At 65.4% G+C, this 110,478-nt stretch carries 112 protein-coding genes, 1 tRNA gene and 4 pseudogenes (2 of these 117 cut by a window edge); 60 read left to right on the top strand and 57 right to left on the bottom strand.

Annotated features, from left to right (window positions below):
- A protein-coding gene (locus MCIT9_RS12430) for a SulP family inorganic anion transporter (RefSeq protein ID WP_317705193.1) crosses the window boundary here: on the bottom strand, positions 1-251 show its beginning. It extends 1,366 nt beyond the left edge of the window; 251 of the gene's 1,617 nt are visible here — the first part of the coding sequence; its start codon is at positions 249-251; the stop codon falls past the left edge of the window.
- 101 nt (positions 252-352) lie between these two features.
- On the opposite strand from MCIT9_RS12430, the gene nhaR reads away from it, so the two are divergent.
- A complete protein-coding gene (gene nhaR, locus MCIT9_RS12425) occupies positions 353-1,255 on the top strand; it encodes a transcriptional activator NhaR (protein WP_317705192.1) in 903 nt (300 codons plus the stop codon).
- 5 nt (positions 1,256-1,260) lie between these two features.
- Here the strand turns inward: nhaR and oadA are convergent, their stop codons facing one another.
- Positions 1,261-3,078 (bottom strand): sodium-extruding oxaloacetate decarboxylase subunit alpha, encoded by a 1,818-nt coding sequence (oadA, locus tag MCIT9_RS12420; protein WP_317705191.1) that lies wholly within the window; start codon positions 3,076-3,078, stop codon positions 1,261-1,263.
- Positions 3,079-3,091: 13 nt separating this feature from the next.
- Positions 3,092-4,510 (bottom strand): acetyl-CoA carboxylase biotin carboxylase subunit, encoded by a 1,419-nt coding sequence (locus MCIT9_RS12415; RefSeq protein ID WP_317705190.1) that lies wholly within the window; start codon positions 4,508-4,510, stop codon positions 3,092-3,094.
- A 170-nt stretch (positions 4,511-4,680) separates the two neighbouring features.
- On the opposite strand from MCIT9_RS12415, the gene MCIT9_RS12410 reads away from it, so the two are divergent.
- Both MCIT9_RS12410 and MCIT9_RS12405 read left to right on the top strand, forming a co-directional pair.
- The gene (locus MCIT9_RS12410) at positions 4,681-5,499 is read left to right on the top strand and encodes an outer membrane protein assembly factor BamD (RefSeq protein WP_317705189.1); all 819 of its coding nucleotides are present in this window, start codon (positions 4,681-4,683) and stop codon (positions 5,497-5,499) included.
- A gap of 10 nt (positions 5,500-5,509) precedes the next feature.
- Positions 5,510-6,397 (top strand): carbohydrate kinase family protein, encoded by an 888-nt coding sequence (locus MCIT9_RS12405; RefSeq protein ID WP_317705188.1) that lies wholly within the window; start codon positions 5,510-5,512, stop codon positions 6,395-6,397.
- Here the strand turns inward: MCIT9_RS12405 and MCIT9_RS12400 are convergent.
- Positions 6,389-8,575: a primosomal protein N' gene (locus tag MCIT9_RS12400; protein ID WP_317705187.1), complete on the bottom strand. Its 2,187-nt coding sequence runs from the start codon at positions 8,573-8,575 to the stop codon at positions 6,389-6,391. The genes MCIT9_RS12405 and MCIT9_RS12400 overlap by 9 nt on opposite strands.
- Positions 8,576-8,916: 341 nt before the next feature.
- On the opposite strand from MCIT9_RS12400, the gene MCIT9_RS12395 reads away from it, so the two are divergent.
- Positions 8,917-9,510, top strand: a complete 594-nt coding sequence (locus MCIT9_RS12395; protein ID WP_317705186.1) for an HNH endonuclease — start codon at positions 8,917-8,919, stop codon at positions 9,508-9,510.
- Here the strand turns inward: MCIT9_RS12395 and MCIT9_RS12390 are convergent.
- The 4 genes from MCIT9_RS12390 to MCIT9_RS12375 are packed head-to-tail and all read right to left on the bottom strand — an operon-like array spanning position 9,498 to position 12,186.
- Positions 9,498-9,977 carry a disulfide bond formation protein B gene (locus MCIT9_RS12390; protein WP_317705185.1) on the bottom strand — a complete coding sequence of 160 codons (480 nt, stop codon included), beginning with the start codon at positions 9,975-9,977 and terminating at the stop codon, positions 9,498-9,500. The genes MCIT9_RS12395 and MCIT9_RS12390 overlap by 13 nt on opposite strands.
- A gap of 12 nt (positions 9,978-9,989) precedes the next feature.
- Positions 9,990-10,412, bottom strand: coding sequence for a protoporphyrinogen oxidase HemJ (hemJ, locus tag MCIT9_RS12385; RefSeq protein WP_317705184.1), 423 nt, complete (start codon positions 10,410-10,412; stop codon positions 9,990-9,992).
- A gap of 9 nt (positions 10,413-10,421) precedes the next feature.
- Positions 10,422-10,919 carry a TlpA family protein disulfide reductase gene (locus tag MCIT9_RS12380; RefSeq protein WP_317705183.1) on the bottom strand — a complete coding sequence of 166 codons (498 nt, stop codon included), beginning with the start codon at positions 10,917-10,919 and terminating at the stop codon, positions 10,422-10,424.
- Positions 10,891-12,186 carry a chloride channel protein gene (locus MCIT9_RS12375; RefSeq protein WP_317705182.1) on the bottom strand — a complete coding sequence of 432 codons (1,296 nt, stop codon included), beginning with the start codon at positions 12,184-12,186 and terminating at the stop codon, positions 10,891-10,893. Before MCIT9_RS12375 ends, MCIT9_RS12380 begins: the two co-directional genes overlap by 29 nt.
- 113 nt (positions 12,187-12,299) lie before the next feature.
- Here MCIT9_RS12375 and MCIT9_RS12370 point away from each other — a divergent pair, with 113 nt between their 5' ends.
- The 5 genes from MCIT9_RS12370 to erpA all read left to right on the top strand — a co-directional run bounded on the left by MCIT9_RS12370 (position 12,300) and on the right by erpA (position 17,215).
- Entirely contained in the window at positions 12,300-12,887 is a 588-nt protein-coding gene (locus tag MCIT9_RS12370) for an IS607 family transposase (protein WP_317705181.1), read from the top strand.
- 46 nt (positions 12,888-12,933) lie between these two features.
- Positions 12,934-14,343 (top strand): RNA-guided endonuclease TnpB family protein, encoded by a 1,410-nt coding sequence (locus MCIT9_RS12365; RefSeq protein WP_317705180.1) that lies wholly within the window; start codon positions 12,934-12,936, stop codon positions 14,341-14,343.
- Positions 14,344-14,507: 164 nt separating this feature from the next.
- Positions 14,508-15,629: an ISAs1 family transposase gene (locus MCIT9_RS12360; protein WP_317705179.1), complete on the top strand. Its 1,122-nt coding sequence runs from the start codon at positions 14,508-14,510 to the stop codon at positions 15,627-15,629.
- Between the two features lie 97 nt (positions 15,630-15,726).
- The gene (argC, locus tag MCIT9_RS12355) at positions 15,727-16,755 is read left to right on the top strand and encodes an N-acetyl-gamma-glutamyl-phosphate reductase (protein ID WP_317705178.1); all 1,029 of its coding nucleotides are present in this window, start codon (positions 15,727-15,729) and stop codon (positions 16,753-16,755) included.
- A gap of 118 nt (positions 16,756-16,873) precedes the next feature.
- The gene (gene erpA, locus MCIT9_RS12350; RefSeq protein ID WP_317705177.1) at positions 16,874-17,215 is read left to right on the top strand and encodes an iron-sulfur cluster insertion protein ErpA; all 342 of its coding nucleotides are present in this window, start codon (positions 16,874-16,876) and stop codon (positions 17,213-17,215) included.
- On the opposite strand, the gene MCIT9_RS12345 is transcribed toward erpA, so the two are convergent.
- Both MCIT9_RS12345 and MCIT9_RS12340 read right to left on the bottom strand, forming a co-directional pair.
- Positions 17,212-18,321, bottom strand: a complete 1,110-nt coding sequence (locus tag MCIT9_RS12345) for an anhydro-N-acetylmuramic acid kinase (RefSeq protein ID WP_317705176.1) — start codon at positions 18,319-18,321, stop codon at positions 17,212-17,214. The genes erpA and MCIT9_RS12345 overlap by 4 nt on opposite strands.
- A complete protein-coding gene (locus tag MCIT9_RS12340) occupies positions 18,318-19,667 on the bottom strand; it encodes a peptidoglycan DD-metalloendopeptidase family protein (protein ID WP_317705175.1) in 1,350 nt (449 codons plus the stop codon). Before MCIT9_RS12340 ends, MCIT9_RS12345 begins: the two co-directional genes overlap by 4 nt.
- Before the next feature lie 84 nt (positions 19,668-19,751).
- Here MCIT9_RS12340 and tyrS point away from each other — a divergent pair, with 84 nt between their 5' ends.
- Positions 19,752-20,954 carry a tyrosine--tRNA ligase gene (tyrS, locus tag MCIT9_RS12335; RefSeq protein WP_317705174.1) on the top strand — a complete coding sequence of 401 codons (1,203 nt, stop codon included), beginning with the start codon at positions 19,752-19,754 and terminating at the stop codon, positions 20,952-20,954.
- Positions 20,951-22,657 (top strand): phosphohexomutase domain-containing protein, encoded by a 1,707-nt coding sequence (locus tag MCIT9_RS12330; RefSeq protein WP_317705173.1) that lies wholly within the window; start codon positions 20,951-20,953, stop codon positions 22,655-22,657. Before tyrS ends, MCIT9_RS12330 begins: the two co-directional genes overlap by 4 nt.
- On the opposite strand, the gene MCIT9_RS12325 is transcribed toward MCIT9_RS12330, so the two are convergent.
- A complete protein-coding gene (locus tag MCIT9_RS12325; RefSeq protein WP_317705172.1) occupies positions 22,654-23,517 on the bottom strand; it encodes a hypothetical protein in 864 nt (287 codons plus the stop codon). The genes MCIT9_RS12330 and MCIT9_RS12325 overlap by 4 nt on opposite strands.
- 150 nt (positions 23,518-23,667) lie before the next feature.
- On the opposite strand from MCIT9_RS12325, the gene MCIT9_RS12320 reads away from it, so the two are divergent.
- Positions 23,668-24,543 carry an ATPase gene (locus MCIT9_RS12320; RefSeq protein ID WP_317705171.1) on the top strand — a complete coding sequence of 292 codons (876 nt, stop codon included), beginning with the start codon at positions 23,668-23,670 and terminating at the stop codon, positions 24,541-24,543.
- On the top strand, positions 24,543-25,613 hold the full coding sequence (metA, locus tag MCIT9_RS12315; RefSeq protein ID WP_317705170.1) for a homoserine O-succinyltransferase MetA: 1,071 nt from the start codon (positions 24,543-24,545) through the stop codon (positions 25,611-25,613). Before MCIT9_RS12320 ends, metA begins: the two co-directional genes overlap by 1 nt.
- Positions 25,614-25,727: 114 nt before the next feature.
- Here metA and MCIT9_RS12310 read toward each other — a convergent pair whose 3' ends face one another.
- Positions 25,728-26,111 (bottom strand): CBS domain-containing protein, encoded by a 384-nt coding sequence (locus MCIT9_RS12310; RefSeq protein WP_317705169.1) that lies wholly within the window; start codon positions 26,109-26,111, stop codon positions 25,728-25,730.
- Positions 26,112-26,224: 113 nt separating this feature from the next.
- On the opposite strand from MCIT9_RS12310, the gene MCIT9_RS12305 reads away from it, so the two are divergent.
- From MCIT9_RS12305 to MCIT9_RS12290, 4 genes and pseudogenes are all read left to right on the top strand, one after another.
- Positions 26,225-27,064, top strand: a complete 840-nt coding sequence (locus MCIT9_RS12305) for a quinoprotein dehydrogenase-associated putative ABC transporter substrate-binding protein (protein WP_317705168.1) — start codon at positions 26,225-26,227, stop codon at positions 27,062-27,064.
- A 71-nt stretch (positions 27,065-27,135) separates the two neighbouring features.
- Positions 27,136-27,294: a hypothetical protein gene (locus tag MCIT9_RS12300; RefSeq protein WP_317705167.1), complete on the top strand. Its 159-nt coding sequence runs from the start codon at positions 27,136-27,138 to the stop codon at positions 27,292-27,294.
- 3 nt (positions 27,295-27,297) lie between these two features.
- Positions 27,298-29,421, top strand: a pseudogene (locus tag MCIT9_RS12295) (acyl-CoA dehydrogenase).
- Positions 29,418-30,725 (top strand): acetyl-CoA C-acetyltransferase, encoded by a 1,308-nt coding sequence (locus tag MCIT9_RS12290; RefSeq protein ID WP_317705166.1) that lies wholly within the window; start codon positions 29,418-29,420, stop codon positions 30,723-30,725. The pseudogene MCIT9_RS12295 and the gene MCIT9_RS12290 overlap by 4 nt, the downstream one beginning before the upstream one ends.
- On the opposite strand, the gene MCIT9_RS12285 is transcribed toward MCIT9_RS12290, so the two are convergent.
- Together MCIT9_RS12285 and MCIT9_RS12280 are read right to left on the bottom strand one after the other, a co-directional pair.
- The gene (locus tag MCIT9_RS12285) at positions 30,722-31,048 is read right to left on the bottom strand and encodes a HepT-like ribonuclease domain-containing protein (protein ID WP_317705165.1); all 327 of its coding nucleotides are present in this window, start codon (positions 31,046-31,048) and stop codon (positions 30,722-30,724) included. The two genes, MCIT9_RS12290 and MCIT9_RS12285, sit on opposite strands and share 4 nt — an antisense overlap.
- Positions 31,049-31,076: 28 nt before the next feature.
- Positions 31,077-31,382: a nucleotidyltransferase family protein gene (locus tag MCIT9_RS12280; protein ID WP_317705164.1), complete on the bottom strand. Its 306-nt coding sequence runs from the start codon at positions 31,380-31,382 to the stop codon at positions 31,077-31,079.
- Between the two features lie 85 nt (positions 31,383-31,467).
- Between MCIT9_RS12280 and MCIT9_RS12275 the strand changes: the two genes are divergently transcribed.
- Entirely contained in the window at positions 31,468-33,492 is a 2,025-nt protein-coding gene (locus MCIT9_RS12275) for a 3-hydroxyacyl-CoA dehydrogenase NAD-binding domain-containing protein (protein ID WP_317705163.1), read from the top strand.
- 6 nt (positions 33,493-33,498) lie between these two features.
- On the opposite strand, the gene dtd is transcribed toward MCIT9_RS12275, so the two are convergent.
- Genes dtd through MCIT9_RS12260 form a run of 3 tightly spaced genes read right to left on the bottom strand, consistent with a single transcriptional unit; the run spans position 33,499 to position 36,006 of the window.
- The gene (dtd, locus tag MCIT9_RS12270; RefSeq protein WP_317705162.1) at positions 33,499-33,942 is read right to left on the bottom strand and encodes a D-aminoacyl-tRNA deacylase; all 444 of its coding nucleotides are present in this window, start codon (positions 33,940-33,942) and stop codon (positions 33,499-33,501) included.
- On the bottom strand, positions 33,914-34,687 hold the full coding sequence (locus tag MCIT9_RS12265) for a slipin family protein (RefSeq protein WP_317705161.1): 774 nt from the start codon (positions 34,685-34,687) through the stop codon (positions 33,914-33,916). Before MCIT9_RS12265 ends, dtd begins: the two co-directional genes overlap by 29 nt.
- The gene (locus MCIT9_RS12260) at positions 34,684-36,006 is read right to left on the bottom strand and encodes an NfeD family protein (protein WP_317705160.1); all 1,323 of its coding nucleotides are present in this window, start codon (positions 36,004-36,006) and stop codon (positions 34,684-34,686) included. The genes MCIT9_RS12265 and MCIT9_RS12260 overlap by 4 nt, the downstream gene beginning before the upstream one ends.
- 148 nt (positions 36,007-36,154) lie before the next feature.
- On the opposite strand from MCIT9_RS12260, the gene MCIT9_RS12255 reads away from it, so the two are divergent.
- Together MCIT9_RS12255 and MCIT9_RS12250 are read left to right on the top strand one after the other, a co-directional pair.
- Positions 36,155-36,613: a ferritin-like domain-containing protein gene (locus MCIT9_RS12255; RefSeq protein ID WP_317705159.1), complete on the top strand. Its 459-nt coding sequence runs from the start codon at positions 36,155-36,157 to the stop codon at positions 36,611-36,613.
- 171 nt (positions 36,614-36,784) lie between these two features.
- Positions 36,785-37,936: a hypothetical protein gene (locus MCIT9_RS12250; RefSeq protein ID WP_317705158.1), complete on the top strand. Its 1,152-nt coding sequence runs from the start codon at positions 36,785-36,787 to the stop codon at positions 37,934-37,936.
- Here MCIT9_RS12250 and MCIT9_RS12245 read toward each other — a convergent pair.
- Positions 37,930-38,703, bottom strand: a complete 774-nt coding sequence (locus MCIT9_RS12245) for a phosphocholine cytidylyltransferase family protein (RefSeq protein ID WP_317705157.1) — start codon at positions 38,701-38,703, stop codon at positions 37,930-37,932. The two genes, MCIT9_RS12250 and MCIT9_RS12245, sit on opposite strands and share 7 nt — an antisense overlap.
- Positions 38,700-38,882 (bottom strand): hypothetical protein, encoded by a 183-nt coding sequence (locus tag MCIT9_RS12240; protein ID WP_317705156.1) that lies wholly within the window; start codon positions 38,880-38,882, stop codon positions 38,700-38,702. Before MCIT9_RS12240 ends, MCIT9_RS12245 begins: the two co-directional genes overlap by 4 nt.
- On the opposite strand from MCIT9_RS12240, the gene MCIT9_RS12235 reads away from it, so the two are divergent.
- Complete coding sequence (locus MCIT9_RS12235) at positions 38,875-40,062, top strand: CDP-alcohol phosphatidyltransferase family protein (RefSeq protein WP_317705155.1); 1,188 nt, start codon at positions 38,875-38,877, stop codon at positions 40,060-40,062. The two genes, MCIT9_RS12240 and MCIT9_RS12235, sit on opposite strands and share 8 nt — an antisense overlap.
- Here the strand turns inward: MCIT9_RS12235 and MCIT9_RS12230 are convergent.
- The 10 genes and pseudogenes from MCIT9_RS12230 to MCIT9_RS12190 form a co-directional block, all read right to left on the bottom strand.
- Positions 40,022-41,182 (bottom strand): glycosyltransferase, encoded by a 1,161-nt coding sequence (locus MCIT9_RS12230; protein ID WP_317705154.1) that lies wholly within the window; start codon positions 41,180-41,182, stop codon positions 40,022-40,024. The two genes, MCIT9_RS12235 and MCIT9_RS12230, sit on opposite strands and share 41 nt — an antisense overlap.
- Before the next feature lie 2 nt (positions 41,183-41,184).
- Positions 41,185-41,454: a hypothetical protein gene (locus MCIT9_RS12225; protein WP_317705153.1), complete on the bottom strand. Its 270-nt coding sequence runs from the start codon at positions 41,452-41,454 to the stop codon at positions 41,185-41,187.
- The gene (locus MCIT9_RS12220; RefSeq protein WP_317705152.1) at positions 41,451-42,989 is read right to left on the bottom strand and encodes an alpha-isopropylmalate synthase regulatory domain-containing protein; all 1,539 of its coding nucleotides are present in this window, start codon (positions 42,987-42,989) and stop codon (positions 41,451-41,453) included. The genes MCIT9_RS12225 and MCIT9_RS12220 overlap by 4 nt, the downstream gene beginning before the upstream one ends.
- A 48-nt stretch (positions 42,990-43,037) precedes the next feature.
- Positions 43,038-43,874: an SDR family oxidoreductase gene (locus MCIT9_RS12215; protein ID WP_317705151.1), complete on the bottom strand. Its 837-nt coding sequence runs from the start codon at positions 43,872-43,874 to the stop codon at positions 43,038-43,040.
- Positions 43,875-43,894: 20 nt separating this feature from the next.
- Positions 43,895-44,119 (bottom strand): annotated as a pseudogene (locus tag MCIT9_RS12210) (dCTP deaminase); the annotation flags it as partial.
- Positions 44,120-45,271 (bottom strand): annotated as a pseudogene (locus tag MCIT9_RS12205) (hypothetical protein); the annotation flags it as partial.
- A pseudogene (locus MCIT9_RS12200) lies at positions 45,245-45,595 on the bottom strand (dCTP deaminase); the annotation flags it as partial. The pseudogenes MCIT9_RS12200 and MCIT9_RS12205, both read right to left, overlap by 27 nt.
- Positions 45,592-46,686 (bottom strand): iron-sulfur cluster carrier protein ApbC, encoded by a 1,095-nt coding sequence (apbC, locus tag MCIT9_RS12195; RefSeq protein ID WP_317705150.1) that lies wholly within the window; start codon positions 46,684-46,686, stop codon positions 45,592-45,594. The gene apbC and the pseudogene MCIT9_RS12200, both read right to left, overlap by 4 nt.
- Before the next feature lie 22 nt (positions 46,687-46,708).
- A complete protein-coding gene (locus tag MCIT9_RS13720) occupies positions 46,709-46,927 on the bottom strand; it encodes a type II toxin-antitoxin system HicA family toxin (RefSeq protein ID WP_422880181.1) in 219 nt (72 codons plus the stop codon).
- Positions 46,920-47,141, bottom strand: coding sequence for a type II toxin-antitoxin system HicB family antitoxin (locus MCIT9_RS12190; protein WP_317705149.1), 222 nt, complete (start codon positions 47,139-47,141; stop codon positions 46,920-46,922). Before MCIT9_RS12190 ends, MCIT9_RS13720 begins: the two co-directional genes overlap by 8 nt.
- 128 nt (positions 47,142-47,269) lie before the next feature.
- Here MCIT9_RS12190 and MCIT9_RS12185 point away from each other — a divergent pair, with 128 nt between their 5' ends.
- Positions 47,270-48,157 (top strand): RNA-guided endonuclease InsQ/TnpB family protein, encoded by an 888-nt coding sequence (locus MCIT9_RS12185; protein ID WP_317705148.1) that lies wholly within the window; start codon positions 47,270-47,272, stop codon positions 48,155-48,157.
- 85 nt (positions 48,158-48,242) lie between these two features.
- Positions 48,243-49,217, top strand: a complete 975-nt coding sequence (locus MCIT9_RS12180; RefSeq protein ID WP_317705147.1) for an ion transporter — start codon at positions 48,243-48,245, stop codon at positions 49,215-49,217.
- On the opposite strand, the gene MCIT9_RS12175 is transcribed toward MCIT9_RS12180, so the two are convergent.
- From MCIT9_RS12175 to MCIT9_RS12120, 12 genes are all read right to left on the bottom strand, one after another.
- Positions 49,184-51,667 (bottom strand): S8 family serine peptidase, encoded by a 2,484-nt coding sequence (locus MCIT9_RS12175; RefSeq protein ID WP_317705146.1) that lies wholly within the window; start codon positions 51,665-51,667, stop codon positions 49,184-49,186. The two genes, MCIT9_RS12180 and MCIT9_RS12175, sit on opposite strands and share 34 nt — an antisense overlap.
- A gap of 12 nt (positions 51,668-51,679) precedes the next feature.
- Entirely contained in the window at positions 51,680-52,723 is a 1,044-nt protein-coding gene (locus tag MCIT9_RS12170; RefSeq protein WP_317705145.1) for a hypothetical protein, read from the bottom strand.
- Positions 52,720-55,080: a DUF3438 family protein gene (locus MCIT9_RS12165; protein WP_317705144.1), complete on the bottom strand. Its 2,361-nt coding sequence runs from the start codon at positions 55,078-55,080 to the stop codon at positions 52,720-52,722. Before MCIT9_RS12165 ends, MCIT9_RS12170 begins: the two co-directional genes overlap by 4 nt.
- Positions 55,081-55,083: 3 nt before the next feature.
- Positions 55,084-55,608, bottom strand: coding sequence for a hypothetical protein (locus tag MCIT9_RS12160; RefSeq protein ID WP_317705143.1), 525 nt, complete (start codon positions 55,606-55,608; stop codon positions 55,084-55,086).
- The gene (locus MCIT9_RS12155) at positions 55,605-56,816 is read right to left on the bottom strand and encodes a type II secretion system F family protein (protein WP_317705142.1); all 1,212 of its coding nucleotides are present in this window, start codon (positions 56,814-56,816) and stop codon (positions 55,605-55,607) included. The genes MCIT9_RS12160 and MCIT9_RS12155 overlap by 4 nt, the downstream gene beginning before the upstream one ends.
- Before the next feature lie 5 nt (positions 56,817-56,821).
- Positions 56,822-58,624, bottom strand: coding sequence for an ATPase, T2SS/T4P/T4SS family (locus MCIT9_RS12150; RefSeq protein ID WP_317705141.1), 1,803 nt, complete (start codon positions 58,622-58,624; stop codon positions 56,822-56,824).
- Positions 58,625-58,627: 3 nt separating this feature from the next.
- Complete coding sequence (locus tag MCIT9_RS12145; RefSeq protein ID WP_317705140.1) at positions 58,628-59,245, bottom strand: hypothetical protein; 618 nt, start codon at positions 59,243-59,245, stop codon at positions 58,628-58,630.
- Entirely contained in the window at positions 59,229-60,653 is a 1,425-nt protein-coding gene (locus MCIT9_RS12140; protein ID WP_317705139.1) for a hypothetical protein, read from the bottom strand. The genes MCIT9_RS12145 and MCIT9_RS12140 overlap by 17 nt, the downstream gene beginning before the upstream one ends.
- A gap of 26 nt (positions 60,654-60,679) precedes the next feature.
- A complete protein-coding gene (locus MCIT9_RS12135) occupies positions 60,680-61,627 on the bottom strand; it encodes a hypothetical protein (protein WP_317705138.1) in 948 nt (315 codons plus the stop codon).
- Complete coding sequence (locus tag MCIT9_RS12130; RefSeq protein ID WP_317705137.1) at positions 61,612-62,433, bottom strand: prepilin-type N-terminal cleavage/methylation domain-containing protein; 822 nt, start codon at positions 62,431-62,433, stop codon at positions 61,612-61,614. The genes MCIT9_RS12135 and MCIT9_RS12130 overlap by 16 nt, the downstream gene beginning before the upstream one ends.
- 8 nt (positions 62,434-62,441) lie before the next feature.
- Positions 62,442-63,323 carry a hypothetical protein gene (locus tag MCIT9_RS12125; RefSeq protein WP_317705136.1) on the bottom strand — a complete coding sequence of 294 codons (882 nt, stop codon included), beginning with the start codon at positions 63,321-63,323 and terminating at the stop codon, positions 62,442-62,444.
- A 296-nt stretch (positions 63,324-63,619) separates the two neighbouring features.
- The gene (locus tag MCIT9_RS12120) at positions 63,620-64,225 is read right to left on the bottom strand and encodes a coiled-coil domain-containing protein (protein ID WP_317705135.1); all 606 of its coding nucleotides are present in this window, start codon (positions 64,223-64,225) and stop codon (positions 63,620-63,622) included.
- A 321-nt stretch (positions 64,226-64,546) separates the two neighbouring features.
- Here MCIT9_RS12120 and MCIT9_RS12115 point away from each other — a divergent pair, with 321 nt between their 5' ends.
- Positions 64,547-66,631, top strand: coding sequence for a tetratricopeptide repeat protein (locus MCIT9_RS12115; protein ID WP_317705134.1), 2,085 nt, complete (start codon positions 64,547-64,549; stop codon positions 66,629-66,631).
- Here MCIT9_RS12115 and MCIT9_RS12110 read toward each other — a convergent pair.
- A complete protein-coding gene (locus MCIT9_RS12110; RefSeq protein ID WP_317705133.1) occupies positions 66,586-67,797 on the bottom strand; it encodes a hypothetical protein in 1,212 nt (403 codons plus the stop codon). The two genes, MCIT9_RS12115 and MCIT9_RS12110, sit on opposite strands and share 46 nt — an antisense overlap.
- A gap of 122 nt (positions 67,798-67,919) precedes the next feature.
- Here MCIT9_RS12110 and MCIT9_RS12105 point away from each other — a divergent pair, with 122 nt between their 5' ends.
- The 16 genes from MCIT9_RS12105 to MCIT9_RS12030 all read left to right on the top strand — a co-directional run bounded on the left by MCIT9_RS12105 (position 67,920) and on the right by MCIT9_RS12030 (position 82,312).
- Positions 67,920-68,810 carry an AAA family ATPase gene (locus MCIT9_RS12105; RefSeq protein ID WP_317705132.1) on the top strand — a complete coding sequence of 297 codons (891 nt, stop codon included), beginning with the start codon at positions 67,920-67,922 and terminating at the stop codon, positions 68,808-68,810.
- Between the two features lie 59 nt (positions 68,811-68,869).
- Positions 68,870-69,085 carry a type II toxin-antitoxin system HicB family antitoxin gene (locus tag MCIT9_RS12100; protein WP_317705131.1) on the top strand — a complete coding sequence of 72 codons (216 nt, stop codon included), beginning with the start codon at positions 68,870-68,872 and terminating at the stop codon, positions 69,083-69,085.
- 2 nt (positions 69,086-69,087) lie between these two features.
- A complete protein-coding gene (locus tag MCIT9_RS12095) occupies positions 69,088-69,312 on the top strand; it encodes a type II toxin-antitoxin system HicA family toxin (protein ID WP_317705130.1) in 225 nt (74 codons plus the stop codon).
- The gene (locus tag MCIT9_RS12090) at positions 69,309-70,190 is read left to right on the top strand and encodes a DUF58 domain-containing protein (protein ID WP_317705129.1); all 882 of its coding nucleotides are present in this window, start codon (positions 69,309-69,311) and stop codon (positions 70,188-70,190) included. Before MCIT9_RS12095 ends, MCIT9_RS12090 begins: the two co-directional genes overlap by 4 nt.
- Entirely contained in the window at positions 70,183-72,132 is a 1,950-nt protein-coding gene (locus MCIT9_RS12085) for a transglutaminase TgpA family protein (RefSeq protein ID WP_317705128.1), read from the top strand. The genes MCIT9_RS12090 and MCIT9_RS12085 overlap by 8 nt, the downstream gene beginning before the upstream one ends.
- Complete coding sequence (locus MCIT9_RS12080) at positions 72,129-72,272, top strand: hypothetical protein (RefSeq protein ID WP_317705127.1); 144 nt, start codon at positions 72,129-72,131, stop codon at positions 72,270-72,272. Before MCIT9_RS12085 ends, MCIT9_RS12080 begins: the two co-directional genes overlap by 4 nt.
- A complete protein-coding gene (locus tag MCIT9_RS12075) occupies positions 72,254-73,381 on the top strand; it encodes a glycosyltransferase family 4 protein (protein WP_317705126.1) in 1,128 nt (375 codons plus the stop codon). The genes MCIT9_RS12080 and MCIT9_RS12075 overlap by 19 nt, the downstream gene beginning before the upstream one ends.
- Positions 73,378-73,863, top strand: coding sequence for an RpnC/YadD family protein (locus tag MCIT9_RS12070; RefSeq protein ID WP_317705125.1), 486 nt, complete (start codon positions 73,378-73,380; stop codon positions 73,861-73,863). The genes MCIT9_RS12075 and MCIT9_RS12070 overlap by 4 nt, the downstream gene beginning before the upstream one ends.
- Before the next feature lie 210 nt (positions 73,864-74,073).
- Positions 74,074-75,810 (top strand): ABC transporter ATP-binding protein, encoded by a 1,737-nt coding sequence (locus tag MCIT9_RS12065; RefSeq protein WP_317705124.1) that lies wholly within the window; start codon positions 74,074-74,076, stop codon positions 75,808-75,810.
- A gap of 155 nt (positions 75,811-75,965) precedes the next feature.
- Positions 75,966-76,691 carry a 6-hydroxymethylpterin diphosphokinase MptE-like protein gene (locus tag MCIT9_RS12060; protein WP_317705123.1) on the top strand — a complete coding sequence of 242 codons (726 nt, stop codon included), beginning with the start codon at positions 75,966-75,968 and terminating at the stop codon, positions 76,689-76,691.
- 128 nt (positions 76,692-76,819) lie between these two features.
- Positions 76,820-77,245 carry a transposase gene (locus tag MCIT9_RS12055; RefSeq protein ID WP_422880180.1) on the top strand — a complete coding sequence of 142 codons (426 nt, stop codon included), beginning with the start codon at positions 76,820-76,822 and terminating at the stop codon, positions 77,243-77,245.
- A 7-nt stretch (positions 77,246-77,252) separates the two neighbouring features.
- Positions 77,253-77,747, top strand: a complete 495-nt coding sequence (locus MCIT9_RS12050) for a transposase (RefSeq protein WP_317705122.1) — start codon at positions 77,253-77,255, stop codon at positions 77,745-77,747.
- Positions 77,744-78,112 (top strand): helix-turn-helix domain-containing protein, encoded by a 369-nt coding sequence (locus MCIT9_RS12045; RefSeq protein WP_317705121.1) that lies wholly within the window; start codon positions 77,744-77,746, stop codon positions 78,110-78,112. The genes MCIT9_RS12050 and MCIT9_RS12045 overlap by 4 nt, the downstream gene beginning before the upstream one ends.
- A 532-nt stretch (positions 78,113-78,644) precedes the next feature.
- The gene (gene ltrA / locus MCIT9_RS12040) at positions 78,645-79,979 is read left to right on the top strand and encodes a group II intron reverse transcriptase/maturase (protein ID WP_317704536.1); all 1,335 of its coding nucleotides are present in this window, start codon (positions 78,645-78,647) and stop codon (positions 79,977-79,979) included.
- Positions 79,980-80,631: 652 nt separating this feature from the next.
- Positions 80,632-81,966: a group II intron reverse transcriptase/maturase gene (gene ltrA / locus MCIT9_RS12035; RefSeq protein WP_317705120.1), complete on the top strand. Its 1,335-nt coding sequence runs from the start codon at positions 80,632-80,634 to the stop codon at positions 81,964-81,966.
- Between the two features lie 94 nt (positions 81,967-82,060).
- Complete coding sequence (locus MCIT9_RS12030; protein ID WP_317705119.1) at positions 82,061-82,312, top strand: DNA methyltransferase; 252 nt, start codon at positions 82,061-82,063, stop codon at positions 82,310-82,312.
- On the opposite strand, the gene MCIT9_RS12025 is transcribed toward MCIT9_RS12030, so the two are convergent.
- The 5 genes from MCIT9_RS12025 to MCIT9_RS12005 all read right to left on the bottom strand — a co-directional run bounded on the left by MCIT9_RS12025 (position 82,302) and on the right by MCIT9_RS12005 (position 83,856).
- Positions 82,302-82,703 carry a type II toxin-antitoxin system VapC family toxin gene (locus MCIT9_RS12025; protein ID WP_317705118.1) on the bottom strand — a complete coding sequence of 134 codons (402 nt, stop codon included), beginning with the start codon at positions 82,701-82,703 and terminating at the stop codon, positions 82,302-82,304. The genes MCIT9_RS12030 and MCIT9_RS12025 overlap by 11 nt on opposite strands.
- A complete protein-coding gene (locus MCIT9_RS12020; RefSeq protein WP_317705117.1) occupies positions 82,700-82,942 on the bottom strand; it encodes a FitA-like ribbon-helix-helix domain-containing protein in 243 nt (80 codons plus the stop codon). The genes MCIT9_RS12025 and MCIT9_RS12020 overlap by 4 nt, the downstream gene beginning before the upstream one ends.
- Positions 82,943-83,010: 68 nt before the next feature.
- A complete protein-coding gene (locus tag MCIT9_RS12015) occupies positions 83,011-83,430 on the bottom strand; it encodes a DUF3489 domain-containing protein (protein WP_317705116.1) in 420 nt (139 codons plus the stop codon).
- Between the two features lie 22 nt (positions 83,431-83,452).
- Positions 83,453-83,665: a hypothetical protein gene (locus MCIT9_RS12010; RefSeq protein WP_317705115.1), complete on the bottom strand. Its 213-nt coding sequence runs from the start codon at positions 83,663-83,665 to the stop codon at positions 83,453-83,455.
- An 11-nt stretch (positions 83,666-83,676) separates the two neighbouring features.
- On the bottom strand, positions 83,677-83,856 hold the full coding sequence (locus MCIT9_RS12005; protein ID WP_317705114.1) for a hypothetical protein: 180 nt from the start codon (positions 83,854-83,856) through the stop codon (positions 83,677-83,679).
- A gap of 104 nt (positions 83,857-83,960) precedes the next feature.
- On the opposite strand from MCIT9_RS12005, the gene MCIT9_RS12000 reads away from it, so the two are divergent.
- From MCIT9_RS12000 to ltrA (MCIT9_RS11985), 4 genes are all read left to right on the top strand, one after another.
- Positions 83,961-84,503: an elements of external origin gene (locus tag MCIT9_RS12000; RefSeq protein ID WP_317705113.1), complete on the top strand. Its 543-nt coding sequence runs from the start codon at positions 83,961-83,963 to the stop codon at positions 84,501-84,503.
- Positions 84,504-84,511: 8 nt separating this feature from the next.
- A complete protein-coding gene (locus MCIT9_RS11995; protein WP_317705112.1) occupies positions 84,512-86,416 on the top strand; it encodes a phage terminase large subunit family protein in 1,905 nt (634 codons plus the stop codon).
- Positions 86,417-86,418: 2 nt separating this feature from the next.
- Positions 86,419-86,856, top strand: a complete 438-nt coding sequence (locus tag MCIT9_RS11990) for a hypothetical protein (protein WP_317705111.1) — start codon at positions 86,419-86,421, stop codon at positions 86,854-86,856.
- Between the two features lie 495 nt (positions 86,857-87,351).
- On the top strand, positions 87,352-88,686 hold the full coding sequence (gene ltrA, locus MCIT9_RS11985; protein WP_317705110.1) for a group II intron reverse transcriptase/maturase: 1,335 nt from the start codon (positions 87,352-87,354) through the stop codon (positions 88,684-88,686).
- A 71-nt stretch (positions 88,687-88,757) separates the two neighbouring features.
- Here the strand turns inward: ltrA (MCIT9_RS11985) and tnpC are convergent, their stop codons facing one another.
- The 6 genes from tnpC to glyQ form a co-directional block, all read right to left on the bottom strand.
- Positions 88,758-90,224, bottom strand: coding sequence for an IS66 family transposase (gene tnpC / locus MCIT9_RS11980; RefSeq protein WP_317705109.1), 1,467 nt, complete (start codon positions 90,222-90,224; stop codon positions 88,758-88,760).
- A gap of 85 nt (positions 90,225-90,309) precedes the next feature.
- Entirely contained in the window at positions 90,310-90,687 is a 378-nt protein-coding gene (locus tag MCIT9_RS11975) for a zf-HC2 domain-containing protein (protein ID WP_317705108.1), read from the bottom strand.
- A gap of 12 nt (positions 90,688-90,699) precedes the next feature.
- Positions 90,700-91,257 (bottom strand): RNA polymerase sigma factor, encoded by a 558-nt coding sequence (locus MCIT9_RS11970; protein ID WP_317706747.1) that lies wholly within the window; start codon positions 91,255-91,257, stop codon positions 90,700-90,702.
- Between the two features lie 345 nt (positions 91,258-91,602).
- Positions 91,603-92,337: a lysophospholipid acyltransferase family protein gene (locus MCIT9_RS11965; RefSeq protein WP_317705107.1), complete on the bottom strand. Its 735-nt coding sequence runs from the start codon at positions 92,335-92,337 to the stop codon at positions 91,603-91,605.
- Entirely contained in the window at positions 92,334-94,412 is a 2,079-nt protein-coding gene (gene glyS, locus MCIT9_RS11960; RefSeq protein WP_317705106.1) for a glycine--tRNA ligase subunit beta, read from the bottom strand. The genes MCIT9_RS11965 and glyS overlap by 4 nt, the downstream gene beginning before the upstream one ends.
- Before the next feature lie 159 nt (positions 94,413-94,571).
- A complete protein-coding gene (gene glyQ / locus MCIT9_RS11955; protein ID WP_317705105.1) occupies positions 94,572-95,474 on the bottom strand; it encodes a glycine--tRNA ligase subunit alpha in 903 nt (300 codons plus the stop codon).
- 78 nt (positions 95,475-95,552) lie between these two features.
- Here glyQ and MCIT9_RS11950 point away from each other — a divergent pair, with 78 nt between their 5' ends.
- The 5 genes from MCIT9_RS11950 to rsfS are packed head-to-tail and all read left to right on the top strand — an operon-like array spanning position 95,553 to position 99,295.
- Entirely contained in the window at positions 95,553-96,035 is a 483-nt protein-coding gene (locus MCIT9_RS11950) for an LPS-assembly lipoprotein LptE (RefSeq protein ID WP_317705104.1), read from the top strand.
- Positions 96,025-97,065 (top strand): DNA polymerase III subunit delta, encoded by a 1,041-nt coding sequence (holA, locus tag MCIT9_RS11945; RefSeq protein ID WP_317705103.1) that lies wholly within the window; start codon positions 96,025-96,027, stop codon positions 97,063-97,065. Before MCIT9_RS11950 ends, holA begins: the two co-directional genes overlap by 11 nt.
- Positions 97,062-98,324: a glutamate-5-semialdehyde dehydrogenase gene (locus MCIT9_RS11940; RefSeq protein WP_317705102.1), complete on the top strand. Its 1,263-nt coding sequence runs from the start codon at positions 97,062-97,064 to the stop codon at positions 98,322-98,324. The genes holA and MCIT9_RS11940 overlap by 4 nt, the downstream gene beginning before the upstream one ends.
- Positions 98,325-98,957 carry a nicotinate-nucleotide adenylyltransferase gene (gene nadD / locus MCIT9_RS11935; protein WP_317705101.1) on the top strand — a complete coding sequence of 211 codons (633 nt, stop codon included), beginning with the start codon at positions 98,325-98,327 and terminating at the stop codon, positions 98,955-98,957. It abuts the gene before it with no gap.
- Positions 98,954-99,295, top strand: a complete 342-nt coding sequence (rsfS, locus tag MCIT9_RS11930) for a ribosome silencing factor (protein WP_317705100.1) — start codon at positions 98,954-98,956, stop codon at positions 99,293-99,295. The genes nadD and rsfS overlap by 4 nt, the downstream gene beginning before the upstream one ends.
- Positions 99,296-99,304: 9 nt before the next feature.
- Here rsfS and MCIT9_RS11925 read toward each other — a convergent pair whose 3' ends face one another.
- Genes MCIT9_RS11925 through thiD form a run of 4 tightly spaced genes read right to left on the bottom strand, consistent with a single transcriptional unit; the run spans position 99,305 to position 101,413 of the window.
- Complete coding sequence (locus MCIT9_RS11925; protein WP_317705099.1) at positions 99,305-99,598, bottom strand: thiosulfate oxidation carrier complex protein SoxZ; 294 nt, start codon at positions 99,596-99,598, stop codon at positions 99,305-99,307.
- Positions 99,598-100,020 (bottom strand): thiosulfate oxidation carrier protein SoxY, encoded by a 423-nt coding sequence (locus MCIT9_RS11920; RefSeq protein WP_317705098.1) that lies wholly within the window; start codon positions 100,018-100,020, stop codon positions 99,598-99,600. Before MCIT9_RS11920 ends, MCIT9_RS11925 begins: the two co-directional genes overlap by 1 nt.
- Positions 100,017-100,646 carry a thiamine phosphate synthase gene (thiE, locus tag MCIT9_RS11915; RefSeq protein WP_317705097.1) on the bottom strand — a complete coding sequence of 210 codons (630 nt, stop codon included), beginning with the start codon at positions 100,644-100,646 and terminating at the stop codon, positions 100,017-100,019. The genes MCIT9_RS11920 and thiE overlap by 4 nt, the downstream gene beginning before the upstream one ends.
- A 2-nt stretch (positions 100,647-100,648) precedes the next feature.
- Positions 100,649-101,413 carry a bifunctional hydroxymethylpyrimidine kinase/phosphomethylpyrimidine kinase gene (gene thiD / locus MCIT9_RS11910; RefSeq protein ID WP_317705096.1) on the bottom strand — a complete coding sequence of 255 codons (765 nt, stop codon included), beginning with the start codon at positions 101,411-101,413 and terminating at the stop codon, positions 100,649-100,651.
- Between the two features lie 68 nt (positions 101,414-101,481).
- Between thiD and MCIT9_RS11905 the strand changes: the two genes are divergently transcribed.
- From MCIT9_RS11905 to pheT, 11 genes are all read left to right on the top strand, one after another.
- Positions 101,482-101,958: a DUF5063 domain-containing protein gene (locus MCIT9_RS11905; RefSeq protein ID WP_317705095.1), complete on the top strand. Its 477-nt coding sequence runs from the start codon at positions 101,482-101,484 to the stop codon at positions 101,956-101,958.
- A 104-nt stretch (positions 101,959-102,062) separates the two neighbouring features.
- Complete coding sequence (locus MCIT9_RS11900; protein ID WP_317705094.1) at positions 102,063-103,430, top strand: hypothetical protein; 1,368 nt, start codon at positions 102,063-102,065, stop codon at positions 103,428-103,430.
- An 8-nt stretch (positions 103,431-103,438) separates the two neighbouring features.
- A complete protein-coding gene (locus tag MCIT9_RS11895) occupies positions 103,439-103,981 on the top strand; it encodes an FMN-binding protein (RefSeq protein ID WP_317705093.1) in 543 nt (180 codons plus the stop codon).
- On the top strand, positions 103,981-104,487 hold the full coding sequence (locus MCIT9_RS11890) for a hypothetical protein (protein ID WP_317705092.1): 507 nt from the start codon (positions 103,981-103,983) through the stop codon (positions 104,485-104,487). The genes MCIT9_RS11895 and MCIT9_RS11890 overlap by 1 nt, the downstream gene beginning before the upstream one ends.
- 52 nt (positions 104,488-104,539) lie before the next feature.
- Positions 104,540-104,616, top strand: a tRNA-Val gene (locus MCIT9_RS11885).
- A 60-nt stretch (positions 104,617-104,676) separates the two neighbouring features.
- Complete coding sequence (thrS, locus tag MCIT9_RS11880; protein WP_317705091.1) at positions 104,677-106,617, top strand: threonine--tRNA ligase; 1,941 nt, start codon at positions 104,677-104,679, stop codon at positions 106,615-106,617.
- 9 nt (positions 106,618-106,626) lie between these two features.
- A complete protein-coding gene (gene infC / locus MCIT9_RS11875; protein ID WP_422880212.1) occupies positions 106,627-107,154 on the top strand; it encodes a translation initiation factor IF-3 in 528 nt (175 codons plus the stop codon).
- A gap of 31 nt (positions 107,155-107,185) precedes the next feature.
- Positions 107,186-107,383 (top strand): 50S ribosomal protein L35, encoded by a 198-nt coding sequence (rpmI, locus tag MCIT9_RS11870; protein ID WP_317705090.1) that lies wholly within the window; start codon positions 107,186-107,188, stop codon positions 107,381-107,383.
- Between the two features lie 41 nt (positions 107,384-107,424).
- Entirely contained in the window at positions 107,425-107,778 is a 354-nt protein-coding gene (gene rplT, locus MCIT9_RS11865) for a 50S ribosomal protein L20 (protein ID WP_317705089.1), read from the top strand.
- Between the two features lie 18 nt (positions 107,779-107,796).
- Positions 107,797-108,804: a phenylalanine--tRNA ligase subunit alpha gene (gene pheS, locus MCIT9_RS11860; RefSeq protein ID WP_422880211.1), complete on the top strand. Its 1,008-nt coding sequence runs from the start codon at positions 107,797-107,799 to the stop codon at positions 108,802-108,804.
- A gap of 12 nt (positions 108,805-108,816) precedes the next feature.
- Positions 108,817-110,478: the 5' portion of a phenylalanine--tRNA ligase subunit beta gene (gene pheT, locus MCIT9_RS11855; protein WP_317705087.1), read on the top strand. The gene runs 729 nt beyond the window's last position; 1,662 of the gene's 2,391 nt are visible here — the first part of the coding sequence; the start codon lies at positions 108,817-108,819; the stop codon falls past the right edge of the window.

Below are 110,478 nucleotides of genomic sequence, written 5' to 3'. Positions count from 1 at the left end.
ACGATCACGGTAAGACCTGCCGCCGGCCCCGACACGCCCAGGGCCGAGCGGCTGATGAGCGGCACCACCAGGCCGCCGGCGATGCCGGCGATGATGCCGGAGGACAGAGGCGCGCCGGAGGCCATGGCGATCCCCAGGCAAAGCGGCACCGCCACCAGGAAGACGACGATGCCGGCGGGAATGTCGTGTTTCAGATTGCGCCAGATGCTGAAGTCGTCTTCGTTGTCAGAGGTCCAGGGAGCGGGTTTCATGTCTTCCTCCTCGGTGGAATCGTCCCATATTGAAGACTAACAATAACGTTTCTCGGTTAAAATTCGAATTTGCTTGCCTGTCGTTTCGAGACAAATTTAAAGTGCAGCTGAATTACAAGCACCTGCATTATTTCTGGGTCACCGCCCAGGAGTCCAGCCTGACCCGGGCCGCCGAGCGCCTTCACGTCACGCCGCAGACCATCTGCAGCCAGATTCAGGCGCTGGAGGAACGCCTCGGCGTCAAGCTGCTGCAGCGCGAGGGGCGGGGACTGACCGTGACCGACACGGGGCGCACGGTGTTCCGTTACGCGGACCGGATTTTCTCGCTCGGGGAGGAGATGGCCGAGGTGGTGCGGCGTCAGGTGACGGTCGAGCCCCGGCATTTTCACGTCGGCGTCACCGATTTCCTGCCCAAGCTGATGGCCTACCGCCTGCTGCGTCCGCTCCTGATGCTGGAGGAGCCGTTCCGCATCCACTGCCACGAGGGGGGGATGGCGCAGCTGGCCGCGGGCCTGGCCGCCCGTCGCCTCGATCTGGTGCTCAGCGACCGGCCGCTGACCTCGGAATCGCCGGTGCGCGCCGAAAGCCGCCGGCTGGGGAGTTGTGGTGTCAGCTTTCTCGCCCGCGGCGACCTGGTCCGCCGCCATCGCCGCGGTTTCCCCCGCTCCCTGGACGGTGCCCCGATGCTGATGGCGACCGCCGATGCGGTGATCCGCGGACGCCTGTTGGGCTGGTTCGAAACCCTGGGGATCCATCCCCAGGTGGTGGCCGAATTCGACGACAGCGCCCTGATGAAGGTGTTCGGCCAGGCGGGTGTGGGCATCTTCTGCGCCCCGACCCTGGTCGAGGCGGAGATCTGTCGCCAGCACCAGGTGGAGGTGGTCGGGCGCACCCGTGAGGTGGAGGAGTGCTTTTACGCCATTTCTCTGACGCAGCGCTCGAGCCACCCGGCGATCCAGGTCATTTCCCAGGCGGTTCTGGAAACCGGCGCGCCGCCCGAATGACCGGGTCAGGGCTCGATGTGGAGCAGGGTTTCCGTGGGCGTCACCGCATCGCCTTTCTGCACGTACACGGCGGTGACCGTGCCACCGATGGGGGCCTGCACCTCGGTTTCCATTTTCATGGTTTCGACGATCAGGACCGGGTCGCCGGCTTGCACGGTGTCGCCCTCCTTGACCAGGACCTCGACGATGTTTCCCGGCATCGACAGGGTCACGTCGCCCTCGCCGGCGGCTTTGGGACGCTTGCTGCTCAGGCGTCGCGGCACTGCGCCCTCGGTGCCGCCTCCGAGGACCACCTCGTCGAGGGTTTCGATCACCGCCTCCTCCGGCACCCCGTCCACCACCAGATAGAAGTGACGTTCCGCCTGCTGGCGGGGACCGGCGCCGGTGACGCGCACGTGGTAGGTCTCGCCGTGGAGGTGGACGTTGAATTCGGTCGGGGCGGCCCGGGCGGCGGTTTCGGCGGGCGGTTCGATGGGTTCCGGCTCCAGGGTGCCTTGGGCGCGCTGGGTCAGGAACTGGCGTCCCACGTCCGGGAACAGGGCGTAGGTCAGCATGTCTTCCTCGCTGCGGGCCAGTTCGCCGATCTCCCGCCGCAGGGTTTCCAGTTCCGGGGGGATTAGATCCGCCGGCCGGCATTCGATGATTTCCTCGTTGCCCACGGCCCGGCGGCGCAGCTCCTCGTTCACCGGCCCCGGCGGTTTGCCGTAGCCGCCCTGCAGATAGCGTCGGACTTCGTTGGTGATGGTCTGGTAGCGTTCGCCCGCCAGGACATTGATGACCGCCTGGGTGCCGACGATCTGGGAGGTGGGGGTGACCAGGGGCGGATAGCCCAGATCCTTGCGCACCCGCGGGATTTCCGCGAGCACATCCTTGAGGCGGTCGAGCGATCCCTGTTCCTTCAACTGGTTGTAGAGGTTGGAGATCATGCCGCCGGGCACCTGATGGATGTGGACCCGGGGGTCGGGGCCGACGTATTCCGGCTCGAAACGGCGGTATTTCTGGCGTACGCTCCAGAAGTAGGCGGCGATTTCCTCCAGCAGCGCGAGGTCGTAGCCGGGGTCCCTGCCCAGGTCGCGCAGGGCGACGGCCAGGCTTTCGGTGGGCGGATGACTGGGGCCGCCGGCCAGGGAGGAAATGGCGGTGTCGATGTGGTCGATGCCGCTTTCGACGGCCTTGAGATGGCACATCGCCGCCAGGCCGGAGGTGGCGTGGGAGTGGAGGTGCAAGGGCAGGTCCACCGCAGCCTTGATGTCTCTGACCAGGCGGGCCGTGACCGCCGGGGTCAGCAATCCCGACATGTCCTTGATGGCGATGCTGTCGCAGCCCATGCGTGCCAGTTCCCGGGCCTGGGCCACGAAGCCTTCCACGCTGTGTACCGGGCTGACGGTGTAGCACAGCGCCCCCTGGGCGTGTTTGCCGGCCCGCTTGACCGCGGCGACGGCGGTTTCCAGATTGCGCAGGTCGTTGAGGGCGTCGAACAGGCGGAAGACATCCATGCCGTTCGCCGCCGCCCTATCAACGAAGGCCTCCACCACGTCGTCGGCGTAGTGGCGGTAGCCGAGCAGGTTCTGGCCCCTCAGCAGCATCTGCAGCCGGGTGTCGGGCAGGGCCTGGCGCAATTGCCGCAGCCGCTCCCAGGGATCCTCCTTGAGGTAGCGCAGACAGGCGTCGAAGGTTGCCCCGCCCCAGCACTCCAGGGACCAGAAACCGACCCGGTCCAGCTGAGGACAGATGGGCAGCATGTCTTCGGTGCGGACCCGGGTGGCTAGGAGGCATTGGTGCGCGTCGCGCAGGGCCAGTTCGGTGATCTGAACGCGGTTCATGGATGTTGCTCCTTCATAGTCCGGCATGGGCGGCGATGGCCGCAGCGATGGCGGTGGCCACGTGGGCCTTGTCGCGTTTTTCCGAATAGCGCAGCAGTTCCGGGTGGCGTTCGACGAAACCGGTGTCGAAGCGGCCCTGCTGGAACGCTTCGCTGCGCAGAATCTGCTGGTAATAGGCGCGGGTGGTCTTGATGCCGCTGATTTCCATGTCGTCCAGGGCGCGGCGGCCGCGGGCGATGACGTCATCCCAGCTCATGGCCCAGACGATGAGCTTGGCGATCATGGAGTCGTAGTAGGGCGGGACGTCGTAGCCGGTATAGATGGCGGTGTCGGTGCGGACCCCGGGGCCGCCGGGGGCGTAATAGCGGGTGATGCGGCCGAAGCTGGGCAGGAAATCGTTGCGCGGGTCTTCCGCATTGATGCGGAACTGCATGGCATAGCCGCGGCGCTGGATTTCCTCCTGGCGGTAGCACAGGGGCAGGCCGGAGGCGATGCGTATCTGCTCCTCGACGATGTCGACCCCGGTGATGGCTTCGGTGATGGTGTGCTCCACCTGCACCCGGGTATTCATTTCCATGAAATAGCAGCGGCCGTCCCGGTCGAAGAGGAATTCCACCGTCCCCGCGTTTTCGTAACCCACCGCGCGCGCCGCCTTGACGGCCAGCTCGCAGACGGTGCGGCGCTGTTCGTCGTCGAGCTGGGGGGAGGGGGCGATCTCGATGAGCTTCTGGTTGCGGCGCTGGATGGAACAGTCGCGTTCGAACAGGTGGATCACATTGCCGTGGCGGTCGGCCAGGATCTGCACTTCGATGTGGCGGGGATCGACGATGCACTTTTCCAGAAACACCTCGGCCCGTCCGAAGGCCTTGGTGGCCTCGGACACTACCCGTTGGTAATTCTGGCGCAGCGCCTGGGCATCGTTGCAGCGGCGGATGCCCCGGCCGCCCCCGCCGGAGGTGGCCTTGAGCATCACCGGATAGCCGATCGTCTCCGCCAGGCGCAGGGCCTCGTCGAGACCGGCGAGGTTGCCTTCGCTGCCCGGAATCACCGGGACGCCGGCCTGCTGCATGGTGCGGCGGGCTTCCGTCTTGTCGCCCATGCGCCGGATCACTTCCGCCGGCGGGCCGATGAAGCGGATGCCGCGGCGGCTGCAGATCTCGGCGAATTCGGCATTCTCCGACAGGAAGCCGTAGCCGGGATGGATGGCGTCGCAGCCGGTTTCCAGGGCCAGGTTGACCAGCCGGTGGGGGTTGAGATAGCCCGCCAGGGGATCGCTGCCGACGCTGTGGGCCTCGTCCGCCTTCTTGACGTGCAGGGCGTGGCGGTCGGCATCCGTATGGACGGCCACCGACAGGATGCCCATTTCGGCGCAGGCGCGGATGATGCGGACGGCGATTTCACCGCGGTTGGCGATGAGGATTTTCTGTAACATAAGGCGTCCGTGGGAAGGCGATTCGGTGGGATTCTATCCCAAACCGCCCTTCATGATCGTTCGATTTATTCGCCGCGGGATTCGAAAAAACGGAATCTTTTGCTGAGCGCCGGGCGCGCCACCCGGCGGTTTTCCCCTATACTTGCCGCTTTTGCGGCAAAGGAGTGAGCATGCGTACGATAGCCGTGCTTCTGTCGCTGTCCCTGCTTCTGGGCGGTTGCAGTACGGTGGACAAGTGGTTCAAATCCGGGCCCAAGGCGGTGGAGGTGATGCCGGAGGAGGACCTTTACAAAAAGGCCAAGGAGAAGCTGGACCGGGGGGCCTACACTCGCGCCATCGAGCTGTATCAGGCCCTGGAGACCCGCTTCCCCTTCGGGCGCTACGGCCCGAAGGTGCTGCTCGATCTGGCCTGGGCCTACTACAAGCAGGGCGACGCCGAGGCGGGTCTGGCGGTGCTGGAGCGCTTCTTCAAACGCTATCCCACCCACGCGCGTCTCGATTACGCCTGGTATCTGCGCGGATTGATCCACATGAGTCAGGGGCTGGGTTTCGTCGAACGCTACTTCCCCATCGATCTGACCAAGCGCGACGTGTCCCCGCTGGCGGATGCCTATCAGGATTTCGTCACCGTGGTCGAGCGTTTCCCCGACAGTGAATACGCCGACAAGGCCCGCCAGCGCCTCACGGGCGTTCTCACCCTGATCGCCACCCACGAGTACCACGTGGCCGACTATTATTTTCGCCGCGGCGCTTATCTGGCGGCCGCCAACCGCGCCGCCCACATAGTGCGCAACTACCCCCGCACCCGGGTGGTGCCCCATGCCCTGCGGCTGATGGCCGAGGCCTATCACCGGCTGGAGCTGGAAGATCTGGCGGCCCAGGCGGAAAAGACCTATGCGCTCAATTACGGCCAGAGCGAGCCGCCGCCGCTGCGCCACGGGCCCAGGACCCTGCTGGGGTGGATGTTCTGGCTGTTCCGCTGGGATTGAGGGACTGAAGATGGACGTGCTCTGCATCGGTCACGCTTCTTACGACCTGGTGTTCTCGGTGCCCCATCATCCGGACGAGGACGAGAAATGCGTCGCCACCGATTTCGTCGGTTGCGGCGGGGGGCCTGCGGCCAACGCCGCGGTGACCGTTGCCCGTCTGGGGCGGCGGGGGGCGTTCGCCGGCTATCTCGGCCGCGATCTTTATGGCCAGGCCCATTGGCAGGAGCTTCAAGGCGACGGGGTCGCCACCGACTGGATCGTGCGCGGGGATTCCCCCACGCCGCTGTCTGCGGTGCTGGTCAAGCCGGACGGCAGGCGGTCCCTGGTCAGCTACCGCGGCGATACCCGCCCCTTGCCCCCCAAGGCACTGGACCTGTCCCGGACCGCACCGGCCTGCGTGCTCTACGACGGTCACGAGCCGGAGCTGTCGATTCACTGGCATCCCCGTTTCAGGCAGCAGGGGATCGCCACGGTGCTCGATGCCGGCTCCCTGCACCGCGGCACCGAGGCGTTGATGTTCGCCGTCGACTACCTGCTCGCCTCCCGCAAGTTCGCGGCCCAGTGGCTGGGACGGGACGACCCGGAAGCGGCGCTTTCGGCCCTGGCGCAACAGTCGCCTGCGGTGGTCATCACCCTGGGGGAAGAAGGGGTGATCTGGCAGCGGGGCAGCCGGCGCGGCCGGCTGCCGGCCTTTCCGATCCGGGCGGTGGACACCACCGGCGCCGGCGACACCTTCCACGGCGCTTTTTGCGTCGCCGTGGTGGAGGGGCGGGACTGGGAGACGGCGCTGCGTTTCGCCAGCGCTGCCGCCGCCCTGTGCTGCACCCAGATGGGCGCCAGGCCGGGGATCCCCCGCCGCGGGGCCGTGGAGGCGCTGCTGGCCGGCGGCTCAGTATAGGTCCAGCGGATCCACTTCCAAATGCCAGCGCAGCCGGCGTTGCTGCGGCCATTGCCGCAGTCGCGGCAGCAGCGCATCAAGGAGCCGGTGCAGCGCCCCCCGGCTGCGGCTTTGCAACAACAGCTGGGCGCGATGCTGTCCGGCCCGCCGGGCCATGGGGGCCGGGACCGGCCCCAGCGCCAACACCTCCTCCGGGCCCGTTTCCGCCAGCCGGGCGGCTTCCTCCAGAAACTGCAACGGCAACGCCGGCTGGCGCGCCTCGGCCCGCAACAGCGCCTGGTAGCTGAACGGCGGCAGCCCGGCCTGGTGGCGTTCCTCCAGGGCTTCGGCGGCGAAGGCGGGATAGCCCCCCTGCAACAGCGTTTCCAGCAGCGGGTGCTGGGGGTGGCGGGTCTGGATCAGCACCTCCCCGGCCTTGTCGGCGCGCCCGGCCCGGCCGGCGACCTGGACGATCAGCTGCGCCAGGCGTTCGGGGGCGCGGAAGTCGGTGCTGTAGAGCCCGGCGTCGGCGTCGAGGATCACCGCCAGGGTGACGTTGGGGAAGTGGTGGCCCTTGGCCAGCATCTGGGTGCCGAGCAGGATGTCGATCTCGCCGCGCCGGACTTGCCGCAGCAGGGTTTCCAGGCTGCCCTTGCGGCGGGCGGCGTCGCGGTCGATGCGGGCGATGCGGGCCTTTGGAAATCGTTGTTCCAGTTCCTCCTCCAACCTTTCGGTACCGTGCCCCAGCGGGCGCAGGTCGGCGGTGCCGCAGGCCGGGCAGGCGTCGGGCGGCGGTTTTTCGTGGCCGCAGTGATGACAGCGCAGGCGCCGGTCGTGGCGGTGCAGGACCAGGCGGGCGTCACAGCGGGGGCATTCGGCGATCCAGCCGCAGGCATGACAGGTCAGGATCGGGGCGTAGCCGCGGCGGTTGAGGAAGATCAGTACCTGCTCTCCCCGCGCCAGCACCTTCTCGATCTGCCGGCAGGCGTCCGGCGCCAGCCCCGCTTGCAGACGGCGGTTGCGGATGTCGAGCAACCGGAGGTTGGGCGGGGTGGCCTGTCCCGCCCGTTGCGGCAGCGTCAGGTGGCGGTAGCGTCCCTGCCCGGCGTTGTACACCGATTCCAGCGCAGGCGTCGCCGAGCCGAGGACGATGGGAATCCCCGTCTGGCGGGCGCGCACCACGGCCACGTCGCGGGCGGAGAAGCGGAAGCCGTCCTGCTGCTTGAAGGAAGGATCGTGTTCTTCGTCGATCACGATCAGACCCGGCCGCGCCATGGGGACGAATACCGCCGAGCGGGTGCCGAGCAGCAGCGGCACCTCCCCCGACTGCAGGCCGAGCCAGGCGTCGAGGCGTTCGCCGGCGCTGAGGCCGGAGTGGTACAGCGCCACCGGGCATCCCAGGCGGGCCTGGAAGCGGGCCTGCAGCTGGGGCGTGAGGGCGATCTCCGGCAGCAGCACCAGCGCCTGGCGCTTCCGGGCCAGCACCGCCTCGATGGCCTGCAGATAGACCTCGGTCTTGCCGCTGCCGGTCACCCCTTCCAGCAGAAAGGCGGTAAAGCCTTCCAGCGCGGCGGTGATGGCGCCGATCGCCGCGCGCTGGGCGGGATTGGCTTCGAAATCCGGAGGGCAGGCGGTTTCCTGCGGCGGTGGGGCGGTGGTGAATTCCACCCACCCCCGGGCGGCGAGGGCTTTGGCCACCGGCCGCCAAGGCCAGTCGATGGTCTGGAGCCGGGCCGCTGTCATCACTCCGTCATGTTGCCGCAATAGATTCAACAGGGCCTGTTGGCGGGGGGCCTTGGCCCCGGGCTCGGCTTCCCGGCCGGCGGCGGTCAGGCGCAGCCATTGCGGGCAGCGGCGCCGGGCCGGACGTCCCTGGCGTAGCGCTACGGGCAGGGCGGCGGCGATGACTTCGCCGATGGGATGGTGATAGTAGCGTGCCGCCCACTGCAACAGCCGCAGATCCGCCTCCCGCAGCAGGGGCTGGGCGTCGAGGATTTCCAGGGCGGGCTTAAGGCGCTCGCCTTGGACTTGGCTGTGCGCTGCCAGGCCCAGCAGGACGCCGACGCGGGTGCCGCGTCCGAACGGCACCCGCAGGCGGACGCCCGGACGCAGCTGTGCCGGCGGGACGCCGGGAGGCGGCCGGTAGTCGAACGCTCCGGGCAGGGGGGCGGGAACGGCGACCTTGAGAATGGGGGGCATGCGGGCTTCCAAAGCGTTGCGGATGTGAAGTATTATCGATCCCAGGAGACAGTCTTTATCTGGACAGGAAACAATCCGCGCCCGGATTTTTATTCACAGAAACTGTGGATAAGTTTGTGGAAAAGGTGCTGAAAGCGGGCCGTAAAGTGCATGGATTCTGGCCTGTCTTCAAATTGTAAAAAAACTGGTCAGTGAAGCGATTCCTGTTTTATATCAATCCGTTATGCGATTTCGACGGATGAGGAGAGATGGGCTTGACCGCTCGGTTTCCAAACGAAGGCGCAATGTGCATAAATCTTGACATGACGTGAATTTTTTCAATCAGCCGGGGTGGAGGCCACATGAACGCGTTGTCCTTGCAGGTGCTCAGAACCGATGCGGCAGGCATGCCGCTGGAATGGATCGATTATCAGGCGGCGGTCAAGCTGTATTACCTCGGCCAGGTGGCCTACACCTGCGGGACGCCATTGTACCGGGTCCGCGGCGGGGTGTGCGCCCGCACCGGGCGGCGCAGCGTCATCGAGGTGCATTCCATCATCGCCACCTACGGTCACAGTGGTCAGACCCTGGGACCGGACTATATCCCGCCGCTCAACAATCGCACCCTGTTCCGGCGCGACAACCACCTGTGCCTGTACTGCGGCCAGCGCTTCCTGCACCGGGATCTGTCGCGCGACCATGTGACACCCCTGAGCCAGGGCGGTCAGGATACCTGGACCAACGTGGTGACCGCCTGCAAGCGATGCAACAACCACAAGGCGGGGCGGACCCCGGAACAGGCCGGCATGGAGCTGCTGGCGATCCCTTTCGTGCCGACCCATGCCGAGTACATTTATCTTCAGGGACGGCGGATCCTCAGCGACCAGATGGAATTCCTACGCGCCCATTTCCCGCGTAAGAGTCCGCTGCACGCCCGCCTGCGTCAGCACGCCTGACGCCGCCATCCCAGCCACAACGCCCAGCCGGCCAGCCCCAGGAAGGCCAGCAGGGTCCAGGCGGGAATGCTCAGCCCCAGGAAGGTCCACAGCACCTCGCTGCATTCGCCGGTTCCGCTCAGCAGCAGGCGCAGGGTTTCGGTCAGGGGAAAATGCTTGAACACATAACCCAGGCCGGGGCCGCAGGCCGGCACTTCGTCTTCCGGCAGATTCTGCAGCCAGACGTGACGGGCCGAGATCGCCGCACCCCCCAAGGCCAGCACCCCGGCCAGGGTGCCGTAAAGCCGGGGCGCCCGGTTGTGCAGCGCAGCGACGAGAAAGACCAGTCCCACCAACAGCACCATGACCCGCTGGCTGATGCACAGCGGGCACGGCTGCAGTCCCTCGACGAACTGAAACCAGGCCGCCACCGCCAGCAGGGCGGCGCAAAACAAAAAACCCAGCAGCGCGCCTAGTCTGAATGTCATAAGCAGATTCCCTCAGAACGGTTTGACCGTCGCCAGAATGACGATGGCGAACAGAAACAGCACCGGTACTTCGTTGATCCAGCGATAGAACACGTGGCTGTGGCGGTTGCGGTCGTGTTTGAAGTCCAGCAGCCACTTGCCGCAGGCTAGGTGGTAGGCTACCAGCCCCACTAGCAGCGCCAGCTTGGCATGGAGCCAGCCCTGCCGGCCGTAGAGGGCCCAGGCATAGTCGGCCAGCATCCAGATGCCGAACACGAAGGTCAGGATCATGCCCGGCGTCATGATGCCGAAGTAGAGCTTGCGCTCCATGATCTTGAAGCGCTCGCGGCCGATTTCGTCCTCGGCCATGGCGTGGTACACGAACAGGCGCGGCAGATAGAACAGGCCGGCGAACCAGGTGACCATGAAAATGATGTGAAAGGCTTTAAGCCACATGCGCAGTCCTCACGATGGGAGACGGGTTTCGATCAGGCGGGCCAACTCGGCCTCGTCCACGTAGCTGGTGTGGCGCCAGACGGTCCTGCCGCGGGGGTCGATGAGTATCCAGCTGGGCGTGAAACGGACGCCGAAAGCGTCCGCGGCGGCCCCGGCAGGATCGAGGGCGACGGTGTAGGGCAGGGGATAGTCGTGGGCGAAACGCACCACCCGGTCGGGGCGGTCGTAGGGCATTGCCACCCCCACGATCTTAAGCCCCCGGGCGCCGAAGCGCCGGTGCAGGCGGACGAGCACAGGAATTTCCCGGAGGCAGGCCGGACAGGTGGTGGCCCAGAAGTTCATCAGCATCAGGCCCTGCCGGGGCGGGATGGGGACCGGGCGGCCGGAAAGGTCGATCAGCTCCAGATGGGGCGGTTGCGCCAGCCGCCAGCCGAGCCAGGCGAGCAGGAGCGCCAGACCCAGCAGGATGCCCAGTCCTTTAAGCCTGCTGCGGAAGGTTGCGGACATAGTTCTCGGTCAGGATTTCATATAAGGAGCGGGGGTTGAGCAGGCGCGCGGTGCCGGTGGCGACGAAGGAGGTGGCCATCAGCGGCAGCAGCAGTTCATGGGTGTCGGTTATCTCCATCACCAGCACGAAGGCGGTCATCGGGTTCTGCAGCATACCGGAAAAATAGGCGCACATGCTCAGCAGCACCATCGTCTGCAGCGGCGCCAGCGGCAGCCAGTGGTGCAGATCGGCCCCGAGCCCGGCGCCCACCGACAAGGAGGGGACGAACAGCCCGGCGGGCACGCCGCTCAGGGCGGTGATCAGGGTCGCGAGCGCCTTTTCCAGAGGAAACCACAGGGATGCGGCCTGGCTGGCGTTGACGATTTGCTTCAGCATCGGATAGCCGGTTCCCAGGGTCCGGCCTCCGCTCAGCGTCGCCAGAGCCGCCAGCAGCAGGCCGAACAGGACGATCAGCGCCCAGCGGGTGCGCCGGCCCGCCCGGGACAGGCGTTGTCCAAGCCGCACCAGGAGGAAGGCGAAGAGGCCTCCGGCCAGCCCGCCGGCGATCCCGCAGTAGCCGATGCTGAGCCAGGCGCGCCCCTGGGGCTGCGTCACCTCGGCGGCTTCGAGAAAAATGTAGTGATTCAGGATCACGTAGGCAGTCATGCCGGCGAAGATGATGGCGGTCAGCACCAGGCTGCTGATCTTTTCCTCCATCTCCCGCCCCAGTTCCTCGATGGCGAAGATGATGCCCGCCAGCGGGGCGCTGAACAGGGCGGCGAAACCGGCGGCGCTGCCGGCCAGGATGAAACCCCGCTCCAGGTAATGGAGCGGGAAGCGGGCCGCCCTGCCCAGGGTGGTTATGATCGAGGCGCCGATCTGGATCGCCGGCCCCCCCAGCCCCGCGGACGCTCCCGTCAGCAGCCCCAGATTGGTGAGCGCCACCTTGCCGACGGCGATGGGAAAGGATACGAAGCGTTGGCGCAGCGTCAGGTCCCGGTGTATCGCCAGCGCCGCCTTGACCTGGGGAACCCCGCTGCGTTCGGCCCCCGGGAACCAGCGTTCGGTCAGCCACACGGTCAGCACCAGCCCCAGGGGGCTGATGAGCCAGATGCCCGCCGGCGTCCGGTCGAAAAATGCGCGCAGATGGACCACCGCCTGCTCGCTCAGCAGCGTCAGGGCGCTGATGAACAGCCCCACCAGAATGGCGCCGCTCCAGAACACCAGCCGCTGTTTCCAGCCGGCGGCGGTGAGCAGGGAGGCGGTGGCGTCGGTCTCGGCGTCCATCGGTGCGTGAAAAGCTTGCGGAGCTTCGAGCGTTGTTAACGACTCCATCTTATCATAGAAAATAATAGATAATTATTGTTGTGCACTCTATTCGACTCGGATAGGATGTCCGCATGGAGATTATCAAACTGAGCGAATACGCCAAGCGTCATGGGGTGACCTATCGCACGGCCTGGGAATGGTTTCGGCGAGGGAAGATTCCTGGGGCGTTCAAGGATGAGCACAATCGGGTATTGGTGCAGATCGAGCGTGAAAGCCCTTATGATTCCCACAAGGCGGCCATCTATGCCCGAGTTTCGTCCAGTGAGAATCGCAATGACCTGGAATCCCAGGCGGAGCGGCTGAAGCAATACGCCATCGCCAAAGGGTATCAGGTGGTGGAAGTGGTCAAGGAAGTGGGCAGCGGCGTGAACGACAATCGGAGGAAATTACTGGGTCTGCTTCAGCGGGAGAGTTGGGGCATCTTGATCGTCGAGCATAAGGACCGGTTGACGCGCTTTGGTTTCAATTATTTGGAGGTGCTACTGGATGCCCAGGGAAGACGGATCGAGGTGGTCAATCTGGCCGAAGAGGAAACGTCCGACTTGATGCAGGATCTGATCGCCATTATCTCTTCGTTCAGCGCCCGCATATATGGCATTCGCCGTAGCAAGCGCAAGACGGAAAAGATCATCGAGGTGCTGCAGGCCGATGCCGATTAGAGCGTACCGGTTGGAACCGGCCATGAACGTGGCCAAGACGGCCTAGGTGGAAGCGGTCGTTGCCGCTTACCGCCAAACGGCCAGAGCGATTCTGAGACGGAAATGGCGTCTTTTGCTGGAAACTGGCCGCCTCGACAAAAACGCCCAGGTTAAGCCGATTGTCTCGCCCCTGTCGGAGCGCTACAAGCAGACGGTGCAATACCAAATGGTTGCCCTGCTCAAAGGCTGGTTGGGCAACCGCCAGAACGATTTTATCAACTTGGTGCGCGGCGCCGACCTGGATGCGGCCACCCGGATGCAACTGTGTTACATCAACAAATATCAAAAATGGTTCTGCCGGGAGGTTCGGATGCAGGGCAAGCCGCTCCCCGCTGAGGTGCTGAAGCTGGCCCGCCAGATCATCAAGCGCACCTTCCGCCGCCACCGCCTGCCCGATGTCCGGCATATCCAGCTGCATCTGGATCAGAAGGTTGCAAAGGTGTTGCCCAAAGCGCCGGACAAGGCAAGCTACTTCGATTACTGGATCAAACTGGCCACCTTGGACAAGGGCAAACCGATCTTCATCCCCCTCAAGTCGAATCCTTACTTCGATGCGGTCGAAGGCCCCCTGAAGCAATTCTGTCAAATCCATCTCAAGGACGGCGGTATCCAGGTTTATCTGCTCAAGGATGTCCCGGTGCGGGACTATCATCCCAAGGTGGAACAAATCGCCCTGGATGTTGGATTGAACTGTCTGTTCGCCACTGACCGCGGGGATCTGCTAGGGCGCAACTTTCTGGACCGCTTGATCGGCTACGATAAGGTTCTGACCGAACTGGCCCGCAACCGCCAACGCCAGGGGCTGCGGCTGCGGGATTCCAAGCGCTACGTGCGCCTGACCGAGAAGCTCAGGCAATGGCTCAAAAATGAAGTCAATCGATTGCTCAATCATGTGGTCGCGCAATACCGGCCCAGGCAGATCGTCCTGGAACGGCTGGACTTTCGCAGCCCAAAACTCTCCCGACGCATGAACCGGCTGGTATCGCGCTTCGGCAAGCGCTATATCCGGGAGAAACCCCAATCCCTGGAGGCGCTCTATGGCATCGAGACGGTCTGGGTCAATCCTGCCTACACCTCCCGGACTTGTTCGGCTTGCGGCTACGTCGATCCAAGGAACCGGAAAAGTCAGGCGGCATTGACCTGCGCATTTTGCGGCAGGAAGCAACATGCGGATGTCAATGCCGCCCGCAACATTCGGCAAAGAAGTTCTTGGCCGAATGGCGGCATCTACCTGAGCCAAAAGACCCTCCTCAAGGCGTTGCTGGCGCAATTTCTTGAGCGATGGGGGGAGCGGCGCCGTTCTGACCGATCAGAATCGTCCCCACGCTGCCGTAGTCCAGCTGCAAAGCGCCGCGATTGCCTTAACGCCAATCCCTACTTTTGTAGGGTGGGACTGGACCCAACCGCATTGGCGTGAGGTAAAACCAAATCCTAAGAAAACCTCTTCTATGGTTTTCTATCAGGGCAATCGCATGAATATACCCCACGAAGATGATGGTTTAAGATTCGATGACTTGCAGCAGATTACTTGCAGATTAGAGACTTCTTCTCTGAGGAGCATGCTTTTTGTGGGAGGCACAGATGTTGGAAAAGCCCCTGGCGCTGAGCGAGGTGTTCGTATCGATTCCGGACCCGCGACAATCATCGAAGGTGACCTACGATCTGGTGGAAGTGCTGGTGGTTGTGGTGTGTGCGGTGATCTGCGGTGCCGATACGTTGGTGGAGATTGAACTTTGGGGCAAAGAGAAGCTGGATTGGCTGCGTCGATATGTGCCTTTGCCGCATGGGATTCCGTCCCATGACACCCTGGGGCGGATTTTGGCGATGATCGATCCGGAAGCGTTCGGATCGGCCTTCCAGCGCTGGGCGGTGAGCGTGGTTCCGGCATTGGAAGGTCAGGTGATCGCCATCGACGGCAAGACCAGTCGGCGTAGCCGGTCCAAGGGGCAGGATCCCCTGCATCTGGTCAGTGCCTTTGCGGCTCAGTACCGGTTGGTGGTCGGTCAAGAGGCGGTGGCCGACAAATCCAACGAGAAGACGGCCATTCCCGCCCTGCTGGAAACCCTGGCCTTGAAAGGATGCGTGGTGACCCTCGATGCCATGGGGACCGATCCCAAGATTGCCAAGGCCATCCGTGACCGGGGGGCCGACTATGTACTGGCGGTCAAGGACAACCAGAAAGGTCTGGCCGAATCGATCCGGGATTTCTTCCAGGCCTTCCAGGACGCGCCGGACAAAACCCCGCATCAGCAATGCGAGACGGTCGACAAGGTGCATGGTCGCCTGGAAGTGCGCCGCTGCTATGTGTTCGACCAGCTCGACAGCCTGGACCGGCCCCAGCGCTGGCCGGATCTGGCCTGCTTTGCCGTGGTCGAGTCCGAACGCACCGTCGCCGGCAAAACCACCCGGGAACGGCGTTTCTACATCAGCAGCCTGCCTGCCGATGCCGAACGGCTGGCCTCGGCGGTGCGCCAGCATTGGGCGGTGGAGAACCCGCTTCACTGGTGTATGGATGTCGTATTCAACGATGATCAGATGCGCCTTCGAACCCGACATGCGGCTCATAACCTGGCGCTGCTCAAACAGATGGTGCTCAATCTCTTTCGCCTCGACTCCACCAAACGCCGCGGGGGCATCAAGGCAAGACGGCTCCTGGCCGCCTCCAGTGACCACTATCGGGCTCAGTTGCTTGGATGGACGTAGCGTTCATGCGATTGCCCTGGGTTTTCTATGGGTTTGAAGGCTATAACAAATGCGCACTGCTATAATGCTCTGCCCTTTCCGATCCGGAGGTAGAGGCATGATCAAAGTGGCAGTGGTCGGCGGCACCGGTTACACCGGTGTCGAGCTGATGCGGATTCTGGCGCGCCATCCCCAGGCGGAGCTGGCGCTGGTGACCTCCCGCGGGGATGCGGGAAGGAGGGTGGCCGAGGTCTATCCCAACCTGCGCGGGGTGGTGGATTTGACCTTCCAGCCGCCGGAACCGCAGCTTCTGGACCAGGCCGACGTGATTTTCTTCGCCACTCCCAACGGTACCGCCATGCAGTACGCCCCGGCATTGCTGGAGCGGGGCCGGGTGGTGATCGATCTGGCGGCCGACTTCCGCCTCAAGGACCCCCAGGTTTGGGAGCAGTGGTACGGTCAGCCCCACGCCTGCCCCGAACTGCTGGCGTCCGCGGTGTACGGCCTGCCGGAGGTCAACCGGGAGAAGATCAAAAAGGCCCGCCTGATCGCCTGCCCCGGCTGCTATCCCACCGCGGTGCAGCTGGGTTTTCTGCCGCTGCTGCATCAGCACGTGATCGAACGGACAGGGTTGGTCGCCGACTGCAAGTCCGGAGTTTCCGGCGCCGGCCGTCAGGCCCAGGTGGCCACCCTGATGGCGGAAACCGGGGAAGGCTTCAAGGCGTATGCCGTGCCGGGTCACCGCCATCTGCCGGAAATCCGCCAGGGCTTGCAGGCCCTGACCGGCAAGCCGGTTGAGCTGACCTTCGTTCCCCACCTGACGCCGATGATCCGCGGCATCCACGCCACCCTCTACGCCCGCCTGCGCGAGGAGGCCGATCTCCAGGCCCTCTACGAGCGCCACTATGCCCGCGAGCCGTTCGTGGAAGTGCTGCCCGCAGGCAGCCATCCCGACACCGTCGACGTACGCGGTGCCAACCGTTGCCAGATCGCCGTCCACCGCCCCGGAAACGGCGACGTGGTGGTGGTGCTGGCGGTGATCGACAACTTGGTCAAGGGTGCGGCGGGCCAGGCGGTGCAGAACATGAACCTGGTGTTCGGCCTGCCGGAAACGGCAGGTCTGGAGCTGGCGGGGCTGTATCCTTAGCGGTTCCCGGCCTCCGGAAGATGAAAAAATGGACCGGTGCCAGGGATCTTTGGGCACTATTGTTGACTAAAATGGTCGGGTAAAAGGATAATCATCCGCAGTCACAGCGAGGGAAACCATGTCCAGCAGCGAAGCACCGATCGTGTTTACCGACAGCGCCGCCGCCAAGGTGGCGGAACTTCTGGCCGAGGAGGAAAACCCGGATCTGAAGCTTAGGGTTTACATCACCGGTGGCGGCTGTTCCGGGTTCCAGTATGGTTTCACCTTCGACGCCGATCAGGCCGAGGACGACACCGTGATCGAAAAGAACGGCGTCCGGGTGCTGATCGATTCCATGAGCATCCAGTATCTCAAGGGCGCTGAGATCGACTACAAGGACGATCTCTCCGGTGCCCGCTTCGTCATCCGCAATCCCAACGCCAGGACCACCTGCGGCTGCGGCTCGTCGTTCTCGGTCTAGACCGGATAGACCGCCCCCAGAATCACTTCCTCGCAGGCGCCGGTCACCGCCGGCAGGTTGCCCGGTTTCCCCGCCAGGGTCCGCCAGGCCAGCCAGGCGAAGGCCAGCGCCTCCACCTGGTCCGGGTCGATGCCGCAGGCGGCGGTGGTGGTGACCGGGCAGGGGCTGTGGCGGGCCAGGGCCGCCATCAGGACGGGGTTGTGCACCCCGCCGCCGCACACCAGCAGTTGCGATGCGCCCGGCAGGGTCCGGCGCAGGGCGGCGGTGGCGCTGACGGCGGTCAGATCGATCAGGGTGGCCTGGACGTCCTCGGGAGGCAGATCAGGACAGTGGCGCAGATGCCCCGCCAGCCAGTCCAGGGAGAAACGTTCCGGGCCGGTGCTTTTCGGCGGCCGGCGCTGGAAATAGGGGTCGGCCAGCAGGCGCCGCAACAGGGCCGGGTTGCAGCTTCCCTGCGCCGCCCAGCGGCCGGCCTCGTCCCAGTGGCCCTGGGGGTGATGGCGGCGGAACCAGGCATCCAGAAGGGTGTTGCCGGGCCCGGTGTCGAAGCCGGTGACCGGCCGTCCGTCTCCGGGCAGCAGGGTGAGATTGGCGATGCCCCCCAGATTGAGGACCGCGCGGTCCTCGCCCGAATGTGAGAATACGGCGCGATGGAACGCCGGCACCAGCGGGGCGCCCTGGCCGCCGACGGCGATGTCGCGGCGGCGGAAGTCGGCCACGGTGGTCATGCCGGTGAGTGCGGCGATGCGGTTGGGGTCGCCGATCTGCAACGTGTAGGGGTGGCGGGCGTCGGGGCCGTGGTGCAGGGTCTGGCCGTGGCTGCCGATGGCGCGGATCCGGCCGGGAGGGACGTTGGCCTCGCGCAGCAGGGACAGCGCCGCCCGGGCGAAGGTTTCCCCCAGCCAGGCATCGAGTTCCCCCAGCAGGGGGAGGGGGATGGCATCACCGAAGCAATGGCGCTGCAGCGTGGCGCGCAGTTCCGCCTCGAAGGGATGATAATTCCAGGCGAGGGTGCGGATGTCGCGGTCGCCGCGGATCTCGGCCAGCACCGCGTCGACGCCGTCGAGGCTGGTGCCGGCCATCAGCCCGATGTAGCGGTCGCTCACCGTTTGGTTTCGGTCCGGGCCAGGGATCCGGGGGTCGGTTTTTCCAGTTCCGCCAGCAGGGGGGCGGCCTGCTGCGCGAAAGCCGTCCGCAGGCCGGCGGGCAGCGGCTGGCTGTCGGGCAGGGGGACGGTCAGGGGGTCACGGTGGACGCCGTTGATGCGGAATTCGTAGTGCAGGTGCGGTCCGGTGGCCAGCCCCGACTTGCCGATGTAACCGATGACGTCCCCCTGGCGGACCCGGCTGCCCTGCTTGAACTTGCCGAAGCGGTGCAGGTGGGCGTAAAGGGTGGTGTAACCGCGGCCGTGGTCGAGAATGACGACCCGCCCGTAACCGCCCTTCCAGCCGCGGAAGATGATCCTGCCGTCACCGGTGGCGTGCACCGGGGTGCCGATGGGAGCGGCGTAGTCCACCCCCTTGTGGGCGCGGATGCGGTGCAGCACCGGATGGCGGCGATGGAGGTTGAAGCGGGAACTGATGCGGGCCGACTTGACGGGGGTGCGCAGAAACGCCTTGCGCAGGGACCGGCCTTCCGGGGTGTAGTAATCGACGTGGCCGTCGGGGTGGACGAAGCGGATGGCGCGGTGGACCTTGCCCTGGTTGACGAACTCGGCGGCGATGATGGGGCCGTCGCCGATGACCTCCCCGTCCAGGCGGAGTTTCTCGTAGAGGACCTGGAAGCGGTCGCCCGGGCGGATGCTGCGGGCGAAATCGATGTCCCAGCCGAAGATCTCGGTCAGCGCCATGATGAGCTTGTCGCTCAGACCGGCCTGGTGACCTGCTTCGTACAGGGTCGAGTCGATGGCGCCGCGGGCGTGGCGCAGCTCCCTTAAGGGGTGTTCGAGGATTTTTTCTATGGCGAAGCCGGTCGCCGTCGGCGTGGCCTCCAGCCGCTCCATGCGGCTGCGTTCATAGACCAGCTTTTCCAGCGTGCCGTCGGGCTTCACCAGGAATTTCAGGGCCCGCCCCGGATAGAGCTGGGTCAGGGTGTCGGCCAGGGGATCGTCAGCGCTGAGCAGCCGCTGGAGGTAGCGCGCGTCGATGCCATAGCGGGCGAAGATGGCCGCCAGGGTGTCGCCCCGGACGATGCGGTGCTCCACCCAGCTCCCGCGCGGTTCCTCCGGGACGGGAGCGACCGGGACGGCCGCCAGGGTATCCTCCTGGAGGATGCCGGATTCCACCCGACTCTGGTGCGGTGCTTCGGCGGCCGCTGCCTGGCTGTCTTCCCCGGTGTCGGTAACCGTCGGTAGCCGCAGAGACTGCACCTCCCAGAAGTCCAGGCCGGCGGCGGCGATCATGAAGGCGCCGAGCATGGCGAGCAGATATCTAGGCTTGAGAACTGTAACCATCGACCTTCTGGCAGTACGACACAAGCGGCCTAGTCTATATAATGTCGGGCAGGCTTGCCAATTCTGAACATTCAAGGAGAATCCATGACGGACGTGGAACAGGCGCTGGCGCTGATCAAGCGTGGAACCGAGGAAATCCTGCCGCAGCAGGAGCTGGTCGAGCGGCTTCGCAGCGGCCGGCGGCTCAGGGTCAAGGCCGGTTTCGACCCCACCGCCCCGGACCTGCACCTGGGCCATACGGTGCTGCTCAACAAGCTCAAGCAGTTCCAGGATCTGGGCCACGAAACCATCTTCCTCATCGGCGACTTCACCGCCATGATCGGCGATCCCACCGGCAAGATCCAGACCCGCCCACCCCTGACCCGCGACGAGGTGATCGAGAACGCCCGCACCTACGAGGAACAGATCTTCAAGATCCTCGACCCGGAAAAGACCCTGGTGATGTTCAACTCCAGCTGGATGAACGCCATGAGCGCCGCCGACCTGATCCAGCTGGCGGGCAAATACACCGTGGCGCGGATGCTCGAGCGCGACGATTTCAGCAAGCGCTACCAAAGCGGTCAGGCCATCGCCATCCACGAATTCCTCTACCCCCTGATCCAGGGCTACGACTCGGTCGCCCTCAGGGCCGACGTGGAGCTGGGCGGCACCGACCAGAAGTTCAACCTGCTGGTGGGCCGCCACCTGCAGGAGAGCTATGGCCAGAAGCCCCAGGTGGTCATCACCCTGCCGCTGCTGGAAGGGCTCGACGGGGTGCAGAAGATGTCCAAGTCCCTGGGTAACTACATCGGCATCACCGAACCTCCGGAAGAACAGTTCGGCAAGCTGATGTCGATTTCCGACGAACTGATGTGGCGCTACTTCGAGCTCCTCAGCTTTCGCCCCATGGCGGAGATCGAGGACTGGAAGCGGGCCTGCGCCGAGGGGGCCAACCCCCGCGATTTCAAGGTCAGGCTGGCGCTGGAGATCGTCGCCCGCTTCCACGGCGAGGAAGCCGCACGCAAGGCGCTGGAACAGTTCGAGGCCCGCTTCAGGCGCGGCGCGCTGCCGGAGGATCTGGAAACCGTGATCGTGACGGCCCCGGAACCGGAAGGCATCGGCATCGCCCACCTGCTGCGGGAGGTCGGACTGGTGAAAAGCACCTCCGAGGCGCTGCGGATGATCCGGCAGGGGGCGGTCAGGATCGACGGTGAGCGGGTGGAAGATCCCAAAAAGGTGATTCCGCCGGGCCAGATCCATATCTTTCAGGTGGGTAAACGGCGTTTTGCCAAAGTGGAGGTCCGATGAGCCAGAAACCGACATTACGGGACATTCTCGATCACGAGCCCAAGCAGCTGCGTTTCGGCACCAGCGGGGTGCGCGGCAAGGTGGAGGAACTGACCGACGTGGAGGTCTATTGCCTCACCCGCGGCACCCTGGACTATTTCCAGACCCGCGGCAGGCTGGTCTGCCCCGGTCACGAAGGCGAGGTGGCGATCCCCCTGGCCGGGGACCTGCGCCCCTCCACCGAGCGGATCCTGCAGGCGGTGGCCAAGGGCATCGCCGACGCCGGTCTGGCGCTGGACCATTGCGGCCGCATCCCCACCCCTGCCCTGACCTATTACGCCCTGCAGCGCCGCGAGGCCAGCTTCGTGGTCACCGGCAGCCACATCCCCGCCGACCGCAACGGCATCAAGCCCAACCGCTGTGACGGCGAGGTGCTCAAAAGCGACGAACCGGGCATCGTCGAGGCGGTACAGCGCTGCCGGGAACAGGAATACGGCCGCCCCGCCGCCGAATCCCCCTTCGGTCCCGACGGCATGCTCAAACCCGAGGCACGCCCGCAGCTGCCGCCGGTCGATGCGGAGGCCGCCGAGGTTTACCGGCGGCGCTACCGCGAGGTCTTCGCGCCTGAGGCCCTTTCCGGTTGGCGGGTGCTGTTCTTCGAGTACAGCGCTGTGGGCCGCGAGCTGATCCCCCGGATCCTGCGGGATGCCGGCGCCGAAGTCATCGGCGCCGGGCGCAGCGACCGCTTCGTCCCCCTCGACACCGAGGCCATCTCCAACACCCACCTGCAGATGCTCGGTGACCTGGCCAGACAGCAGGACCGTCACATCGACGTGATCCTCTCTACCGACGGCGACAGCGACCGGCCTCTGGTGGTGGCGGTGGACGGGGACGAACTCCATTTCATCCCCGGCGACCTGCTGGGCGCCATCGTCGCCGAGTTCCTCGAGGCCGACGCGGTGTCGGTGCCCATCAGCGCCAACCCGGTGCTGGAGGAATGGCTCGGGGCTCACGGCATCCGCGTGCGCCGCACCCGGATCGGCTCTCCCTACGTGATCGAAGCCATGCAGGAACTGCTGGCCGACGGCCACCGGCGGGTCATGGCCTGGGAAGCCAACGGCGGTTTCCTGTTGGGGTGCGACATCGAATTCGGAGGCGGCGTGCTCAAGGCCCTGCCGACCCGGGATGCGACCCTGCCGCTGCTGTGCGTGCTGGCCGCCGCCAAACGGCGCGAAGGGGGGTTGCTGGGTCTGCTGGAAGCCTTTCCCCCGTGCTACGGCAAGTCGGATCTGATCGACGATTTCCCCCAGGCCGAAAGCCGGCGCATCGTCGAATACTTCACCCCGGAGGATGCGCGGATCAAGGAGCTGCGTTTCGAGGAGGACGGCATCGCGCTGTTCGATGCCGAGGGCAACCGCATCGGCTTCTGGCCCGAAGGCAGCCCCGAGGCCCAGACCTGGGAGGCGAAGAAACGGCTGCTGGAAAGTGTGTTCCGCCCTGAAGACGGCTTTGCGCCGGTGGTGAAGCTCAACGTCCTCGACGGGGTGCGCTGCTATTTCGCCAACGGCGAGATCGCCCACGTGCGTCCCTCCGGCAACGCCCCGCAGCTGCGCATCTACGCCTTTGCCGACCTGCGCGACCGGGCGCGGGAAATCGCCGCCTTGGCGGTGGCCGAGCCGGACGGACTGCTGCGGCGGCTGGCGCGCCGGGTGGCGGCCGCCTAGCGGCTCCGGACCCGGGTCAGGCGCAGGCGGGCCTGGGGCAGGGCTTCCACATAACCGTGGATCTGCAGTGGCAGGTGGGTGGCCGGATCGCGCAGCACCTCGATGACGCCTTCCATCCCCAGGAATTCGAAGGCTTCGGGGTTGTGCTCCGGTTCCAGAGGGGTCGGCAGGATGCGCCAGCGTTCGGCTTCGATCCTTCCCTGGACGCGCTCGCCGTCGCGCTGGAAGTCCGCCGCGAAGCTTTGCACCCCCTCCTGCCGCAGGTGGACCTCATAGACGCTGTGTTTGTTGAACAGGCACAGCGGTGTGTCGGGTGCCTGCTTCCGGCTCAGGTGGATCAACAGCGCGTAAGGATCGCTGACCGTGCCGCAGCGCCGGGCGACCTTGGGGGAGTAGGGGTAAAACTGTTCGCTTGTGAGCGGCCATTGGGACGGCGGGTCGTCTTTCCCGTCCCGGGGCTGATAGCGCAGGCGGTAGACGCCGTGTTCGGCGTAGCGGTAGATTTTCAGGTTGCGCGAGCGGCCGGATTTCAGGCGGTTGCGTTGCAGGGCGCGCCAGTCCGGTTGCAGCCACAGGTCCCCCAGCCAGGTTTTGGTGCTCAAAAACCATTGCAGCCGGGTGGCGACCTTGAGATGGAGCAGCCGGGGCGTCTTCGGCGCCAGCGCCCGCGGGCGTTCGACCAGGGGGGCGGCGCTGGCGTCGATGTCCTCGAGCTCCGCGGTGACCGTGAACGCTGGCGGCAGTTCGAACGTCAGACTGCGCCACGTCGGCCTGGCCGGGTTTTCGGCTGCCGGGACGACGGCCGGGAACCACAGCAGCGCTACGGGCAGCAGCAGGAATGACACGACTGTCGCTTTCATGCAAATGATTGTCGCATAATTCTGACATTTTGTCGCCGATAGCGCAGCGGTTGAACCGGCTGTCGGCATTTCAGTCCAAAATTGCGATTTCCGCCCCTGGCGGCGGACCGCTACCATAACCGTTTCTTTCGAAGCTAGGAGTCCGAATTCATGCGAATGACGCCGCGGGAATTTCTCGCCTGGGACGCCAAACGGATCACCCTGCTGGGGATGTCCGGGGTGGGCAAGACCACCCTCGCCAACAAGCTGCCCAAGGAGCAGTGGTTCCACTATTCCGGCGACTACCGCATCGGCACCAAGTACCTGAACGAGCCGATTCTCGACAACATCAAGCGCCAGGCGATGCAAGTGCCGTTTCTGCGCGACCTGCTGCGTTCCGATTCCATCTATATCTGCAACAACATCACCGTGGACAATCTGACACCGATTTCCACCTTTCTCGGCAAGGTCGGCGATCCGGCCCGGGGCGGCCTGCCGCTGGCGGAGTTCAAGCGCCGCCAGGCCCTGCACCGGGAGGCGGAGATCGCCGCCATGCGCGACGTGCCCGCCTTCATCGACAAGGCCCGCGACATCTACGGTTACCGCCATTTCATCAACGACGCCGGCGGCAGCGTGTGCGAGCTGGACGAACCGGAAGTGCTGGAAATCCTGGCGCGGCATACGGTGATGGTCTATATCCGCACCACGCCGGATCTGGAGCAGACCCTGATCGAGCGTGCCCGCCGCGCCCCCAAGCCGCTGTACTACCGCGAGGATTTCCTGGACCGGCAGCTGCACGCGTTCATGCGGGAGAAGGGTTACCGGGCGGTGGAGGAAATCCCTCCGGATGAGTTTGTGATCTGGGTGTTCCCGCGCCTGTTGCAGTCGCGTCTGCCGCGCTATCAGCAGATCGCCGACCGCTACGGCTATGTCATCGACGCCGGTGAGGCGGCGAAGGTCCGCGACGAGCAGGATTTCCTCCAGCTGGTGGCCGACGCCATCGCCGCCCGGGAAAGCCGGAAGGCATACGAGGGAGGGGCGGGCTGATGCCGCTGGTCGCCCACACCCCGTTGCCCACCTTCGCGCGCCTGCGGGCGGAGGGCCAGAAGATCCTGACCCCGGAACACGCCCGGCGTCAGGACATCCGCGAGCTGCACGTCGGGCTGCTCAACATGATGCCGGACAAGGCCCTGGAGGCCACCGAGCGCCAGTTTTTCCGGCTGTTGGGTGCCTGCAACCAGATCGTCCAGTTCTACGTCCATCCCTTCACCATCGACGGCCTGCCGCGGGGCCCGGAGGCCCAGGCCCACATCGACCGCTATTACGAGCCCTTCGAAAAGATCAAGGCCGAGGGGCTCGACGCCCTCATCGTCAGCGGCGCCAACGTCACCCATCCGGACCTGCCCCAGGAAGCCTTCTGGGAGCCGCTGACGGAGGTGTTCGACTGGGCCAAGCGCAACGTCACCTCGATCCTGTGTTCCTGTCTGGCGACCCACGCTCTGGTGCAGTACTGCTACGGCATCCGCCGCACCCGTCTGCCGGCCAAGCGTTGGGGGGTGTATTCTCACCGGGTGGTGGAGCCGCGCCATCCCCTGGTGGCCGACATCAACACCCGCTTCGACGTCCCCCATTCCCGCTTCAACGAACTGTTCCGTGCTGATCTGGAGCGGGTCGGGGTGCGGGTGCTGGTGGAGAGCGCCGAGGCGGGCGTCCATCTGGCCACCAGCCCCGACGGGTTCCGGGTGGTGTTCTTCCAGGGCCATCCCGAGTACGACACCATCAGTCTGCTGAAGGAATACAAGCGGGAGGTGATGCGTTACTGGGCCGGTGAGCGCGACGACTATCCGCCGTATCCGGAGAATTATCTGTCAGCGGCGGCCATCGCCCGTCTCGACGCCTACCGCGAGGCAGTGGAGACGGCCCGGCGCCGGGGCCTCCCGCCGCCGGAATTCCCCGAGGCCGAGTTGGTCCCTGCGCTCGACAACACCTGGCGCGACACCGCCAAGGCGGTGTTCAACAACTGGCTGGGATTGGTGTACCAGGTCACCGATCAGGACCGGCGGGTGCCGTTCATGCCCGGCGTCGATCCGGACAATCCGCTGGGATTGGCTTTCTGAAATCATGCAAATGCCGGTGATTCGTCTGGCGGGCGTACCCGGCCTGGATGGCCGAGTATCGAGCGGCCAGGGATGGCTTTCCCGCGTCCCGCCAGACAGATCACCGGCGTTTGTTTACCGGACCAGACGCAGCAGGTCGAAGGCGGTGATGATGCCGCGCACGTGCTGGCGGTCTCCCACCAGGACCCGATGGATGCCCTGGTCGATCATCAGCTCCGCCACTTCAGGAGGCGAAAGGTCGGGGGGGACGAACACCACGTTGTCGGTCATGATGTCGGCCACGGTGACCTTCTCCGGGGAAACGCCGCGGGACTGAAAGCGCAGGGCGCGGATGACGTCGGTCTTGGAGGCGATGCCGACGATCTCGCCGGCGGCGTTCTGGACCGGCGCCCCATCGATGTTCTGGATGGAGAGGAATTCCTCGAACTGTTCCAGGGGCATTTCCGGCGGGACGGAAACCACCCGCGGTTCCATGATGTCTTTGGCTTGCAGGGTCATGCTGGATTCCCGGTTGAAAGGATTTTCCCAAATTACCCCAAAACGCCTGGGTCAACAAGGACCAGCCCGACTTTTCGGTATACTTCCCGTTGGTCTTTACGATGGAGCTTCGCATGATGAAACGTTATTCCAAATTGGTTCTGCTGGCGGCGCTGCTGGGATTGGGCGTGTCGGCCCCTAAGGCGCAGGAAGAAGCCTTCCGCGTCTGTGCCGATCCGGCCAACCCGCCCCTGTCCACCCGCAACCAGGACGGCTTCGAGAACCGCATCGCCGCCCTGCTGGCCAGGGAACTGGGGCAGAAGGTGGAATACACCTGGTTCCCGCAGCGGATCGGGTTTCTGCGCAATACCCTGAAGAAGAAGGATCCGGACACCGGCCGCTACCGCTGTGACGTAGTCATGGGCGTGCCGGCCGGCTACGAGCTGGCCGCGACCACCAAGCCCTACTACCGTTCCACCTACGTGCTGGCGGTGGCCAAAGGCAAAGGCTTCGACGACATCCAGCGGCCCTCACAGCTCTTCGAGCTGCCGGAGGAACGCAAGCGCCAGCTCAAGATCGCCATGTTCGACCGCACCTCCGGGGTGACCTGGCTGCTGCGCCACGGTCTACTCAAGCAGGGGCGGACCTATCAGTCCATGACCGGCGATCCCGAGGTCAACACCGCCATGCGCCTGGAGCGGGAATTCGACGCCGGCAACGTCAACATGGCCATCGTCTGGGGCCCCATCGGCGCCTATCTGGCCTGGAAGCACCCGGACGACTACACCTTGATTCCGCTCAAGTCCGAAAAGGGGGTGCGGTTCCACTACGCCATCTCCATGGCGGTGCGCCGCGGGGACAAGGCGCGCCGCGATCAGCTGCAACAGCTGCTCGACGCCAAGCGCGACGACATCCTCGCCATCCTCAGGGAATATCACGTGCCTCTGGTGGACAAGGAAGGCAATCCGCTCTGAGGGCCGATCTCGGCGGCTTGAGGAGGCCGGCTCGGCGGGATTTCCCGTCGGGCCGGTTTCGTTTGCGAAGGGTGCAACCGGCGCTGAATGGCGGTACACTCGGAATTGCCGGAATTCCGCCACGAGGAGGGGTCATACCGTTCGTCACCCTGCGCCGTCATCTGCTCAGCGCTCCCCTGATGCACTGGCTGCGCCGGCGACTGCCGCCGCTGTCGGCCACCGAGCGTTAGGCGCTGGAGGCCGGCGATGTCTGGTGGGAGGCGGAGCTGTTCAGCGGCCGCCCGGACTGGGACAGATTGCTGTCCTACCCTCTGCACCCGCTCAGCGCCGAGGAGCAGGCGTTCCTCGACGGGCCGGTGGCCGAGCTGTGCCGGATGCTCGACGATTGGGACATCGTCCACCGCCGCCGTGACCTGCCGCCCGAGGTGTGGGATTTCATCCGCAGCCGCAGCTTCTTCGGTCTGGTGCTGCCGAAGCGCTACGGCGGCCTGGAATTTTCCGCCCGCGCCCATTCCGACATCGTCCTCAAGATCGCCAGCCGCAGCCTGACCGCCGCGGTGACGGTGATGGTACCCAACTCCCTCGGTCCCGGCGAGCTGATCCTCAAATACGGCACCGAAGCCCAGAAGGACCGGTATCTGCCGCGCCTGGCCCGGGGAGAGGAAGTCCCCTGTTTCGCCCGCACCGCCCCCGAGGCCGGTTCCGATGCCGGGGCCATGACCGACACCGGCATCGTCTGCGAGCAGGACGGTGTCCTCGGCATCCGCCTCAACTGGCACAAGCGTTACATCACCCTGGCGCCGGTGGCGACCCTGCTGGGGCTGGCCTTCAAGCTTTACGATCCCGAGCGGCTGCTAGGCCAGCGCGAGGAGCTGGGCATCACCCTGGCCCTGATCCCCACCGACACGCCCGGCGTGGAGATCGGCCGGCGCCACGATCCCATGGGGATTCCGTTCCAGAACGGTCCCACCTGCGGCCGTGACGTCTTCGTCCCCCTGGAACAGGTGATCGGCGGCCGCGACGGGGTCGGCAGGGGCTGGCGCATGCTGATGGAATGTCTGGCCGAAGGCCGCGGCATTTCCCTGCCGGCCCTGGCGGCGGCGGCCACCCAGCGGGCGGCGCGCGCCACCGGCGCCTACGCCCGCATCCGGCGCCAGTTTCACGTTCCCATCGGCCGTTTCGAGGGGGTCAAGGAGGCCCTGGCCCGCATCGGCGGTTTCACCTGCCTGGTGGACGCCGCCCGCCGTTTCACCCTGGCCGCCATCGACCAGGGCGTCAAACCGGCGGTGGCGTCGGCGATCCTCAAATATCACACCACCGAGCGCATGCGTCAGGCGGTCAACGACGCCATGGATATCCACGGCGGCAAGACGGTGATGCAGGGGCCGCGCAACCCTCTGGATCACATGTATCAGGCGGTCCCCATCAGCATCACCGTGGAAGGGGCCAACATCCTGACCCGCTGCATGATCATCTACGGCCAAGGGGCGGTGCGCTGCCATCCCTTCCTGCAAGCGGAGATGCAGGCGCTGGAAGCCGATGACCTTGCGGCCTTCGACCGGGCCCTGTTCGGCCACCTGCGGTTCTTCGCCGCCAACGCCTGGCGCGCCCTGTGGACCAGCCTGCTGCACGGTTATCTGGCCCAGGTTCCCAGAGGACCGCGCAAGCGGCCGCTGCAGCACCTGAGCCGGATGTCGGCGGTGCTGGCCTTCCTCAGTGACCTCAGCCTGGTGCTGCTGGGAGGGGAACTGAAGCGGCGCGAGCGCATTTCCGCCCGCCTCGGCGACGTGCTCAGTCACCTCTAACTGGCCTCGGCCCTGATCCGCCTGGAACCGGAAACCCACGCCGACGAGCGTCCCCTGCTGGAGTGGGGACTGGGCTGGTGTCTGCACCAGGCCGAGGAGGCGGTGGCGGTGCTCCTCGACAACTACCCGTATCCCTGGCTCGGCTGGATCCTCAAGCACCTGCTTTTGCCCTGGCGGCCGCTGTTCCCGCCCCCGGACGACCGTCTCGACCACGCCGTCGCCCAATTGCTGCAGACGCCGTCGCCGGCGCGCGACCGCCTGACTTCCGGCATCTTTCTGCCCGAGGACGAGAACGATCCGCTGGGTCTTCTGGAACGGGCCCTGGCGGCGGTGATCACCGCCGAACCCTTCGAGCGACGCCTGCACCAGGCGGTGCGGGAGGGTCGGCTGGCGAGCGCCGCCGATCCGGCGGCCGCGGTGGCCGCCGGAATCCTCCGGCCCGAGGAGGGCGACGCCGTGGCCGAGGCCCGCCGCCTGCAGGCCGAGGTGATCGCCGTGGATGCGTTCGCCCCTGACGAATTTGCCGGTTCCAACCAGGAGGTGCGCTCATGAAACCGGAACCGCCGCTGGGCGGCCGTCCGGTCTATGTGATCGACGGCAGCCGCACCCCTTGTCTCAAGGCCCGGGGCCGTCCCGGACCCTTCACCGCCGCCGACCTGGCGGTGCGCGCCGGCCAGCCCCTGCTGGCGCGCCAGCCCTTCGAGCCCGGTGAGCTGGATCAGGTGATCCTGGGCTGCGCCATCCCCGGACCCGACGAGGCCAACATCGCCCGGGTCGCGGCCCTGCGCCTTGGCTGCGGCAAGGCGGTGCCAGCCTATACGGTGCAGCGCAACTGCGGCTCGGGAATGCAGGCTTTGGATTCGGCCGCCCGCGCCATCGCCGCCGGCCGCAGCGATCTGATTCTCGCCGGCGGCACCGAGGCCATGAGCCATGCCCCGGTGCTGTTCAGCGAGGACATGGTGGCCTGGCTCGGCGCCTGGCAGAAGGCCGCATCCCCCCTGGAGCGCCTCAAACTGCTGGGGCGGCTGCGCCCGGCCCATCTGGCGCCGGTGATCGGCCTGCTGCGGGGGCTGACCGATCCCACCGTGGGGCTGATCATGGGTCGCACCGCCGAGGTGCTGGCGTGGAAGTTCGGGATTTCCCGCGAGGCGATGGATGCCTTCGCCCTCCGCAGTCACCAACGTCTCGCCAGGGCCCAGGCGGAAGGACGGCTGGCGGAGGAAATCGAAATCCTTTACGACGATGAAGGCCGCTATCACGACCACGACGACGGCGTCCGCCCCGACACCACCCTAGAACAGCTGGCCAAGCTCCCGCCCATCTTCGAGCGCGAGTTCGGGCTGGTGACCGCCGGCAACAGCTCCCAGGTCACCGACGGGGCCTGCTGGTTGCTGCTGGCATCGGAAGAGGCGGTGCGCCGCTACGAACTCCCGGTGCTGGGGCGGATCGTCGACTGCGCCTGGGCCGGCCTCGACCCGGCCACCATGGGGCTGGGGCCGGTGTACGCCAGCGCCGCCCTGCTGGCGCGCAACGGTCTCGACCTGGGCGATATCGACTACTGGGAGATCAACGAGGCCTTCGCCGCCCAGGTGCTCGCCTGCCTCGAAGCCTTCGCCGACGCCGGTTTCTGCCGCGACGAGCTGGGCCGCGACCGGCCGCTGGGCCGCATCGACGAGGAGCGACTCAATGTGGCCGGCGGCGCCATCGCCGTCGGCCATCCGGTGGGAATGAGCGGCGCCCGCATCGTCCTCCACCTGCTGCGGGCGCTGGCGGAGAAGCAGGCCCACCTCGGGGTGGCGACCCTCTGCATCGGCGGCGGCCAGGGCGGGGCGATGCTGGTGGAACGGCGTGGCTAAAAGGTGGTATCCGATTTCTGCAGCAGGTGGAGCAGATTTTCCAGGCGGGGAAGCAGTACGGGAAGATCCTGCACGATGATGGTTTCAATGATCGTGAAGTCTACGTCGAAATACTCATGAATGATGCGGTTGCGGGTATCGGCGATGTCGCGCCACGGGATTTGGGGATCGAGGGACTGGGTCTGCGGGCTGATCTGTTTTGCCGCTTCCCCGATGATTTCCAGGAGGCGCGTAAGGGCCAGGGCTGTTTCACTGTCAGGTTCCAGTTCGCTGATGCGTTTGTCACGGCTCAATTGGCAGGCGCGATGGCCGGCGTCCAGCATGTGACGAATGCGAACGGTATCCCCCGGCTTAAGCCGTTTTCTTCTCATACTGGACGGCTGCTTCCTGTGCTACCCGGTCGCGGAAATACCGGCTCAGACTGTGGTAGGTATGCAAGTCCACCTCTCTTCCCAACAGGGTGGACAATTCCCGTTGCAGACGGGCGAATGCGAATCCCGGCACGTGACCCGGTTCGAATTCCACCAGGACGTCAACGTCGCTTTCTGGCCCAAAATCGTCACGCAGGACGGAACCAAAAAACGCCATGCGCCGGATATGATAGCGGCGACACAAGGAAGAAAGGGCGTGCTTGGAGAAAACGACCCGCTCTGTCATTTTCCGCCACCTCGGCATTAAGGTTTCGTCCTTATTCTATCAGGAACGAATGTCGGGGCTGCATGCAACCCGCAGGTGACTTGCCATGAATTCATACCGTCACTTCCGTCTCGAAACCGACGATCAGGGGCTGGTCTGGATCTGGATGGATCATGCCGACAGCAACGCCAACGTGCTGTCCTCGGCGGTGCTCGACGAGCTGGAGCGGGTCGTCGCTGCGTTGGAGGCCGATCCGCCCGCCGGGGTGGTGATCGCTTCCGCCAAGGCGTCCGGTTTTTGCGCCGGGGCCGACATCCGGGAGTTCACCCGCATCACCAACCGCGACCAGGCGCTGGCCCTGATGCGCAGGGCCCACGCGCTTTTCCGGCGGATCGAATCCCTTGCCTGTCCCACCCTGGCGCGGATTCACGGTTTCTGTCTCGGCGGCGGCCTGGAACTGGCCCTGGCCTGCAGCTACCGCATCGCCCTCGACGACGACCGCACCCGCCTGGGACTGCCGGAGGTGCGGCTGGGGATCCATCCCGGCTTCGGCGGCAGCGTGCGCCTGATCCGCACCATCGGGGCGCCCGCCGCCTTCGACCTGATGCTGTCGGGGCGCACCGTTGCCGCCCGTCAGGCCCGGCGGTTGGGGCTGGCGGACCACGCCGTGGCCGAGTGGGTCCTGGACCGGGCATGTCGTCAGGTGCTGCAGCGGCGGCCGCCGCGCCGGTGTCCGCCGCTTTGGTTGCGGGCCCTCGACAGCGCGCCGTTGCGGCCGCCGCTGGCCGCCTGGCTGCGGCGGCAGGTGCGCCGCCACGCCGATCCGCGCCACTATCCGGCCCCCTATGCCCTCATCGACCTGTGGCGCCGCCACGGGGCCTCGGACGCCATGTTCGCCGCCGAGGCCAAATCGGTGGCGGATCTGATCCGCACCGACACCGCCCGCAACCTGGTGCGGGTGTTCTTCCTGCGCGAACGGATCAAGGGATTCGGCCGCGGCGATGCGGATTTCACCCAGGTCCACGTGGTCGGCGCCGGCACCATGGGGGGCGACATCGCCGCCTGGGCGGTGGTCCAGGGGCTGAAGGCCGGCCTTCAGGATCGCGGTCCCCAGTATTTGACGGCGGCGGTCCAGCGTACGGCGCGCCTGATCGACAAGCGTTTCCACCGCTGCCATCAGCGCATCGCCGCCCGCGACCGCCTGCTGCCCGACCCCAAGGGACTGGAGGTCCCCCGTGCCGAGGTGGTGATCGAGGCCGTGGTCGAGAAGCTGGAAACCAAGCAGGCCGTGTTCCGGGAGCTGGAGGCGCGGGCGGACGCCGGCGCGCTGCTGGCCACCAACACTTCCAGCATTCCCCTGGAGGGGATCGCCGCTGTGCTCGAGCGCCCCGGCCGCCTGGTGGGGCTGCATTTCTTCAATCCGGTGGCCAAGATGCCCCTGGTGGAGGTGGTTAGCGGCAGGGACACCGATCCGGCCGTTGCCGCCCGGGCCGCCGCCTTCGCCCGCCGCATCGACAAGCTGCCCCTGCCGGTCAAAAGCGCCCCCGGCTTTCTGGTCAACCGCTGCCTGCTGCCTTACCTGCTGGAGGCGGTGCGGCTGCTGGAGGAAGGGGTGCCGGCGCCGGTGATCGACCGCGCCGCCACCGATTTCGGCATGCCCATGGGGCCGATCGAGCTGGCCGACACCGTCGGCCTCGACATCTGTCTGGCGGTGGCCGAGGAACTGGCCCAGGCCCTGGGCGCCGAGGTGCCGGCGCTGCTGCGGCGGAAGGTGGAGGCCGGCAAGCTGGGGGTCAAAAGCGCCGAGGGCTTCTATCGCTACAAGGGACGCACGCCCCTGAAGCCCAAGGCCGGCGCCGGCCCGCTGCCGGCGGCGGAGATTCAGGACCGCCTGATCCTGCGCCTGGTCAACGAATGCGTGGCGGTGCTGCGGGAGCAGGTGGTCGAGGATGCGGATCTGGTGGACGCCGGCATGGTGTTCGGCACCGGTTTCGCCCCTTTCCGCGGTGGACCGCTCCACTATGCCCGCCAGCGTGGTTTCGCGGCGGTGCGCCGGCGCCTGGAAGCGCTGGCGGAAAAATACGGACCCAGGTTCGCGCCCGATCCGGGGTGGGAGCTGCTGCAGGAATAGGCGGTTTCAGGGGTGGGCTTTGAGGATGAAGGTCACCGGCCCGTTGTTGACCAGGGCCACCTGCATCTCGGCCCCGAAACGGCCGCTCGCCACCGGGCGGTGACGCCGGCGGCAGCTCTGGACCAGATGCTCGAACAGGCGCCGCCCGGTTTGCGGATCGGCCGCGGGGGTGAAGCTGGGGCGGGTGCCCTTGCGGGTGTCGGCGGCGAGGGTGAACTGGGGCACCAGCAGCAGGCCGCCGCCGGTGTCGGTGAGGCTGAGGTTCATCTTTCCCTCGGCGTCGGCGAACACCCGGTAGCCGAGCAGGCGTTCGGCCATGCGCTCGGCCTGGGGCGTACCGTCGCCTTTCTCCACCGCCACCAGCACCAGCAGGCCGGGGCCGATCTCCCCCACGGTTTCCCCGGCGACGGTGACGCGGGCCTCAGTGACCCGCTGCAGTACCGCGATCATCTTTGTCGGTGGTGCCTTTGACCAGGTTGAGGAATTCCAGCGGCAGCGGGAAGACGATGGTGTTGGACTTGTCGCCGGCGATCTCGATCAGGGTCTGCAGATAGCGCAGCAGGATGGCCTGGCGCTCCTTGGAGAGGGTGCGGGCGGCCTCCAGCAGCTTTTCCGCCGCCTGCATCTCCCCCTCGGCATGGATGATCTTGGCGCGCCGTTCGCGCTCGGCCTCGGCCTGGCGGGCGATGGCACGCACCATGCTCTCGTCCAGATCGACGCGCTTGATCTCCACGTTGATGACCTTGATGCCCCAGGCGTCGGTCTGGACGTCGAGGATGGCCTGGATGTCGGTGTTGAGCTTCTCCCGCTCGGCGAGCATTTCGTCCAGGTCGTGCTGCCCCAGGACCGAGCGCAGCGTGGTCTGGGCCAGCTGGCTGGTGGCCTCGTAGTAGTTTTCCACCTGGATGATGGCCTTGGCCGGGTCCACCACGCGGAAATAGACCACCGCGTCCACCCGTACCGAGACGTTGTCGCGGGAGATGACGTCCTGGCGCGGCACGTCCATCACCACTGTGCGCATGTCCACCCGCACCATGCGCTGGATGAAGGGGATGACCAGGATCAGCCCCGGCCCCTTGACCTTGTAGAAGCGCCCCAGCAGGAAGATGACCCCGCGTTCGTATTCCCACAGGATGCGGATGGCGCTGAGCAGGAAGATCAGCAGCAGGACGATGACGACGATCAAGGCGTTCATGGGCGTTCCTCCCCGATGGGTGTGACGTGTAGCGTGAGACCTTCGACGGCGACGACCTTGAGGCGCTGGCCCTTGCGCACCGGCCGGTCGCTGACCGCGCGCCAGCGTTCCCCCAGCACCAGGACCCAGCCTTCTTGCTCGAAGTCCTCCAGGGCGACGGCCGGATGCTGCAGCACCTCCTCGGCGCCAGTCAGGGCGGGACGCCTGCGGGCCCTGAGAACCAGCCCCAGACCGACGATCAGCAGCAGCCCCGAAGCGATGGCGAAACCGAGGATCAGCTCCCGCTGGATCTCGAAGCCCGGCACCCCGGTGTCCAGCAGCAGGATCGAGCCCAGGGTGAAGGCGACGATGCCGCCGATGCCGAGGATGCCGAAGCTGGGCACGAAGGCCTCGGCCACCATCAGCGCCAGTCCCAGCAGAATCAGCCCCAAGCCGGCGTAATTGACCGGCAGCACCTGGAAGGCGAACAGGGCCAGCAGCAGGCAGATGCCCCCCAGCACCCCCGGCACCACGGCGCCGGGATTGGAGAATTCGAACAGCAGGCCGTAGATGCCGATCAGCATCAGGATGTAAGCGACGTTGGGGTCGGTGAGCACCGCCAGCAGGCGGGTGCGCCAGTCCGGCCGCCAGCGTTCCAGCGTCAGGCCGTCGGTGTCCAGGGTGACCGTGCGTCCCAGCACCTGGACCTTGCGGCCGTCGAGCCGGCGCAGCAGGTCGCCGATGTCGGTGGCAACAAGATCGATGACCTTTTGCCGCAGCGCCTCCTCGGCGGTGAGGGTGGCCGCCTCCCGCACCGCCTTCTCCGCCCACTCGGCGTTGCGGCCGCGCATCTGCGCCAGTCCCTTGATGAAGGCCACCGCGTCGTTGACCATCTTGCGTTCCATGGCCGATGCGGCCGGTTTTGCCTTTTTCTTATCCCCCCTGCCGGGCGGAGAAAGGCCGCCAAGCTGCACCGGAGTGGCGGCGCCGATGCTGGTGGCCGGGGCCATGGCGGCGACGTGGGCGGCATAGACGATGTAGGTGCCGGCGCTGGCGGCCCGCGCCCCGCTGGGGGCGACGTAGGCGACCACCGGGACCGGGGAGGCGATGATCTGTTTGATGATGGCGCGCATGGAAGCGTCGAGGCCGCCGGGTGTGTCGATGCGCAGGACGACCAGCACCGCACCTTCCTCGGCGGCGTGGGCCAGGCCGCTTTCGACATAGTCGGCCGCCGCTGGGCCGATGGGCCCTTCCAGATCCAGCTGCAGCGCCACCCCGCCGGCGCGCACCAGCAGAGGCAGACATACCAGAAACAGCAGGAGCCACCGGCGTATGGCCATTTGCTTCTCCCTTGCCGTCGATGGCCCCAGCCTACCCTGCCTGGCGCCCGCAGGCAAGCGCATCACTGGGATGGTCGTGGCTGAAGGTTGCCGAAACGGCCGGCAGGCGTCATCATCATTTCCTGCAAACCACGAGGAGGTGTTCGCCATGAACGATCAGGACCGTGAAAAAGCCATCGAACTGTTGAACAGGATTCTGGAACTGGAGCTGGCGGGGGTGGTGCGCTACACCCACTATTCCTTCATGATCTTCGGCTACAACCGCATTCCCATCGTTTCCTGGATGGAAAGCCAGGCCCAGGAATCCCTGGTCCACGCGCGGGAGGCGGGTGAGCTGATCACCCATCTGGGAGGACACCCGTCCCTCGGGATCGGCCCGTTGCTCGAAACGCACAAACACGATATCGGGGACATTCTGCGCGAATCCCTCGAACACGAGCAGGCCACCTTGGCGGTGTACCGGGAATTGCTGCAACGGGTGGAGGGCAAGTCGATCCTGCTGGAGGACTACGCCCGTCGCATGGTGGCCGCGGAAGAGCTGCATCAGGGGGAAGTGGACAAGATGCTGCGCAAGCCGGGGGAATTGCGTCCTTTCGCAGCGGATTAATCGGGTCGGCCTCGCGCGTCGGCGATCTGCAGATCCCCAAGCAGCCGGTTTCGGTTCGCGGTACAATCTGGGCCGGTTTTGCGCCGGTTGTAACCGGTCCGGATTTCCCTTCCATTTGATCGCACCGCCCGGAGCACCGGGAGGTGTGATCTCGTTTGCGTTTCAGTCGTGATGAAAGTCGGTTTTCTGTTCAATCATTATGCACCCCACCAGGTGCCCCATGCGGCACCGTACGCCTTTGAACTCTCGCGGCGGCATCCCGGATTCGAGGTCGTCATCGCCTATTCCGCCGCGCACGAGAAACGGATGCTCGACGCCATCGCGGCCTTGTATCCCGGGCATCGCTGCCGGTTCCGCCGGCTGCGCCCATCGTGGCTTTACGCGCTGGTCGATCCCATCGTTTCCCTAAAGAGCCTGCGGCGCAAGCGTGAGGTTTTGCGGAACAATCTGGATTTCTTCCGCTCCCTCGACGTGCTGGTGGCGCCGGAACGCAATTGCCTGCAGCTCCGCACCCGTTACGGTCTCACCGATCTCATCATGATTCACGCCCGTCACGGGGCCGGGGACCGGGAAGGCGGATTCGACGAGAAATCCGGCGCCTTCGATTTCACCCTGCTGCCGGGGCGCAAATACGTGGACCGCCTGACCGAACTGGGCCGGTTACGCCCGGGAAGCTATGCGGCGGTGGGGTGGCCCAAGTTCGAGGTGGTGCGCGGCCTGGGAAAAGGCCGGCAGCGGTTCTTCGCCAACGACAATCCGGTGGTGGTGTACAACCCGCATTTCGATCAGGCGGTGTCCTCCTGGCGCCCCATGGGACTGGAGGTCCTGGAATTCTTCGCCCGAAACCGCGATTTCAATTTGATCTTCGCCCCCCACGTGGTGCTGTTCAAACGCCGCCTGCGTCACGGCGCCCATTTGCCGCGCCGGTACCGCAAGCTCCCCAACATACATATCGACACCGGCAGCATGGCCTCGACCGACATGACCTACATGCTGGCGGCGGACATTTATCTGGGGGATGTCAGCAGTCAGGTATACGAATTCCTGCTGGAACCGCGGCCCTGTGTCTTCCTTAACGGACACCGGGTCGACTGGCAGGGGAACCCGTTCTACTACCATTGGAATCTGGGGCAGGTGGTCGATGATGTCGCCACCCAGTTGCGTCCGGCGCTGGAGCGGGCCGAGGCGTTGCAGGAAACCTATCTGCCCCGGCAGCGGGAAGCGTTCGCTTACACCTTCCTGACCTGCAATGACAGCACCGCCGCCGAACGGGGCGCCGATGCCATCGCGGAATTTCTGCAGCGGAAGCGCGATAGTCAGTAGATTGAGGAGAGGCAGGCTTCCGGGGCCTCCTCGGCGGCGCCCCAGTCCCATTGCCGGACCATGGCCTCGGCGTGTTTGAAATCGAGCGGATAGTCGATCTCCGTCCAGTCGAGCCCGTGAATGTTGTGGGTCCAGACCGGCTGACCCGACTGGGCGATCTCGTCGATGACCGACAGATACCAGCGCTGCAGCGCGGCCGGTTCCCGCATGCAGTCCTCAATGGTCCGGCGGAACAGGTCCGCGCCTTCGGGGCGGAACCGGATCATGCCGATGGATTCGCCGTTGACCCGTTCCAGGGGCAGCTTCTTGCCGATGGAGAGAAGCCGGTCGCCCTGGAGGATCAGCTTCATGTCGTCATCGTCGTAATGGGGCTTCTCGTCCCGGGCCAGGGTGATCGGCTGATCTTGGGCGATCATCCGCTGCGCCAGCAGCGGTTCGAACAGGGTATCGCCGTTGATGAGAAGAAAGTCGCCGGTCATTTCCTCGCGCACCATCCAGCAGCTGGCCAGATTGTCGGCCACCTCATAGAAGGGGTTGAAGACGATTCTGACCGCTCCCTTGCCGTAGCGCCGGTCAAGGAGGTGTCGGACCTTTTCCATTTTGTATCCGGCGACGACGACGATATCATGCACGCCGGCCGCCATCAGGGCGTCGATCTGCCATTCGATGATCCCCCTGCCTTCCAGTTTCAGGGTGCATTTGGGTTTGTCTGAAGTCAGGGGGAGCAGGCGGGTTCCCTGGCCGGCGCTGAGGATGATGGCTTTCATGGGTGAGATTTTTCCTGATCGAAAGCGGCTTGTGGCGAAGCGGCAACAAGCTGAAAAGTCCAAGGTGATTGTAATATTTTTGTAACCTCAGAGTATCCAAAACGCCTGATTAACTCAAGCTGAATTTCTTTTGTTGCGCTTTGCCAAAAGACAATCGTATAGGAGCATTCGATGACCATTTATTATCATCTGCTAGGCCAGTCCGCGCCTGATCTGTGGGGATTGTCCGCGGACGAACGCATCGCCCGTGTCCTGCGGCAGAAGTGCCGGGAGGATAGCGTGGCCCCCTGGTCGGAATCTTCGGGGCGAGACGATGCGGCAGGCCGGGTACTGCTGCTGCGGCGGGATTTTCTCTACGATGAGCGCCTGATCGCGGCATTGCTTCGGCGTGAGGAGGACCTGGCCCTGGAACGGGCGGGGCAGGTCGTCGCAGTCTGGACCGATGCCGGGCGGTTCCCGGCGGCGCTCGCGCTGTTGCAGGGAGAAGGCGACCGTGGCCGTTTCGTGCGGGTGACGCCGGACCAGCTGGCCTCCGGTGTCACCCAGAAGCTGCGCAAGGTTTCTCCTCCCTTCGTGCTGCCGGTGACGGCGGGGAACGCATCCCGGCTGGAGCGCCACCTGTTCGACGAGTCTTACAAGGGCGTTACCGATCTGGTGACCAAGTGGGTCTGGCCGCGGCTGGCGGAGCGGGCGGTGCGTTTCTGCGTGCGCTACGGGATCCGCCCCAATCACGTCACCGCCACCAGTTGGGTGCTGGCGATCCTGGTCGGGATCCTGTTTTTGCAGGGGTATCTGGGGCTGGGACTGGTGCTGGGATGGCTCATGACTTTCCTCGACACCGTTGACGGCAAGCTGGCGCGGGTGACGGTGGATTCTAGCCGCTTCGGGCATTTCTTCGACCACGTCCTCGATGTGGTCCATCCGCCGTTGTGGTATCTGGCATGGGGGCTGGGGTTGGAGAATTACCAGCCACTGGTGGTGAAGCTGCCCCTGATGGAAACCTTCTGGCTGCTGTTGGCCGGCTACGTGGGGGGGCGCCTTGCCGAGGCGCTGTTCAAACGCTTCATCGGTTTCAGCATCTTCACCTGGGAGGTGACCGATTCGGTCAACCGGCTGCTTACCGCCCGGCGCAATCCTTGTCTGATCCTGCTGAGCGCCGGTTATGTGCTGGGCCGTCCCGATCTGGGTTTCGAGGCGGTGACGCTCTGGACGCTGGCTTCCACGCTGTTCCTGTGGTGGCGGTTGGGGCTGGCTTTGTGGCGCAAGCGCCGGGGCGAGCGGCTGGTTTCCTGGCTCGATCAGGTCGATCCGGACGGCGTCACGGGCGTGGCGGCCTGGTTCGTCCAGCGCGGCCACTGACCGTCTGCAGAATCTGCAGATATTCCGCCACGGCCCGCGCCGGCGTGTAGCGCCAGGCGCTATGGCGCAGTGCGGCGACGTCTGCGGGTGTCTGCAGCGCCTGTTGCATCGCTTCGGCCAGGGCCTGATCGTCTCCGACCGGTACCAGGGGGCCGAGGCGGCCGTTCTCAAGAAGCTCCCGCGGCCCGCTGGGGCAGTCGGTGCTGACCACCGGACAGCCGCAGGCCATGGCTTCCACCAGGACGCCGGGGAAACCTTCCCAGCGGGAGGAGAGAACGAACAGATCGGCCCGGGCCATCCAGGCATAGGGATTGGTGGTAAAACCCGGCAGGACCACCCGGTCCGTCAGGCCCAATGATCGGATAAGCCGTTCCAGCTGCGGGCGTTGTTTGCCTTCGCCGAGAATGACCAGGCGGGCAGGTTGCCGCAGGCGTGCCAGGGCCCGTATCAGGGTGGGAAAATCCTTCTGGGGCGACAGCCGGCCGGCAGCGACGATCAACGGACGGCTTGGGTCGTCGGCCCAGGGGTGGTCGACAGGTTGGCGGGCGAGGGTTTCGATTTCCGGCGTCAGGGTAGGGTTGGTGGCCACGAACACCCGCTCCCGGAGAACGGGGACGTGGCGGCGCAGATCGGCCGCGATATCGTGACAGACGGCGATGGCCGCGTCCGCCTCGCCATACAGGGTCCGCGCCCTTTGCAGGCGTGCCAGTTGCCCCGTCTGTTCGTGGGAGGCGGTGAGGTGATTGCTGACCCGCAGGACCAAGGGGATGCCGGTGGCGCTCAGGCGGCGGCCCTCTACGGCGCTCATGTGCGCATGGTTGGCGGCCGACAGCAGCAGGTCGGGGCGGTGGCGGCGCAGGTATTCGGCCAGCGCCGGGGCGGCCGCCTCCATGAGCGGGCGGCGTCGGGGGCGGAAGCGGCGCCGGAACCGCAGCGCCCAGGAATCCAGGGCGATCAAGTTGAGCGCCGGGGGGAGACGTTCGGCCAGGGGGCCTGTGGGGTCGATCACGACCAGGTCGGTGCGAAGGCCGTGCTCGCTGAAGCCTTCGGCCAGGGCCAGGGTGCGCCGGGTGGCCCCACCTCCGGTCAGACCGTAGAGGAACAGGGCAACGTGGCGCACGCTCAAGCCTGGAGCCAACGCCGTTTCACCAGCCAGGCGGCCACAACCCCCAGGGCGACGCCCAGGTAGTGCATGAAGGCACCGATAGCGACGCTGCGGTGGTGGAAATCGGCCAGGAACCCCAGGTCGCTGACCACCGACCACAGGGCGACGGTCAGGTAATAGACCACCACGCCGACGGCGCCCCACTGGATCGGGTCCCTGCCGGGAAGTTTCTGGGCGCTGGTGAAGAACCAGACGGCGATGGCGATGGCGACCAGTCCTCCGATCATGACGTCCTCCGCCTTTCCTCGAGCAACAGGTTGATGAGCTTCAGAGTCGCTTCCACCGAGGCGAACACCTGATTGACGTGAACCCCGCGGGTGACCCGGGTGCGGCTGTCGTCCTCCCAGGTGATGATGCACTCGGTCAGCGCCGAGGTGTGGCCGCCCTTGGGGATGCGCACTTCGTAGTCGGCCAGCTTGGGCAACTGTACGTCGTAGCGGGCCAGAACCTGGTCGATGGCGTCGATGAAGGCGTCGAAGCCGCCGTTGCCGGCACCGGAAGCGGTGTGGATCTCGCCGTCCACCTCGACCCGGATGCTGGCGGTGGAAGGCAGTTCCAGCCCGCTGGTGACGGCGCAGCCCAAGAGCTGGATGTGCTGATAGCTTTCCGCCTCCAGCACGTCGGCGATGATGAAGGGGAGATCGTCGGTGGTGATGCGTTGTTTGGCGTCTCCCAGCTCGACGATCCGCGCCAGCACCTTGCGCTGCTGGTCCTCGTTCAGTTCGATGCCGAGGCGCTCCAGATTCTTGCGCAGGGACGCCTTGCCGCTCATCTTGCCGAGGGCGTAGCTGTGGCTGCGGCCGAAGCGCTCCGGCCGCAGCGGGCTCTGGTACAGGCCGCCCTTCTGGTCGCCGTCGGCGTGGATGCCGGCGGTCTGGGTGAAGACGTCGCTGCCGACGATGGGAGCGTTGGCGGCCACCCGCTTGCCGGAGAAGCGTTCCACCATGTCGCTGATGCGCACCAGCTGGGATTCGTCGATGCGCAGCTTAACCCCCTGCTTGTCGCGCAGCACCACCGCCACTTCCGCCAGGGAGGCGTTGCCGGCCCGTTCCCCGAGGCAGTTGACGGTGCAATGGACCCCTCTGGCGCCGCCGCGGACCGCATAGAGGCAGTTGGCGGTGCCGAGGCCGTAGTCGTTGTGAGGATGGAAATCGAAGTGCAGCCCCGGATAGCGGCGGCACATGTCGCCCACGGCCGCCTCCACTTCGTCCGGCGCCATCACCCCCAGGGTGTCGGGGAGCATGAAGCGGGCGACGCCTAAATCCTTGAGGCGGTCCATCAGGGCGAAGACGTAGTTGGGGCTGTCGCGGTAGCCGTTGGACCAGTCCTCCAGATAGACGTTGACCGTCAGCCCCCGCTCCTTGGCGTAGTTCACCGTGCGGCAGATGTCGGCCAGGTGTTCCTCCAGGGTTTTTCTGAGCTGCAGGCGGCAGTGCTTGTCGCTGCCCTTGGTGAGCAGGTTGATGACGCGGCCGCCGGTGTTGCAGATCCAGTCCACGCTCAGGGTGTGATCGACGAAACCCAGCACCTCGACCCGCTCGGCCAGCCCGTTTTCCGTGGCCCACTGGTTGATCCGCGTGACCGCCTCCTTTTCCTTGGCAGAAACCCGGGCCGAGGCTACCTCGATGCGGTCCACCCGGACCCGCTCCAGCAGAGCCTTGGCCAGGTTGATCTTCTCGTCCGGTGAGAACGACACGCCCTGGGTCTGCTCCCCGTCCCGCAGGGTGGTGTCCATGATTTCCACGTGTCTGGTCGTCGTCATAAGTCAGTTTTTCGATTCGTGCGTGCTTGGATGGAGGAAGGAGCCGCCTCATACCTTGCGCTCGATCCAGTCCAGCAGCCGGAAGGGCAGCACCCGCCGCAGGAAGGCGAACAGATAGGTAGGGAAGGTGACGTAGTAGCGAATCTTGGGCCGCGGCGCCTCCAGGGCGTGGATTACCTTCTGGGCCACCGCCTCCGGCGGCAGGGTGAAGGGCACCGCCGGGCCTTCCTTTTGCAGTTTGGCTTCCATGCGTTCATAGACGGCCCGATGGGGGCTGTGTTCGACGTCGATGTTCTCCCTGAACTTGCGGTAGGCGTTCTCTCGGAATTTGGTCAGGATCGGCCCCGGTTCCACCAACACCACGTGGATGCCGGTGCCGTACAGTTCCAGGCGCAGACAGTCGGCCAGCCCTTCCAGGGCGAACTTGCTGGCCACGTAGGCGCCGCGGTAGGGCAGGGCGATGAAGCCCAGCACCGAGCTGTTGTAGATGATGCGGCCGCGCCCCTGGCGTCGCATCACCGGCAGAATCCGGTTGGTCAGTTCCTGGGTGCCGAACAGATTGGTCTCGAACTGGGCCCGGAGCACGTCGCGGCTGAGGTCCTCCACCGCCCCCACCTGCCCCCAGGCGCCGTTGTTGAACAGGGCGTCCAGGGTGCCGCCGGTCCATGCCAGCACCTGTTCGACGGCGGCCTGAATGCTGGCCGGATCGTCCAGGTCCAGCTGCACCGCCTCGAAGCCCTCGTTCTGCAACCGCGCGACATCCTCCGGCTTGCGCGCCGAGGCGAACACGCGGTAGCCGCGTTCCTTCAGGGCCTTGGCGGTGACGTAACCGATGCCGCTGGAGCAGCCGGTGATGAGAACGGTATCGACAGGTCGTTTGCTCACGGGGGGTTTCCTTGTGGTTTTCAGGCTTTGGGCAAGGTGACCCCGGTCTGGCCCTGATACTTGCCGCCGCGGTCGGCATAGGAGGTTTCGCAGGCCTCGTCGGACTCCAGGAAGATCATCTGCGCCACCCCCTCATGGGCGTAGATCTTGGCCGGCAGCGGGGTGGTGTTGGAAAATTCCAGGGTGACGTGGCCTTCCCATTCCGGTTCCAGAGGCGTGATATTCACGATCACGCCGCAATTGGAGACGAAAACACCCGCCTCCAGGGCGAAATTACCGGCTTCGGGAACGGTCAGGCAATAGACATCGTGTTCACCGCGCAGTCTGCGCACCGACTCGATTCGATGGTTTCGATAGCGGGTGCCCCTGAATGCGTGGATCACCTCCGGGAAACGGCGAAACACGGAGCGGTCGCAATTCAGCAGGCGGGCGGCGCCGCGAATGGAGCCGGCGGCATCCAAGGCGGCACGGACAGCTTCGGCGGTGATCTCGCGGCGAATATTCAGGTTACGGGCGATTTCACGTTGCTGCTGGCGGCGCGCTTCGCTGCTGTTGGCCCATGCGGTCCGGCTTCTCTCACTTTGGCGCTCACGGGCGGCAGCGTTGTCTTCCCAGAAACGACGCTGCATTTCCGCCTGCGCTTGTCGGGCGGCAGGATCGGACCAGTATTCCCGATGTTTGGCGATCAATTCCATGCGCGTCTGGGCATAGCGGTCGTCGCGCCAGAAGCTTTGAGCCCGTTGTGATTGGACTTGGCGATAGTGCGCCATCCATTGCGGATTTTGCTGCAAGCGCCGTAGTGCTGCGCGGATGGAAGCGCTGTGCTCCGCCGTATCGAAGCCAAGACCATAGGAAATCCGGTTGTGGAGGCGGATATGCTCGCTTCGATCCAGGCGAATCAGGTTCCAGGGGTTGTTGTTGCGCCGGTTGTGGTCGATATGATGGCGATGGGTTTCGGCTTCGTCGGCATAGATACCGTGACGCAGGTTCCATTCGTCCGCCAACCGATGGGTGGGATAGTAATGACCGGTAAGCGGCTGATAGACCATTTCGTAACCGCGGAACAGGCGGCGATACAGCGGCATAAGCCGGGCGCCGGGTTGCAATTGCTCCGCTTTGACCATTTCGCCTTCGCGGGTCATGAAGCGGTGATCTGGTGTACAGTGGATGACGGCGCCGTTGTCGAGGGTGATCTCGATCAGCTTGTCCCGACCGACGAAGCGGGGGGACTCCAGATGGGTGACGATGATCTTGCCATGGGGGCCGATGGCATAGCCGAAAAACATCTCTCCCGCGTCATATCGCCGGGCCATCTCTTCCAGTGTGGGGCAGGTGCCGTCAGCCAGCGCCACCCGGGTGTCGGCGCTGAAGCAGCGGGCATAGGTGGATTTGCCCATGCAGATGGTCAGTACGTTGCGCGGAATCCGAAAATACTCCACTGTCCGCGCCAGGGCGAAGGAATTGGGCGGGATGATGCAGACGTCGGATTTGACGTCCACGAAACTGGCCGGGTCGAAGTCCTTGGGATCGACGATGGTGGAATTGATGTTGGTGAACACCTTGAATTCGTCGGCGCAGCGCACGTCGTAGCCGTAACTGGAAGTGCCGAAGGAGATGACCCGCCGGCCTTCGAGCGTGGAGATCAGGTTGGGCTCGAAGGGCTCGATCATGCCGTGTTCCTCGGCCATGCGGCGGATCCAGCGGTCGGATTTGATCGTCATCGGGCCGCCTCCACCACGATGTCGCCGAACTTGCCGGCCACGTCTTTGGGCCGCAGGGACAGCTGCGCCGCAGCCCGGCGGGCGATATCCCGGTAACGGGCGGCGAGGGGACCGCCGGCGTCCGCCACCACCGTGGGCCGGCCGCTGTCGGTCTGCTCGCGGATGCTGGCGTCCAGCGGCAGCTGCCCCAGCAGCGGCACGCCGTATTCCCGCGCCATCTTCTCGCCGCCGCCCTCGCCGAAAACCGGCTCCGTGTGGCCGCACTGACTGCACACGTGCAGGCTCATGTTCTCGACGATGCCCAGCACCGGCACCTTGACCTTCTCGAACATCTTCAGCCCCTTCATGGCGTCGAGCAGGGCGATGTCCTGGGGGGTGGTGACGATGACCGCGCCGGCGACCGGGATCTGCTGGGTCAGGGTCAGATGGATGTCGCCGGTGCCGGGGGGCAGATCGACGACCAGGTAATCCAGTTCGCCCCAGTGGGTCTGTCCCAAAAGCTGCTGCAGGGCACCGGTGGCCATGGGGCCGCGCCAGATCATCGGCGTGTCTTCTTCCACCAGAAAACCGATGGACATGACCTTGAGCCCGTAGGCTTCCTTGGGCTCGATGGTCTTGCCGTCCTTGGTTTCCGGCTGACCGGCCGTGCCCAGCATCCGCGGCACGCTGGGGCCGTAGATGTCGGCGTCCAGGATGCCCACCGCCGCGCCTTCCTGGGCCAGGGCCAGGGCCAGATTCACCGCCACGGTGGACTTGCCCACCCCCCCTTTGCCGGAGGCGACGGCGATGACGTTCTTCACCCCCGCCAGGGGCTTTTTGCCCGCCTGCACCTGGCGGGGGACGATCTTCCAGTCCACCTGCACGTCGATGGCCTGCACGCCTTCCAGGGCGCGCAGGGCCTCGGACAGCGCCAGGGTCAGCTGGGGGGCGTAGGATTTGGCCGGAAAACCCAGTTCGATGCGGACCGCCACCCGGTCGCCGTCGATCTCGATGGCTTTGACCGCGCCGGCGCTGACCAGATCGGTCTGCAGATGCGGGTCGGTGTAGGCTTTGAGGGCGGCTTCGATGCGGTTGCGGGATGGTTCGGTCATAACGGGGCCAAATGATAGTGGATTACTCGAATGCGGATCGTGCTACGCCTGACTGGCGAATGATGGACATCAGCGTACCGGTGCGCAGCGTTCTGTGATTTGGAACTGGTACGGTGATCGTCGTGTCCCCCGCGGTTTTCTGCATGACGATATGGCTGCCGCGACGGCGGACTGCAACGAAACCATGTTCGGCCAGGATGCGGCAGCCATCGGCTCCGGATAGAACACGCAGCCTAGCCAACGGCCACCTCAATGTCGGTCACGTAGACCTCATTATGTAACCGACGTTCGATTTCACGCGGCGATGCCGTCTCGAAGAAGAGCTCCAGCGCCTCTTTGAGGTTGGCACGGGCCTCGTCCAGCGTTTCTCCCTGGCTTGCTACGTCCACTTCCGGACAAAGCGCCACATAGCCGTCCCCCTCACGCTCGATGATTGCCGTCAGTCGTCTGGTCATGATTTTCCGGAAAGCGGTTGAAAAGATTATTCTACCCAAACCCGCGCCGCAGTGCGTAACCTTACATCGTGCAGCGATTTAGGTAGTGGTGAAGCGGCGCCATCGTCCATTAGGGCAATCAGTCTGGCGTGTTTCAGGACTGTGAGCGGCGCGCCACCCACGGTGATGATGCAGTAGCTGCGGCTCCAGAAGACAGGCGTTATATAATCCAAACCATGGTCCATCGTAAAGTCACCTATCGGCTGTATCCCACCCCGCGCCAGATCGAGGCGCTGGATCGGTTGCGCTTCGTGCATTGCCTGCTGTGGAACACGGCGCTGGACGAACTCCGCAGGGCCTGGATGCAGCAGCAAAAATCCCTGTCTTTCTCCGCTCAGTGCAAGGCATTGACCGGCTGGCGGCTGCTTCCCGGTCCTGGGATGAAACACGGCAAGACCGTGCAAAAACATATCTTCCGCAAGGAAGAAGCGGCGAAACAGGCCAGCGGCAAGAGGAAAGACTTCCCTATCTCCAAGCGTCTGAGGAAGGAATATGCCCTTTTGGGCAGGCTGCATGAAAAGGTCGCCCACCAGCGCCGGGATTTTCTCCATCAGACCAGCGCTTGGATTGTGGCCACCTTTGCGGTTTTGGGGCTGGAGCAGTTGAACATTCGTGGGATGACGGCAAAGGGCGGCGCGTACAAACGCGGCTTGAACCGCGGCATTCTCGATGCCGCAGGCGGCATGTTCCATCAGATTCTCAGGTACAAAGCGGAAGAGGCTGGTGCCTTGGCGATGGAAGCAGACCCCCGGCGGCTCAAACCCAGCCAGCGCTGTCACCGCTGCGGCAGGCTGAAAAAAAAGCCCTTGTCGCAGCGGTGGCATGATTGTCCTTGTGGCGCGTCTTGTTCACGCGATGAGAACGCCGCCCGGGTGCTTATGGTCTGGGTCATGGAACAGGTTGACGGCCGGGAACCGGCCGGGGCGTGGAGGGAGGTAAGACCGGCCAGTCCTTTGGGCGAACCGGCGCTTCCGTAGAAGCGCGAAACTCCCGCCATACCGTTATGCTTAGCGGGAGTAGTTCATACGAGCCCCCTTTCGACTCATGCCAGGACCCAGCATCATGACCCTCCGTCACCGTCTCTATCAGTGGCTCGACCACCGCCATCCCAGCCTGGCCAGCCGGCTGGTGGATCTGAGCATCATGGCGCTCATCAGTCTCAACGTGATCGCGGTGATTTTCGAATCGGTGCCCGAATACGAGCAGGCCTACCGGTCCTGGTTCGCTGCCTTCGAATTCGTGTCGGTATTCCTGTTTGCCCTCGAATACTGCCTACGGGTGTGGTGCTGTGTCGAGAACCCGGCGTTCTCTCATCCCCTGTGGGGACGCCTGCGCTACATGGGGACGCCGATGGCGCTGGTGGACCTGCTGGCCTTCCTGCCCTCGATGCTGGTCTGGTTCGGTTTGAGTCTCGACACCCGCTTCCTGCGGGTGCTGCGGCTGATCCGTATCTTCAAGCTGACCCGCTATTCCGACGCCCTCGACCTGCTGCTGGCGGTGATCCGCCGCGAGGTCTCGGCGTTCGTTTCCGCGGTGTTCATCATGCTGATCATCATCATCTTTGCCGCCAGCGGCATCTATCTGGTGGAGCACGATGCCCAGCCCGAGGCCTTCGGCAGCATCCCCAAGGCCATCTGGTGGGCCACGGTGACCCTCACCACCGTCGGCTATGGCGACGTGGTGCCGGTGACGGTGTGGGGAAAGGTCTTTGGGGTGCTCATCACCATCGCCGGGGTGGGCATGGCGGCGATGCCGGCGGGGATTTTGGCCTCCGGTTTTTCCACCGAGCTGCAGAAGCGGCGGGAGAAATACCGCCTGAAACTGCGCCAGGCCCTGGCCGACGGGGTCATCTCCCGGGCCGAATACGAAGCGCTGCGGGCGGCCCGGGAGGAGCTGGGGCTGGAGGAGGAAGAAGCAGCGTTGTTGCTGGACGAGGAAAAAAGCCTGGTGCAGCGGGAGAAGGCGCTTACCTGTCCCCACTGCGGCAGGCGGTTTTCCCCTTCTCAGCTACAGGATACCCCTTCCGGCCGGGAGTAGAGGCGCACCAGTTCCCGCAGGTCGTCCATGTCCACACGTCCGTCGCCGGTCAGGTCGAAGCCGGCGTTCAGATCGGCATCGGTCAGGGTGCCCCGCAACACCGCCAGCAGAATGGCCCGGTCGCTGCGGTCGATGCAGCCGTCGTGGTTGAAGTCTCCCGGTGGGCGGGCGATGCGGGTTGTGGGCCGGATCAGGCTGCCGCTGCCGTCGGCCAGGGGCAGGCCGCCGGAGAGCAGTTCAAACTGGGGCTCGACCGCCGCGACGGTGCCGTCGGTGATGGTCAAGCGCAGTTCCAGCTGATGGCGGCCGCCCGGCGCCAGGTCGCCGATGACGCAGGCCGACAAGGCCAGATCCACCCGAGGGCACCCTTCCAGCCCGGTGACGGCGGTGGCGGGCGGGATCTGGCCGCGGATGGCCACGTCGCGGGCCGGTGTCGGGGAAAAATTGACCACCGTGAGCAGATAACGCAGTTCCTCCCCGGCCATCGCCTCCAGCGGTACCGGCCCCAGGGTCAGATAAAGGCCATCCTGCTCCAGGGCGGTGAAGGCCCCGGCGGCATCGAGCAGGCCGTAGCCGGTACCGTAATCGAAGCCGCGGTCAAAACCTTCCGTGGCCGGATCGTCCAGGTCCAGGGCCGACAGCCGCATGGCGTGGTACAGTTCATCGACGCTCAGGTTGGGGTTGTAGTCAAGGAGGAGGGCGGCGACAGCGGCGGCATGGGGAGCGGCGGCCGAGGTGCCGAAGAAATTGGGCCGGCCATCGTTATCGGTGTCGCTGTTGTCCCCGGATGGAAAGAAAGTGGTATTGGTTTCATCGACGGCCACCAGATCCGGCTTCTGCCGGATCACCGGGGCATTTTCAAGGGGATTGCTATTGGCATCGAAATACACCGGCACCCCTCCGGCCGAGGAGAAGGGTTCGATCCGCCCCAGGCTCGAGCAGATGCCGAAGAACGGAGTCTCCCGGTAGGAGATGGCCCCCACCGCCATGGCGCCGTCGGCGTTGGCGTGGCCCACAATGGTGGCGTTGCCGGGGCCGTCGCCGTATTCCAGCAGGCGCACCGCTTCGGCCTCGGGGTCCTGGGGCTGGCCGGCGCCGATAGCCCCGCTGCCGTCCCCCAGGGTGCAGCCCCGAGGGATTGGGCCGCGCTCCACCGGCCATTGGGGCGGCGTGCCCCAGATGACGTACTGAATCCGTTCCGGCACCGGCCCGGCGCGGTGGGGAATATAAAGATTGAAGCGGGTGCCCCCGGTGTCGTTGACAAACACCAGTGCTTCGATGGGATCGCGCCCCAGGTTGTCCTCCTCGCTGCTGGCCACCACCCGGCTTAAGGTCTCGTCGAACAGGATCAGATCCAGGTCGCTGACGGCCCCACCCCGGTCGCCGGTGCGGAACGGCTGGTTCCACTGCAGGATGATGGTGACCTGCGCATTTTCGGGAATCTCGATGGCCTGATAGAAGTCGTCGATGGCCGGATCGGGATGAAAATCATGGGCGGTCTCCCCGGTCAGTCCCGCCCGGCCCGGATTGAAAGCGCCGCCGTAGCCCAACCGCCCCTCGTTGCCGGCGGAGGAAAAGTAGGCCACCCCCATGGCTTTGACCTGGTCCACCGCCTGGGCGATGATGCCGTCCTGGAACATGGGCTCCGAGGCGTAGCCGACGTCGTCGACGATGACATCGGCTCCGGCGGCGGCCAGGGCGACGATGCCGCTGGCAAAGTCGGCTTCGCCGCCGAAGGCAGTGTAGAACATCAGGCTGGCGCCGGGGGCCAGGTCGTGGATCAGTTGCATCATGGCCCGGCCTTCGTCCTGCCCATTGAGAGCATCGCATTCGGTGATTCCGTTTTCATCGGGATCGTTGCTCAGGTCCTTGAGCACGGTGACTTGGGCGGGCAACTCCCCGGCAGCGGTGTCGTCCTCGGCCTGTCCCAGACAATCGAAACTGTCGGACAACACGCCGATGGTAATGCTCCGCCCGTCCACCCCGTACCGCTTGCGGGCGTTGACGGCCCGCAGGGCGGCATCCGCCTGGCTGATGACCCGGTTGCCCCCATCGCCGAACAGTGGAGTGGCTGCATGGGTCCTGGGCAGAGCGGCGCGAGCCTGGCTTACAGTGCCCAGACGGTCGAGCAGATGCAGCCTGTCGATGGGCATCCAGCCGGAGACGGCATTGCCGAAGGCGGCAACCCGGTCCATCCCCAAGGAGCGCAGTTGTTCCGCCAGTCGTGCCGCCGGGCCTTCACCGGTTACAGTGACCAGCACGCGGCCGCGCCACAGGTGTGCATCGGCTACCGGGCTGCGGAACGGTGTTTGGCCGCCGTTGGCCTGGTGCTCCCGCCAGGCCTGCTCCAGTCGCAGCAGACGTTGGCTGACCGCCCCGCTGTCCGCCCGCACGGAAAAGGCGGCCGTCAACAGACAAAGCATCAGGATCGGGATGATTTGCCGTCGCATGGATTCGCTTCCTCAAAAATCGAAACTCAAACTCAGGCGCCCGCCCAGCATCCGCCAGCGGGCTTCGTTCAGGCGGGCGGTCACGGCGTCGCCGCCGCCGATGCGGGTTTTGTCCTTGCCGTGGTCGGCCCGCCAGTGTTGGAACTCGGCGCTCAGCTGCAGCGACAGGGCGCGCCACAGGCGGTAGCTGCCGCCCACCTGGGCGACGACGCCACGGCCGTCGGCGTCCTGATCGAAGGTGACCTTACGGTCGCTGCCTTGCAGGGATTTGAAACGGCCGTCGGCCCGGTACCAGGCGAAGTGGTACTCTCCCTGGCCGAACAGGCGCCAGCGTTCGCCTTCCACCCCCAGATTCAGCCCGACCCAGGGCCCATGCCAGCGGGCGTGGTAGCGGTATTCGGTGCCGGGCAGCGGGCCTTGCGGCGGCGTCAGCAAGGCGGTGGCCAGGGTTTGGCGGAAGTCGTTCGCCTGGAGGGTCTGGTTCCGGTAGGCATACCCGGCCAACGGCTCCAGCCACGGCCTGACTTTCCAGGCGTCGGGCTGGATGCGGTAACCGACGCCCACCGACAGATCGAGGAAATGGCCGTGATCGGCCCGGGCCGCGGTGCCGGAAAAAGGATCGCTGCGGCCGTTCTCCAGATAGTCCGTGCGCCGGTAATCGCCGTCCACCACCCAGGCGTAGGCTGTCCGCGCCTGGAAGGCGATCCTCTGGGGCGTGACGAGATGGGCGCTGCCGCTCAGCTGGATACTGTCCAGATCGCGCCATTTCTCCTCGGTCAGCACGTCGGGGCCCTCGGGAACGCCGATGTTCCAGTCGAGACGGTCGCGCCGGTAGCCCAGGCCGACATCGTAATGAAACCGGAAATCCCTGGAGGCGGTGACAGGCCCTGGCGGCGCTTCGGTCAGCACCGTCATGTGCAGTGGCGGGGTGTCGGCGTTCGCCAGGGTCACGGTTTGGGGCGCCGGCGGCGGCTGCAACACCGTCATATGCAGCTCCGGCCCGGCGGCGCCGGCCTGCATCATCCAGAGGCACAGTCCCGGCAGCAGCCGTTTCATCGCTGCAGCGCCTCCCGGAATCCGCCGGCGGAGATCAGATAGAGGTAGGTGCCTTCACCGGGTTCCAGCCGCGGTTTCTCCACCGTGGCCGCCAGCCAGTCGCCCCGAAGCTCGCGGGCGTTGAAAGTGACCGGGGTTTCGCCGCGATTGATCAGTTTCAGGGCGGTCACGGTCAACCCCCCGCGCCCCCAGCTGGCCAGGGGGACGGCCTGGAGATTGGGGGTCAGATAGACCGGGTTGGCGGGAGGTCTGGGCCGCGGCCGGATGTTCTGATCGTTGGGCAGCGTGCGGTGTTCGGCCCGTACGGCCTTGGCGGCGTAACGGGTCAGCTGCATGTAGAGCTGCTGGTTCGAATCCGGCAGCAGTTCGGCTTCCGCGGCCTGGCGTTTCCAGTAGCCGTCCTTGCGGTTGTAACGGTCCATGGCGTCCTGGCCCGGATAGGTCTTGTAGGGTTCTTGAAGCTCGTATCCCCGGTGGGTGCCGTAAGGGTTTTTGTAGATGTTGAGGCTGCGGTTGGGCTGGTCCAGGGCCGGGTGGGCGCTTTGCTCCCTGAGCCAGGCGCGGCTGACCCGGCCGCTTTGTTTGGGGGTGTCGATGATTTGGGGGCGGACCAGGATGACCAGCTCGGTGCGGTTGCGGAGCTGGATTTCATCGCGGAACAGGCGTCCCAGCAGGGGGATGTCGCCGAGCACCGGCACCTTGCGTTCCTGGTCTTCGGCCTTTTCCTCGATCAGGCCGCCGATGGCCGCCCCCTGGCCGTCCTGGATCACGATGCTGCCGCTGTAGGTGCGGTTGGAGACGATGTCCACGTTGCCGCTCTGTAGCTGGTTGCCCACGGGGATGTCCACCGGCTTTTGGCCGGAAATGACCGAATCCTCCAGCATCATCCGCAGGCTGATGCTGCCGTCGGCGTTGATGGTGGGGGTCAGGATCAGGGTCTTGCCCAGGTTGCGGGTCTCGAATTCCGGCACCAGTAGCGGGTTCTGGATGATGGCGACGTTGCCCTGGGGCTGGCTGACGGTGGCGGACTGGGCGTTGTAGCCGGTGACGATGGGTTCCTCCTGACCGATGAAGATGCGGCTGACCTCCTGGTTGGCGGTCAGCAGCATCGGGGTGGCCAGGGTGGTGACCCGGCCTTCCTTCTCCAGCAGCTCCAGGCGGGCCTTGAAGTTCTTGCCGATCAGAGCCGCCAGCAGGGCCGGGTTGGCGATGGCGGTGCTCTGCAGGGCGTTCTGGGTCGCCGCTTCCAGATTCTGCAGCGCAAAGGTAGTGAAATTCTGGGTTTCGGAGTTCTTTCCCGCCGTGACCCTGCCTTTGTCGAAGGCGAAGTCGAACACCGAGCTGTAGTCATCCCCCAGATCCACCTGCAACACCTTCACCTCCAGCAGCAAGGTGGCCATGTCGGTGTCGATCTTTTCGATCAACCGGCGGATCTGTTCCAGGGCGTCCTGGTCGCGGGTGCGCACCACCACCCGGTTCTGACGGCGGATCAGGGTGAGGTAGATGGGGGCGGTGCGGCGGGTGGTTTCCAGCACCACTTCCCGCTCGCGCACCCCGCCGAGGAGCTTTTCGGTGCCGGCCATCTCTTTGCGCACTTCCTCCGGTTTGACTTCGGTCTCCCCGGTGGCCTCTCGCTGCTGGCTCTGGAGTCCCTGCAGGCCGAAGCCGCCAAAGCCGCCAAAGCCGCCGCCAAAGCCGCCGCCAAAGCCGCCGCCAAAGCCGCCGCCAAAGCCGCCACCGAATCCCCGGCCGCCGAAGCCTCCGCCGATCCCGCCGCGGCCGGTGCCGGTGGTGCTCAAGCGGCTTTGGCTGTCGATGATGTTGAAGCGCTGGAAGCGCTGGGCCAGGTCGGCGAGGAGCTGAAAGTCGTTTTCCGATCCCAGGTTCAGGATCACCCGGTCGCCGTAGAGGTCGCGGATGGCGGTGGCGGCGTCGAGCACGTTCATCTCGTGCTTGAGGGTGAACACCTCGGTCTGTTCCTGGGCGTAGTCCACCTGGCCGAGGCGGAACTCGTCCACGGTATAGACCCGCACGATGCCGGAGCGGGGATCGCGACGGTACCAGAGGTTGTAGGTCTTGGCCATGGCCTCGATCACGTCCATGGGCCGCACGTCCTTCAGATACATGGTGACCGGGATGCGGGCGGCCTTCTGGGACGCCACTACGTTGAGGCCGGAGCGGTCGGCGAGGATGCGCAGGGCGTCGCCGACGGTGACGCTGCGGAATTCGATGCGGGCGATGCGGTCGTCGGCGTGGGGGCGGGCCTGGCCGGGCGCGCCGGCGCCGAGGGTGAGGGCGAAGGCCAGCAGCAGCCAGCCGCTGCGGATCGGTGTCTTGTTGTTGTCGTTGGGATCCATGTTTCAGTGCAGGGTGAGCAGTTCGTTGTGGGGTATGACCAGAAGGCGGACGCTGTCCTCGCCGATTTCCTGAACCCGCACCTGGATGGCGCGACCCTCCCGGATCAGGCTGATTTCCTCGCCGCTTTCCGCCATCACCACCTGGCCGTCGATCTTCAGCAGCACCGCCGGCGGTATCTGAGGTTTGCGCACCAGGGCGGCCAGTTTTATGTCGGGCATGGGGGGCAGGGTGCCATCACCGCCCTGGCTCTGGCCCCGGAGCAGGGTGCGGAAAGTCTGCTGGAAGGTCTCGTCCGGCGCCGTCGGGTCGGGCAGGGGGGCGGCCGGTTGCGGCCCGCCGAGGGCGAACAGCGCCGCGGTGGTCGCCGCCTTCTTGCGTTTGAGCGTCGCCAGCGCCTTGTCCACGTTGTCCTTGGCCTTTGCCGTTTTCTCGTCCAGCTTCTCCGCCGGGGTCTTGCCCACCTTGAGCAGATCGTCTTCCGCCCACGCCGGCAGGGAGAGCAGCCACAACAGCGCCAGCCGCTTCATCCCTTGCCTCCGGCGGAGAACATCGCCACCAGAAAGGCCGCATAGACGAAGCCGACGATGCCGCCGACGATGAGGGTTACCGCCGGTTCCATGAAGGCGGCCATGGTGCGGATCAGGCGCGCCATGGCGTCCTCGAAGTAGGCGGTCAGTTCGTCGAGGATGTCGTCCAGGGTGCCGGCGTTCTCCCCCACCACCAGCATCTTGTACAGCAGCGGCGGGAAGCCGAACTTCTCCCCCAAAGGCTTGGACAGCGACTCGCCGTGGAGCACCTGCCGCCGCGCCTCGGCCACCCGCCGTCCCAGCCAGGTGTTGGACAGCAGCGCCTCGGTGATTTCCAGGGCCTCGACGATGCGCACCCCGCTCTTGAACAGGGTGCCCAGGCCGCGGGTGAAGGCCACCGCCCCGGCAAGCTGGGCGATGCGGCCGAAAAGGGGGGTTTTCAGGAGCAGCCAGTCGAGCCAGTAGCGCGTCAGCGGCACCTTGCGCAGCAGCACGATGGTGACGATGAACACCGTCAGGCCGATGAGGATGTAGGGGCCGTGGGTTTCGAGCCAGTCGGAGGTGTCGATCAGCGCCTGGGTGATGGGCGGCAGCTTGCGGCCGAGGACAGCGAGGAACTTCTTGATCTCCGGCACCACGGTGGTGAGCATGAAGATGGCCACGCCGATGGCGAACACCATCACGAACAGGGGATAGGCCAGCGCCGAGATCACCTGGCGCTTGAAGTTGCGCATCCGCTCCAGTTCCTTGCTGGCGTGGTCGAGGACGAAATCGAGGTTGCCGGTTTCCTCGCCGACCCGGATCAGGGCCAGGGTGAGGCGGTCGAACACCTTGTGCTCCATCATCGCCTCGGTGAGGCTGTCGCCCTGCTGGATGCGGTCGGCGATCTTGTTCCACACCCGCGCCACGGCGATGCGCGAGTTGCCGGCGACAATACGCAGCGCCTCCAGGATCGGCAGGCCGCTTCGGAGCATCACCGCCAGCTGGTGGAAGTCGCGTTCCACGTCCACCGGCCGAATGGCGCGGTATTCCAGCGGGTTGAGACTGAAGGATCTGGGGCCGTCGCGGCGCTTGATCTCGGCGATCTCCAGCACCAGCAGGCGCTGGCCGCGCAACTGCAGCACCGCGGCCTCGCGCGATTCGGCCTCCACCGTGCCGCTCTGCTGGCGGCCGGCGCCGTCGCGGGCGATGTAGCGGTATTCCGGCATTCAGCTCACCACGACAGCACGATCCCCATCGCCTCGCTCACCGAGGTCTTCCCGGCCAGCACCTTGTCGAGCACGTCGTCCACCAGGAAGGGAACGCCGGCCTCCTGCATCCACTGAATCACCTCCGCCTCCCCGGCCCCCTCGGCGATGCCCCGGGCCCATTCGGCGTCGATGGGCAGCATCTCGTACACCGCCAGCCGGCCATTGTAGCCGCGCCCGCCGCAGTAGATGCAGCCGGCGCCCTCGTACACCTCTTGGCCCGCCAGCTCCGGGCGCTGGAAGACTTCCGCCTCGCGCCGGGTCAGGGGGCGGGGGATGCGACAGTGGCGGCACAGGCGCCGCACCAGACGCTGGGCGATGGCCAGGCGCACGCTGGCGGCCACCAGGTAAGGCTCCAGTCCCATGTCGATGAGGCGGGTCAGGGTCGCCGGGGCCGAATTGGTGTGCAGGGTGGAGAGCACCAGGTGGCCGGTGAGGGCGGCCTTGATGGCGACGTCGGCGGTTTCGTGGTCGCGGATCTCGCCGATCATCACCACGTCCGGGTCGTGGCGCAAAATACTCCGCAGCGCCTTGGCGAAGCTCACCTTGTCGGCCGAGTCCACCTCCGACTGGGCCACGCCGTCGATCTCGTATTCCACCGGGTCCTCCACGGTGATGATGTTGAGGTCGCGCTCGGCCAGCAGGCGGCGGATGGCGGCGTACAGGGTGGTGGTCTTGCCGCTGCCGGTGGGGCCGGTGAGCAGCATCATGCCCTGGTTGCGGCGCAGGAAGGTTTCCACAGTCTGGCGGTGGAAATCGCTCAGGCCCAGTTTGTCGAGGGTGAGGCTGCCCGTCTGCAGCGCCAGCAGACGCAGCGTCATGCGCTCGCCGTACCTGGTGGGCAGGGTGGCGACGCGGACGTCGATCTCCCGCCCGCCGCTGACGAACTGTTTGGAGAAGCTGCCGTCCTGGGGGGCGCGCTTTTCGGCGATGTCCATCCCCGCCAGCACCTTGAGGCGGCCGATGATCTCGGAGTGGGCGTTGGCCGGCAGCATCGCGTGCGTCTCCAGGCGGCCGTCCACGCGGAAGCGCACCACCACCCCCTCGCGGCGCGGGTCGATGTGGACATCGGAGGCCTGCTTGAGATAGGCGGCGAACAGAATCTCGTCGGTGACGTCGGTGGCGTCGGCGTCCAGACCCTGGAGCGCGTTTTGCGACGGGGCGGAAAGCGCGCTCAGGCGGTCGCGGCCGTCGCCGCACACCCGGCGGATGGCCCGCTCCAGCGGCTCCTTCTCCGCCTTCCAGGCGCACACCCGGGTCTTGGCCATGCGCTCGACGATGCGCAGGGTGGAGCGGTGTCCCGGGTCGGTGCAGGCCACGTGCAGCACTCCGTCCAGCTCCACGAAGGGCAGCACCCGCCTGCGCATCGCCAAAGTGGCGGGGATCTTGAGGACGCATTCGGGATGGATGCGCACTTCATCCATGTCGAGCACGTGGTCGGCCGGATCGAAACAGACCGGATCGATGAAGCGCAGCCCCAAACGCAGGCCGCCGTCGTCCTGAATCCGCAGCCAGCGGATCTCGGCCCGGCGGGTGAAGCGGCGCTCGCCCGCCTCCAGGGTCAGGGTCACTTGCGCCCCCTCGTGGAGGCCGTCGAGCCGGGCTTCGGCCACGGCCAGCCCGGCGCCCCGGTCGGACAGATCGACGATCCGCCCCTCCACGCTGTCGGCGCCGGGCGGATACAGCGCTGCGTGCCAAGCCGGCAGGGCCGGCTGGCGCGGGTTTTGCCGTTGGTCGTCGTTGCGCAGTCGTTCCGAGGGTGTCGCCATGGTTCAGATCCAGAGGGTCAAGGTCCAGGCCATGCGCGGGTCGCTGTCATCCGCCGGCGGTTTCATGGTCAGGTCCAGGGGGATCAGCGGCACCGCGTTGTCGGCCATTTCCCGCAGGGCGGCGTACACGTCGCCGTAGCGGCCCAGAAATTCCACCCGCCAGGCCTGGAAATGGAGCTTGTCGTCGAGCTTCTGCTGCTGCAGCTTGTCGCGGATTTCCCGCACCGTGCGGCTGCCCTGTTCGAAAATCTCGTCGTCGCGGCCCTCGTCGGTCACCTGCAGGTGGTGGCGGCTCAGGATCGCCGTCAGCTCGGCGATCAGGCGGTTGGTGTCGCGGCCGCTGGCCAGGCCGCCCAGTTCCCCGGCCAGCTTTGCGTCCAGTTCGGCCTTTTTCGTTTCCAGTTCGGCGAGTTGGCGGTCGAGGGCTTCGATCTGGCGCTGGTAGGAGGGAATCGCCGCGGCGCTGATACCCTTCTGGGCCAGCTGACGCCATTCGTCCTCGGCCTTTTCGGTGTTCTTTTCCACGAAGCCCTTGACGAAGGTGAAATAGACCACCCCGATGGCCAGGGCCGGGAGGATGCGCTTGAGATAGCGTTCTCGTTGTTCAGCCGTCAGCGCCACGGGCCACCTCCGCCAATCCCAGGTCCTTGAGGTTGATGTCGAATTCCCACGGGCCGCCGTGGACGAACAGGTCGCGGTCCTGCTTGACCGGCGGCAGCACCTCGAAGCCCAGGGTCGCCACCGGGGCCTCCAGGGCGGTGGCGTAACGGTTGGGGGCGCTGAAGGTGACCGCCACCCCGTGGATCTTCCAGATGTCGCCGTCGCGGCCGATGCCGTCCAGCACCACCCCGGCGGGCCGCGCCCGCGCCAGCGCCGCCAGCAGCCGGGCTGGACGGCTGCGCAACCGCTCCAGCAGGGTGGGGAAGTCCTTGAAACCTTCGTGGAGGGCGGACACTTCCCCTTTGAGGGCGTCGAGTTTGTCGCGGCGGGCCTTGATGCCGTCGCGCAGGGTCTTGATCTGCTGTTCGATCTGCTTCAGCTCGGCGGTCTTCTGGTGGTAGTCGTATTTCTGCCAGGTGTGCCAGCCGAAGTGCGCCGCCACCACCAGCAGCGCCGCCGCCCCCGACAGCCCCATGTAGAGATAGTCGGGGTTGATGGCGTGGGCGTCCTGCAGCAGCGGCACGTGCAAGTCGCGCCCCGCCAGGGCCGCGGCCCAGCGTGCCAGCCACCGTTGCCGGTCCTCCAGGTGGTCGAGGCGGTAGGTGGGCTGTTCGTCCTCCCCCAGCAGCAGGGTGCGGCCGCAGGAGAGCACCTCCCGTCGGGTCACGTCCCCGTGCTCCTCCAGCCACTCGGCGATTTCCCCCTCCCCGCCGTCGTGCATCCCCTCGGTGGGGATGACGTTCACCTCCGGCGGCTCGTCGCGGTGGCGGGCGCACAGGGCGATGACCACCTCGGGCCAGTGTTCGATCCGCAGCCAGGGCAGCTCGAAGCCCTCCGTCAGCGGCGCCGGCAGCCCGCCCGGATGCAGCACCGCCGCCAGCCGGGCGCGGTTCTGGCGCACCAGGTGGGAGAGACGGTCGAAGACCCGCTGCGACAGCAGGCTGACCCAGTAGTTGCGCATCTCGTCGTCGGAGGCGGTGAGGGTGTAGCCGATCTGGCGATTGACGATGGACATGCCCGTGACCGCCTCCAGCTCGAACATCAGCGCCTGGGTCAGGGCCGCCGCGCCGATGCCGGTGGTCTGCGCCTCCGGCAGCGCCAGGCTGTGGGTTTCCAGCCGGTCGTAAAGAATCCACACCCGCCGCGCCGGCCGCGGTCCCTGGGTGAGCACATACTCCACCGCCTCCGGCAGATAGTCCACCCCGTCGCAGGTCTTTTCCACCGTCTCCACATCGCCCATGAGCCGCCCGCGCCCGTCCGCCTCCGCCCGGAAGGTGGCCTCCCGGGTGACGTAGAGGAGGGTGTGGCGCGGGCGGTTGGACTGGGGGAGCTTGGCGAGGAGGGGGGTTATCTTGTCCTTGAGGGGCATTCGGGGGCGTTTTTTATTTTGTTGTGTTACCAGTCGATGACGGGAATGGTGCTGCCGGGGCGCATGTCAACCGCCAAAGGGCGGCGCCCGCTCGGGTAGATATTGTTCAGGTTCGTGATGACTCCCAGGGAGTTACATCGGAATAGGGCGATGTAGTTCTGACCTGCGGGGACGCTGGGTCCGGCTGAGAAGTTGAATGGCGGTGAGCGGTATTGGGGTTTCGACGTTACTGCAAGGGGCGTTGGATCACTGGTGACAGAGACGACTCCCAAAGCGACCGCGGGGGAGCGGTAGTAAACCTGGAGGCAGGTCGTTACATTCGTCAAAGCGGTCGTAGTGGTGGTATCCAGAAAATGCAGCGTGATTTGGGGTAGGGAGACCTTCCAAGTGTTTTCGGTTATATCGATCAGGCAGTCATCTTGGTAGCTCGTATCCTGGCCGCAATTGTTACTTGGCCCATCCTGGCTGTCACTGCCATAGCTTTCTATACGCATCGATGTGGTGGGCGACAAGGGGCTTACTACCCAGCCGTAATATTGATCGTTGTCATAGGTTGGATTGGTGACGCCTCCCCAACTGTCGCGCAAGGCATCGGGATCATCCGGCGATGACGATGCGTACAGATAGGGGCCGCGCCATCCTCTACCCATGTAGAATTGGGAGTCTGTTCCCGCATTGACCGTGACAATACGCCATGCAGGGCTTTGGGGAACTATGAGTGCCCTAAGATTCGGCGGCAGAGTCCCCATGTCGAAGGCATAGGCCCGGATACCCTTGCTCCAGTCATCATCTCCTACAATCGCCTTGCGAAATTCCTCCAGCAACCGCACCGTCTTCTCATACCGCGCCTGCTCCTGAATCCCGCTCACCGAGGTGATCGCCACCGAGGTCAGAATCGTCATCACCAGCAGGCTGACCACCAGCTCCAGCAGGGTCAGGCCGGTTTGGCGGGTGAACGTCACTTGCGTGCGCATGGCAGGTTGCCTTGGGGGTAAGGGTCGGGAATACGGAGGAACAGCACGCGGTCGTCGCCGCGATTGGTGGCCGAGACGTTGGCCAGCGTCGTGGAAAGCGCGCCGTCGGGACCGGCGGACACCAGACGGGCGCACCAGGAAGGATCCGGGTAGCCGCTGCAGGTGCCGCTGGTGGGCACCTGGAGCACGATGGGATTGTGCCAGCGGTAATGGTCTAAGACATGGAAGTCGTTTTGAAACGTGCTTGACTTGTGGTCGAAAGCCACATGATGGGTCGTATCGGAAAAACTGCTGTCCAACTTGGCCGGATCGGCCAGCTTTCCCCCGCCGTTCTGCAAATACGGCCCGCGCCAGCCGAGGGCCAGGTTGGGACGGAAACTCTGCAGGGATTTGGGGCAGACGGATTTCTTCGGTGTGCTGTTGGTCGCAGAGACGTTGAACAGGAAATGCAAGTGGTAAATCGGATCGCCGCCGGCGGCGGTGTCGTCGTGGCAATCCGCGTTACCACTTCCATCTCGGTAATAGGGAAGGCGGTTCCCCATATCGCTGTAATACCCCGGCCCCGCGCCCGATCCCATGATCGCCTCCTTCACCGCCGCCAGCGTCGCGTCGGTGGCCTGGCAGGCGGCCTGATCGACCGTCCCCTGGGTGAAGGGAATCACCACCCCCGCGAGCGCCACCAGAATCAGCAGCACCACGGTCAGTTCCAGGAGGGTGAAGCCGGGCTGGGGTGTGGGGGGGGTCATGGTCGGTTTCTGAGCGGCAGAAAGGCGGGCGCCGAAGCGCCCGCCCGTCAGGTCAGACAAGAACGCGATCAGTTGCTCCTGTCGGTGATGTTTTCATAGGTATGGCTCTGGGTGTGTGCCAGGCCAAACAGGTGTGGGGGCATCATCAGCATCGCCGAGCCGACCAGCTTGGCCGGTTCGGTGTTTTCGGAGCAAGGGGCCGTATTGCTCTTGTCCACGCGGAACACCGCCACGAAGCGGTTGTACTTGTTTTCCGGCCCCATGCCGCCGGTGGAGGCGAAGTGCAGCGGTGCATCCGACATGACCGTATTCACCATTTCGCTTTCCGGCCCGACGCCGAAGACGACGTAGTCGTAGCAGGCATCGGTGCCATCCAGCGTGCCGTCGTGGTCGAAATTGGCAACGATCGCTGGAGCGGTACTGTTGTAGAAGGCGAAGGCCAGGTGTTGGCCCTTGGTCGGATATGCTGACGTGGCGGTGACCACTGCCAGAGTCCGGTTGAGACCGGTAGCCATCCCCGTCCTGATCTCCGTGGTGACGTCGATGGCGTCAAAGGTGGCGCTCTCATTGCTCGCTCCATCCTTCATCAGCCAGACCCGGTTGATGCCGGCCATCGACAGCGACATGCGCTGGGTCGGCCCCATGGTTGCCGCAGCAACCAGGTCGGTATTCATCAGGTCGTCATAGATGGCTCCACCGCTCTCGACCAGGGCATGGAAATCCTCCGGGTATTCCAGATATTTGGCCTGGAACAAGTTGATCGCATTGTTCAACTCCCAAAGGTTGTCGTTCCCCGTCGAGTCGTGCGTCCGCTGCAGATACCCTTGGGCATACGGCAGGATCAGCCCCGACAGGCCGATGAGGACCAGCAGGACCACGGTCAGTTCCAGCAGGGTCAAACCTGCCTGGCGCTTGCGTGTCTTGATTGTCTTCGGTTTCAGGTTCATCATTGGATTTTCTCCTACAATAACAATAAGCGTTGACGAAAATTACGGCCGCTTCGGGGTGCCGCCCGTGGCGGCCGCTTTTTTGCCCTTCGCCTTCCTGGCGGTCTTCCCTGGGGCTGCCGGGCCTTGGCCGTTCCTGGTCGCTTCCCTGCCCGGACATGCGGCTATTACTAAGCAGAAAGAGTGCCAGGTCCCGGAAAGCGCATAGGGCGCGGGCTCGGGGATGGCAGGGTGTTGTGACGCTGGTCACAGTTGCGGCATATGCCGCAAAGTGTGTGATATGCCGCAGTTTTAGGGGGTCAGCGCACCAGGCCCAGTAGGCGGGCGAGGAATTCGAGGGCGTCCTGGTTGAGGAAGATGATCGCGAACAGGATGACGGCGAAGTAGATGGTGAATTTGCGGTCCATGCGGGCGAGGATGACCTCGAAACGGCTGATTTCGCCGCGCAGCTCGGCAATCTCCCCCCTCACTTCGGCGATTTTCCCCTTCACCCCGGCGATGTCGGTTTTTAGCTCGCTGCGGACCTGTTCGATCCTGTTGTCGAGGTTGGCGATGTCGGTTTTCAGTTCGGTGCGCAGGGCGGCCGTTTCCTCTCTGACCTGGGCGATGTCGGTTTTCAGTCCGCTGCGCAGGGCGGCCGTTTCCTCTCTGACCTGGGTGATGTCGGTTTTGAGTTCGGCGCGGGTCTCGCTCAGCTCGCCGTGCAGTTCGGCGACGTCTCCGCGCAGATCGGCGATCTCGGTTTTGATCTCGGCGATGTCGCCTTTGGTGGCCAGGTTGTAGACGACGAATTCGCCCAGGGCTTCGGCTTCCGCCTCGGCGATGGCCTCGGCCTGCTCGGAGGGCAGACCGGCCTCGCGCAGGCGGCGGGCGAGCTTGAGGGTGTCGAAGACGGGGACGGTCATGCTGGGATTCCTGCGGCTTGTGGTTTCAAGCTATTGTCGGCAGCGCCGCTGTGGCCGTCAAGAAACCCCGGCATGCTCCATATGCCGTATTGAGTGCGTCATATGACTCAGTCCGGCGGCGGTTTTGTTTGGCTTCTTTTCAAAGATTTCAGCGGGTTACGATATGGCATGGTAATGGCTTTACTAAAAAAATAGTCGTTCGTCGTTGCAATCCGCTGACGAAGAATGCGGGCGTTCTCGACCGGATGATTGGATCGGTCGTTCCATCCAACCTTGGCCGGCTTCGCGCCGGCCTCTTTTCCCGTGTCTGGAGGTGTTGTCGTGGCCCGGGTGTCCGCTGAAATTCCCTTCTCCCTGCCGCGGCCGTCGGCGTTGCAGGGGTGGCTGCCGCGGGCGGCGCTGGCGCTGGCCCTGATGGCGGCTTTCATCCTTTACGCACCGGGGCTGGGCGGCGGGTTTCTGTTCGACGATCAGCCCAATCTGGCCCTCAACGAGGCTTTGAGGCAGGCCCGGCCCACCTGGGATTCGGCGCTGGCGGTGATCCGCTCCGGCAACGCCGGGCCGCTGGGTCGGCCGGTGGCGATGCTGAGCTTCGCCGTCAACGTGTGGCTGACGGGGATGAATCCGTTCTGGTTCAAGCTCACCAATGTGCTGATCCATCTGGCCAACGGCATCCTTATTTATATCCTGACCGGGCTGCTGCTCGGGCAATTGGCCGAATCCGGCCAGGCGGGCCTGACGCCGCTGCGGCGGCGCTGGATCGCGGCGGCGACCGCCTCGCTGTGGCTATTGCATCCCCTGAATCTGACCTCGGTGCTCTACACTGTGCAGCGCATGACCAGCCTGGCGGCGACATTCACGCTGCTGGGGATGATCCTCTACGTGCTGGGGCGGTGCTGCTGGTTGCGGCCAAAGCCGCAGTGGGGGACCGGGGTGGTGCTGATGCTCGGCGGGGTGGTCGGCTGCGGGGCGCTGGCGGCCCTTTCCAAGGAGAACGGGCTGCTGATCGTGTTGTTCGTGTTCCTGATCGAGTGGCTTTTCTTCCGCTTCCGGGCGGGGAATCCGCTGGCGCGCCGCCTGCTGCTCGGGGGCCATCTGCTGCTCGCCGGGGCGCCGGTGCTGGGCGGGGCGGTGTGGTATCTGGGGCTGCATCTGGACCAGTTGGCCGCCGGTTACGGCGGCCGTCCCTTCACCCTGGCCGAGCGGGTCCTGACCGAGCCGCGCATCCTGTGGCATTACGTCCACTGGCTGCTGGTGCCCGACATCCGCAACCTGGGGCTGTTCCACGACGACATTCCCGTATCCCACGGCCTGGCCGATCCGCCGACCACGCTGCCCGCCGTCCTGGAGTGGCTGCTGGCGGCGGGGCTGGCGCTGTGGGCGTGGCGCAAGGCGCCGGTGTTCGCCTTCGGGGTGCTGTTCTTTCTCGCCGGCCACGCCATGGAATCGACGGTGTTCCCGCTGGAGCTCGTCCACGAGCACCGCAACTACCTGCCCTCGTGGGGCATCCTGCTGATGCTTTGCTATTACCTGCTGCATCCGGAGTGGGGCCGTGTCTGGGCCAAGCTGCGGGGGCGGATGGCGAGCCGCGGCGAGCCGCTGCTGGCGGTGCGGGCGGCGGTGCTGACGGGATTCGTCCTGCTGGCGGCCGGGGGCACCTGGGCGCGGGCGCTTTCCTGGTCGGACCAGCGCGCCCTGGTGCTGGCGGAGGTGACCCATCACCCGCTGTCGGCGCGGGCCAACTTCACCGCAGGCAGAGTGATGATCGAAACCGCGGAGAACTTCGGGCGCGACACCCCCCGGGCGCGGGAGCTGCGCAATCTCGCACGGGTGTTCTACCGCCACGCCAACGAGCTGGATGATTACTATCTGGTGGGGCGCTTCGGCCTTTTGACCCTCGACGCCCTCGACGGCAAGCCAGTGGACCGGGAACTGCTGGCGGACCTGAAGGCCCATCTCCGCCGCGGGCCGGTGGCGGCCAATCAGGTGTACACCCTGACCCGGCTGCTGGAGGACGACCTCCGCGACCGCTGGAACCTGCCGGCCGAGGTGCTGCTGGAGGCCGCCGACGCCCTGCTGGAGAATCCCCGCCTGCCCGGCCCCTGGCGGCGGGACGTGCTGGTGGCGGCGCTGAAGGTGGCCTTCCGCCATCACGCCTACGCCCAGGCGCTGCGCTACGCCCGTGGCCAGGTGGCCCTGGACGGCGACGACCCGTCGTTCCGCCTCAATCTGGCCCAGGCGTTGTACCTCAACGGCGAGCAGGCGGCGGGATGGCGGGAATTGCAAAAGGCAACCGAGCTGGACCGGGACGGCCGGCTGGCGGCGGCGCGGGCTTTCATCGAAGCCCACATGCGGCCCGATCAAGCGGCGGGACAGGCGGCCGGCAGCGGCACGACGGGGCAGTAGCCGGGCGCGTCGAAGGCCGGGACGGCGGTCGCGCGGGTGCGTGCTTCGGATTGGGGAACGGCATATGACGGTGCGGATGCCTGTGGGGCCTGGAACGAACGTTCCAGCCGTTGCAGCTGGTCGAGCAGTTCCAGGTCGTGGCGGTACAGGGTGCGCAGGAACGGCGCTTTGCGTCGCAGGTGGCCGTCCAGTTCGGCGACCACGGCGCGCAGCCTGGCCGGGTCCACCGCCACCGGCTGCGGCAGCAGCGGCAGTTTCACCGGCGGCAAAGACGGCGTTTCCGGTAACCGGGGGAGGGCGCGGGCCGGGGCGGCGTCGATCTGCCGGCGCAGGGCCGTTTCCAGCTGTGTCAGGGATCGGGCCTGGCGGACGGGTTCTGGCAGGGTGGGGAGGGGTTCCCGGTTTTCCTCCTCGCTCCTGCCCTCTCCCTCAGGGAGAAGGGGATGATCCGGCGTTGCCGATTCGGCGGGGGCGGCGGCCGCCCGGACCGTAGCCGGCTTTTCGGCGGTCGGCGCGGCGGTGTGGTCGACCGGTGCCGCAGCGACGGCCGGGAGAGCCGGGGCCGGGTGAGGCTGCAGCCGTTGCCGGGCCATGACCTGGGTCAGAAATTGGAATTCGCCGGCCAGCGGCGCCAGTTGCCGGTAAGCGCTGTCCCGGATCTTGGCGGCCAGCGCCCGGGCCGGATCGCCGCCGCCCAACAGGATCACCGCGGCGACGGCCAGCAGCAGGGAGGGCGCGCGCGAGCGCGGGGACGCCGGGGGCGGCGGTGCGGTTTCGGCCGGCGGCGGCACTTCCCGGCCGTGGCGCAGGATCGGCCGGCGGCAGTGGCGGCAGCGGTAGTTGCGCCGGCCCGCCGGAATGTGCGCCGGCCTGCCGCAGCCGCCGCAGACGTGGCGCTGTTCCTCGGGGGCCAGCTGCCAGTCGGGCGTTGCCGTCGCCGGGCGGTAATTGCAGATGACTCCGGCCCGGGTCAGACGCCGCTGGGCTGCCCGCGCTGCTTCCGGCGCCAGTACCCCGAGGCGGACCCCGGGGCGGGGCTCGGGTGCGCCGGGCAGCACCGAGGCCGTCAGCGTCCGGGCTTGTTCAGGCGTCAGGCCGGGGCGGAGGGAAAAACAGATCAGTTCGTAACGTTCCATCACGGTCGCCGGAAAGCGTGTCGATGCCACCTTTCTCGGCGCTTGACGGAGGGATTGAAGTGGCAATTAACGGGAATGCGACCATGGTCACAAAGTTTCGCCGGCCGAATTCGGCTACATTGATGGATACCGCCACGGAAAAACACGACGCCATGAATCCACCCCTTGCGCCCCTGCTCGACGCCCTGGGGCAGATCGTTTTCGGCAAGGAACGGCCCATCCGCCTGGCGGTGTGCTGCCTGTTGGCGCGGGGGCATCTGTTGATCGAGGACATCCCCGGCGTCGGCAAGACCACCCTGGCCCACGCCTTGGCGCACCTGTCCGGGCTGAGCTATCAGCGGGTCCAGTTCACCAGCGATCTGTTGCCGGCGGACATCCTCGGGGCGGCGATCTACGACGAGAAGCTGCGCGCCTTCCGCTTCCATCCGGGGCCGGTTTTCCACCAGGTGGTGCTGGCCGACGAGATCAACCGCGCCTCCCCCAAGACCCAGAGCGCCCTGCTGGAGGCGATGGAGGAAAGGCAGGTGAGCGTCGAGGGAGAGACCCATCCGCTGCCGCAGCCGTTCTTCGTCATCGCCACCCAGAACCCGTTTCACCAGCACGGCACCTTCCCCCTGCCGGAATCCCAGCTCGACCGCTTCCTAATGCGCATATCCCTGGGTTATCCCGACCCGCGGGCCGAACGCGCGCTCTTGCGCGGCGGCAGCCGGGCGCAGCTGGCGGCGGAACGAAAACCCTGCCTGACCCCGGCGCAACTGCTGGACCTGCAGGCACAGGCGGAACAGGTGCACGTCTCCGAGGCGGTGCTGGACTACGTGCAGGCACTGCTGCAGCGCAGCCGGGAGATGGCGGAATTCTCCCTGGGGCTGTCGCCCCGGGCCGGGCTGGGCCTGCTGCAGGCGGCCCGGGCCTGGGCGTTTCTGGACGGGCGCGACTTCGTCCTGCCGGACGACGTGCAGGCGGTGCTGGAACCGGTGGCCGGCCACCGCCTGGGGGACGAAGGCGGCGTGCTCCGGTTGCTGGAGGCGGTGGCGGTGCCGTAGGGGGGGAACGATTCCATGGGTCCTTTGCCGATAGGAATGAGGCGGTTTTGGAGGTTGAAATGGCGAGAATGATTCAGTTGCATATCGAGCGATTGCCGGAAGGCGTCTATCTGGCGACTTCGGACGAAGTACAGGGGCTGGTCGTCCAGGGGCGCACCATCTGGGAGACCCTGGAAATCGCCCGCGACGTCGCCCGTAAATTGCTGGAGGAGCAGGGGAAGACCGAAGAGGCGTCGCTGGAATCCTTCGATTATCCCTTGGTGGTCGAACTCTGAGCATGGGAAGGCTGGCCGGCTTTAGTTACCGGGAGGTGGCAGCCAGGCTCAAACGCTTTGGGTTCCAGTTTCGCAGGCAGGCGGAAGGCAGTCACGAAATCTGGTTTTGTCCGGAAACCGGCCGTTACACGACGCTGCCCCGTCATCCGGGGACCATTCCTGAAGGTACTTTGAGGGCGATTCTGAAGCAGGCGGGTATTTCTGTGGACGAGTTTTTGAAAGCATGAGAACGGGTGATGGCGCGGTAAACGCCGTCCAACTCCGCCCCACCCCTCGGCTCGGCGGCTTTGCGCTGCTGTTGGCGCTTTTGTGGCTGGTGTCGGCCAACTACGGCAACAACCTCGGCTACCTGCTCACCTACCTGCTGGCGGGGGTGGGGCTGACGGCGCCGTTCCACACCCGCCGCCAGCTGGCGGGGTTGGCGTTGCGCCCGGAAGCGCCAGAGCCGGTGTTCGCCGGGGAGACGGCCGAACTGCCGCTGCGGCTCGACAATCCCGGTTCCGCCCGCTGGCAGGTGCGGGTGAGCGCGCCGGGGGCGGAGGCGGTCACGGTGGCCGCCGACGGCGGGACGCAAACCGTGATGCTGCCGTATCGGACCGAACGGCGGGGATTGCTGCGGATCGGTCCGGTTACCCTCAGTTCCACGTTTCCCCTCGGGTTGTTCCGGGCGGTGCGCCGCTTCGAGACCGAATGGGCGCTGTGGGTCTATCCCCGGCCCGCCGAACAGGCCCCCATCCCCGCCGGCCGGGGACGGGCGGGTTTGGACGGGGAGCTGGAATTCCAGGGGCTGCGGGATTACCGCCCGGGCGATTCCCCGCGCCGGATCCACTGGAAGGGGCTGGCCAAGGGCCAGGGGTTGCTGACCCGGGAATTCGTCCAGCGACCGCACGGCGACGAAACCGTGTTCGCCTGGGAAGACCTGTCGCCAGCGGAGACGGAGCAGCGCCTGGCCTGGCTGTGCCGCCTGGTGCTGGACGCCGAGGAAAGCGGCAAATCCTACGGCCTGCGTCTGCCGGGACGCTTTCTGCCGCCCCAGCGGGGAGCGGCCCACCTGCACGCCTGCCTGCAGGCGCTGGCGGGGTTCGGGGGAGGAGGGCATGGCTGAGACTGCCAAGCGCCGCTTCCTGCTCCTGGCGCTGCTGTTGCTGGTGGCGCCCCATTTTCTCCACCTGCACGGGAGCCACACCCTGCTGTTTTTGGCCTTCTGGGCCTGGTGCTGGGTGGGGATCGGCCGCCCCCGGCTGCTGCCGCGGGGGGTGTGGCTGCCGCTTTTGACCCTGGCGGCGGCGGTGGTGGTGATCGTCTCGCGGCGCGGCGCCATCGATCTTGAGACCAGCACCGGGTTGTTCGTCGTCGGGCTGGGGTTGAAGCTGATGGAGCTGAAGTCGGAGCGGGACCTGTATTTCGTGATCTTTCTGGGCTGGTTCGTGGCCCTGACCCAGTTCCTCTACGACCAGTCGCTGCTCATGGCCGCCTACGCCCTGGCGGCGGTGACGCTGCTTGCGGCGGCGCTGGTGCAGTTCAACGCCCCCACGTTGCTGCCCGGGCGCGCCCTGGCCCGCATCCTGGCCGGGCTGCTGCTGCCGGCAGCGCCCGTGATGGTGCTGCTGTTCCTGTTCTTCCCCCGGCCCCACGGCGGCTTCATCCACCTGCCCTTCGACAAGCGCGCCGTTACCGGTCTTGCCGAGATCATGGAGCCGGGGGCGGTGGCCAGTCTCGCCACTTCCATGGACGTGGCCTTCCGGGTGGACTTCGAGGGGGAGGTGCCGCCGCCTGAGGCCCGCTACTTCCGCGCCCAGGTGTTCTGGCGCTTCGACGGCCGCCGCTGGCTGCCCCATCCGGCCATGCAGCAGCCGCTGCCGCGGCCCTGGCCGGGCAGGGGGAAACGCTCCGTGTATCATGTGACCGTCGAGCCCCACCACCGCCGCTGGCTGTTCTCGCTCGGGATTCCCGCCGCCGTGCCCGAGGGGGCGCGCCTGACCCGCGAGGGGGTGCTGGAGGCGCTGTTTCCCGTGGACGAGCGCCGCCGTTACCGGGCGGTTTCCTTCGAGGGCTACCGCTTCCCGCCGCTGTCGCCCCTCGAGCGCCGTCTGGCCCTGCAATTGCCCGCCCCACCCAGCCGGCGGGTGCGGGAACTGCTCGACCGGCTCGGCATTGACGCCGCCACCCCCGAGGCGTCCGCCCGGGCGCTGCTGGCGCACTTCCGCCGCGAAGGGTTTCGTTACACCCTCCATCCGGGGGGAATGGACGGGCCGTTCATCGACCGCTTCCTGTTCGAGACCCGCGCCGGTTTCTGCGAGCACTACGCTTCCGCCTTCGTCTATCTGATGCGCGCGGCCGGGATTCCGGCGCGCATCGTTGGGGGATACCTGGGGGGCTTCGTCAATCCACGCGGCAAGTTTCTGGAGGTCTATCAGGCCAACGCCCACGCCTGGGCCGAAATCTGGGTGGAGGGCAAAGGCTGGGTGCGGGTCGATCCCACCGAGGCGGTGGCGCCGCGTTACGTGGAACAGGTGCGGAATCTGGCCGATCCTCTCACCGAGGCCGGCGCCGCCCGGCTGCTGGCGGCGCCGCAGGCCGAAGCCGCGCCGCAGGCTGCCGCCGGCCACGGCGGGGTGGTGCGCTCGCTGCGCATTCTCTGGTCCGACCTCGACCACCGCTGGCACTCGTGGGTGCTCGGTTACGACCGCACCGCCCAGGCGCGGTTGCTGGCGGCGCTGGGGAAACGTTGGCCCTACGGGGCGTTGCTGCTGGCGGCGCTGCTGGCGCTGGCGGCGGGACGGGCCCGGCGCGGCGGCGAGGCCGACCCGCTGCTGCGGGAATACCAAAAGTTTCTCCAGCAGATGGCGCGCCGGGGGCTGACGAAAGCGCCGTGGGAGACCCCTTCCGCCTTCGCCCGCCGGGCGGCTTCGCAATGTCCGGATTCGGCCGAACGGATCGCGGCGGTGACCGAGCGCTTCACCGCGGCCCGCTACGGCCGGCACTTGACAGCCGCGCCCCGGTCCCATCAAAGTTGGAGCCCATATCGACACGAGAGGCAGCGATGAGTTTGGCCGAAGAAGACTCCCGCCTGCTGTTGGAGCGGGTGGAACGTCTGGTGGAGGAAAAGGTCGCCCAGGCCCGCCGGGAATGGGAGATGGATCTGCGCGTGCGGATCGAGGTAGCCCCATGCGAGCCCTGCTGCTGACCCGTAATTTCCCTCCCCTCTGGGGCGGTATGGAGCGCCTCAACCTGCATCTGGCGGCGGAGCTGGCCCAGCGCGGTCCGGTGCGGGTCGTCGCCCCGGCAGGCGCTGCGGCACATGCGCCTGCGGGGGTGGAAGTCGCCGAGGTGCCCGGCAAGCCCCTGTGGCGGTTTGTAAGCGCCACCTCGCGGGTCGGGGTGCGGGAGGCGAAACGTTTCCGTCCCGATGTCATCCTGGCCGGCAGCGGCCTGACCGCGTTCATGACCCTGGCCGCCGCCAGACGCAGCGGCGCGCTGGCGGCCGCCTACGTCCACGGCCTGGATCTGACGGTGCGCCATCCCCTTTACCGGGCGCTGTGGCTGCCCGCCATCCGCCGCTTGGACCGGGTGATCGCCAACAGCCGGGCCACTGCGGAACTGGCCCGGCGCATCGGCGTGCCGGATCACCGCATCGCCATCGTCCATCCGGGGGTGGACATGCCGGTGGCCGGGGTGGAGGAACGCCGCCGGCAGCGCCGGGCGTTTCGTGCCGAACACGGTTTGGGGGAGCGGCCGCTGCTGCTGTCGGTGGGCCGGCTGACCGCCCGCAAGGGGGTGGGCCGCTTCGTGCGCGAGGTGTTGCCGGCGATCGTAAAAGAGGTGCCGGAAGTCTGTCTGGTTATCGTCGGCGATGCCCCCAAGGACGCGCTTGCCGCCCGTGCGGAAACCCCGGCCATGATCCTGGAGACGGCCGAAGCGGCGGGGGTGGCGGAGAACGTGCGTTTACTCGGTTTTGTGCCGGAAATCATGCTTGAAGCGGCGTTTTTCGCCGCCGATGTCCACGTCTTCCCGGTCCGCCATCTTCCGGACGACCCGGAGGGCTTCGGCATGGTGGCAGTGGAGGCGGCCGCCCACGGTCTGCCCACCGTCGCCTACGCCACCGGCGGGGTGGTGGATGCCGTCGCCGATGGCGTGTCCGGTCGCCTGGTGCCGCCGGAGGATGGGGCGGAATTCGCCCGCGCGGTTGTTGAGATGCTGAAGCGGCCACCGGCGGCGGAAGGCATCCGAGAGTTTGCGGCCGGATTTGCCTGGCCGCGGTTTGGGCAGGCAGTGTTCGAGGCGCTGCAGCCATGAAGATGCCGGCGGGCTATGACGAACTCTACCTCTACGGTGATGCGCCTTGGCGGGCGCTGGCGCGGACGCTCAAGGCTCATTACCAGGAGAGCGGAACGTTGCAACGGGAGCTGACCGAGCTGCTGTTGGTCTTGTTTGAGAAGCGCTTTCCCGGTTTTGGCGAACGCAACGACGACATAGGAGATTTGGACATGCTGGCGACACGTGTGGAGCAATGGTACCAACAGGCTTTGAAGAAGGGCATGGAGCAGGGGATGCAGAAGGGCATCCGGCAAGGCATCCAGCAAGGCATAGCCGCCGAGCGGCGGTTGCTGTTGCGCTTGATCGAGCGGTTCTATGGTAAGGAATATGTCGGCAAGGCGCAGGCGTTGTTGGAGCAAATCAATGATCTGGAACGGCTGACTGAAATCGGCGAGTGGATCATTGAGGAGGATAGCGGGGAAGCCTTTCTGGCCCGGTTGGAGCTGGGAAGCAGCTGTTGAGGGAGAATGCGTTATTTACCGTAGATCTGTGTCATATCACGCACTCCATGGTGCTTCTTCTTGATAAACCTGTTTCAAATCATGCGGCTGGTTGCGGCATGAGGTTTGCTATATCCAGATAACTCCGGTTACCGGCTCCAAAACGAATCACTCACCATCATCCCCGTGCTGTCTGCTAAGGTTAGAAGACAGTCAATCAAGTAAAGAACCATGCTGGACAGCCTCAGAAAACTGTTCGCCCTGCTGAATGCCACCGAGCGCTTCGGTTTCATGGCCCTGGTGGGGATCATGCTGTTCGAGGCGGTTCTCGAAATCGCCAGCCTGTACCTGGTGCCGGCCTATGTCGGCCTGCTGGCCTATCCCGAGCGGGTGGCTCGCTATCTGCCGCCGCAGTTCGCGCACCTGGAGCGCATGGATGCGTTGCTGTGGGCCTCCGCTGTGGTGGTGGGTTTTTTCTCCCTCAAACTGCTCATCAATACCGGCGCGACCTGGATCAAGACCCGCTACGCCCAGAACCGCGCCCTGCGCTTCAGCCAGCGCTTGTACGCCGGCTATCTCAAGGCGCCTTACGAATATCACCTGCGCCATAACAGCGCCCAGTTGCAGCGCAATCTCAACAACGAGAGCATCCAACTGGCCGAACGGGTGCTGGTGCCGCTACTGGAGATGGCTACGCAGGGTGTCATCATCGCCGCGGTACTGACGGCTTTTCTGTTCTACATCCCCTATCGACCGTTGGCGTTGCTTTTGGGCTGTCTGGGGTTTGCCGCCTGGGTGGTTTGGCGGCAACAGCGCAAGGTGCGGGCGGCCGGCCGGCAGGCACAGGTGCTGCGGGGCCGGTTGGTGCAGCATGTCAACGAAGGACTGGGCTGTGTCAAGGAAATCAAGCTGCTGGGGCGGGAGGATCACTTCCTGCGCCGGTTCCACGACGATTTCGCTGCTCTCATGCAGCAGGAGCGTTATGCTCGGGTATTGGCGTTGAAGTTTATTCCCGGCTGGGTGGAGCTGGCGACGATCTTCGCCTTGGCGGGCATGGTGCTGCTGCTGTTCCGCCAGGGCAACAGCGCCGGGCAGGTGCTGCAGATCGTCACCGTCTGCGCGGTCGGGCTGGCCCGTCTCAAGGGCGCCCTGTCGGGTTTCATGTCCCAGTACAGCCAGATGCAGCATTACCGGGCGGCCCTGGATGTGATCCACCGGGACATTCAGGCGCTGGAATCCCAGCCGCAAGTCCAGGTGGAGAAGGCTCCGTCCCGCTTCACTTTCCAGGCATTGGAACTGAAAAATGTTCATTACCGCTATCCCGGCGCGGCGGCGGACACCCTCAAGGGCATCAACCTGACGATCCACAAAGGGGAGGCGATCGGTTTCGTGGGCAAGACCGGCGCCGGCAAATCGACGCTCATCGACGTGATCCTGGGGCTTTTGGTGCCACGGGAGGGAGAAATTCTGTTGAACGGCGGGCCGTTGCAACCACAATTGCGGGACTGGCAGCGCCGCATCGGTTACGTGCCGCAGATGTTGTCGCTGGTAGACGGCACCCTGCGGGAGAACATTGCCTTGGGTATCGAGGGGGAGCATATCGATGAAATCGCCTTGAAGCGGGCGGTGAAGCAGGCCCAACTGCAGGAGTTGGTGGACCGTCTGCCGGATGGCCTGGACACTGTCATCGGCGAGCGGGGCATTCGCCTGTCCGGCGGACAGCGCCAGCGGGTGGCCATCGCCAGGGCCTTGTATCACGATCCGGAAGTTCTGGTGCTTGACGAAGGGACTTCGGCGTTGGATGTGGAGACGGAAAGGGAAGTGATACGGGCGGTGGAAAACCTGCGGGGACAGGTGACCATCCTCATGATTGCCCATCGTTTGATGACGCTGGATAAATGTGACCGGCGGATTGTGCTGGAGGAGGGGGGAATAGCGCGGGAAGTAAATGAGCGGTGTATTGCATGAGTTGATTCATCTTTCTTTCTAACCCTCTCCTAGAGAATCGGGTTTTGATGTCACAGTTTGGAGAATAAATTGCAGCAATTCGTTATGGAGCGAGTTATTATTTGAGGATAGTGATGTTAAGATCAATTGTTCGAGAATGTCGGCGCCAGTTCAACATGGCCAAGTTTAGAAAATTGAAATGTCTTAAAAATCGTCATCATGGTGAACGTGCCGTTATTGTCTGTAACGGCCCGTCTTTAAATCGAATGGATCTTGGTTTTTTACGGAATGAAATTGTTATAGGGTTAAATAAGATATTCTTGGGATTTGAAGAATTTGATTTTTATCCAAATTATTATGTTGCGGTAAACCGCAAGGTTATAGAACAATCCGTAAGTCAAATCAAGAGCATGGACTGTGTTAAGTTTATTAGCTATTCTAGCTCGGATTTAATTCCCTCTGACGACTTGACTTACTATGTTCAAACTGAAAGGCCTATAGATCGCTTTTCCAGAGATATATCGCAGGGGGTGCATGAGGGGTGGACGGTTACCTATGTTGCGTTGCAGATAGCTTATTATCTTGGGTTTAAAGAGATTATTATTATAGGCATGGATCATCGCTATGAGTATACTGGTGCACCAAATGAATCTAGAAAGATGAGTGGTCCCGATTATAACCACTTTTCTCCTGATTATTTCCGTGGCCAAACTTGGGATAATCCAGATCTCTTTCATTCCGAAGAGTCTTACCGCATCGCCCGTGCCGAATTTGAAAAAGATGGTCGCCGCATTATCGACGCCACGCTCGATGGTGCCTGCACCGTCTTCGAGAAGGCTGATTACCGCGAGGTGTTTGGGTTGAACGTCACCCTATTACCCACATCTTCCTCCTTCTCATAGTAATCAATGTCTTATCCGTTTTTCTGAGGGAACTTGATCTCGGCCGCCCGCCCCCTCTGTCAGGATAGATGTCGCCCCACGGATGTGGGATTCTAATTGGAACCAAGAGAGGGCGAATTGAGGAGAAGATGCGTTATTCCGCTGAGCGCAAAGAGGCGGTGCTGAAGAAGATGCTGCCGCCGAACAACCGAAGTATCCGGGAGATTGCCGAGGAGGAAGGGATCTCGGAGGCGACCTTGTACAACTGGCGCAAGGCTGCGCGTGCCGAGGGCCGGCTGTTGCCAGACGGTGATCAGACACCGGCCGGTTGGACAGCGGCAGACAAGTTCGCTGCCGTGGTCGAGACAGCGGCACTGAACGAGGCCGAGTTGTCGGCCTGGTGCCGGGGGCGGGGCCTTTACCCGGAGCAGATCCGGCAATGGCGTCAGGCCTGTGAACAGGCCAACGACTGGGACCGGACACAAAACGAACGGCTCAGGCAGGCCCCCTCTGTCAGGATAGATGTCGCCCCACGGATGTGGGATTCTAATTGGAACCAAGAGAGGGCGAATTGAGGAGAAGATGCGTTATTCCGCTGAGCGCAAAGAGGCGGTGCTGAAGAAGATGCTGCCGCCGAACAACCGAAGTATCCGGGAGATTGCCGAGGAGGAAGGGATCTCGGAGGCGACCTTGTACAACTGGCGCAAGGCTGCGCGTGCCGAGGGCCGGCTGTTGCCAGACGGTGATCAGACACCGGCCGGTTGGACAGCGGCAGACAAGTTCGCTGCCGTGGTCGAGACAGCGGCACTGAACGAGGCCGAGTTGTCGGCCTGGTGCCGGGGGCGGGGCCTTTACCCGGAGCAGATCCGGCAATGGCGTCAGGCCTGTGAACAGGCCAACGACTGGGACCGGACACAAAACGAACGGCTCAGGCAGGCGCGTAAGACAGATCAGCAGCGCCTCAAGGAGCTGGAGCGCGATCTGAAGAAGAAGGAAAAGGCCCTGGCCGAGACGGCAGCGCTGCTGGTGCTGTCAAAAAAAGCCGAGGCGATCTGGGGGGACGGAGAGGACGCATGATCAGCAACCCGGATCGCCGCCAAACCATTGAGCTGATCGAACGAGCCATGGCACAAGGCGCGTCACAACACAAAGCCTGTGAACTGCTGGGCATCAGTGCCCGGACCTATCAACGCTGGACCCGTGAAGGGGGCGTGAAGGCAGACGCCCGTCCTGATGCGGAACGGCCCGTCCCTGCCAACCGCCTGACGGAAGAAGAACGTGCCCGTATCCTGGCCGTGTGCAACCAACCGGCCTACAGCCACCTGCCACCATCACAGATCGTGCCGATGTTGGCCGATCAAGGCGAATACATCGCCTCGGAATCGAGCTTCGTACCCGTTCATTGCGCCAGGCCAAGCCTGGAGAAGGAGGAAGTTATGTAGAAGGAAAGACATCGCTGAAACCTTCAGAGCGACCTGACAGGTGCAAGTCCTGTCCGGCCAAGGCTGGCCACCAGCCGGAACCGAGTGTTGCGTGGTCGAGGAGCGATCCCGACTGCGAAGCGTACACAGGGGGCCTGTAGGCCGCGTGATGGAGCCTCGAAAGTACGGAATGCGGAGCCGACGTTGTTGAACGGACGGAAGGCAACAGGGGTGGTGCTGTACTGGCCTGGCATCATCCCTCCGCCGGGGTCGAAGAGCGGGGCATGCAGGGCAAGGGTCGCCCAGGAACCTGGGAGGGCTCGATCACTCCTTGCGGGAAGAGCGGTGCGGGCGCCGTGTGAGAAAAGGCCCAGGCCCATCGGAGCGGTGTCCGGCCGATGGGAGCGAACGGGACACGAAGCAGGGTACCGGCGCGCGAAGGCGACGAAGCGCGCTGGGAAGGTGATCGAGCAATCGGAGCCTGCCGATAGTACCTGGGAAGTCGGGGAACCTGCCCCAAGGGACCCGATGGAGGGAAGCGGCAGGTCGGACGATGGGGCTTTCGGAGGGACAGATGGCCGGGACATCGAGCCAGGAGAACATCTCAACACGACAACGGAAGCTAGCGGAACTGGCCCGGATCGAACCGAAGCTGGAACTGACCACGATTGCCCACCACATCGACGTGGTGTGGCTGGAAGAAGCCTGGCGGCGCACCCGCAAGGACGGGGCCGCCGGGGTGGACGGCGTGACTGCATCCCAATACGCAGCCGACTTAGAGGAGAACCTGACGCGCCTGCTGGAACGGTTCAAGACCGGCCGGTATCGGGCGCCTGCGGTACGGCGCGTCCACCTGCCCAAGCCGGGAACGGGAAAGACCCGCCCGATCGGCATTCCCACGCTGGAAGACAAGGTGCTGCAACGGGCGGTGCTGATGGCGCTGGAACCCATCTTCGAGCAGGACTTTCTCGACTGCGCCTACGGGTTCCGGCCCGGACGCAGTGCCCACCAGGCCCTGGAGAGGCTATGGGGCGGGCTGATGGCCATGGGCGGTGGCTGGGTCATCGACCTGGACATCCAAAACTTCTTCGACGACGTGGACCGGGACCGGCTGCGGAACTTTCTGGGGCAGAGGGTGCGCGACGGCGTGATCTGCCGCGTGATCGGTAAATGGCTGAATGCCGGTGTCATGGAAGGCGGACAGCTTCACTACCCCGAACAAGGGACACCGCAAGGTGGGGTGATCTCCCCACTGCTGGCCAACCTCTACCTGCATCACGTGCTCGACCTGTGGTTCGAGCAGACGGTCAAACCGCGACTGCAAGGCAGCGCCTTCGAAGTCCGGTTCGCCGACGATGCGGTCCTGGTGTTCAAACGGGAAGAAGACGCCCGGCGGGTATTGGCCGTTCTGGGCAAGCGCCTGGCCAAATACGGCCTGCGCCTGCACCCGGACAAAACCCGCCTGCTCGACTTCAGAAAACCCGGACGGAAAGGCCAGAGCTTCCAATACCTGGGATTCACCCACTACTGGGGACGCTCAAGGAAAGGGCGTTGGGTCGTCAAACGCAAGACCGCCCAAGCCCGGCTCAGCCGCTCCCTGCAGGCGATCAACCACTGGTGCCGGATGCACCGCCACTGGCCGGTTGCAGACCAACAAGCGGCCCTGAGCCGCAAACTCAAGGGGCATTATGCCTACTATGGGATCGTCGGCAACAGCCAATCGCTGGCCCGCTTCCTGTACGAGGTCAGACGGCGCTGGTACAAATGGTTGTCCCGCCGCAACCGGGAACGGATGAACTGGGACCATTTTGGGCGGCTGTACAAACGATACCCACTCCCCCCACCGCGCGTGGTTCACGGAATTGCCCGTTGCGTAGCGACGCCATAGTCCGAGGAGCCGGATGCCTTAATCGGGCACGTCCGGATCTGTGGGAACCGCGGGTGAGCAATCGCCCGCGGTCACCCGGCTTGCGCCAGGCCAAGCCTGGAGAAGGAGGAAGTTATGTAGAAGGAAAGACATCGCTGAAACCTTCAGAGCGACCTGACAGGTGCAAGTCCTGTCCGGCCAAGGCTGGCCACCAGCCGGAACCGAGTGTTGCGTGGTCGAGGAGCGATCCCGACTGCGAAGCGTACACAGGGGGCCTGTAGGCCGCGTGATGGAGCCTCGAAAGTACGGAATGCGGAGCCGACGTTGTTGAACGGACGGAAGGCAACAGGGGTGGTGCTGTACTGGCCTGGCATCATCCCTCCGCCGGGGTCGAAGAGCGGGGCATGCAGGGCAAGGGTCGCCCAGGAACCTGGGAGGGCTCGAACACTCCCTGCGGGAAGAGCGGTGCGGGCGCCGTGTGAGAAAAGGCCCAGGCCCATCGGAGCGGTGTCCGGCCGATGGGAGCGAACGGGACACGAAGCAGGGTACCGGCGCGCGAAGGCGACGAAGCGCGCTGGGAAGGTGATCGAGCAATCGGAGCCTGCCGATAGTACCTGGGAAGTCGGGGAACCTGCCCCAAGGGACCCGATGGAGGGAAGCGGCAGGTCGGACGATGGGGCTTTCGGAGGGACAGATGGCCGGGACATCGAGCCAGGAGAACATCTCAACACGACAACGGAAGCTAGCGGAACTGGCCCGGATCGAACCGAAGCTGGAACTGACCACGATTGCCCACCACATCGACGTGGTGTGGCTGGAAGAAGCCTGGCGGCGCACCCGCAAGGACGGGGCCGCCGGGGTGGACGGCGTGACTGCATCCCAATACGCAGCCGACTTAGAGGAGAACCTGACGCGCCTGCTGGAACGGTTCAAGACCGGCCGGTATCGGGCGCCTGCGGTACGGCGCGTCCACCTGCCCAAGCCGGGAACGGGAAAGACCCGCCCGATCGGCATTCCCACGCTGGAAGACAAGGTGCTGCAACGGGCGGTGCTGATGGCGCTGGAACCCATCTTCGAGCAGGACTTTCTCGACTGCGCCTACGGGTTCCGGCCCGGACGCAGTGCCCACCAGGCCCTGGAGAGGCTATGGGGCGGGCTGATGGCCATGGGCGGTGGCTGGGTCATCGACCTGGACATCCAAAACTTCTTCGACGATGTGGACCGGGACCGGCTGCGGAACTTTCTGGGGCAGAGGGTGCGCGACGGCGTGATCTGCCGCGTGATCGGTAAATGGCTGAATGCCGGTGTCATGGAAGGCGGACAGCTTCACTACCCCGAACAAGGGACACCGCAAGGTGGGGTGATCTCCCCACTGCTGGCCAACCTCTACCTGCATCACGTGCTCGACCTGTGGTTCGAGCAGACGGTCAAACCGCGACTGCAAGGCAGCGCCTTCGAAGTCCGGTTCGCCGACGATGCGGTCCTGGTGTTCGAACGGGAAGAAGACGCCCGGCGGGTATTGGCCGTTCTGGGCAAGCGCCTGGCCAAATACGGCCTGCGCCTGCACCCGGACAAAACCCGCCTGCTCGACTTCAGAAAACCCGGACGGAAAGGCCAGAGCTTCCAATACCTGGGATTCACCCACTACTGGGGACGCTCAAGGAAAGGGCGTTGGGTCGTCAAACGCAAGACCGCCCAAGCCCGGCTCAGCCGCTCCCTGCAGGCGATCAACCACTGGTGCCGGATGCACCGCCACTGGCCGGTTGCAGACCAACAAGCGGCCCTGAGCCGCAAACTCAAGGGGCATTATGCCTACTATGGGATCGTCGGCAACAGCCAATCGCTGGCCCGCTTCCTGTACGAGGTCAGACGGCGCTGGTACAAATGGTTGTCCCGCCGCAACCGGGAACGGATGAACTGGGACCATTTTGGGCGGCTGTACAAACGATACCCACTCCCCCCACCGCGCGTGGTTCACGGAATTGCCCGTTGCGTAGCGACGCCATAGTCCGAGGAGCCGGATGCCTTAATCGGGCACGTCCGGATCTGTGGGAACCGCGGGTGAGCAATCGCCCGCGGTCACCCGGCCGGCTTCGAGGGATATGATCACACGGGACCTGACATCCTCCAAGTCGCGGGACATCGTGCTCGATCCCTTCGGCGGATCGGGCTCAACCCTGATCGCCTGCGAGAAGTCGGGACGTCGCGCCCGCCTCATCGAACTCGATCCCAGGTACGTGGACGTGATCGTGCGGCGCTGGCAGGAGTACACGGGCAGCGAGGCCGTGCTCGAGGGCAGCGGCGAAAGCCTTGAAGAAATCGCGGCGCTCCGGACCGCCGAGGCTACGGCTTGAGGTCGGTCAGAAGCGTCGCCGTATCGGGGAAACAAGACACCAGTTTGTGATCCATGGTCACCAGCTTGACGCCCAGCCCCTTGGCGAGTGCCACGAATTCGCAATCGTAGGCCGAGCACTCGCTTTGATTGACCAGCGAGAGGACGTCCAGAGAGGCCACCTCGTACTCCTTGCCCTGGAACAGCGATTCCATCTCGGCTTGGATATCCAGCGCCTGTTCGAAGCGGATCAACCCCTTGCGCAGATAGAGCGCGAGGACGTTGCGGAATTCGCTGCGCCAGAGGACGGGCGCCACCCATTCCGGCTCGCGGACCAGCAGCCGCTCCGCGGCTTCGGTATAGGGGGACGGCATCGCCAGATAGGCGATGAGATTGGTGTCGGCGACGATCACGGTCGACCTTGGTCGATGGCCTGCTGGATCTCCTCTGGCGCTACGGCAGACGGCGGAATGGCCGGGCGTATCCGGCGCAGCCGCTCCAGCCGTTCCTCGGGGGAAACGGGGCGCGGTTTCAGGACCACTTCCAGACAGCGGATCAGCTCGCTGTTGATGGAGCGGTGATGGGCCTGGGCCGCGGCCTTGAGGCGTTCGTACAGGTCGTCGGGGATGTTCTTGAGCGTGATGGAAGCCATGGCAGGCACCTCCTTCCGATATGCAACCATTATGGTTGCATATCGGTGGAGATTCAAGATCTTGTAGCTCAGGCGATCCGGTACCGACGGGGCTGGCCCTCATCCTTGTGCGAGACGATGGTCATGCCGAGGCGCTTCTTGAGCGCGTTGGTCATGGTGCCGCGCACCGTATGGGGCAGCCATCCGGTCTCCTGGGCGATCTCGTCGATGCTGGCGCCCTCGGGCCGGCGCATCAGCTCGATCATCCGCGCCTGCTTGGTGCCGCTCCGGTAGCTTCCCGAGCGCGGCGCCTTGCCGATGGCCTCGAAGCCGGCCGCGCTGATGCGGTGGTAGCCGCCTTTGAATTCGATCAGTCCGCGCTTCAGCAGGCCGTCGATCACCCGCTGGCGGATACCGGCGTTCACGTTGGGCGGCAGCGGCTCGATGTCGCCGCTGGGGCGTCCGGCGGCGGCGTGAAGGATGCGTTCCTGGGTGGCGGTGAGTTTCATCGGTCTGTCCTCCTGTCGGATGTCATTCGGCGTATTCGCCTTCGCGGAAGGCGCAATCGGTGATCCGCTTGAGCAGCTCAGCGTAATGGTCGAGATCGCCCACGTGACCCCAGGTCACCTCGTTAGGGCTGACGTGGAAGTGGTCGTCGCTCAGGGCCTGCAGCCGGGCCAGCATGGCGTCGATCTCGGCTTTCCTGGCCATGAAGGCGTCGATGGCGGTGGGTTTCCTGCTCATGGTCGTTCTCCTCAGGCGACGTTGATCCGGATGCCGTTTTTGAGGGTGACGCCGACGCGGGCCGGCTCCCGTTCGATGTTGTCGATGGCCCGGCGCAGGGTCGGCGAGAGGATCTGGTCCTTGGCCAGTTGCACCGGCGCCTGCCCGGGGAAGGTGATCTCGTAGCGTTTCTCGGTGGTGTTGGCGTTCATGTTCGTCTCTCCCGTTGTGTTTGACCGTGTGGACATGAACGCTTCATTCGGCCCGCTTATCAAGTCCTATTCCGAACAATTTTCCTTCTTGATCAACAGGATGCATGATGGGCATCTCGATCCGCGCCTATGCCCGCCACCGCGGCGTTTCCGACGCCGCCGTGCGCAAGGCGATCAAGACCGGGCGCATCACCCCAGAGCCGGACGGGACCATCGACCCGCAAAAGGCGGACGCCGAGTGGGCGGCCAATACCGATAGCGCCCAGCAGCACAAGCAGGGCCGGCGGAAAGCGGTGCCGGTGGATGCCGTCAACATGGTTCGCGAGGCCACGGGCGAGTCGGCGCTGCCCTCGGGCGGCACGACGCTGTTGCAGGCGCGAACCGCCAACGAGGTGCTCAAGGCCCAGACCGCCAAGGTCCGGCTCGCCCGCCTCAAGGGGGAGCTGGTGGACCGGGCCAAGGCGCTCGCCCATGTGTTCAAGCTGGCGCGGGCCGAGCGCGACGCCTGGCTCAATTGGCCCACCCGGGTCTCGAGCCAGATGGCGGCGGAGCTGGGCGTGGACGCCCATACCCTGCACGTGATGCTCGAGCGCGAGGTGCGCCGGCATCTCGAGGAACTCGGGGATCCCGCCCCCAGGGTGGACTGACATGCGCCGTGTTCGATTATGAAGGCTTTGAGGCCATCGAACGCGCCTGGCGTGAGGGACTGACGCCTGACCCGCTGCTCACCGTCTCCGAGTGGGCCGACCGCTACCGGATGCTCTCGTCCAAGTCGGCCTCGGAGCCCGGGCGCTGGTCCACCCGGCGCACGCCGTACCTGAGAGAGATCATGGACTGCCTCTCGCCGTCCTCGCCTGCCGAGCGGGTGGTGTTCATGAAGGGCGCGCAGGTGGGCGGCACCGAGTGCGGCAACAACTGGATCGGCTACTGCATCCATCTGGTCCCGGGGCCGATGATGGCCGTCTCGCCCACCGTGGAGATGGCCAAGCGCAACTCCAAGCAGCGCATCGATCCGTTGATCGAGGAGTCGCCGGCGCTCTCCGAACGCATCGCGCCGTCCCGATCCCGTGACGCTGGCAACACGGTGCTGGCCAAGGAGTTCCGCGGCGGCGTGCTGGTGATGACCGGCGCCAACAGCGCGGTGGGGCTGCGCTCGATGCCGGTGCGCTACCTCTTTCTCGACGAGGTGGACGGCTATCCCGCCGACGTCGAGGGCGAAGGCGACGCCATCCGCCTGGCGGAGGCGCGCACGCGTACCTTCGCCCGGCGCAAGATCTTCATCGTCTCCACTCCCACCGTGGCGGGGGCGAGCCCCATCGAGCGGGAGTTCGAGGCCTCCGACCAGCGCCGGTACTTCGTGCCCTGTCCGCACTGCGGCCACAGGCAATGGCTGCGCTTCGAGCAGCTGCGCTGGCAATGGGGCGAGCCGCAGACGGCCCGATACGTCTGCGAGGCCTGCGAGGAGGCCATCGCCGAGTCGCACAAGACCTGGATGCTCGAGCACGGCGAGTGGCGGGCCACCAACCCGGACGCCACCGGCAAGACCGTGGGCTTTCACCTGTCCTCGCTCTACAGCCCCCTGGGCTGGCGCTCCTGGGCCGACATCGCCGCGGCCTGGGAGGCCGCGCAGGGCTCGGCCACCCGGCTCAAGGCGTTCAAGAACACGGAACTGGGCGAGGTCTGGGTGGAGGAAGGCGAGGCGCCCGACTGGGAGCGCCTGCTGGAGCGGCGCGAAGATTACCGCATCGGCACGGTTCCCGCCGGCGGCCTGCTGCTGGTGGGCGGCGCCGACGTGCAGAAGGACCGCATCGAGGCCTCGGTCTGGGCCTTCGGCCGCGGCAAGGAGGCGTGGCTCGTCGAGCACCGGGTGCTCATGGGCGACACCGCCCGCGACGCGGTCTGGAAGCGACTGTCCGAGATGCTCGCAGAGACCTGGACCCACGAGAGCAGCACCCGCTTGCCGCTGGCCCGGTTCGCCATCGACACCGGCTTCGCCACGCAAGAGAGCTACGCCTTCGTGCGCCGCATGAAGGACGCCCGCCTCATGGCGGTCAAGGGCGTGGCCCGCGGCGCGGCGCTGGTCGGCACCCCGACGGCGGTGGACGTCACCCTAGGCGGCCGCAAGCTGCGCCGGGGCGTCAAGGTGTTCGCGGTCGCAGGCGGCATCGCCAAGCTCGAGTTCTACAACAACCTGCGCAAGAGCGTGGAGGTGCTCGACGACGGCAAGATCCGCTATCCGGAGGGCTACGTCCATCTGCCCAGGGTGGACGCGGAGTTCGTCAAGCAGCTCTGCGCCGAGCAGCTGATCACCCGGCGCAACCGCAACGGCTACCCGGTGCGCGAGTGGCAGAAGATCCGCGAGCGCAACGAGGCGCTCGACTGCTACGTCTATGCCCGCGCCGCGGCATCCGCCGCCGGACTCGACCGTTTCGAGGAACGCCACTGGCGCGAGCTGGAACGCCAGCTTTTGCCGGAGCCCGAGCCCGATACCGACCCAAAACCGGATAAATCTCGCCGGCAACGCGGGCGAACCGTCATCAAGAGTTCCTGGATGAGTTGAGCATGAGCGTCATCGAAGGCATCTACCACAACCCGGACACCGGCACGGGCGAGCGGCGCACGCTCGCCTGTGACGCGAATGGGCGGTTGCTGCTTGCGCCGACCTTGGTGGAATCGTGGAACGCGGGTGCGATGATTCCCCGCGCCACCTTCACCACGCCACCGGTGGATCTGGGCGAGGCGACCGCCTACACCCTGCTGATCGCGAGAAAGAGCGGCATCGCCTCGAAGCTCGAGGCGCTGGAGATCCAGACCTCCGTGGACGGCACCCGCTGGCTGCCGGCCGCTGGCATTTACCGGAACCAGAATGTGGCCTGGTATCGCCCTGCTCAGGGCAGCGAGTATTTCACTGTGTTACCGTTCATTGCGCCAGGCCAAGCCTGGAGAAGGAGGAAGTTATGTAGAAGGAAAGACATCGCTGAAACCTTCAGAGCGACCTGACAGGTGCAAGTCCTGTCCGGCCAAGGCTGGCCACCAGCCGGAACCGAGTGTTGCGTGGTCGAGGAGCGATCCCGACTGCGAAGCGTACACAGGGGGCCTGTAGGCCGCGTGATGGAGCCTCGAAAGTACGGAATGCGGAGCCGACGTTGTTGAACGGACGGAAGGCAACAGGGGTGGTGCTGTACTGGCCTGGCATCACCCCTCCGCCGGGGTCGAAGAGCGGGGCATGCAGGGCAAGGGTCGCCCAGGAACCTGGGAGGGCTCGAACACTCCCTGCGGGAAGAGCGGTGCGGGCGCCGTGTGAGAAAAGGTCCAGGCCCATCGGAGCGGTGTCCGGCCGATGGGAGCGAACGGGACACGAAGCAGGGTACCGGCGCGCGAAGGCGACGAAGCGCGCTGGGAAGGTGATCGAGCAATCGGAGCCTGCTGATAGTACCTGAGAAGTCGGGGAACCTGCCCCAAGGGACCCGATGGAGGGAAGCGGCAGGTCGGACGATGGGGCTTTCGGAGGGACAGATGGCCGGGACATCGAGCCAGGAGAACATCTCAACACGACAACGGAAGCTAGCGGAACTGGCCCGGATCGAACCGAAGCTGGAACTGACCACGATTGCCCACCACATCGACGTGGTGTGGCTGGAAGAAGCCTGGCGGCGCACCCGCAAGGACGGGGCCGCCGGGGTGGACGGCGTGACTGCATCCCAATACGCAGCCGACTTAGAGGAGAACCTGACGCGCCTGCTGGAACGGTTCAAGACCGGCCGGTATCGGGCGCCTGCGGTACGGCGCGTCCACCTGCCCAAGCCGGGAACGGGAAAGACCCGCCCGATCGGCATTCCCACGCTGGAAGACAAGGTGCTGCAACGGGCGGTGCTGATGGCGCTGGAACCCATCTTCGAGCAGGACTTTCTCGACTGCACCTACGGGTTCCGGCCCGGACGCAGTGCCCACCAGGTCCTGGAGAGGCTATGGGGCGGGCTGATGGCCATGGGCGGTGGCTGGGTCATCGACCTGGACATCCAAAACTTCTTCGACGACGTGGACCGGGACCGGCTGCGGAACTTTCTGGGGCAGAGGGTGCGCGACGGCGTGATCTGCCGCGCGATTGGTAAATGGCTGAATGCCGGTGTCATGGAAGGCGGACAGCTTCACTACCCCGAACAAGGGACACCGCAAGGTGGGGTGATCTCCCCACTGCTGGCCAACCTCTACCTGCATCACGTGCTCGACCTGTGGTTCGAGCAGACGGTCAAACCGCGACTGCAAGGCAGCGCCTTCGAAGTCCGGTTCGCCGACGATGCGGTCCTGGTGTTCGAACGGGAAGAAGACGCCCGGCGGGTATTGGCCGTTCTGGGCAAGCGCCTGGCCAAATACGGCCTGCGTCTGCACCCGGACAAAACCCGCCTGCTCGACTTCAGAAAACCCGGACGGAAAGGCCAGAGCTTCCAATACCTGGGATTCACCCACTACTGGGGACGCTCAAGGAAAGGGCGTTGGGTCGTCAAACGCAAGACCGCCCAAGCCCGGCTCAGCCGCTCCCTGCAGGCGATCAACCACTGGTGCCGGATGCACCGCCACTGGCCGGTTGCAGACCAACAAGCGGCCCTGAGCCGCAAACTCAAGGGGCATTATGCCTACTATGGGATCGTCGGCAACAGCCAATCGCTGGCCCGCTTCCTGTACGAGGTCAGACGGCGCTGGTACAAATGGTTGTCCCGCCGCAACCGGGAACGGATGAACTGGGACCATTTTGGGCGGCTGTACAAACGATACCCACTCCCCCCACCGCGCGTGGTTCACGGAATTGCCCGTTGCGTAGCGACGCCATAGTCCGAGGAGCCGGATGCCTTAATCGGGCACGTCCGGATCTGTGGGAACCGCGGGTGAGCAATCGCCCGCGGTCACCCGGCCGGGCTTGCCACTGGAAGTGGTTGAGGTTCCGGCAGGGGCAGGCGGAAGGTGACCTCGCCCTCTGCCATGCCCTGGGCGCAGATGGTCCGCAGGGTCTGATAGACGCCGATCTTGAGGCGCTTGCAGGTTTCGACCAGCGACAGGATCATGGGGCGGAAGCAGTCACCGCGATGCGACTGGCTGAAGAAACGGGTCTTGCGCCAGATGACATAGGGGCGTAGGGCACGCTCTGCCGTGTTGTTGGTCATCGGTACGCCGGGATGGTCCAGGAAGGTCCAGAACCTGGGAAAATCGTCCAACAACTTGCGGCAGCTGCGACCGGTTTTGTTGTCGCCATGTCTTTGGGCGGCCTGTTCCAGTTCGCGCCGGAAGAGGGCTTTGAGGCGTTCCAATCGCCTTCGGTAGCGGTCGGATGGGTAATGGCTCTGTTGCCAGAGCTTGCCGTAGTGAACCGTCAGGCGGGCGGCCCGGAGCAGGCGTTCGCCATCTTCGCCGGCCTGTCCCTTGCGCCCGGCGATCCGTTCCAGGTTGCGGATGAGATGCGCCCAGCAGTATTGGTGTGAGTCCTGGGGATGGTCGTTGTAGGCCCCGTGGCGGTCGGTCACCAGGATTCCCTGGAAATCCCCCAACAGCTCACCGGCCGCACCCTTGCCGCGGGAATAATGGGTCAGGAAATACGCCATCTGATCGGTCGTCAGCGCCCACAGCCAATAGATGCTGCGGCCCCGGTAGTGGCGGGTCTCGTCGGCATGGGCGATCAGCGCTTTTCTGACCGCTTCGCCAATCTGGTTGTAGACCGGACCCAGCCACGCCTGCAGCGGGATCTGGCTCTGGCTGATCGCCCCCAGGCTGAATTTCAGACCCCATTGTTCTTCCAGCAGCGCTTCGACTTCCCGCAGCGACAGGTGATAGCGCCCCGTCATCAAGCCAATCCACGCCACCAGCCCAGGTCCCATCTGGCCGCGGGGAACCTCATCCGGTAGCCGCCCCTGGTGCTTCTCACCACACCACCCACAGCGGCCTTCATACACCCGGTGTTCGACCACCCGGTAACGAATCTCGGGCAGGTCGAACACCTGATGGGGACGGAATCCCCGCACCGCCACCGACCCACCGCACTCGCAGCGGCCATGGGGAAAGTAATGCCGGACCTCGTCCACTGCTTCTGCCGGAACCAGAGCCCGCTCGTGCCCGGGATGTCCCACCTGCGCCCCTTTCTTGCGTCCCGTCGGTCGCTTGCCCTTGCGCTCGGCGCGCTTCTTCGGGCTGTCCTGGGAAGGTGGTTGGGAGGAATTGTCGGACCCCAAGGACAACTGTTCCTCCAGTTCTTCCACTCGCGCCTGGATCTGCTGAAATTCTCCCAGCGCCCGCCAAAGCGCTTCGATCACCCGGTGGCATTCCTCCACCGTCTCGGGCAAGGGAGGTGGGCGGCTCAGCTCCAGATCAAGTCTTTCCATGGCCCGTATTCTCCTGAATCTTCAGGCACTTGGCAAGACCGTGAACGGGTACGCAGGCTCCAGGGCAGCCACCTTTTCCAACCGTTCATGACAGCTCCCAGGGGGACAGATCTTCCCAAAACACCTGTTCCACCACGGTGGACTGGCGGCCGTAAGCCTGCCCCAACTGGAAGCCGATCACCGCCACGCCCAGCCAGGCAGCCGCCAGTCCCGCTGCCAAGTACCAGCGCCGCCGTCGGGGCAGACGCAGACGCTGGGCCCGGCTGACGACGGGTAGCGGAGCTTCGGCGAGGGGTTGGCCGGTCAGTTTGAACCCTGCCAGCGCCAGATCCAGGCAGCGCTCGCAGGACGCCATATGGCTCTCCAGCGCCTGCCGCCGCGATGGCGTCAGGCGTCCTTCGGCAAAAGCGGCAAGTTCCAACAGTGTTGGGCATGACTGATTTTGCAGTTGCTTGGGTTTCATCGTTGACCTCGCTCAGTGATACGCAGATTTGGCTTCAAATCTCCCCCCGTTCTGAAAAAATTTGCGAAGTTTCTGTAACGCCTTGTTTTTCATGCTGTGGATGGTCTGCACTTCGACCTGGAGAAAGTCCGCCGCCTCCTGGGGGGAGAGACCCTTTTCCAGCAGCAGTTTCAACACCAGACGCTGGCGTGGGGACAGCACACCTTCCGGAATATCCAGACTCTCAGCCCTGGGAAATGGGGCCGGTGTTCCGGTTTCCGGAACCTGTTCCAGAGGAACGGTTTCCGGGCGCTGGCGGCGCAGATGATCGAGGGTGGTGCTGCGGGCCACCAGGGTCAACCAGGTGGCAAGTCCAGCCTTTTCCGGATCGTACTGACGCAGCAGGCGGAAATCGTCCCGGATCAGACGGAGAAAAACCTCCTGACAAAGCTCCTCCGCCTCCTGCGCCGGGCCGTTTTCCTGCAAAGTCCGCAGAACGACGGTATAAATCAGGTTTCGCCACCGCATGACGAAACCTTTCCAGGCCGTTTGTTCCCCTCGGAGGAGGCGTTGGATTTCGCGCTTTTCCATGAAGGCCTTCTCAATGCTGGCCGGTGTCGCATCCACGGCGAGTTTGGCCTTGAGCAGAACGACACCGCGCCCAACCATCACTCGGTGGGCATGCGCCTTGATTCTACACCGTCTTCTGATCGCGCCCCGGGAAGTATCGGTGGGCAGGACGGTGATGTTTCGGTCTGGCAAGACGGTCTGCCGGATGGGGGTACTTATCCGCTATCACTTCCGGGGGAGGGGACGGGCAGATCCCTAGCCCGGGGCAGCAAATTGACAGGGTTAAGGCGGCACAGGAGAAACTAACCGCCGACGAAGAGGACGGGGGTCAGTGTCATATAGAGCAGGCTTTGCAGTGGAGGCGCCTCATGGGCGGCTGATCTTGGCCATCGTCGCCTCGATCCATGTCTCGGCCCTTCGGTTGATCTCATCGGCCGGCAGTTCGGCCCCGTCCAGCACCGGGCCGATGACCAGGGTGATGGTGCCGGGATACTTGACGAAGCTGTTGCGGGGCCAATATTCGCCGGCGTTGTGGGCCACGGGCACCACGGGTACCTTGGCGCGGGCCGCCAGCACCCCGCCGGAGCCGGCGTAGCGGCGCCGCTCGCCGGGGGCGACGCGGGTGCCCTCGGGGAAGATGATGATCCAGTGGCCTTCCTCAAGGCGTTGCAGTCCCTGTTTCATCAGCGCCACCATCGCCTTTTTCGGCTTGCTGCGGTCTATGGCGATGTGGTGGTAGCGGGCCAGGCACCAGCCGAAGAAGGGAATCTTCAGAAGTTCCTGTTTGAGGACGAAGACCGCCTTGGGAAACAGCAGGAACAGCATCAGGGTTTCCCAGGCGGACTGATGCTTGCTGAGGACGATGCCGTTGCGCCGCGGGATGTTCTCCAGGCCCCGGATGTCCCAGTCGATGCCGCAGATCCAGCGCAGGGCGGTGAGGATCGAGTTGGCCCAGAACCGTGCCAGGTGGTAGCGGTATTCGTAGCGGGGCAGGGCCGAGACGGCGAGGACGATGGGGGTCAGCACCACGGTGATGGTGGTCTGGACCAGCAGGAACAGGGCCGAACGCAGGAGAATGAGGGGCGTGGGGCCTTTTCTCATCCCTGCAGCCTCGAGATGTCGGCGATCCGCAGGAACAGGCGCGCCACCTGGGCCAAAAGATCGAGGCGGTTGCGGCGCACCTGAGTGTCCTCTACCATCACCATCACCTGGTCATAAAAGGCATCGACCGTATCGCGGAGCTGGGCCAGACGTTTGAGGGCGGCGGTGTAGTCGTGTTTGGCCAGCAGCGGCTCGACGTCGGTGCGGGCAGCCAGCAGTTCCCGGTAGAGAGCGTGCTCGGCCTGGCTGTCGAAGCGGGCGGGATCCGGTTCGCCCGCCTGGTCCAGCGGCAGCTGCGCCTGGCGCAGAATGTTGCGGATGCGCTTGTTGGCGGCGGCCAGGGCTTCGGCCTCCGGCAGCCGGCGGAAGGCGTGGACCGCCTCGATGCGGCGCAGGAAATCGAGCAGACCGGCCGGCGCCACCGCGGCCACGGCCTCGAACGCGTCGGGGCGGAAACCGCGCTCGGCCAGATAGCCGCGCAGGCGCTCGAGGATGAAGTCGAACACCTGGGCGGTGGTGGCGTCAGGATCGAAATCGTGGCTGTGGAGATTGGCCGCCTCGCTGAGTATCTGCTTCAAATCCAGTTCCAGCCCGCCTTCGATGATGATGCGGATGATGCCGAGGGCGGCGCGGCGCAGGGCGTAAGGGTCCTTGGCGCCGGTCGGCACCTGGCCGATGCTGAAGATGCCCACCAGGGTGTCGAGCTTGTCCGCCAGCGCCAGGGTGCGTCCGGCCGGGGTCTTGGGCAGCCGGTCGCCGGCAAAGCGGGGCAGGTACTGTTCCTCCAGAGCGGCGGCGACTTCCGGGTCTTCCCCTTGGGCCTGGGCGTAATAGCGGCCCATGATGCCCTGCAGCTCCGGGAATTCCCCCACCATGTCGGTGACCAGGTCGGTCTTGGCCAGCCGGGCGGCGCGGCGGGCCCTGGCGGGATCGGCGCCCACGTGGGGGGCGAGCCATTCGGACAGCTTCTCCAGCCGCCGGGTCTTGTCCAGCAGGGTGCCAAGACGCTTCTGGAAGATGATGCCGGCGAGCTTGTCCAGGTGCCGTTCCAGGGGAATCTTCAGGTCCTGGTTCCAGAAAAACTCGGCGTCGCTCAGGCGCGGGCGGATGACGCGCTCGTTGCCAGCCCGGACCGTGTCCGGGTTTTTGCTGTCGAGATTGGCGAAAGTGACGAACCTGGGCAGCAGGGCGCCGCTTGGGTCCAGCACCGGAAAGTATTTCTGGTGCGACTGCATCACCGTGACCAGCACTTCCTTGGGCAGTTCGAGGAAGCGCTCCTCGAATGTGCCCACCAGTCCCACCGGCCATTCCACCAGGGCGGTGACTTCGTCGAGCAGGTCGGCGTCGATGTGGGCGCGGCCGCCGTGTTCCCGGGCCAGCTTTTCCGCCTGCTGGCGGATGTGCTCGCGGCGTTCCCCGAAATCGGCGATCACCCGGCCTTCGCCGAGCAACAGCTGGGGGTAATGATCCGGCTGGGTCACGGTCAGCGGGCGCGGGCAGTGGAAGCGGTGACCGCGGGTGGCGTTGCCGGTGGTGACGCCGAGCATCTCCGTTTCGATCACGGTCTCGCCGAACAGCAGTACCGCCCAGTGAACCGGACGCACGAACTCGGCCTCGCCGGCTCCCCAGCGCATGCGCTTGGGGATGGGGAGGGCGGCCAGGGCCTGGCGCAGGATGTCGGGGGCCAGTTCCGCCGCCGCCCTGCCGGGCTGATGGATGCGGCACAGCAGCCAGGCGCCCTTGTCGTTTTCCAAAGTCTCCAGGTCCTTGACGGCGACGCCGCAGCTTTTGGCGAAGCCCAGCGCTGCCGGAGTCGGTTTGCCGTCAGCGTCGAAGGCGGCCTTGAGGGCCGGGCCGCGGCGTTCGACGGTCTTGTCCGGCTGGCGTTCGGTCAGGTCGTGGACCAGCAGGGCCAGACGGCGGGGGGCGGCGTAGGCGTCGATGGTGGCGAAGGCGAGATCGGCCTGTTCCAGACGGGAAGCGGTTTCGTCGCGCAGGGCGGTCATCAGGCGATGCAGGGCCTTGGGCGGCAGCTCCTCGGTGCCCAGTTCGAACAGCAGGTCGCGGGTGTTCATACCAATCCTCAAAGATGGTGTCTTAGGGTCATGCACATGAAGGGGGTCGGGTACGGGTTTTCGGGGTGTACGCGGCCTGTACGGCCGCGTTCAAGCCTCCAGGGAAGGATTCACTGCGTCCCCGAAAACCCGTACCCGACCCCCGCTCCGGGACCGGCATCATGCCGTTTCCCCCCGCAACATGGGGAACCCCAGCGCTTTGCGGCGCTCGTAATAGGCGTGGGCGACCCCGCGGGCCAGTTCCCGCACCCGCAGGATGTAGCGCTGGCGTTCGGTCACCGACAGGGCGTGACGGGCGTCAAGCAGGTTGAAGGTGTGGGAAGCCTTGAGGACCTGGTCGTAGGCCGGCAGGGGGAGTTCGGCTTGCAGCAATTTCTTGCATTCGGCCTCGTAATGGTCGAAGGCGCGCAGCAGGAAATCCACGTCGGCGTATTCGAAGTTGTAGGCCGACATCTCCACCTCGTTCTGGTGGAACACATCGCCGTAGGTGATGACCTGGTCGCCGTTTCTGGCCCAGACCAGATCGAAGACGCTTTCGACCGCTTGCAGCACCATGGCGATGCGTTCCAGGCCGTAGGTGATCTCGCCGGACACGGGACGGCAGTCGAGCCCGCCCACCTGCTGGAAGTAGGTAAACTGGGTGATCTCCATGCCGTCGAGCCACACCTCCCAGCCCAGACCCCAGGCCCCGAGGGTGGGAGACTCCCAGTTGTCCTCGACGAAGCGGACGTCGTGCTCCAGAAGATCGAAGCCCAATTCCTCCAGGGAGCGGAGATACAGGTCCTGGATTTCCAGCGGCGAGGGCTTGAGCAGCACCTGGAACTGGTAATAGTGCTGCAGCCGGTTGGGGTTCTCGCCATAACGGCCGTCGGTGGGGCGGCGCGAGGGCTGGACGTAGGCGGTGCGCCAGGGCTCGGGGCCGATGGCGCGCAGGAAGGTGCCGGGATGGAAGGTGCCGGCGCCCACCTCCATGTCCATGGGCTGGAGGATGGCGCAGCCCTGGCGGCCCCAGTAGTCCTGGAGGGCGAGGATCAGTTCCTGGAAGGTTTGCGGGTGGCTCACGGTCGCTGGCCTGTCGATTAAAAGCGGGTATTATACGGTTTTGTCCATGAAGTGGGATATTGCACCGTGATGCGTCTCATGCCGTTGCTCATTGCCCTGCTGTTGACGGGGTGTGGTTTCCACCTGCGCGGGGCGGTCGAGCTGCCGCCGGACAAACGGGTCGTCGCCCTGCAGGGAATCGGCCTTGATGATCCCTTCGCCCGCGATCTGGCCATGTTGCTGGATCTGGCGGGAGGACGGCTGACGGGCGATCCGGCCCAGGCCGGCAGCGTGGTGATCATCCACGGCATCGACCAGCGCCGCCAGGTGGTGTCCCTGGACGAACACGGCAAGGCCATCGAATTCGAGCTGATCTATCAGGTCCGCTTCGAGGCCCGCACGGCGGACGGCAAGCCGCTGCTGCCGCTTCAGAGCATCACCCTGCGGCGCATCTATCTCAATACCCAACTGCAGGCCATCGGCAAGGCCGAGGAGGAAAGCCTGATCCGCGAGGAGATGCGCCGCGAGGCGGCCCGGACCCTGCTGCGGCGCCTGCAGCGCGCCCTGGAACATGCGGATTGACTATCCCCAGCTGGCTTCCCGGCTGAAGCAAGAACTGGCGCCGGTCTATCTGCTCTACGGCGACGAGCCGCTGCAGCTGACCGAAGCCGCCGACGCCATCCGCCGCGCCTGCCGCCGGCACGGTATCGGGGAGCGCCGGGTCTTCAGCGTCCTGCCGGGATTCGACTGGAACGACCTGGCGGCCGAAACCGAGGCGCTGTCCCTGTTCGCCAGCAGCCGCCTGCTCGACGTGCGCGTTCCGGAGGGCAAGGTGGGCCAGGAGGGCGCCCGGGTGCTGGGGCGCTACGGCGACGCCCCGCCGCCGGACACGATCCTGCTGCTGGTGTTGGAAAACGCCCCGCCGGCGGCGCTACGGGCCAAATGGTTCCAGAAGCTGGAAAGGATCGGCCTGGCGGTGCAGACCCGCACCCTGCACGGCCGCGATCTTTTGGCCTGGCTCCAGCGCCGCGCCAATGCCTGCGGCCTGCGCTTGAGCGGCGACGCCCTGCAGCTGCTGGCCCTGCGCACCGAGGGCAACCTGCTGGCGGCGGCCCAGGAGATCGACAAGCTTCATGTCCTCTGCGGCGAAACCGCCATCGGGGCCGAAGACCTGGCGCGGATGGTCGCCGACAGCGCCCGTTTCGACGTCTTCGACCTGACGGAAGCCTGGCTGGCCGGCCAGCCGGGACGCTGTGACCGCATCCTGAGCACTTTGCGGGCGGAAGGGACGGTCCCCGCCGTGGTATTATGGTCGGTCACCCGTGAAATCCGCACCCTGCTGGCCTTGCAGGACGACCGCCGCCGGGGCCTGCCGGTGGCCGAAAGCTGCCGGCGCCTGGGGATATGGGCCCGGCGCCGGCCGCGGCTGGAGGCGGCCTGCCAGCGCCTGGCGCCGGCGTTGCTGCACCGGGCGCTGCGGCTGGCGGCCCGGATCGACGCCTGCATCAAGGGTCAGGCGGCGGGCGATCCCTGGGAAGGGCTGCGCGCTCTGTGCCTGACCCTGGCCAGCGGTGAGATTCCCATGATGACCAGCGAAGCGAGTGAGCCATGACCATCGACGACATCCACGCCTACATGCAGACCGTGGGCCGCCAGGCCCGCGAGGCATCCACCGCCGTGGCCCGGGCCGCCACCGGGGCCAAGAACGACGCCCTGCTGGCGATGGCCGAGGCCATCGAGGCCGGCCGCGAGCGCATCCAGATGGAAAACCAGCGCGATCTGATCGCCGGGCGCGAACGCGGCCTGAGCGAGGCGCTGCTCGACCGTCTGACCCTGACCGACGCCCGCATCGCCGCCATGGCCGAGGGCCTGCGCCAGATCGCCGCCCTACCCGATCCGGTCGGGGAGATCAGCGACCTCAAGTACCGTCCCTCCGGCATCCAGGTGGGCCGGATGCGGGTGCCGCTGGGGGTGATCGGCATCATCTACGAGTCCCGCCCCAACGTCACCGTCGATGCCGCCGGCCTGTGCCTGAAGGCGGGCAACGCCTGCATCCTCCGCGGCGGCAGCGAGGCGATCCACTCCAATCAGGCCCTGGCGGCCTGCATCCGCACCGGTCTGGAAACCGCCGGCCTGCCGCAGACGGCGGTGCAGGTGGTGGAAACCACCGACCGCGCGGCGGTGGGGGAACTGCTGCAGCTGGACCGGTACGTGGACGTCATCGTCCCCCGCGGCGGCAAGGGCCTGATCGAGCGTATCGTCGCCGAGTCGCGCATCCCGGTCATCAAGCACCTGGACGGGGTCTGCCACGTCTATCTCGACGAGCGCGCCGATGCCGACAAGGCCGTCCGCATCGCCGTCAACGCCAAGACCCAGCGCTACGGGGTCTGCAACGCCATGGAGACGCTGCTGGTGCACGAGGCGGTCGCAGCCGAACTGCTGCCGCGCCTGGCCGAGGAATACGCCCGCCATGGGGTGGAGCTGCGCGGCTGTGCGTGCACCCGGGAAATCATCGACTGCCGCCCCGCCACCGAGGACGACTGGCGCGCCGAATATCTGGCGCCGATTCTCGCCATCCGGGTGGTGGACGGTCTGGATCAGGCCATCGACCACATCAACCGCTACGGCTCCGGGCATACCGACGCCATCGTCACCGAGGACTACAGCCGCGCCCGCCGCTTCCTGCGCGAGGTGGATTCCAGTTCGGTGATGGTCAACGCCTCCACCCGCTTCGCCGACGGCTTCGAATACGGCCTGGGGGCGGAGATCGGCATCAGCACCGACAAGCTGCACGCCCGCGGTCCGGTGGGGTTGGAGGGGCTGACGACGCAGAAGTTTGTCGTGCTCGGCGACGGCCAGATCCGCACCTGAATGATCGGGATCTACGGCGGCACCTTCGATCCGGTCCACTACGGTCATCTGCGCACCGCCCTGGAAGTGCAGGAAGCTCTGGGGCTGGATCAGGTCCGCTTCGTTCCCTGCCGCCAGCCGCCCCATCGCCGCCCGCCGCGGTTTTCCGCCGCGGAGCGGCGCCGGTTTCTGGAAGCGGTCCTGGCCGACGCCCCGCCCGGGTTCGTGCTCGACACCCGGGAGCTGGAACGTCCCGGCCCCTCCTACATGATCGACACCCTGGACTCGCTGCGGGCGGAGCTGGGGGATGTGCCGCTGGTTCTGATCCTGGGGCTGGACGCCTTCCTGGGGCTGCCGGGCTGGCACCGCTGGCAGGAGATCCCGCAACGCGCCCATCTGCTGGTCATGGACCGGCCGGGCTACCGTCCCGACTGGCCGGCACCGCTGGCGCCGGAGGTCCGGCGGCGCTGCTGTGACGACCCGGGGGAATTGCGGCGCGCTCCTGGCGGTCGAATCCATTTCCTGCGGGTGACCCGGCTGGAGATTTCCGGCACCTTCATCCGCCGCTGTCTGCAGGAAGGCAAAAGCCCCCGTTATCTGTTGCCGGATACGGTTTTAAGGTTGCTTGAATCCACTTCGACGGAGCTTGCATGAACCCCGACGATCCTGTTCTCGACTGGGTGCTAGACGCCCTCGACGACCTCAAGGCCCGCGACGTCACCGTGCTGGACGTACGCGGCAAAACCTCGGTGAGCGACTACATGGTGGTGGCCTCCGGCACCTCCGATCGTCACGTTCACGCCCTGGCCGACAACGTGGTGGAAAAGTTGGCCGAGCACCGCATCAAGCCCCTCGGCGTGGAGGGGGAGCATTCGCGCGACTGGGTGCTGGTGGACCTGGGAGACGTCATCGTCCATGTGATGCTGCCGGAAACCCGCGCGTTCTACCAGCTGGAAAAGCTCTGGCAGGTGGAAGAGGAAGAAAGCGGGTAGGTCTGAAGCTCAGGGCAGCTCGATCTCCGTCTCACCCCCTTCGCCCCGGTTGTTGCGCCATTCGATCCGCAGGCGGCTGTCGGGCTCGACCCCATCGAAGCGGAAGTTGAAGAAGGGTTCCGGTGCGACGGCCGGTCCCAGATGGCTTTCCACCAGCAGCTTTCCCTCCGCCAGCAGCGCCACATAGGCCAGGTGCCGGGCCGGTGGTTGATCGCGGCTGGTCCAGGCCGCGTGCTCGGGAAAATACAGCCGGATTTCCACGCTGCCGTCGCGGTGCCGCAGGCTGCGGTGTTCGATGCGCATCAGCGACAGCCCTGGGAAACGTTGATCTTGGCGCTTTGGTGGAAATAGCGTCCGCGGGCGCGGACGACGGCGATGATCTCGCTGTCTTGGTACAGGCGCAGATGGGTGCGTACCTGCGGGCGGGTCTGGGGGGAAAGGAGGAAGCGGGCGGCCAGCGGCGTGGGAGAAGGGGTGACGAACAGGGCGATCAGATCGGTTTCCCGCAGCCGGCAGTCGACGCTGACCGGCACCGCCTGGCGCGATTCGGCCCGGCGCGGCAGGGACAGACCGACGCCGTAATGGAATTTGGTCTCCTCGCCGGAAGTCAGCTCGTAAACGGCAGGAGGCAGCGGGGTCGCGGCGCTCCGTCCCAGCCGCAATCTTCCCAGACCTCCCAGCAACAGCAGTTGCAGCCAGCGCCGCCGGCTCCAGTGTTGCCTCATGCCGTGGGCCAGAGCCGGTTGAACGCCTGTGCCGCGGTCCGGGGGTCGGCCGCGGAGAACAGGGCGCCGATGACGGCGACCAGGTCGGCGCCGGCTTCGATAAGCTGCCGGGCGTTGTCCGGCGTGATTCCGCCGATGGTGACGATGGGCAGGCGCAGTCGGCTGCGGGCGCGCGCCAGCAAATCCAAAGGCGCAGGGGTGGCCTCCGGTTTGGAGGCCGAGGGAAAGAAGGCGCCGAAGGCGACGTAGGTGGCCCCGGCGGCCTCGGCCCGACGGGCCCGTTCCAGCGCCGCATAGCAGGAGACGCCGACGATAGCGCCTTTCCCCAGGCGTTCGCGGGCGTGTTCCAGGGAGGCGTCGTGGCGTCCCAAGTGGACGCCGTCGGCGCGGATTCTCAGCGCCAGCTCCACGTCGTCGTTGACGATCAGCGGAATCGCGTATTCGCGGCACAGCGCCGCCACGGCGGTCGCCTGGGCGGGTGTCAGGCGGGCCTGTTTGTCCCGCAGCTGGAGGACGCGGGCGCCGCCCTGCAGCGCCGCCTCGATGCGTTCCAGCCAGCGGTCGAAATCGTCGTCAGGGGCGGGGGTGATGGCGTAGAGGCCGGTGGTCGGGAAGGGGAGGGGCATGCTCAGCTCCAGAACAGACGCTCGGGAATCGGCTGTCCCTGACCCAGGCGGAAGCCGTATTTGATCGCGTTCCAGGTGTATTGCTGGGCCTTGCGGGCCGCTTCTTCCAGTTCCAGCCCCCGCGCCAGCAGGGCGGCCAGGGCGGCGGCCAGAGTGCAGCCGGAACCGTGGGCGCTGGCGGGCAGCTTCTCCCAGGTGAAGGTCTTGTGGCTGCCGGGAAGATACAGGGTGTTGTAGATCAACGGCGTGGGTTCGTCGCCCCCGGTGATCAGCACCGCCTGACAGCCCCGTGCCAGCAGGGCCTCGGCGCAGCGTGAGGGCAGGGTTTCGCCGGTCAGGCGCCGGGCCTCGTCGAGATTGGGCGTCAGCACCGTGGCCAGCGGGACAAGCTCGCCCAGCAGGACGTCGATCAGCGCCTCGTCGGCCAGTTCCGAACCGCCGCCGGCCTTGAGGATGGGGTCGAGCACGGTCACGGCGGGCGCCCCCCGCAGCCTGTCGGCCACCAAGGCGGCGATCTCCGCCGAGCCCAGCAGCCCGATCTTGACCGCGTCGAAGTGGATGTCGGCGGTCAGATGCTGCCATTGTTCCGCCAGGGCGGTGGGAGATTGGGGATAGAGGCGGTAGACGTTCCGGGTGTCCTGGGCGGTGAGGCAGGTGACGAGGGTGGCGGGGTGACAGCCCTGGCTGGCGATGGCCTCGATGTCGGCCTGGATGCCGGCGCCGCCGGTGGGGTCGTGGCCGGAAATGGCGAGAACGGTGGGTTTCAACCTGGGGATCCTGACGGGATCGTCTACACTTGGATTGAGATCGCGCTTTAAAGGCGGATGCCGAAACAGTGGATAACGATTATACCAAGCTCGTGGGCGTGGTTGGCGCCTTTTGCCGGACCGTTGATCACATGGAAGATTATCAGCGCCTGCCCTGGCTGCAGACCATCGGGGCGCAGCTGGAGGAGATCGACGCCGAGATGAGCCGGCTGCGGTTGGAATTGGCGTGCCAGTTTTTCATCTTACCCGATCTGGATTTTCGTTTCGCCATGTTCTGCCGCCTCAAGGATTTCCTCGGCGACTGGGACGGATACCCTCTGCCCGGCGACGATGCCGCCGATCCTGACGATCATAGCGGCAGCCTGGCCGACGACTTGACCGATATTTACTTCGAGCTCGACCGGGGACTGGTGCTGTACCGGGATGACCCCGCCGATCCCCTGCCCGCGGTGCAGCTGTGGCACACCGGTTACGTCCTCCATTGGCGGGAGCATCTGCATGACGCCCGCTGCCATCTGAAGGCCTTGTTGCCGCGCTTTGCCTGACCGATGTCCAGCCTCTCGAGCCTCTAATGAATTTGATAACCATTATCATTTAGATTAAAATCAGCGCTCGCTTTATTTATGACAATGGATAAGGGAGGTTCGCGATGAAGAAAACATCATGCCCGGTCACAGCCGCCCTGACCCTGGCTCTGGCGGGGACGGCACCGGCGGCACCCATGCCGTCGCCTGAGGCGTTGTGGGAAATCGTCCAGAAACAACAAAAGGAGATCGAAGCCCTCAAGGCCAAGCTGGAAGAGAAAGAAAAGGAAAAGGTCGAGGCGAAGGTTGCGCCCGAGGCGGTCAAGGAGCTCAAGCGGGAAACCGGCATCCTGGCCCAGGAGCTGGAAAAGATGCGCACCCTGCTGGTGATTCCGGAGGAGCCCAAGTACAAGAGCATGTACGGCCTGGGGCCGGCGGCCTCGAAGGTCTATCAGGTGGGCCGCGGGCTGTCGATCGGCGGCTACGGCGAAGGGCGCTACCAGATTTTCACCGGCGACCAGAACGGCAACAAGGACAACGCCGATTTCGTCCGCCTGGTGCTTTACACCGGCTACAAGTTCAACGACTGGCTCCTGTTCAACAGCGAGCTGGAGTTCGAGCACGCCTCCACCGGCAAGAAGGGCGAGGTTTCGGTGGAGTTCGCCGCCCTCGATTTCTTCCTCGATCCCCGTGCCAACGTCCGGGCCGGGATGGTGCTGATGCCCATGGGCTTCCTCAACCCGATCCACGAGCCGCCGTTCTACTTCGGCAACAACCGCCCGGAGGTGGAGCAGCGCATCATTCCCTCCACCTGGCGCGAGGTGGGGCTGGGGCTGTTCGGGGAAATCCTGCCGGGGCTGAGTTATACCACCTATGTGGTCAACGGCCTGGACGCCACGGGATTCTCCGCCCGGGGGATTCGCGGCGGCCGCCAGGGGGCGAGCAAGGCCAAGGCGGAAAATCTGGCCTGGGTGGGGCGGATCGATTATCAGGTGCCGCAGCTGACCGGCCTGACCGTGGGCGGCTCGGCCTATATCGGCCATTCCGGCCAGGATGAGATCGGCAGCGCTGCGGTGCTGACCCAGCTCTACGAGGGCCACCTGCAATGGAAATACCGCGGCCTGGAAATGCGGGCGCTGGGCGCCTGGAGCCACATCGGCGATGCCGGCAAGGTCAGCCGGGCGGTGGGAGAGGCGGTCGGCCGCGAGCAGTTCGGCTGGTATGCGGAAGCCGGTTACGACATCATGCCCTGGATCCGGCCCCAGTCGACCCAGTACCTGGCGCCGTTCTTCCGCTACGAGCGCTGGGACACCCAGGCGGAGGTCGCCGGCGGTTTCACCCGGAACGGCAATCTCGACCGCCGGTTGTGGCAGATCGGGGTAAACTACAAGCCGATTCCCAATGTGGTCATCAAGGCCGACTACCGCAATATCGATGCCGATCAGGGCGAGGTGGCGGACGAGCTCAATCTGGGACTGGGCTTCATTTTCTGAGGCGTTTTATGCAGCGTATCGTCACGCTTTGGCTGGGCCTGGCGCTGGCAGTCTTCTCGGCTGCCAGCCCGGCCCGGGTCTATTACAGCAAGCAGGAAGCAATGGATCTGGCCTTCGGCAAGGAGGCCGCGGTCGAAATGAAAACCCTGTTTCTGACCGAGGCGCAGCGCCGGGCGATCGAACGCCTGGCGTGGGTCAAGCTGGAATCGAGTCTGTACACCTTGTATGTGGGCAGGCGCGATGGCCGGATCGTCGGCTATGCCGCCATCGAAACCCATACCGTGCGCACCAAGCCGGAAACGCTGCTCATCGTGCTGGATGCAAACGGAGAACTGAAACAGGTCGAGGTGTTGGCCTTTCACGAGCCGCCGGAATACCAACCGCCGCAGCGCTGGTTCGCCCGGCTGCGGGACGTTCCCCTGGATGAGCTGCGTCTCGGCGCCGGGATAGACGGTATCAGCGGGGCCACCTTGAGTTCCCGGGCGGCGCTGGACAGCGTGCGCAAGGTGCTGGCGCTGTACCGGGTGGCGATCGCCGGGGAGGGGGGGTGATGCGCTTCTTCGTCAGCGGCGAGCACTACCGCAAGGCCTTGCTCTATACCTGCATCCTGCTGTTTCTGGGATATCTGGTGCTGTTCGCCGTCAGCGCCGCGTTGATGTACTTCAACCACATGGACCTGAGTCCGGCCTCGGTGGTGGACTACTATCTGGGCAACGAGGCCGAATTCCGCCCGCCCCGTTCCTATCAGAGCCTGCTGGAGGTGAGCCACTTCCACCTCTTCGCCCAGGGGATGCTGGCCATGACCCTGGTGCATCTGCTGCTCATGACGGAATTGCCGGTGTGGCTGAAGATCGGCCTGGGGGCCACCGCGTTTTTCAGCGCCGTCGCCAACGAGGCCGCCGGCTGGCTGGTGCGTTTCGTCCATCCGGCCTTCGCCTGGCTGAAGGTGGGAACCTTTCTGGCTCTGGAGGGGTCGTTGCTGCTGCTGGTGCTGTGCATCGGCGGCTCGCTGCTGCGGCCTGTCGCCCGCCCCCGTCCCTGGCACCGCAAACGCTGAAAACTTGGGGTTTACAAACCTGAGCTTTTGATTCATAATTGCAAATCTCTTTAGGCGCGTAGCTCAGTTGGTTAGAGCACCACCTTGACATGGTGGGGGTCGTTGGTTCGAATCCAATCGCGCCTACCAGTTTCTCGAACAAGAAGCATCGCCCGGCGATGCTTTTATTTTTTGTGTGGTGACACGGCCATGCCGACGATTACGCTGCCCGACGGAAAACAACTGGCTTTCGACCATCCGGTGACGGTCAGGGAAGTGGCCGAGGCCATCGGTCCGGGCCTGGCCAAGGCCGCCGTGGCCGGCAAGGTGGACGGTCGCCTGGTCGATCTCAGCCACGTCATCGACCACGACGCCCAGGTGCAGATCATCACCCCCCGCGAGGAAGAGGGGCTGGAGGTGGTGCGCCATTCCACCGCCCATCTTCTTGCCCAGGCGGTCAAGGAACTGTACCCCGAGGCCCAGGTCACCATCGGGCCGGTCATCGAGGACGGCTTCTACTACGACTTCGCCTACGAGCGCCCCTTCACCCCGGAAGACCTGGACAAGATCGAAAAGAAGATGCAGGAGCTGGCCAAGGCCGCCCTGCCGGTCGAGCGCCGGGAGGTTCCGCGGGAGGAGGCGATCGAGTTCTTCCGCCGCCAAGGGGAGGAATACAAGGCCCGGATCATCGAGGAGATCCCCGAAGGGGAGGTCATCTCCCTCTATTCCCAGGGGGATTTTACCGACCTATGCCGCGGTCCCCACGTGCCCGACACCGGCAAGCTCAAGGCCTTCAAGCTGATCCGGGTGGCCGGGGCCTACTGGCGCGGCGACGCCCGCAACGAAATGCTGCAGCGCGTCTATGGCACCGCCTGGGCCGACAAGAAACAGCTCAAGGATTACCTGCGCCGTCTGGAGGAAGCCCAGAAGCGCGACCACCGCCGCCTCGGCAAGCAGCTCGACCTGTTCCACATCCAGGAAGAGGCGCCGGGGATGGTGTTCTGGCACGACAAGGGCTGGCGCATCTATCAGGCCATCGAGCAGTACATCCGCGCCAAGCTGCGCCGGAACGGCTATCAGGAGGTGAAGACGCCGATGGTGGTGGACCGCTCCCTGTGGGAGAAGTCGGGGCACTGGGACAAGTTCGGCGACATGATCTTCACCACCCACTCGGAGAACCGCGACTACGCCATCAAGCCCATGAACTGCCCGTGCCACGTGCAGATCTACAACCAGGGCCTGAAGAGCTACCGCGACCTGCCGCTGCGCATGGCGGAGTTCGGTTCCTGCCACCGCAACGAGCCTTCCGGCACCCTGCACGGGCTGATGCGGGTGCGCGCCTTCACCCAGGACGATGCCCATATCTTCTGCACCGAGGCGCAGATCCAGGACGAGGTGTCCCGGTTCATCGACCTGTTGTTCGAGGTCTATCGCGACTTCGGTTTCGATGAGGTTCTGGTCAAGCTGTCCACCCGCCCGGAGAACCGGGTCGGCAGCGACGAGATCTGGGACAAGGCGGAACAGGCGCTGGAGGAAGCCCTCAACCGCAAGGGACTGGACTGGGAGCTGCAACCGGGGGAAGGGGCTTTCTACGGTCCCAAGATCGAGTTCGCCCTCAAGGACTGCCTGGGTCGGGTCTGGCAGCTCGGCACCATCCAGGTGGACTTCTCCATGCCGGGACGCCTGGGAGCCAGCTACGTGGCCGAGGACGGCTCGCGGCAGACGCCGGTGATGCTGCACCGCGCCATCCTGGGGTCGCTGGAGCGCTTCATCGGCATCCTCATCGAGCACTACGCCGGGCTGCTGCCCCTGTGGCTGGCGCCGGTGCAGGCGGTGGTGCTCAACATCACCGACAACCAGCGCGAATATGCCCTGGAGGTGGAAAAATTCCTGAGCGCTCAAGGTTTTCGGATCGAATCGGACTTGAGAAACGAGAAGATCGGCTATAAAATCCGCGAGCACTCCATGCGCCGGGTGCCCTATCTTCTGATCGTCGGCGACAAGGAAATGGCCGCCCGCCAGGTGACCGTCCGCACCCAGCAGGGCAAGGATCTGGGCGCCATGAATCTGACCGATGTGGCCGCCTGGCTTCAGGCGCAGGTGGCGGCCAAGGGCGTCGTCGTGGATGAACAGGAAACAACAACCAGCTGAGGAGAGAGCCTGATCGCTACCAAAGTAACAGAACCCCGCCGCAACCGGGACATCCGCGCCCCCAAGGTCCGCCTGATCGGTGCGGATGGCGAGCAGATCGGCGTCGTGTCGCTGGCAGAAGCCTTGCGAGCCGCCGAAGACGCCGGGCTGGATCTGGTGGAGATCGCCCCCCAGGCCGACCCGCCGGTGTGCCGGATCATGGATTACGGCAAGTACCGCTTCGAGCAGAGCAAGAAGCTGCAGGCGGCAAAGAAGAAGCAGAAACAGATTCAGGTCAAGGAAGTCAAATTCCGCCCCGGGACCGGCGAGGGGGATTACCAGATCAAGCTGCGCAACCTGATCCGGTTCCTGGAAGACGGCGACAAGGCCAAGGTGACGGTGCGTTTCCGCGGCCGCGAGATGGCCCACCGGGAACTGGGTATGGCGCTTTTGCAGCGGATCGAGAAGGATCTGGAAGAATACGCGGTGGTCGAGCAGCATCCCAAGATGGAAGGCCGTCAAATGGTGATGGTGCTGGCGCCGAAGAAAAAGAAGTGATTGAGTTTATCCCGTTTTTAAGGAGCAGACGATGCCAAAACTGAAGACCAACCGTGGCGCGGCCAAGCGCTTCACCCGGACCGGTTCCGGCAAGTTCAAGCGCAACCACGCCAACCGCCGCCACATCCTGACCAAGAAATCCACCAAGCGCAAGCGCCACCTGCGCCGGCCGGCCTACCTGAGCCCGTCCGACGTGCGCGAAGCCAGGCAGCTGTTGCCTTACAGCTGATCGAAGTCCTCCATCCCGAACCGTAGGAGCGGATTGAAGCCATGCCACGAGTCAAGCGCGGAGTTATCGCCCGTCGTCGTCACAAGAAGATCCTCACACAGGCCAAAGGTTACTACGGCGCCCGCAGCCGGGTGTTCCGGGTCGCCAAGCAGGCGGTCATCAAGGCCGGTCAGTACGCCTATCGCGACCGCAAGCAGCGCAAGCGCCAGTTCCGGTCCCTGTGGATCACCCGCATCAACGCCGCGGCCCGCGAGCACGGCCTGTCCTACAGCCGCTTCATGAATGGGCTCCACAAGGCCGACATCGCCATCGACCGCAAGGTGCTGGCCGACATGGCGGTCAACGACAAGGAGGCCTTCGCCGAGCTGGCAAAAGTCGCCGCCGCGCAGGCCTGAGGCGCAGTGAGCGAGGCGCTGCAATCCCTGCTTGACGAATCCCTGGCGGCCGTGCAGCAGGCCGCAGACCTGTCCCAGCTGGAGCAGGTGCGGGTCCGCTATCTGGGCAAGAAGGGCCTGTTCACCCAGCAGATGAAGAATCTGGGCCGGTTGCCGCCGGAGGAACGGCCGGCGGCCGGCAGGGTCATCAATGCCGCCCGGGAGCGGTTCCAGCAGGCGCTGGAGCAACGCCGTCAGGCGCTGCAGCGGGCCGAGCTGGAGGCCCGGTTGGCCCGCGAGGCCCTCGACGTCACCCTGCCGGGGCGGGGTCCGGGGCTGGGCGGACTGCATCCGGTGACCGCAACCCTGGAGCGGATCGAGCGCATCTTCGCCGGCGCCGGGTTCGATGTCGCCGAGGGGCCGGAAATCGAGGACGACTACCACAACTTCGAGGCCCTCAACATCCCGCCCCATCACCCGGCGCGGGCGATGCACGACACCTTCTACATTGACGCCCACACCCTGCTGCGCACCCACACCTCGCCGGTGCAGATCCGGGTGATGGAAGCGGGCCGGCCGCCTTTCCGGGTCATCGCTCCGGGGCGGGTCTACCGCTGCGATTCCGATCTTACCCACACTCCCATGTTCCACCAGGTGGAAGGTTTTCTGGTGGACGAGGACGTCAGCTTCGCCGACCTGCGCGGCACCCTTGACCAGTTCCTGCGGGTGTTCTTCGAGCAGGATGTCCAGGTCCGTTTCCGCCCTTCCTATTTCCCTTTCACCGAGCCCTCCGCCGAAGTGGACATCAGCTGCGTCCTCTGCGGCGGCGCAGGCTGCCGGGTCTGCGGCCAGAGCGGCTGGCTCGAGGTCATGGGCTGCGGCATGATCCATCCCAAGGTGTTCGCAGCCGTCGGCATCGACACCGAACGCTACAGCGGTTTCGCCTTCGGCTTGGGGGTCGAGCGCCTGGCGATGCTGCGTTACGGCATCGGCGACCTGCGCCTGTTCTTCGAAAACGATCTGCGTTTCCTCGAACAATTCCACTGAGACCAACCTTTTATGCGCTTTAGCGAAGCCTGGCTCCGAGAGCACGTCAATCCGCCGGTCGATACCGCACGCCTGGTCGAACAGCTGACCATGGCAGGGCTGGAAGTGGATGCCGTGGAGCCGGCCGCGCCCCCGTTCTCCGGCGTGGTGATCGCCGAGGTGGTCGCCGTCGCGCCACATCCCGATGCCGACAGGCTCAAGGTCTGCCGGGTTTCCATCGGGCGGGGCGAACCCTTGCAGATCGTCTGCGGCGCCCCCAACGTCCGCACCGGCATGAAGGCGCCGCTGGCGACCATCGGCGCGGTGCTGCCGGGCGGCTTCAAGATCCGCAAATCGAAACTGCGCGGGGTCGAGTCCTTCGGCATGCTGTGTTCGGCCAAGGAGCTGGGGTTGGCCGAAGCCGCAGAAGGCTTGTGGGCGCTGCCGGCCGACGCCCCGGTGGGCGAAGACCTGCGGGACTGGCTGCAGCTCGACGACCAGGTCATCGAGGTGGATCTCACCCCCAACCGCGCCGACTGTCTCAGCGTCGAGGGCATCTCCCGGGAGGTGGCGGTGCTCAACCGCATCGACTGGCGGCCGCGGGCGGTCGAGCCGGTGCCGGCGCAGCACCAGGATGTGCTGCCGGTCGAGGTGGCGGCGGAAGTCCAGGCTGCCTGCCCCCGTTACCTGGGCCGTCTGATCGAAGGCATCGATCCGCAGGCGCCGACACCGATGTGGATGCAGGAGCGTCTGCGCCGCAGCGGGTTGCGCAGCCTGGGGGCGGTGGTGGACATCACCAACTACGTGCTGCTGGAACTGGGCCAGCCTCTGCATGCCTTCGACGCCGCCAGGATCGAGGACGGCATTCGGGTGCGGCAGGCCAGGGCCGGGGAAAAACTGGCGCTGCTCAACGATCAGGAAATCACCCTGACGGGCGACGAACTGGTGATCGCCGACGCCCGGTATCCGCTGGCGCTGGCGGGTATCATGGGCGGGCGCGATTCGGCCGTGAGCGATGGCAGTGCCGACATTTTCCTGGAATGCGCCTTCTTCGCCCCCGAGGCGATCATGGGCAAGGCCCGCCGCCACGGCCTGCACACCGATTCCTCCCACCGTTTCGAACGGGGGGTCGACCCGCAGCTGCAACCGCGGGCGATCGAATACGCCACTCGGCTGATCATGGAGATCGCCGGCGGCAAGCCGGGGCCGGTGGTGGAAACGCTCGCCACCGAGCATCTGCCGCAGAGGACTCCGATCCGGCTGCGCCGGCGGCGGATCTCCCGCCTCCTGGGGAGGGACTTTGAGGCCGCCGAAGTGCAGGAGATCCTGCAGCGCCTAGGGATGGAGATCGCGTCGGTGGCGGAGGATGAATGGCAGGTGACGGCGCCCAGCTGTCGCTTCGACATCAACATCGAGGCGGATCTGATCGAGGAGCTGGCCCGGATCGCCGGTTACCAGAACCTGCCGGTGCGCGCGCCCCGCCTGCCCATGACCCTGCGCCCGGTTCCCGAAGGGCGGCTGCCGCTCGCACGGGTGCGGGCCCTGCTGGGGGACCGGGATTACCGGGAGGCCATCACCTACAGTTTCGTCGATCGCACCCTGCAGGAAACGCTGGCCCCGGATCTGGCGCCGGTGGTTCTGGCCAATCCCTTGTCCGCCGACATGGCGGTGATGCGTACCACCCTGTGGACGGGC

Origin of the sequence: Methylomarinovum caldicuralii (assembly GCF_033126985.1) — a bacterium.
Lineage (GTDB): Bacteria > Pseudomonadota > Gammaproteobacteria > Methylococcales > Methylothermaceae > Methylohalobius > Methylohalobius caldicuralii.
Note: the sequence above shows the minus strand (reverse complement) of the source record. Positions and strands in the feature narration are given on the sequence as shown.

Bases quoted from the DNA above. Each gene is read 5' to 3' on its own strand.
- oadA (WP_317705191.1), bottom strand. From the start codon at position 3,078: ATGAACCGCGTTCAGATCACCGAACTGGCCCTGCGCGACGCGCACCAA.
- MCIT9_RS12415 (WP_317705190.1), bottom strand. From the start codon at position 4,510: ATGTTACAGAAAATCCTCATCGCCAACCGCGGTGAAATCGCCGTCCGC.
- MCIT9_RS12410 (WP_317705189.1), top strand. From the start codon at position 4,681: ATGCGTACGATAGCCGTGCTTCTGTCGCTGTCCCTGCTTCTGGGCGGT.
- MCIT9_RS12405 (WP_317705188.1), top strand. From the start codon at position 5,510: ATGGACGTGCTCTGCATCGGTCACGCTTCTTACGACCTGGTGTTCTCG.
- MCIT9_RS12400 (WP_317705187.1), bottom strand. From the start codon at position 8,575: ATGCCCCCCATTCTCAAGGTCGCCGTTCCCGCCCCCCTGCCCGGAGCG.
- MCIT9_RS12395 (WP_317705186.1), top strand. From the start codon at position 8,917: ATGAACGCGTTGTCCTTGCAGGTGCTCAGAACCGATGCGGCAGGCATG.
- MCIT9_RS12390 (WP_317705185.1), bottom strand. From the start codon at position 9,977: ATGACATTCAGACTAGGCGCGCTGCTGGGTTTTTTGTTTTGCGCCGCC.
- hemJ (WP_317705184.1), bottom strand. From the start codon at position 10,412: ATGTGGCTTAAAGCCTTTCACATCATTTTCATGGTCACCTGGTTCGCC.
- MCIT9_RS12380 (WP_317705183.1), bottom strand. From the start codon at position 10,919: ATGTCCGCAACCTTCCGCAGCAGGCTTAAAGGACTGGGCATCCTGCTG.
- MCIT9_RS12375 (WP_317705182.1), bottom strand. From the start codon at position 12,186: ATGGACGCCGAGACCGACGCCACCGCCTCCCTGCTCACCGCCGCCGGC.
- MCIT9_RS12370 (WP_317705181.1), top strand. From the start codon at position 12,300: ATGGAGATTATCAAACTGAGCGAATACGCCAAGCGTCATGGGGTGACC.
- MCIT9_RS12360 (WP_317705179.1), top strand. From the start codon at position 14,508: ATGTTGGAAAAGCCCCTGGCGCTGAGCGAGGTGTTCGTATCGATTCCG.
- argC (WP_317705178.1), top strand. From the start codon at position 15,727: ATGATCAAAGTGGCAGTGGTCGGCGGCACCGGTTACACCGGTGTCGAG.
- erpA (WP_317705177.1), top strand. From the start codon at position 16,874: ATGTCCAGCAGCGAAGCACCGATCGTGTTTACCGACAGCGCCGCCGCC.
- MCIT9_RS12340 (WP_317705175.1), bottom strand. From the start codon at position 19,667: ATGGTTACAGTTCTCAAGCCTAGATATCTGCTCGCCATGCTCGGCGCC.
- tyrS (WP_317705174.1), top strand. From the start codon at position 19,752: ATGACGGACGTGGAACAGGCGCTGGCGCTGATCAAGCGTGGAACCGAG.
- MCIT9_RS12330 (WP_317705173.1), top strand. From the start codon at position 20,951: ATGAGCCAGAAACCGACATTACGGGACATTCTCGATCACGAGCCCAAG.
- MCIT9_RS12325 (WP_317705172.1), bottom strand. From the start codon at position 23,517: ATGAAAGCGACAGTCGTGTCATTCCTGCTGCTGCCCGTAGCGCTGCTG.
- MCIT9_RS12320 (WP_317705171.1), top strand. From the start codon at position 23,668: ATGCGAATGACGCCGCGGGAATTTCTCGCCTGGGACGCCAAACGGATC.
- metA (WP_317705170.1), top strand. From the start codon at position 24,543: ATGCCGCTGGTCGCCCACACCCCGTTGCCCACCTTCGCGCGCCTGCGG.
- MCIT9_RS12310 (WP_317705169.1), bottom strand. From the start codon at position 26,111: ATGACCCTGCAAGCCAAAGACATCATGGAACCGCGGGTGGTTTCCGTC.
- MCIT9_RS12305 (WP_317705168.1), top strand. From the start codon at position 26,225: ATGATGAAACGTTATTCCAAATTGGTTCTGCTGGCGGCGCTGCTGGGA.
- MCIT9_RS12290 (WP_317705166.1), top strand. From the start codon at position 29,418: ATGAAACCGGAACCGCCGCTGGGCGGCCGTCCGGTCTATGTGATCGAC.
- MCIT9_RS12285 (WP_317705165.1), bottom strand. From the start codon at position 31,048: ATGCTGGACGCCGGCCATCGCGCCTGCCAATTGAGCCGTGACAAACGC.
- MCIT9_RS12280 (WP_317705164.1), bottom strand. From the start codon at position 31,382: ATGACAGAGCGGGTCGTTTTCTCCAAGCACGCCCTTTCTTCCTTGTGT.
- MCIT9_RS12275 (WP_317705163.1), top strand. From the start codon at position 31,468: ATGAATTCATACCGTCACTTCCGTCTCGAAACCGACGATCAGGGGCTG.
- dtd (WP_317705162.1), bottom strand. From the start codon at position 33,942: ATGATCGCGGTACTGCAGCGGGTCACTGAGGCCCGCGTCACCGTCGCC.
- MCIT9_RS12265 (WP_317705161.1), bottom strand. From the start codon at position 34,687: ATGAACGCCTTGATCGTCGTCATCGTCCTGCTGCTGATCTTCCTGCTC.
- MCIT9_RS12260 (WP_317705160.1), bottom strand. From the start codon at position 36,006: ATGGCCATACGCCGGTGGCTCCTGCTGTTTCTGGTATGTCTGCCTCTG.
- MCIT9_RS12255 (WP_317705159.1), top strand. From the start codon at position 36,155: ATGAACGATCAGGACCGTGAAAAAGCCATCGAACTGTTGAACAGGATT.
- MCIT9_RS12250 (WP_317705158.1), top strand. From the start codon at position 36,785: ATGAAAGTCGGTTTTCTGTTCAATCATTATGCACCCCACCAGGTGCCC.
- MCIT9_RS12245 (WP_317705157.1), bottom strand. From the start codon at position 38,703: ATGAAAGCCATCATCCTCAGCGCCGGCCAGGGAACCCGCCTGCTCCCC.
- MCIT9_RS12235 (WP_317705155.1), top strand. From the start codon at position 38,875: ATGACCATTTATTATCATCTGCTAGGCCAGTCCGCGCCTGATCTGTGG.
- MCIT9_RS12240 (WP_317705156.1), bottom strand. From the start codon at position 38,882: ATGGTCATCGAATGCTCCTATACGATTGTCTTTTGGCAAAGCGCAACA.
- MCIT9_RS12225 (WP_317705153.1), bottom strand. From the start codon at position 41,454: ATGATCGGAGGACTGGTCGCCATCGCCATCGCCGTCTGGTTCTTCACC.
- MCIT9_RS12220 (WP_317705152.1), bottom strand. From the start codon at position 42,989: ATGACGACGACCAGACACGTGGAAATCATGGACACCACCCTGCGGGAC.
- apbC (WP_317705150.1), bottom strand. From the start codon at position 46,686: ATGACCGAACCATCCCGCAACCGCATCGAAGCCGCCCTCAAAGCCTAC.
- MCIT9_RS12190 (WP_317705149.1), bottom strand. From the start codon at position 47,141: ATGACCAGACGACTGACGGCAATCATCGAGCGTGAGGGGGACGGCTAT.
- MCIT9_RS12180 (WP_317705147.1), top strand. From the start codon at position 48,243: ATGACCCTCCGTCACCGTCTCTATCAGTGGCTCGACCACCGCCATCCC.
- MCIT9_RS12175 (WP_317705146.1), bottom strand. From the start codon at position 51,667: ATGCGACGGCAAATCATCCCGATCCTGATGCTTTGTCTGTTGACGGCC.
- MCIT9_RS12170 (WP_317705145.1), bottom strand. From the start codon at position 52,723: ATGAAACGGCTGCTGCCGGGACTGTGCCTCTGGATGATGCAGGCCGGC.
- MCIT9_RS12165 (WP_317705144.1), bottom strand. From the start codon at position 55,080: ATGGATCCCAACGACAACAACAAGACACCGATCCGCAGCGGCTGGCTG.
- MCIT9_RS12160 (WP_317705143.1), bottom strand. From the start codon at position 55,608: ATGAAGCGGCTGGCGCTGTTGTGGCTGCTCTCCCTGCCGGCGTGGGCG.
- MCIT9_RS12155 (WP_317705142.1), bottom strand. From the start codon at position 56,816: ATGCCGGAATACCGCTACATCGCCCGCGACGGCGCCGGCCGCCAGCAG.
- MCIT9_RS12150 (WP_317705141.1), bottom strand. From the start codon at position 58,624: ATGGCGACACCCTCGGAACGACTGCGCAACGACGACCAACGGCAAAAC.
- MCIT9_RS12140 (WP_317705139.1), bottom strand. From the start codon at position 60,653: ATGCCCCTCAAGGACAAGATAACCCCCCTCCTCGCCAAGCTCCCCCAG.
- MCIT9_RS12135 (WP_317705138.1), bottom strand. From the start codon at position 61,627: ATGCGCACGCAAGTGACGTTCACCCGCCAAACCGGCCTGACCCTGCTG.
- MCIT9_RS12125 (WP_317705136.1), bottom strand. From the start codon at position 63,323: ATGATGAACCTGAAACCGAAGACAATCAAGACACGCAAGCGCCAGGCA.
- MCIT9_RS12120 (WP_317705135.1), bottom strand. From the start codon at position 64,225: ATGACCGTCCCCGTCTTCGACACCCTCAAGCTCGCCCGCCGCCTGCGC.
- MCIT9_RS12105 (WP_317705132.1), top strand. From the start codon at position 67,920: ATGAATCCACCCCTTGCGCCCCTGCTCGACGCCCTGGGGCAGATCGTT.
- MCIT9_RS12100 (WP_317705131.1), top strand. From the start codon at position 68,870: ATGGCGAGAATGATTCAGTTGCATATCGAGCGATTGCCGGAAGGCGTC.
- MCIT9_RS12095 (WP_317705130.1), top strand. From the start codon at position 69,088: ATGGGAAGGCTGGCCGGCTTTAGTTACCGGGAGGTGGCAGCCAGGCTC.
- MCIT9_RS12090 (WP_317705129.1), top strand. From the start codon at position 69,309: ATGAGAACGGGTGATGGCGCGGTAAACGCCGTCCAACTCCGCCCCACC.
- MCIT9_RS12085 (WP_317705128.1), top strand. From the start codon at position 70,183: ATGGCTGAGACTGCCAAGCGCCGCTTCCTGCTCCTGGCGCTGCTGTTG.
- MCIT9_RS12080 (WP_317705127.1), top strand. From the start codon at position 72,129: ATGAGTTTGGCCGAAGAAGACTCCCGCCTGCTGTTGGAGCGGGTGGAA.
- MCIT9_RS12075 (WP_317705126.1), top strand. From the start codon at position 72,254: ATGCGAGCCCTGCTGCTGACCCGTAATTTCCCTCCCCTCTGGGGCGGT.
- MCIT9_RS12070 (WP_317705125.1), top strand. From the start codon at position 73,378: ATGAAGATGCCGGCGGGCTATGACGAACTCTACCTCTACGGTGATGCG.
- MCIT9_RS12065 (WP_317705124.1), top strand. From the start codon at position 74,074: ATGCTGGACAGCCTCAGAAAACTGTTCGCCCTGCTGAATGCCACCGAG.
- MCIT9_RS12060 (WP_317705123.1), top strand. From the start codon at position 75,966: ATGGCCAAGTTTAGAAAATTGAAATGTCTTAAAAATCGTCATCATGGT.
- MCIT9_RS12055 (WP_422880180.1), top strand. From the start codon at position 76,820: ATGCGTTATTCCGCTGAGCGCAAAGAGGCGGTGCTGAAGAAGATGCTG.
- MCIT9_RS12050 (WP_317705122.1), top strand. From the start codon at position 77,253: ATGCGTTATTCCGCTGAGCGCAAAGAGGCGGTGCTGAAGAAGATGCTG.
- MCIT9_RS12045 (WP_317705121.1), top strand. From the start codon at position 77,744: ATGATCAGCAACCCGGATCGCCGCCAAACCATTGAGCTGATCGAACGA.
- ltrA (WP_317704536.1), top strand. From the start codon at position 78,645: ATGGGGCTTTCGGAGGGACAGATGGCCGGGACATCGAGCCAGGAGAAC.
- ltrA (WP_317705120.1), top strand. From the start codon at position 80,632: ATGGGGCTTTCGGAGGGACAGATGGCCGGGACATCGAGCCAGGAGAAC.
- MCIT9_RS12030 (WP_317705119.1), top strand. From the start codon at position 82,061: ATGATCACACGGGACCTGACATCCTCCAAGTCGCGGGACATCGTGCTC.
- MCIT9_RS12020 (WP_317705117.1), bottom strand. From the start codon at position 82,942: ATGGCTTCCATCACGCTCAAGAACATCCCCGACGACCTGTACGAACGC.
- MCIT9_RS12015 (WP_317705116.1), bottom strand. From the start codon at position 83,430: ATGAAACTCACCGCCACCCAGGAACGCATCCTTCACGCCGCCGCCGGA.
- MCIT9_RS12010 (WP_317705115.1), bottom strand. From the start codon at position 83,665: ATGAGCAGGAAACCCACCGCCATCGACGCCTTCATGGCCAGGAAAGCC.
- MCIT9_RS12005 (WP_317705114.1), bottom strand. From the start codon at position 83,856: ATGAACGCCAACACCACCGAGAAACGCTACGAGATCACCTTCCCCGGG.
- MCIT9_RS12000 (WP_317705113.1), top strand. From the start codon at position 83,961: ATGATGGGCATCTCGATCCGCGCCTATGCCCGCCACCGCGGCGTTTCC.
- MCIT9_RS11990 (WP_317705111.1), top strand. From the start codon at position 86,419: ATGAGCGTCATCGAAGGCATCTACCACAACCCGGACACCGGCACGGGC.
- ltrA (WP_317705110.1), top strand. From the start codon at position 87,352: ATGGGGCTTTCGGAGGGACAGATGGCCGGGACATCGAGCCAGGAGAAC.
- tnpC (WP_317705109.1), bottom strand. From the start codon at position 90,224: ATGGAAAGACTTGATCTGGAGCTGAGCCGCCCACCTCCCTTGCCCGAG.
- MCIT9_RS11975 (WP_317705108.1), bottom strand. From the start codon at position 90,687: ATGAAACCCAAGCAACTGCAAAATCAGTCATGCCCAACACTGTTGGAA.
- MCIT9_RS11970 (WP_317706747.1), bottom strand. From the start codon at position 91,257: ATGGAAAAGCGCGAAATCCAACGCCTCCTCCGAGGGGAACAAACGGCC.
- MCIT9_RS11965 (WP_317705107.1), bottom strand. From the start codon at position 92,337: ATGAGAAAAGGCCCCACGCCCCTCATTCTCCTGCGTTCGGCCCTGTTC.
- glyS (WP_317705106.1), bottom strand. From the start codon at position 94,412: ATGAACACCCGCGACCTGCTGTTCGAACTGGGCACCGAGGAGCTGCCG.
- MCIT9_RS11950 (WP_317705104.1), top strand. From the start codon at position 95,553: ATGCCGTTGCTCATTGCCCTGCTGTTGACGGGGTGTGGTTTCCACCTG.
- holA (WP_317705103.1), top strand. From the start codon at position 96,025: ATGCGGATTGACTATCCCCAGCTGGCTTCCCGGCTGAAGCAAGAACTG.
- MCIT9_RS11940 (WP_317705102.1), top strand. From the start codon at position 97,062: ATGACCATCGACGACATCCACGCCTACATGCAGACCGTGGGCCGCCAG.
- nadD (WP_317705101.1), top strand. From the start codon at position 98,325: ATGATCGGGATCTACGGCGGCACCTTCGATCCGGTCCACTACGGTCAT.
- rsfS (WP_317705100.1), top strand. From the start codon at position 98,954: ATGAACCCCGACGATCCTGTTCTCGACTGGGTGCTAGACGCCCTCGAC.
- MCIT9_RS11925 (WP_317705099.1), bottom strand. From the start codon at position 99,598: ATGCGCATCGAACACCGCAGCCTGCGGCACCGCGACGGCAGCGTGGAA.
- MCIT9_RS11920 (WP_317705098.1), bottom strand. From the start codon at position 100,020: ATGAGGCAACACTGGAGCCGGCGGCGCTGGCTGCAACTGCTGTTGCTG.
- thiE (WP_317705097.1), bottom strand. From the start codon at position 100,646: ATGCCCCTCCCCTTCCCGACCACCGGCCTCTACGCCATCACCCCCGCC.
- MCIT9_RS11900 (WP_317705094.1), top strand. From the start codon at position 102,063: ATGAAGAAAACATCATGCCCGGTCACAGCCGCCCTGACCCTGGCTCTG.
- MCIT9_RS11895 (WP_317705093.1), top strand. From the start codon at position 103,439: ATGCAGCGTATCGTCACGCTTTGGCTGGGCCTGGCGCTGGCAGTCTTC.
- MCIT9_RS11890 (WP_317705092.1), top strand. From the start codon at position 103,981: ATGCGCTTCTTCGTCAGCGGCGAGCACTACCGCAAGGCCTTGCTCTAT.
- thrS (WP_317705091.1), top strand. From the start codon at position 104,677: ATGCCGACGATTACGCTGCCCGACGGAAAACAACTGGCTTTCGACCAT.
- rpmI (WP_317705090.1), top strand. From the start codon at position 107,186: ATGCCAAAACTGAAGACCAACCGTGGCGCGGCCAAGCGCTTCACCCGG.
- rplT (WP_317705089.1), top strand. From the start codon at position 107,425: ATGCCACGAGTCAAGCGCGGAGTTATCGCCCGTCGTCGTCACAAGAAG.